The organism is Kitasatospora sp. NE20-6 (assembly GCF_045862635.1).
This window is the reverse complement of the sequence record NZ_BPRL01000001.1, coordinates 57,438-144,718: the sequence shown is the minus strand read 5'-3', so window position 1 is coordinate 144,718 and position 87,281 is coordinate 57,438. Positions and strand designations below refer to the sequence as shown.

Sequence of the window (87,281 nt, the reverse complement as noted above, 5' to 3'; positions counted from 1 at the left end):
GGGGGGGGCCGGCCCGCTGCGGGCGGGGGGGGCCGGCCGGGCCCGGACACACGGCGGGGCCGCCGGGACAGTGTCCCGGCGGCCCCGCCGCGCGCGTGCTCAGTGCTCCGGGCCGAAGGCGTCCGGGTCCTCGTCGTAGACCTCGCTGACGTCGAACCGGCAGATCAGCAGCTGCGGGTCGGCCGAGTCGAACGGCTCCGGGAGCCACTCCCCCGGGTCGGACGGCTCGGTGGCCGACACCCACAGGGTCGAGTCGCCCTCCTCCAGGCCGAACTCCTCGCAGCGGGCCGCGATCTCGTCGGGCTCGTACTCGCCGAAGACCACCCCGATGGCCGCGTTCACACCGCTCGCCGAGCCGCCGCCCGGGGTGAGGGTCGAATCGAGCCGCTCGGCCTGGGCGCGCAGCCGCTTCGGATCCGCCACCAGGTAGTCGCGGCGGATCAGCACGCTGATCGCCTCGGGCTGGTCGGGGCCCTCGTAGCCGCCGTCGCTCCCGTCGCCGGGCACCTCGAACGGGGTCACCTCGTCGTAGACCTCGTAGAGCAACTGGTCGTAGGTGATCGCAGCAGCCGCCAGCTCCTCGTAGGCGGCGACCACGGCAGGATCACCCTCCTCGGCGGTGCCGGCCACGGCCTCCAGGTGGCGGTCGATGGCGGCCTTGACCGCCTCGGCGGCGGCCCGTACCTCGTTGATGGTGAGCTGCGCGGCATCAGACATGGTGCAGACGCTATCCCCACCCGGTGACGACACGCACAGGGGTTGTCACCTACGCCCGCGATTTCACGACAACTTCCGCCGCGATGTCCGTTCCGCGTGCTTCTGTGCCGGCGTCCGGAGGCCCGGAACCGCCGGTTCCCGCATCGACGGAACCGCGCGGGGGTATCCCCTCCGGAGACCGGGCCTGATCGCACGTCAGGCCGCCGGTGCGGCGCTCCCGGGCGCGGCGGCCGGCGACCGCGAGCCGTCCGGGTCCGGCGTCGGCGGCAGGCCGTAGGCTTGCGTCGAGGCGATTGGCACGAGGCAGGAGGAGAACTTGACCCCACCCAAGCTGGTCCGGCAACCCGAGTACGAGTACCAGTCGCTGCGCCTTCCGCGCGGCACGACCCGCAACGCGGCCAGGCAGCTGCTCACCGAGCACGCCGAGTACGGCCACTGGGAGCTGGACCGCCTGAAGCTCTTCCCCGACGGCAGCCGCACCGTGCGGCTGCGCCGCCGCATCATCCGGCAGACGCGCAGCTGGTGACGGTCCGGGCCCAGGGACGGCACGGCAGAGCCCGGGGCCGTCCCCGGCCGGTACGCCGAGGGGCCCCGGGCGAGGCCGGGCGAGCGCGGTGCGGTGTCAGCGGGCCCCGGCGCGCGAGCGGCGGTAGAGCACGCCGCCGCCGATGAGCAGTGCGGCACCGACCGGACCGATCAGGCCGAGGCCGGAGGCGCCGGTCGACGCCAGGTGGTCCGGTGCCGCGACCGGCCTGGTCACGACCGTCTGCTCGACGTCGTCACCGGAGCGCGGGGTGCCGTTGGACGGCGGCAGGTGCTCGCCCCCGGTGGTCGGCGGAGGCGTGTGCGGCGGCTCGTCGCACTCCTCCTCCGGCGGGGCCGGCGGTGCGGGGTGGCTGTGACTGCCGCACTGGTTGCCGAACGCCGGGTTGCCGAGGCCGACCACGTCGACGGTGTTGCCGCAGGCGTTGACGGGGGCGGTGACCGGCACGCTGACGGTGTTGCCCGAGACGACGCCGGGCGAGCCGTGGCTGCCGCCGCCCGCCGTGGCGCCGCCCGTGGTGCTGCTGTCCACGACGGGGCGGGACTGGCTGCCGCCGGCGTGGGTGCCGTCGGAGTGGCCGCCGGCCGCGCCGCGGCCCGGCCCGTGCCCGGTGGACACGTTGCCGCACTGGTTGCCGTACGCGGGGTTGAGCAGCCCGATCACGTTCACGGTGTTCCCGCAGGCGTTGACGGGGATGTCCACCGGGGCCTGCACCGAGTTGCCCGAGCCGACGCCGGGCGAGTTCGCCGCGACACCCTGGGCCTCACTGCCGGCGGCGTACGCGAAGCCCCCGGTGGAGGCCAGGACACTGCCGGTGGCGACGGCGGTGAGGATTCCCCTCTTGGCGACCTGTCGCAATTGACTCCCCTGATTCATCTGATGGTCGGAATTCATGTCGGGAGCTTGGCCCGTACCGCACCCAACGAGCGACGGCCCGCAAGGTTGAGCCGGATGCAGGACCTTCATCCGATCGGGTGAGCAGTCACCCGAAAGCCGGTGACATGACCGGAACGGGCGTGCGACGCACGCGTGCCCCCGGGCGCAGGTCGCCGCCCGGGGGCACGTGTCAGAGGACCGCGGTCAGCCCCCCGGCGCCGCTCAGACGTTCGCGCAGGAGTTGCCGAACGCCGGGTTGAGCAGGCCGATCACGCTGATGGTGTTGCCGCAGACGTTGACCGGCACGTGCACGGGCACCTGGATCAGGTTGCCGGACAGCACGCCCGGGGAGCCCACCGCGGCACCGTGGGCGGTGGCACCGCCGTGGGCCGCGGCGGCACCGGCGCCCGCGAGCACGAGCCCGCCGGTGGCGGCGGCGACAGCGGCAATCTTCTTGACCTTCATGAGTCCTCCTGGTGGATTCGCAGCCCGTTCCCCCGGGCCGCACAGGGTGAACGACACTGCGGCGAACGGGGTACGCGACGGCTGCGGCATTCACCCGCAGAGGTGACAACAAGAACGCGTGATCGACCATGCAATTCGGGGGAGAACCGTTTCTTCAACCCCCGGAATCGGAATCCCACAATCATTCCCTCGGACAATGCGGCCGGCCCTCGGGGGACCGACCGCCGAGGCCGCCGAGGCCGCCGGGAACCACCGGAGCCGCCGGGCCGTCTGGAACCACCGGACCGGACCACCGGGAACCACCGGACCGCCCCGGAACGCCGACGGCCCGCCCCGGGCACTCCCGGGGCGGGCCGTCCGACGCGACGGGGCTGAGGCGCTGCGGGCGCCCCGCCTCAGCAGGCGTCGAGGAAGCGGTCCAGCACGCGCACGCCGAAGGTGAGCCCGTCCACCGGCACCCGCTCGTCCACGCCGTGGAACATCCCCGCGAAGTCCAGCTCCGGCGGCAGCTTCAGCGGCGCGAAGCCGAAGCAGCGGATGCCGAGGTCCTGGAACGACTTGGCGTCGGTGCCGCCCGACAGGCAGTACGGCACGGCGCGCGCGATCGGGTCCTCGGCGCGCAGCGCGGTCTGCATGGCCTCCACGAGGGCGCCGTCGAAGCCGGTCTCGATGGCCTTGTCCGAGTGCAGGCTCTCGCGCTTCACGCGCGGGCCGAGCACCGAGTCGAGCTCGGCGAGGAACTCCTCCTCGTAGCCCGGCAGGAAGCGGCCGTCCACGTGCGCGGTGGCCTGGCCGGGGATGACGTTGACCTTGTAACCGGCGCCGAGCATGGTCGGCTGGGCGGTGTTGCGCAGGGTGGTGCCGATCATCTTGGCGATGCCGCCGAGCACCCGCAGCGTCTCGTCCATGTTCTCCGGGTCGAGCTCGACGCCGAGCGCGTCCGAGAGCTCGTCGAGGAAGGCCCGGACGGTCTTGGTGATCCGCAGCGGGAACCGGTGCCGGCCGAGGCGGGCCACCGCCTCGCACAGTTCGGTGATGGCGTTGTCGTCGTTCGTCATCGAGCCGTGCCCGGCCCGGCCCTCGACGGTGAGCCGCATCCAGTGCATGCCCTTCTCCGCCGTCTCCACGAGGTACAGCCGCACCTGGTCGTTGACGGTGAAGGAGAAGCCGCCGACCTCGCCGATGCCCTCGGTGACGCCCTCGAACAGCTCGGGGTGCTTGTCGACGAGGTACCGGGCGCCGTAGGTGCCGCCGGCCTCCTCGTCGGCGACGAAGGCCAGCACGAGGTCGCGCGGGGGCTTGCGGCCGGTCCGCAGGCGGTCGCGGACGACCGCGAGGGTCATCGCGTCCATGTCCTTCATGTCGACGGCCCCGCGGCCCCACACGCAGCCGTCCGCGATCTCGCCGGAGAACGGGTCGTGGGTCCAGTCCGCGGCGTTGGCCGGCACCACGTCGGTGTGGCCGTGGATGAGCAGGCCGGGCCGCGAGCGGTCCTCGCCCTCGATCCGGACCACGGTGGAGGCCCTCCCCTTGGCCGACTCGTAGATCTTCGGCTCGACGCCGAACTCGGCGAGCTGCTCGGCGACGTACTCCGCGGCCTTCCGCTCACCGGGCCCCGAGCCGTCGCCGTAGTTGCTGGTGTCGATCCGAATCAGGTCGCGGCAGATGTCGGCGACCTCCGACTCGGCCGTCACCCGCGGGGCTGTCGCCCGCTCCGCCCTGGACTCACTCACGGCCACTCCTCGTCTCCGGCCCGCCCGACGCACCCTCGACGCCGCCCCCGGCCGGACGCCGGGGCACCGCGGGCACCGTCCGCCCATCCTCCCCCAGCATCCGGCCGGGCCCCAAGGCCGTACGGGTCCGGGATCCGGGCCGGACGGCGCCCCGGGAGCGGTTTTGGGACCACAAGCCGATCTTTGCTACAGTTGGGCACGTCAACGCGGCGAGCAGCCGCGGGGACGACACCCGGTCCGGGTGGCGGAATGGCAGACGCGCTAGCTTGAGGTGCTAGTGCCCTTTATCGGGCGTGGGGGTTCAAGTCCCCCCTCGGACACCAGCCTGAAATGCGAGTCATGGGATCCATGACTCGCATTTTTGCGTGCCCGCACGCCGCCCCCAGGGCGACCCGGCGGACACTCCGGGTGACAGCGCGACGCCGGGGCGCCACACCTGCCCGCACCGCCTCGGTAGTATCGACCGAGTTGTCCGGTTTGCCCGGATCCGAACGGTGCCGGTGCACGGACCCGGCCGCCCCGGGATCCGCCGCTCCCGGACGTCGCGCCGGTGTACGGCCGGGCGGTCCGCCGATCCGGCGGCACCGCCGACGCGGGCCCCGAGGACGAGGACGGTATGGCTGTCACGATCACCGACGGTGCGCCCCCCGAGGGCGTCCGCCCCGACGACGCCCCTCCCGCACTGTTCGCCGGGCGGGCCGCACCGGCGGCCCGCACCCTGGTCGACGTGCTGGCCGCGACGACCGCGGCGCACCCGCACGAGCCCGCCCTCGACGACGGCCGCACCGTCCTCACCTACGCCGCCCTGGCCGCCGAGGTCGAGCGGCTGCGCTCCCGGCTGGCCGCCGCGGGCGTGGGCCTCGGCGACCGGGTGGGCGTCCGGGTGCCGTCCGGCACCAACGACCTGTACGTCGCCGTGCTCGCCGTCCTCGCGGTCGGCGCCGCGTACGTCCCGGTGGACGCCGAGGACCCCGACGAGCGTGCCGAGCTCGTCTTCGGCGAGGCCGGGGTCGCGGCGGTGCTGACCGCCGGCCACCGGATCGCCGTGCTGCGCCCGGGCGGCGCCCCGGCCGGGCGGCCCGGGCCGGAGCACGACGCGTGGATCATCTTCACCTCCGGCTCCACCGGCCGCCCCAAGGGCGTCGCGGTGACCCACCGCAACGCGGCGGCGTTCGTCGACGCCGAGGCCGCGATGTTCCTCCAGGACGAGCCGGTCGGCCCCGGCGACCGGGTGATGGCCGGCCTGTCCGTGGCGTTCGACGCCTCCTGCGAGGAGATGTGGCTGGCCTGGCGGTACGGCGCCTGCCTCGTGCCGGTGCCCCGCGCCCAGGTGCGCAGCGGCGCCGACCTCGGCCCCTGGCTCGCCGAGCAGGAGATCACGGTGATCTCGACCGTGCCGACGCTCGCCGCGCTGTGGCCGGCCGAGGCCCTGAACGAGGTGCGGCTGCTGATCTTCGGCGGCGAGGCGTGCCCGCCCGAGCTCGTGGAGCGACTCGTCACCGAGGGCCGCGAGGTGTGGAACACGTACGGCCCGACCGAGGCGACCGTGGTGGCCTGCGGCGCGCTGCTGACGGGCGAGGGCCCGGTGCGGATCGGCCTGCCGCTGGACGGCTGGGAGCTCGCCGTCGTCGACGACGCGGACCGGCCGGTGCCGATGGGCGCGAGCGGCCAGCTGGTGATCGGCGGCGTCGGCCTGGCCCGCTACCTGGACGCGGCGAAGGACGCCGAGAAGTACGCGCCGCTGTCCTCGCTCGGCTGGGAGCGGGCCTACCGGAGCGGCGACCTGGTGCGCGCCGAACCGGCGGGGCTGGTCTTCCTCGGCCGCGGCGACGAGCAGGTCAAGCTCGGCGGCCGCCGGATCGAGCTCGGCGAGGTCGACGCGGCCCTGCAGGCGCTGCCGAAGGTGGCCGGTGCGGCCGCCGCGGTCCGCACGGCGCGCAGCGGCAACCAGCTGCTGGTCGGCTACCTCGTCGTGCAGGAGGGCTTCGACCGGGACGCCGCCGTCGAGCGGCTGCGCGCCGAGCTCCCGGCCGCCCTGGTGCCGATGCTGGCACCGGTCGACGAGCTGCCCACCCGCACCTCCGGCAAGGTCGACCGGGACGCCCTGCCCTGGCCGCTGCCGGGAGCGGTGGACGGCGGGCCGGCCGAGGAGCTGTACGGCACCGAGGCGTGGCTGGCCCAGCAGTGGGCCGAGATCCTCGGCGTGCCGGTGCGCAGCGCCGACGACGACTTCTTCGCGGTCGGCGGCGGCAGTCTCGCCGCCGCGCAGCTGACGACCCTGCTGCGGGCGCGCTACCCGTCGGCGTCCGTGATCGACATCTACCAGCAGCCGACGGTGCGCGCGCTGGCCCGGCTGCTGGAGCGCTCCGTGCGGTCCGACGACGCGGCCCGGACGATCGTCCCGACGCCGCGGCGGGCGGGCCTCGTGCAGCTGGCCGCGCTGCTGCCGCTGTTCACGCTGGTGGGCCTGCGCTGGTGGGTGGCGCTGCTGGCGCTCGGCAACGCGCTGGCGTGGGCGGGCGACTACCCGTGGGCGCCGACGGCGTCGTGGTGGGCGGTCGGCGCGGGTGCGGTGCTGCTGTTCAGCCCGCCCGGGCGGCTGGCCGTCGCGGCGGGCGGTGCGCGGCTGCTGCTGCGCGGCGTCGGGCCGGGCAGCCATCCGCGCGGCGGCAGCGTGCACCTGCGGCTGTGGGCGGCGGAGCGGCTGGCGGAGGCGAGCGGTGCGACCGCGCTGTCCGGGGCGTGGCTGGTCCGGTACGCCCGGGCGCTCGGCGCGCGGGTCGGGCCGGACGTCGACCTGCACGCGCTGCCGCCGGTGACGGGCATGCTGCGGCTCGGCAAGGGCTGCGCGGTCGAGAACGAGGTCGACCTGTCCGGCTACTGGCTGGACGGCGACCGGCTGGAGATCGGCCCGGTGCGGGTCGGCTCGGGCGCGGTGATCGGCACCCGGTCGACGCTCTTCCCCGGTGCGCGGGTCGGCAAGCGGGCCGAGGTGGCACCCGGGTCGGGTGTCACCGGTCAGGTGCCGACCGGCCAGCGCTGGGCCGGGGCACCGGCCGTCAAGCTGGGCAAGGCCGAACGCGGCTGGCCGAAGCAGCGGCCGCCGCGCACCGCCCGCTGGGCGGCGGTGTACGGCCTGACCGGCACCGGCCTGGGGCTGCTGCCCCTGGCGTCGCTGCTGCCCGCGCTGCTGGTCGCGGGCCGGTTCGTGCACCCCGGGGACGGCCTGGCGGCGGCGCTGCGCGGCGCGCTCGTGGCGGTCGTCCCGGCGACGCTGGCGTACGGGCTGACGTACGCGGTGCTGGTGCTGGTGTCGGTGCGGGTGCTGAGCATCGGCCTGCACACCGGCTACCACCCGCTGCACGGCCGAGTGGGCTGGCAGGCGTGGACGGTCAGCCAGCTGATGGACCTGGCCCGGGAGACGCTCTTCCCGCTCTACGCGGGCCTGATCACGCCGGTCTGGCTGCGTGCGCTGGGCATGCGGGTCGGCCGGCGGGCGGAGGTGTCGACGGTGCTGGCGCTGCCGAGCCTGACGACGGTCGGCGACGGCGCGTTCCTCGCCGACGACACCCTCATCGCCCCGTACGAGCTGGGCGGCGGCTGGGTGCGGGTCGGGCGGGCGGAGATCGGCCGGCAGGCGTTCCTCGGCAACTCGGGCATGACGGCGCCGGGCCGTTCGGTGCCCGACCGGGGCCTGGTCGGCGTGCTGTCGGCCGCGCCGAAGAAGGCGAAGCGCGGCAGCTCCTACCTGGGCATGCCGCCGGTGCGGCTGCCGCGCGCGGCGGACACCGCCGACCTCAGCCTGACGTACGACCCGCCGGCCCGGCTGCTGTGGGCGCGCGGGCTCGTCGAGCTGGGCCGTCTGCTGCCGGTGTTCGCGTCCGCCGCGCTGGGCGTCCTCACCGCGGCGGCGCTGTGCGCGCTGGGCTCGCCCCTGCTGTCGGGTGCGGTGCTGCTGGCCGCCGGCCTCGCGGCGTGCGTGGTCGCGGTGGCCGCGAAGTGGCTGCTGGTGGGCCGGTACCGGGCGGTGGAGCATCCGCTGTGGAGCGGCTTCGTGTGGCGCAACGAGCTGGCGGACACCTTCGTCGAGGTGCTGGCGGTGCCGTGGCTGGTCGGCGCGGTGCCCGGCACCCCGCTGCTCAACCTGTGGCTGCGCGCGCAGGGGGCGACGGTCGGCCGGGGCGTGTGGTGCGAGAGCTACTGGCTGCCGGAGGCCGACCTGGTCACGCTCGGCGACGGTGCGACGGTCAACCGCGGCTGCGTGCTGCAGACCCACCTCTTCCACGACCGGATCATGCGACTCGATACTGTGGTCCTCCGCGAGGGCGCCACGCTGGGGCCCGGCGGAATCGTGCTGCCCGGCAGCACGATCGGGGCCCGCTCCACGCTGGGCCCGGCCTCGCTGGTGATGCGCGCGGAGACCGTACCCGCCGACACCCGCTGGCTGGGCAACCCGATCGAGGCCTGGCACCGGCACCCGTCCCCGAGCGCGCGCAGAGAGTGACCTCCCCGGTGAGCCCCAAGCAGGCCGTTGCGACGGACCCGTACTTCCCCGACCACGGGGACGTCCGCTACCGGGTGCACCGGTACGAGCTGAACCTCGACTACCGGCCGGCCCCGAACCGGCTGGCGGGCAGCGCGCGGATCCTCGCGATAGCGGGCGGGGCGCAGCTGCGCGAGTTCGTCCTGGACCTCGCCGACTTCAAGATCGGCCGGGTGCTGGTGGACGGCCGGGCCGCGCACTACACGCACCGGGCCGGACGCCTGCGGGTGCGGCCGGCGCGGCCTCCGGCGGCCGGGGCGGCGTTCACCGTCGAGGTGCACTGGTCGGGCAACCCGAAGCCGGTGCGCAGCCCGTGGGGCGGCCTCGGCTGGGAGGAGCTGGAGGACGGGGCGCTGGTGGCCAGCCAGCCGGTCGGCGCGCCGTCGTGGTTCCCGTGCAACGACCGGCCCGCGGACAAGGCGGGTTACCTGGTGTCGGTGACGACGCCGTCGGCGTACGCGGTGGTGCTGGGCGGGCGGCTGCTGACCCGCACGACGCGGTCGTCCAGCACGACCTGGGTGTACGAGCAGTCGGCCCCCACCGCGAGCTACCTCGTCGGGCTGTCGATCGGCGCGTACCGCGAGGTGCTGCTGGTCGACGGCAAGCCGGGGGCGGTGCCGCAGCGCGCCTGGCTGCCGACCCGGCTGATGCCCGCCTTCGAGCACGACTTCGGACGGCAGCCGGAGATGATGCGGCTGTTCGAGGAGCTGTTCGGCCCGTACCCGTTCGGCGAGTACACGGTGGTCGTCACGGACGAGGAGCTGGACGTGCCGGTGGAGGCGCAGGGCCTCGCCACGTTCGGCACCAACCACCTGGACGGCGCCCGCGGCTCGGAGCGCCTGGTCGCGCACGAGCTGGCCCACCAGTGGTTCGGCAACAGCGTCACCGTCGCGGACTGGCGCCACATCTGGCTGAACGAGGGCTTCGCGAAGTACGCGGAGTGGCTGTGGTCGGAGCGGTCCGGCGGCCCGTCCGCCCAGCGGCGCGCCGCCGCGGCGTACGCGGTGGTGGCCGCGCTGCCGGAGGACCTGCGGCTGGGCGACCCGGGCCGGCGGCTGATGTTCGACGACCGGGTGTACGAGCGCGGCGGGCTGACCGTGCACGCGCTGCGCCTCGCGGTGGGCGACGACGCCTTCTTCCGGCTGGTGCGCGGCTGGACGGCCGTCCGCCGGCACGGCTGCGCCACCACGGCGGACTTCGTCGCGCACGCCGCCCGCTACACGGACCGGCCGCTCGCCGGCCTGTTCACGGCGTGGCTCCACGAGCCCGCGCTCCCGCCGCTGCCGGGGATCTGAACGGCGGCCGGGGGTGCCCCCGGCCGGTCAGGGGTCGACGGCGCCCGGGTCGAGGACGACGGGCTGCCAGCGGTAGGCGGCGTCCTCCTGCCAGCACTGGAGTTCGTCCTCCACCACGGCGGCCAGGCACAGCCGCCAGTCCTCCCCCACCGACAGTGCGACCTTCGTGGCCGGCCGCAGCGTCGGCCGCCACCAGCGGGCCCGCCGGGCGCCGCCGGCCGCGGGCAGCCGCAGGCGGACGCCGTCCGGGCCCGCCAGCGCGATCGTCGGACCGCCGCGGTGCCCGGCCATCGCCACCCCGAGCGCCGACTCGGCCTCGCCGATCTCGCCGCCCCCGCCGGGCGCGGCACCGCCGCCGAGCACGTACAGGCGCACCGCGCCGTCCGGGCCCAGCGCGACGGCCTGCGGCCCGGACGAGGAACGGGCGACCGCCGCGCCCCGGGCCGGCCCGGGCGGCCCGAACCGCTCCGGACGGACGTCCGCCCCGACCCGCCAGGACAGCAGCCGGTCCTGCTGCTCGACGAGGACGGTCCAGAGCCCGGCACGCTCCTCGACGGCGGCGAGCACCCGGTCGGCCGGGCAGTTCGGCAGCTCCTGCCCGGTGAGGGTGAGCCCCGGTGCCCAGCGGAACGAGTGCAGCACACCGGCGCGGGCCGTCCACACCACCAGCTCGCCCGAGCCGTTGACCGCACCGGCGACGCCGCCGACCCCGCGCGCGACCTCCCACCAGCCGGAGCGGTTGCCCACCCACAGGGCCCCGCCGCGGTCCTCGGCGAAGGCCGCGAGCTCCGCCGGACGGCCCGCCCGGCCCGCCACCACCTCGCGGACGGCCTGCGGGCCCTGGCCCGCCGGAAGGTCCTGCACGACCCGGCCCGGCCCGGTGAACGCCACCCCGTCCGCGCCGCCCGACACCACCAGCGGACGGCCCGCGGTGTCGGTGAGCACCGCCAGGCAGGAGGTGCGCGGCAGCTTCCGGTGGGCGCGCAGCAGTTCGCTGCCGCGGGCCGCCCACGGGCCGAGCGGCGCCGGACGGCGGTCCGGGTCGTGGTGGAGCGGCTCGCCCGCCCAGAGCCCCAGCTCCTCCGTGAAGCCGGCGTCGACCAGGTCGCGGCGGGCCTGCTCGGCCGCGGTGCGCTGGTCGAGCCGCCCGTGCTCCGGCAGCAGCAGGCTCCGGGCGAGCGTGCCCACCGCGAAGAGGTCCTTCGCCGTCGTCGGGAAGCCGCCCACCTGCTCGGCCTCGGGCGGCACGTGGCCCGGGGTGAACACGGCGACCGTCAGGGTCTGGTCGAGCGGCGCCAGGAAGGTGAGGTCGATCAGCTTGACCCGGCCCTCCGCGTCGACCAGCACGTTGGCGGGCGAGATGTCCCGGTGCACCCAGCGCTTGCGGTGGAGGTCGTCGACGATCCGGCACAGCCGCACGAGCACGTCGGCGACGGCGGGCAGGCCGCCCCGGTTGGCCCGCGCCCACCGGTGCAGCGGCACGCCCTCGACCCACGGCGAGATCTGGTAGCCCAGCAGGGCGTCGCCGGGCGGACGGCCCGGCCGGTGCGGGGAGGGCCCCAGCAGGAAGCTCGGCACGACCAGGTCGGTCACCCCGAGGCGGTGCGCGTTGTGCGAGACGTCGTCCCAGCGGCCGAGCCAGCGCCGGACCTCGGACGGGTCGCGCTCCAGCATGATCTTCGCGGCGACGAGCTCCTTGACGCCGCTGCGGCCCGTCCGCACCGCACGCCACACCTCGGCCTCGCCGCCCCGGTGGTGGAACTCCAGCAACTCGTACTGTTCGGGGTCGAACTCCGGCCCGAACCGGAGCCCCGGAACCCAGCGTGACTCTGCCACTCCACCCCCGCCCGACGCCGGCCGGCCCCGGCCTCCCCGCCCCCACAATAGTGCTCTTTCCTGCACCGAAGGCCAGGAAGCCCCTATCCTGACAGAACCTGGAAACAGGTTGACGGTACGTCAAAACAACCACTACGAAGATCTGTTGCACGTACCGGTCCACACGCACCGCAGGGGGGACACTGCATGGCGCTGCTCACGCTGCTGCTGATCGCACTGGCGGCACTCGCCGTACTCGGCGGCATCGCGCTCGCCCGCCGCGGACGCGTCCTCGACCGGGCCGCCGCCGACGCGGCACTCGCCAAGGCCGCCGGACGCGCCGCCGCCGGACGCCACGAGCAGGCCCGCCGCCGGTACGCCCGGCTCGTCGAACGGCTCTCCCTCGCACCCCCCGCACTCCGGCCCCAGCGCGGCCTCGCCCTCCTCGGCCAGGCCGGGGCCACCGCCGCCGGCGGCGACCCGACGGCCTCCCTCCCCCTCTACCGCGAAGCCTTCCCGCTGCTCGCCGAACCCGACCGGCAGCTGCCCCCGTGGTGCCTGGCGCAGCTCGCCGAGGAGGCCGTCCAGGCCGGGGGCACCGAACTCGCTCCCGTCCTCGCCCTCCTGCGTCACGCCCGCACGCCCGGCGGCGGCACCGACGGCGCCGCCCGCCTCCTCGACTGGCTCCAGCGCCGCTGCCGGGAGAACACCCCCGCCGAACGCGACACCGCCACCGCGGCCGCCCTCGCCGCCCTGCCCGGCCAGGACTGGCCCGTCCTCGCCCGCGCCGCGCTGCTCCACGACACGGGCCGCGCCGCGGAGGCCGAGGCCGTGCTCCTGACCGCCGCCCCGCACGGCAGCGGCGAGCTCTGGTTCCGCCGCGGCGCCCGGCTCAGCACCGCCGGCCGGCACGACGAGGCGGTCGCCGCGTTCGACGAGGCGCTGCGCCGCGGCCCCGGCGAGCCGTCCCCGTGGTCCCGCGGGCCGGCCCTGCGCGCCGAGTCGCTGCTCTTCCGCGGCCTCGCCCGGCAGCGCCTCGGCCGGCCGGAGGCCGCCGACGCCGACCTGCGCGCCGCCGCCGCCGAGGCCCCCGCCGACGCCCGACCGCCGTACGCCCTCGGCCGGCTCGCCCTGCTCGCCGGCGCGGACGACGACGCCCGCACCCACTTCACCGCGGCCCTCGCCGCCGATCCCGCCTCCGCCCCGGCCCGCCTCGGCCTCGCCCTGCTCCACGAGCGCGCCGGACGGCCCGCGGAGGCCGCCGCCGACTACCGCACCGCCCTGGCCGCGCGGCCCGACTGGCGGCCCGCGCAGGTGCGGCTCGGCGCCACCCTGCTGGCCGCCGGGCGGGCCGGGGAGGCCGAGCCGCTGCTCGCCGCCCAGGCCGGGGCGGACGACCCGTGGAGCCGCAGCGCCGCCTTCCACCTCGGGCTCGCCCGGGCGCGCGCCGACGACCCCGCCGGTGCCCTCGCCCGGTGGGAGCCGCTGCGCGGCCCCGACCTGCTCGACCGGACGGCCGCCCAGCACGACCTGCTGGCCCGCCGCCTCCTCGCGGCCGACCCGGCCGCCGCCCGCGCGCACTGGGCGCAGGCCGCCGCCGACGCCCCGGACGGGCCGGCCCACCACCCGGCGCTGCGCGAGGCCGCCCTGCGGGAGGCCGCCCACCTGCTGCTCACCCGGCGCGACGACCCCGACGCCCGGGCGGCCGCCGCCACCGCGCTCGCCCTCGCCGGTTCGCTGCCCGCACCGGACGGCCCCGGCGCCGCCGCCCGGGAGGGCCGCCTGCGGGCCGCCCTCGCCCTCGCCGGGGGCTCGGCCCAGGACGTCGACACCCTCCTCGGGCCGGCCGACGGGCCGCGCGAGCTCCACCACCGCGCCGCGGCCGCCCTGCTGACGGGCCGCCCGGTGCGGGCCGTCGCCCTGCTGGCGCCGGTCGAGCCCGACCCCGGGGGCGACCCCGGCACGGCCCGGCTGCGGGCCCTGCTCGCCGAACGCGCCGGCAACGCCCCCGCCGCCCTGGACTGGTACCGGCGCTTCCTCGACAACCCGGCGCCCGGCACCGCCCCCGCGGAGGCCGCCCCCTGCGCGGCCGGCGGCACCGCCGGCTGTACGGCGGCGGCCGCCGACACCTGCGGCGGCTGCGGCCGCGAGGGCTGCGCCGACCACCTGCACCGGCCCGAGGGCGCCCGCACGTCCCGCTGCGGGCACTGCGCCGGTCCGGTGCTCGCCGCCGTCCTCGGCTGCGCCCTCCGGGCCGGCCTCCCGGAGGAGGGCGAACGCACCCTCTCCGCGTGGGCGGCCGTCCTCGGCGACGGCCCGGCCGGCACCGGCGTCCGCCGCGACCTCGCGCTGCTGCGCGCGGAGCAGGGCGACCTCGACGCCGCCCTGGACGCGATGCCCGCCGCGGCGGGCCGCGCCCGCAGCGCGGTGCTCGTCCGCCGGGCCGCGGCCGCGCTGCTCGCCGACCGGCCGTCCGACGCCGTCGGCGACCTGCGGGAGGCCGTCCGGCTGACGCCCGACCACGGCCCCGCGACGGCCGCCCTCGGCACCCTCGCCGAGCACGAGGCGCAGCGCCACGCCGCGGAAGGGCGCCACCAGGAGGCCTGGGACGCCTACCGCGCCCTGCTGCTCCGCGACCCGGCGCACCCGCGGCTGCTGCACGCCCTCGGCCTCGTCAGCTACCGCCTCGCCGCCACCGTGCCGGCCCAGCGCACCGCGTCCGCGACCGCGGACGCACCGGTGCCGGACGGGGAGCCGGCGGGCCGCCCCGCGCAGGCGCCCGACCCGGAGCGGGTCTGGGCATGGGCCGTCGCCTGCCTGGTCGCCTCCCTGCATCTGCCGGAGGTCTGGGACGCCACCGCCGGCGTCACCGGCCGGGACGCCGAGCCGCAGCGGATCACCGCCGCCCGCGCCGCCCTCACCGACCGGCTCCGCGGCGACCTCCGGGCCCTCGACCAGGAGCAGGGGCGCAGCGGCGACGACGCCGACGCGTGGACCGTCCGGCTGGGCATGGAGGTCCGCAGCGCCGAGGCGTTCGCCCAGGACGAGCTGCGCGTCGCCCGGCCCGACGGCGGCAGCCGCCGGCTCGTCCTGGGCCCCGCTCTGGACCGGCTCCTGCGCGAGCACGACGACGATGCCGGCACCACCGCCTGGGCGGGCGAGTTCGAGTACGCCGTCCGTCCGTGGCGGAAGCCCGGCCCGTTCGGTGTGCACCCGCTGACGCAGGCGCTCGGGCTGTTCGACGACCTCGGGCCGCAGCGCTACCTCCTGCTCCAGGGGCGCCCCGGCGCGGCGGTCGCCGCGCTGGACGCGATGCCCCCGCAGGATCCCGACGACACCCGCCAGGCCCTGCTGCGCGAGGCCCTCCTCGGTCAGGCCGCCGAGCACCACCGCCAGCAGGAGTGGCGCGCGGCGCTGGCCGGCCTGACCCGGGCACGGACGCTGCCGGGCGGGCCGCTCCCCGCCGAGCTGACGGCGACGGCGGCCGACGCCGGCCTGCGCGCGGCCCGTGCCCTGCTCAAGCAGAGCGACGACGACCAGTCGGGGGCGAAGGAGATCCTGGAGGAGGCCCACGCGCTGGCGCCCGACCACGCCGAGGTGCGCGACAACCTCGGGGCCGCGTACGCGCAGCTGGCGCGGAAGATCAACAACGAGAGCCAGGACTACGCCGCGGCGCTCGTGCTGCTGCGCAAGGCCATGGCCCTGGCCCCGGACGACCCGACGGCACGTCACTTCCTGGAGGCGGCCCTGCGCAACCGGGCCAACGAGGTCACCGCGCTCGACGGCGACCTCGCCGAGGCGGCGGACCTGTGGGCGGAGCTCGCCACGCTCGGCGACGACCCCGAGTACCGGGCGGGCCTCACCTACAGCCTGCAGCTCCGGTCGCTGGCCGCCGCGCTGGCGGACCGCCGCGCGGAGGCCGTCGACCTGATGGCGACCGCCCTGCGGACCGACGCCGACTGGGAGGGCGGCGACGCCGTGGCGGAGGCCCCGCGCCGCGTCTCGGTGGTGCTGGCCAACCACATGATGGCCGAGTACCAGGACCGCCCGTTCCGCGAGCGGGCCGCACTGCTCCGCACGGCGCAGACGTACCACGACTCCGACGAGCTGCGGACGCTCATGGTCAACGTGTGGCGCAGCGAGGCGGCGGACGACTACGAGGCCGACCGGTTCGTGGACGCGGCCTCGCTCCTGGAGCAGGCGCTGACGATGGCGGGCTCCGCGGAGGCGGCCGCGACCGTCCGCCGCGAGCTGGGCGTCGTCTACGGCGCGCACGCCGTCCGGCGGGCGAACGCCCGCCAGTTCAGGGAGGCGCGGTCGCTGGTCGCGAAGGCCGTCACGCACAGCCCGTCCGACCCGGACCTGCGGCTGCTCAAACGGCGGATCGACAGCCTCCGCTGAGCGGGGCCCGCCCGGCCACCGCCGCGCCCCCGCCGCCCCTACCCGTACCCCTGCCCGCAGCCGCGGCGGGGGACCGAAGCCGCCCGCAGGAGAGGAGACCGCCGCCGTGCCGCTGCACGAACCGTCGCCGTACGAGGTGCTGGGACTTCCGCCGACCGCGGGTGTCCGGGAGATCAACCTCGCCGTGGGCCAGGCGATGCGGCTCGGCCGTTTCAGCCGCCAGCAGATCCAGGAGTCCGCGGCGCTGCTGCGCAACCCGGAGCGCCGGCTGGAGGTCGACGTCCAGCAGCTGCTGCCGCCCGACCCGGTGGACGGCACGGCCGACCTGCTCGCACCGGCGCTGGCCGAGCCGCTGCTGGGCGGCGAGCGGCCGCCGCCGGACCCGGCGGACCTGCTGGTGCTGCGGCGCGACGATCTGGAGGCGGACTTCACCGAACCCGCCCCGCCCGTCGCCGCCCCCGAACCCCCCGTCCCGGCCCGTTTCGCCGCCGACCTGTCGGTGCTGCCGCCGATCGAGATCCCGGAGTGACCCGTATGACGACGCAGGAGACCGCCGGGCCGCCGCCGGAGCAGGCGGCACCGCTGGAGGTGCCGCAGCGGGCCCTCGACGTCGACCTCGCGCAGGCGTTCAGCCAGCTGCTGTTCCGCGCGTCGCTGCTGCAGCGGCTGCGGGACGAGGAGGCGCGCGCCGCGAGGTCCGGGCAGCGGGACCTGCTGGGGCTGCTCGTCGACGTCGACGACGCGCTCGCGGCGCTGGGCCTCGACCCGGACCTCGTGCGGCTGGGCCGGAGTTCGGGCATCGAGGCGACCCGCCGCCGGCTGCTGGGCAAGCTCGCCAAGGCCGGGGTCCGGCCGATGCGGCTGGAGGGGCTGCCGGCCGACCCGGTGCTGTCCGAGATCGTCGGCACCGAGGTGAGGGCCGGGCTGGAACCGGAGACGGTCGTGCAGAGCGTGGTGACCGGCTTCTTCTGGAACGACGAGGTGCTGCGCCGCGCCCAGGTCGTGGTCGCCACGCCGCCCGCCGACCCGCGCACCGACCCGTCCGCAGACCAGCCCGCCGACCAGCCTGCCGACCCGCGTACCGAGCCGTCGGCCGGTCCCCCGGTGCCGGACGGGCCGCCCGCACCCGCACGGCCCCCGGCCGGCCCGGCACCGGACGCACCGGCCGTGGACCCCGCGGACCCCGCGGACCCGGAGGCCGCCGTCCCGGCCCGGCCCCGGAAGGGCGGGCCCGCCCGGAGCACCCGACGCAGGCGACGCAAGCGCTAGGAAACAGAGGGGAACGACATGTACCGCACTCTCGGTATCGATCTGGGCACCACCAACTCGGTGGTGGCCCACCTGCGCCGGGGCGAGCCGGAGATCGTCTTCAACCGGCAGAACCAGGAGGGCACGCCGTCCGTGGTCGGCCGCGGCCGCCGCGGGGAGCTGCTGGTCGGCTCGTCCGCCCGCGGCCGCCTGGCCCTGGACGGCGAGAACGTGATCCGCTCGGTCAAGCGCTTCATGGGCCGCAAGTTCCGCGACCCGCAGGTGCAGGCCGCGCTCGACGAGCTGGACTACAAGGTCACCGCGGGCACCGACGGCGACGTCAACGTCTGGTTCGACGGGCGCTCCTACACGCCGATCGAGATCTCCGCGATCATCCTGCACCGTCTCAAGGAGGACGCCGAGCAGCGCCTGGGCGAGCCGTTCCACCGGGCCGTGATCACCGTGCCCGCGTACTTCGGCGAGCGGCAGGTCGCCGCGACGCAGGAGGCGGGCCGGATGGCCGGCCTGCACGTGCTGCGGGTGATCAACGAGCCGACGGCGGCCGCCCTGGCGTACGGCATGACCGCCGACGCGGGCGACGACGGGCGCACCGTGCTCGTCTACGACCTGGGCGGCGGCACCTTCGACATCTCCATCCTGCTGCTGGTGCCGGGCTCGGTCTCGGTGCTGGGCATCGAGGGCGACAACCTGCTGGGCGGCGACGACTTCGACCGCGCCATCACGACGGCGCTGCTGGACGACATCCGTGACGAGTACGGCTCCGACTACCGGCCCGACCGCCGGGACCGTCCGCGGATCGCCTCGGCCGCCGAGGTGGTCAAGATCGAGCTGTCCAACCAGGAGGCGTCGGACGTCGTCCTGGCGGGCCTCGGCGCGGGTGCCCTGGTGCTGGAGACGGTCTTCGAGCGGCCCCGCTTCGAGGAGCTGGTCGAGGCCCGGATCGAGCGGACCATCGAGCTGACGCACAAGGCGATCATGCAGGCCAACCTGACGGTCGGCGACATCGACGAGGTGCTGCTGGTCGGCGGGTCCACGTCGATCCCGCTGGTGGCGCGGCGGCTGGGCGAGGTGTTCGGTCCCAAGCGGATCCGGCGCGGCGTCAACCCGATGCAGTGCGTCGCGCTGGGCGCGGCGGTGCAGTCGGCGCTGGTCTCCGAGGTGGAGTGCCCCGAGTGCCGGACACCGGCGGAGCTCGGGGCGTCCTCGTGCGTGTCGTGTTCGGCGTCCCTGCTGGGCGGTGCCCGGGTCTCGTGCACGGGCTGCCACCTGCCGGTGGACCCCGCCGCGGGGTCCTGCCCCAAGTGCGGGCAGCGGATCGAGGCGTCCGAGGCCGCCGCGGGCGCCTCCGCGCCGGCGCCCGCCGTGGCGCAGACCCGCGACTGCGCGCGCTGCGGCACCCCGGCGGCGGCGGGCGCGACCGCCTGCAGTCTCTGCGGGGAGTCCCTCGCCGCGGCCGGTGCGGCGGAGGCCGCGCCGCGTTCCACGGCGGCCGAGGACATCGGTCTGCGCTGCGCCGGCTGCAGCACGGTGAACCCGCCCGGCACGGAGGTCTGCCCGTCCTGCGGCCAGCTGATGCAGGTGACGAACCCCTTCGACATCACGCCGAAGGACCTGGGCATCGAGCTCAACGACGGCCGGCTGGCCGTGATCATCCCCAAGAACACGGGGTACCCGACGAGTGCCCCGGTCAGCCGGGAGTTCGTGGTCTCCGGCAACGGCCGCCAGCGGCTGGAGGTCGCCGTCTACGAGGGCGAGCACGAGATCGCCCAGCAGAACGAGCTGATCGGCCACCTGACCCTGCGGCTGCCGACCGGGCTCGGCGGCCGGATCCCGGTGGACGTCTCGTTCGGCCTGGACCGCGACCGCACCATCACCCTGTCGGTGCGGATCCAGGGCGGCGGCGAGCGCACGGTGAAGCTGGAGCGGGCGACCCTCGACCCGGAGCTCAAGGTGCAGGTCGAGGAGCAGCAGCGCAGGATCGAGAGCTTCACGGACCGCTGGGGCTCCGAGCTGACGGCGGCGGAGATGCGCGAGACGCAGCAGCTGATGGACGCGCTGGACGACATGGCGGCCGGCCAGACCCGGGGCGAGTCGGTCGACGCGGCGCTGGAGCGGGCGGAGATGCTGCTCAACGCGCAGCGGTGGGTGCGCAGCACGGAGGCGTACCTGGGGCTGTTCATCCTGTACTGCGAGAAGCACCTGGACCGCAGCGACCTGGCGCGGCTGCACGGGGTGGCGGCCGAGCTGCGGCAGCGCCGCGAGGCGGCGGACTGGGAGGGCGCGACGGCGGCGGCCGCCCGGGCGGACGAGCTGTGCGACTCACTGGGCCACACGTTCCAGATGCTGACGATGTGCAACATCTACGTGAACCAGAACATGGTGTCCGCGGCACTGTCGCAGCGGATCATGGCGGAGCTGCGCGGCCTGGAGTCCGCCGTGGAGTCGGCCAACATGGAGGCCGCCAACCGGCACAACTCGGCGCTGCTGGCCCTGTACGCGCAGGCGCAGCGGGAGATGGGCAGCGAGACGGTGCCGGAGCAGGCCGGTCCGGTGCGTCCGGAGGAGGTGGACCCCCGGTGACGGCGGTGCCGCCGATCGAGGTGCCGTGCCCGCAGTGCGCGGTGCCGGCGGATCCGGAGAGCCTGCGCTGCCCCTCCTGTCGGGAGGACCTGGCCGCGCTGGTGCGGCTGCGGTACGCCGGGCGGATCGAGTACAACGAGGCGCTGGCCCGGGTGCTGGCGGGCGACGACGCGTCGGCGCTGGTGCTGCTGCGGCGTGCGGTGGCGGCGGAGCCGGACCTCGGGCCGGCGCTGGAGCTGCTCGCCGTGGTGTCCGGGCGGGTCGGCGCGGTGCGCGCCTGAGCGCACCCGCGCCCCCGTACCGCCGGAGCGGTGCGGGGGCGCGGTGGCGCGTCGCGGCTCAGAACCGGTGGGCGTCTACCTCGGCGAGGTAGCGGTCCCGGGTGGCCGCGTCCAGGAACGACGCCTCGAAGGAGTTCCGGGCGAGGGTCCGCTGGTCGTCCTCGGTGAGGCCGAGCGCGGCGGCGGTGTCGGTGAGGTTCTGGCCGACGTAGCCGCCGAAGTAGGCGGGGTCGTCGGAGTTGACGGTGACGACCAGGCCGGCGTCGAGCATCCGGCGCAGCGGGTGGTCGGCCAGGGTGTCGACGCAGCGCAGCCGGACGTTGGAGAACGGGCACACGGTGAGCGGGATGCGCTCGCGCACCAGCCGCTCGACGAGCTCCGGGTCCTCCAGGGAGCGGATGCCGTGGTCGATCCGTTCGACGCGCAGCACGTCGAGGGCCTCCCGGACGTACGCGGCGGGGCCCTCCTCTCCGGCGTGGGCGACGGCCCGCAGGCCGAGTTCGCGGGCGCGCTCGTAGACGGCGGCGAACTTGGCGGGCGGGTGGCCGACCTCGGCGGAGTCCAGGCCGACGGCGGTGATGCTGTCGAGGTGCGGCTCGGCCTCCTTCAGCGTGGCGAGGGCGTCCTCGGCGGGGAGGTCGCGCAGGAAGCTGAGGATGAGCCGGGTGGTGATGCCGTGCCGTTCCCCGCTGCGGCGCAGGGCCGTGTCGAGTCCGGTGATCACGGTGTCGAGCGGGACGCCGCGGCCGGTGTGGGCCTGCGGGTCGAAGAAGATCTCCGCGTGCCGGACGCCCTGCTCGCGGGCCCGGACGAGGTAGGCCTCGGCGAGGTCGGTGAAGTCCTGCTCGGTGCGGAGGACGTCCGTCAGCCGGTAGTACAGGTCGAGGAAGGACTGGAGGTCGTCGAAGCGGTAGGCGGCCCGGAGCTCCTCGACGCTCGCGAAGGGCAGGGCGACGCCGTTGCGCTCGGCCAGCCGGAAGGCCAGCTCCGGCTCCAGGGTGCCTTCGATGTGAAGGTGCAGCTCGGCTTTCGGTAGTGACATCAGGCGATTGTACGCAATTGCCCCACCTTATCCCAGCCAGCCCCTGCTGCGGGCCGCCGCTCGCCCGCACCGGCCGGCCGGCCCGGCGCACCCGGCGGGCGGCCCGCTCCCGCGGGGGTCCGCCCGCACGGCCTGACGCCCCGTCCGCTGACGGCCTGTCGCCCGGCCGCGCCGCCGGCGTCCCCCGGTCGGCCCTCCGCCGCTGCGGCGCCACCGCCCTCGGGTGACGCTGAGGTGATCCACGCGCCCGCGCGCCGACGACGGAGGAACCCATGACCGAGTCCGCCCGCCCGGCCGAGCGCGTGGCACCAGGCCGGCTCACCGCCCCGCGCGGGATATGACGGCCCGCCACGGACGACCCTCCCCGGCACCGCACCCGCCGGTCCGGGAGCCCGTCCCGCCGCTGCCCCGCCGTACCGGGCCGCACCCGGCCCGTCCCGACCCCGGCCCTCCCCGACCCCGCACCCCGAAAGCAGGCTCCTGTTCCATGCCCATGCGACGGACCCACTACCTCGCGGGCGGCCTCGCCGCCCTGGTCGCCCTCGCGGCCGCACCGCCCGCCCACGCCGCCACCGTCCACCTCGTCGCCCCCGGCGGGTCCATCCAGGCCGCCGTGGACGCGGCCGCCCCCGGCGACACCGTCCAGCTGATGGCCGGCACGTACCGCGAGAGCGTGCTGATCTCGCGCTCCGACATCCGGCTGCGCGGTGTCGGCCCGTCGACCGTCCTCACCCCCGACCCGGCGCAGACGGGCAACGCGTGCGCCACCGCCGGCCACGGCATCTGCGTGCACGGCACCGACACCCAGCCCCTCACCGGCGTCCAGGTGTCCTCGCTGAACGTCACCGGCTTCACGAAGAACGGCCTCGACGCGGCGAACACCGACGGCCTCCGCATCACCGGCGTGGGCGCCCACCGCAACGGCCAGCAGGGCATCAGCCAGGAGAAGTCCGTCCGCGCCCGCCTCACCGGCAACAGCGCGACCGACAACGTCCAGGCCGGCATCTTCCTGGCCAACTCGGTCGCCAACGAGGGCGGCGCGATCGACACCCAGGGCACCGTCATCCGCGCCAACCACCTGTCCGGCAACCGGATCGGCGTGATCGTCCGCCGCGCCCGGACGCTCACCGTCGACGCCAACGACATCACCGGCAACTGCGGCGGCGTCTTCGTCGTCGGCGACGAGGGCGTGCCCAAGGCGGGCGCGCTGACGGTGAGCCGCAACCGGGTGGTGGAGAACAACAAGTACTGCCCGCCCAACCCGCGCCTCGCCTTCATCCAGGGCACGGGCATCCTCTTCACCGGCGCCGAGGACTCCCTCGTGACGGACAACCAGGTGCAGGACAACAAGGGCGCCTCGCCGATGTCCGGCGGCATCGTCCTCTTCAGCAGCGTGGTCGGCACCCCCAACAACCGGATCACCGTGACCCGCAACGTCCTGTCGTCGAACGGCCCCGCCGACCTCGCCGACCGCGACACGGGCACCGGCAACACCTTCACCGGCAACTACTGCACGGTCTCCGAGCCGGCCGGTCACTGCTGACCCCGCCCGCCCGCACCACGGCACCACCCCGCACACCCCCCTCCCCACCGGGCACCCTGCCCCCGTCCACGAAAGGCGGCCCGATGTCCGCCACGGCCACCGTTCCTCCCGCCACCGGCGCCCCCGCCACCTCCCCGCCCTCCGCGATGCGGATGCGGGAGCTCGTCTTCGGCGCCGCGTGCGCCGCGGCCATCCGGGCCGCGGCGTCGATCGGCGTCGCCGACGCCCTCGGCGAGTCCCCCGCGTCCGTCCGCGACCTGGCCTCCGCCGTGGGGGTCGAGCCCAAGCCGCTCCGCCGCCTGCTGCGGGCCCTCACCAGCTACGGCATCTTCACCGAGGCGGACGACGACCGCTTCGCCCACACCGACATGTCCCGGATGCTGCGCGAGGACGCCCCCAACAGCCTCCGCCACATCGCCCTCTGGTGCACCGAGCCGTGGACGTGGCAGGTGTGGCCCCGCCTCGACGAGGCGGTGCGCACCGGCCGCAACATCTTCCCGGAGCTGTACGGCAAGGAGTTCTTCGAGTACCTGCACGACGACGCGGGCGAGTCCGCGAAGGTCTTCGACAAGGCGATGAGCAGCTCCAGCCGCCAGTCGGCCGCCGACCTGGTGGCCTTCCTGGACCTCACCGGCGTCTCCAGCGTGGTCGACATCGGCGGCGGGCAGGGCCTGGCCCTGGCCGGGCTCCTGGAGAAGCACCCCGGCCTGCACGGCACCCTGCTGGACCTGCCGCAGGTCGTCGCGGACGCCGACCCGCGACTGCGTCCCGGCGGTTCGCTCGCCGGCCGGGCCCGCCTGGTGCCGGGCGACTGCCGGGTGTCCATCCCGGTGGAGGCCGACCTCTACCTGATCAAGAACATCCTGGAGTGGGACGACGAGTCCACCCGGCGCACCCTGGCCAACATCGTCGCCTCGGCCCGGCCCGGCGCCCGCGTCGTGGTGGTCGAGAACCTCGTCGACGACAGCCCCTCGATGCGTTTCACCACCGCGATGGACCTGCTGCTGCTGCTGAACGTCGGCGGCGCCAAGCACTCCCGGGAGAGCATGCTCGGGCTGATGAGCGAGGCGGGCCTGCACGTCGACGAGGTCCGCCCGGTCAACCCCTACCTGCACGCCTTCGAGAGCACCGTCGAGGGCTGACGCCCCGTCCGTACCGCCCGTGGCCCGCCGGCAGCCCGCCGGCGGGCCACCGGCGTTCCCACCCGGCCCCGCTCCCCCGCGCCCCCGTACGCCCGGGCCCGCCGCACGCACCGCCCCGCACGCACCGCCCTGCGCCTCCACCGCCCCGCGCACCTGCCGCCGGGCACACGCCAGGGCGCCGGCCCGGTGGATCCCGGCCGGCGCCCTGGGCGGTCCTGCGGCATCAGCCGACGGGCCGCTCCCAGCGGTAGAACTCGCGTGCCATGGCGTCGGCCGGCTCCCGCCAGGTCTCCGGGTCGTACGCCTGGACGTGCGCCGTGAGCCGCTGGCTCACCTGGCGGAACTCCGGGTGGCGCACGTGCTCGGCAACGGACGGGCCGGGCGGCCGGTCGGCCTCGATCAGGTGCATGTAGAGGTCGCCGAACTGGAAGAGGCTGCGTCCGGTCACGCCGATCAGGCCCGGCAGCTCACCGCAGTCGGAGTCGGCGAAGATGCCCGCGATGTCCCGGTCCGCGCCGGGCCGCATCCGGGCGACGATGAGCGAGCGGTACACGGCGCTCACCTCTGCCCCGCCCGCTTCTCGACCTTCTCCCGGATCAGTTCCATCTGGATCCGCGAGTTGCGGTTGATGTGGTTGGTCATGCCGTCGTCGTCGACCGGCGCGGTGGGCTTCATGGCGAAGTCCTGGACCCAGCGCATCAGCGTGCCCTGGGGCTGCTCGGCGTACTCCCAGCGGATGTCCATGAACTCGAACGGTCCGGGCTCGACGCGCCGGGCCCTGACCGTCAGCCCGTGCCGGTCGGTCTCCCGCTCGGAGACCCAGCTCCAGACGGTGCCGTTCTCGTCGGGGTGCATGGTGAGCCGGAAGGTGGTCTTCGGACCCTCCCGGTCGATCACCTCGACGGAGGCGTACTCGCTGAAGAGGCCGGGCCAGTTCTCCAGGTCGTTGGTGATGTCCCAGACGAGGTCGACGGGGGCGTTGATGAGGATCTCGTTGTCCGTGTGGCCGGGCATGGTGTCAGGCTCCCGTCGTCGCGGACGCGTTGACGGCGTCGAGGAAGTCCTGCGGGGTCTTGGACATCTCGGCGCCGGGGCTCACCGGCGAGGCGTGCCGGTTCTCCAGCTCGCCGACGATGCCGAGCAGCGCGAGCGAGTCGACGCCGAACTCCTCGAAGGTCGCGCCGGGGCGCTCCAGGTCGAGCGGGTCGACGGTGATGCCGGCGCGGGCCTTGATCAGCGCCGCCAGTTCGCCGTAGGTGAGGGCGTGGGTCATGGGGGTTCTCCTAGGTTCGGGAGGGGTGGCCGGTCAGGACCGCGCACCGGCGCCGGCGCGCAGCACCAGGGCGGCGTTGGATCCCATCAGCCCGCGGCTGAGCACCAGGGCGGTGCGCAGCTCCGCGGTGCGGCCGTAGCCGCAGACCAGGTCGAGGTCGTGCACGACGTCGGTGACGTTCGGCGTGGGAGGGACGAATCCCTGCTCCATCGCCAGCACGGCCGCGGCGGTGTCCAGCAGCGGTGCGCCGCAGTAGGCGCGTCCGATGCCGGTCTTAGGCGCCGTCACCGGCACCCGGCCGGCGTGGGCGCCGAGCGCGTCGGCGATGGCCAGCGCCTCGGCGCGGTCGGCCTCCGGCACGCCGAGGGCGTCGGCGAAGACGACGTCGATCTCGTCGGGCGCGCAGCGCGCCTGTTCGAGGGCGGAGCGGATGGCACGGGCGAGGCCCTCGCGGGACTCCGCCCAACGGGACGCGCCGGTGAAGGTGGCGGCGTGTCCGGCGAGTTCGGCCCGGATCCGGGCGCCTCGCCGGCGGGCCACCGTCTCGTCCTCCAGGACGAACATCGCGCCGCCCTCGGCGGGGACGAAACCGCTCGCCCGTGCGGTGAACGGCAGGTAGGCCTGCGCCGGGTCCTCGACGAGGCTGAGCTCGGGGTAGCCGAGCTGGCAGACCATCGAGTAGGGGGCGAGCGGCGCCTCCGCACCGCCGACGACGATCGCGTCGGCGCCGCGCGCTATGCTCCGGGCCGCGTGCGCCAGGGCGTCGAGGCCGCCGGCCTCGTCGCTGGCCACGACCGCGCAGGGCCCCTTGAATCCGCCGCGGATGGAGATCTGTCCGGTGCTGGCGGCGTAGAACCACGCGATCGACTGGTACGGGCCGACGAACCGGGGGCCCTGGCCCCACAGGTTCTGCAGCTCGCGCTGGCCGAACTCGCCGCCGCCCGAACCGGCCGCGGTCACCACGCCGGTGGCGAACGGCGCGTTCTCGTCCGGGTGCAGGCGCGCGTCCTCCAGGGCGAGGTCGGCGGCGGCCATCGCGTAGTGGGTGAAGCGGTCGGTCTGGACGAGGAAGCGGCCCTCGACGGCGGCGTCGGCGTCGAATCCGGTCACCTCGCCGGCGACCCGCAGCGGCAGCTGCTCGCAGCCCTCGCGGGTGACCGGGCCGAGGACGGCGGCGCCTTCCCGGGTGGCCTTCCAGAAGTCGTCGGCGCCGACGCCGTTGGGTGCGATCACCCCAATGCCGGTCACCACCGTCCGCCGGTTGCCTCGGGCACTGGTCATGTCCGTGCCCCCTCTCTGCTGAGGACGACCGCGGACTGGAAGCCGCCGAAGCCGCTCCCGACGGAGAGCACGTGCCGCAGGGGCAGCTCGCGCGCGGTCCTGGGCACGTAGTCCAGGTCGCACTCCGGGTCCGGGGTCTCGTAGTTGGCGGTCGGCGGCACCACCCCGTTCGCCAGCGCCAGCGCGCAGGCGACGAGCTCGATGGCGCCGATGGCACCGAGCGAGTGGCCGACCATCGACTTGATGGAGCTCATCGGCGTCCGGTAGGCGTGGGCGCCGAGCGAACGCTTGACGGCGGCGGTCTCGTGCCGGTCGTTCTGCTTGGTCCCGGAGCCGTGCGCGTTGACGTAGTCGAGGTCGGAGGCGTTGACCCCGGCGTGCTCCAGGGCGCTGTCGATCGCCGCCGACATCTCCAGGCCCTCCTGGGTGAGGCCGGTCATGTGGTACGCGTTGCCGAAGGTGGCGAACCCGCCGATCTCGCAGTGGATCCGGGCGCCGCGCCGCCGCGCGTGCTCGTACTCCTCCAGCAGCAGGACGGCGCCGCCCTCGCCGAGCACGAAGCCGTCCCGGGTGGCGTCGAACGGCCGGGAGGCGTGCTCCGGGTCGTCGTTGCGCTCGGAGGTCGCCTTGATCGCGTCGAAGCAGGCGACGGTGATCGGGGAGATCGGCGAGTCCGAGGCGCCCGCGATGCAGACGTCCACCCGCCCGTCCTCGACGGCCTGCAGGGCGTAGCCGACCGCGTCGAGGCCGGAGGTGCAGCCGGTGGAGACCGTCTGCACCGGCCCGTACGCGCCGGCCTGCTCGGCGACCGCGGAGGCGAGCGTGGCGGGGGTGAACGCGCGGTGCAGGTGCGGTTCGGCGGCCCGGTGGTCGACGTCCCAGCGTCCGCCGCGGGCGCTGACGCCGACGTAGTCGTGCTCCAGCCGGGTGGTGCCGCCGACCGCGGTACCGAGCGAGACGCCGACCCGCCACGGGTCCTCGGCGGCCATGTCGATCCCGGCGTCGCGGCACGCCTCGGCGGCCGCGGCCAGCGCGAACTGCACGTACCGGTCGGAGCGGGCGATCTCCGAGGCGTCGAGACCCGCCGCGTACGGGTCGAAGTCGCACTCGCCGGCGATGCGGGAGCGAAAGCCCGACGGGTCGAAGAAGGTGATGCCGCGGGTCGCGGTACGCCCTGCGGTGAGGAGGTCCCAGAACGCGGGGACGCCCACTCCGCCGGGCGCGACGACGCCGAGCCCGGTGACCACCACCCGCCGGTTCACGAGACTGCCTCGGCGGGTTCCGGCGGGGCCGGCCAGGGGGTGTCCTCGGTGTCGACGTGGCCGATCTCGGGCCGCGGGGCGAGCGGGCCGAGGTGGAAGACCATCCGCGCCTCGGTGCTGCCGACGTTGCGGAACCGGTGGCGGACGTCGAGCGGGATCATCAGGCCCTGCTCGGGGGCGAGCCGCAGCGGCACCCCGTCGAGGTCGACCTCCAGCTCGCCGCAGACCACGAAGACGAACTCCTCGGAGTACGGGTGGTAGTGCTCCGCGATGCGGTCACCCGGCTGCACGATCGCCAGCCCCATGAAACCGCTGGTGGCACCCACCGTCGCCGGACTGAGGAGGGTGCGCAGATCGCCGCCGCGGCGGGTGTTCGGCGGTGCCTCGTCGACGCGCACGATGCGTGGGAAATCCGTGGTCATGGTTGATGCCTCCAAGGGCGGTTCGGGGAAGGGCCGTCGGGTTCGACGCCCTCGGGCCGGATGCTCAGGCGTCGGCGGCCGCGCGGTCGGTGACCAGCTTCATCGTGTGGTCGGCGAGGAAGCGGGCGACGCCGGTCGCGGTCCGCAGGTCGTGGTGCTCGTCGAGGTCCAGCAGCTTGCCGAGGGCCTCGGCGGCGGGGTGCCCGGCGGCGCCGACGGCGAGCGCCGGGTCGGCCTCGGCGCGGCCGGCCAGGTCGATCAGGCGGACGACCACGTCGCCGCGGTGGAAGATCGTGCTGGAGACCAGCGGGGTGCCCTCCTCGACGGCCTGGCGGTCCTGGCGGGCCAGCAGGCCGACGACCGGGTCGCCCTGTCCGGGCCGGACGGGGTAGTGCACCGCGTACCGGGACACCGGCGCGGCCGGCGCGTCGGCGGAGGCGACACGGTGCACGGCGGGCAGCGCCGCCCGCATGAAGAAGCCGCGGGCCGACTCCGGGTCGTCCAGGTCGCGGGCCTCCTCCAGGTACGGGTTGATCGCCTGCTCGACGGCGCGCACCTCGGGCTGCATGGCGACGTGCCGCAGGGCCGCGCCGAGGTCGCCGGAGACCTCGACGGCCCGCACCACGCGGTTGCCGTGCAGGAAGAGCGAGGTGCGGCAGAGCCGCGTGTGGTCGTCGACCCGGGCCCGCGGCGAGGCGTAGCCGGCGAGGATCCGCTCGACCTCGGGCTCGCTGCCGGGCTTGACGGTGAAGGTCAGCGCGTGCCGGACGATGCCGTCGACGACCGGCTCGGGCCCGTCGTAGACGTAGTCGCCGGCGGTCTCCCGCATGATGCTGAAGCGCAGCGAGCGGGTGTCGCGGACGCAGCCGTGCAGCGGCTTCACCATCTCCCGGTGCTCCTCGCTGTCCACCCAGGACAGGAAGGGCTGGGCGCTCTCCCACTCGCTGGTGATGAGCCAGCGGGACGGGTCCTCGATCGACTGGCAGAGCTGGTCGCTGACGTGACCGGGCACCGCGGCGACCTGGTGGCGCAGCTGCTCGTAGGCGCGCAGGAAGCGCTCCTGCTCGCCGGCCATGACGTCGCACATCAGCACGACGCGCAGCCGGGGCGCGGTGATCGCGGCGTGGTGGGAGTCGGTTACGGCTTCGGTGAGGGTGGTCGTCATCATCACTCGTTCTTCTCGAGACGGAGGCGGGCAGGACCGGCGCACCGCAGGCCTGCAGCAGGGCTGGAAAGGGCGGGGCGTCCGGCGGCGCCGTGGCAGGCGGCCCGGGTGGCGGAGGTTCGCGGACGACCCGCTGCTGGTGGCGGCGGGTCCTGACCGGGGCCGGTCACGCGATCTGAGGTCGATCGTGGCCGTCCGTGACGGATCGTGCGAGAGCAGGAACCCATCCGGGCGAAATGACAGGTCCATGGGCGCAGTCGGCAGGGCGGACACGGAGGACTCCCGCGACGCTGGGGGCGGGCCCTTCTCATGACTGGAGTGACCGATGAAACCAACCGCCGACGGCCGGCTGCCCGTCCTGATCGTGGGCGGCTCCCTGGTGGGGCTGTCCACTTCCCTCTTCCTGGGCCGGCTGGGGGTGCCCCACCTGCTGGTGGAGAAGCACGCCGGTACCTCGCACCACCCGCGTGGACGCGGCAACAACGTCCGGACGATGGAACTCTTCCGGGTGGCGGGCGTGGAGTCCGCGATCCGGCAGGCCGCCTCCGTCCTGGCGGAGAACCACGGCATCCTGCAGGCCGACACGCTGACCGGGGCCGAGCAGGAGTGGCTCTTCCGGGAGATCGACCCGGGCGGCGCCCTCAAGCGGTTCAGCCCGTCCGGCTGGTGCCTGTGCAGCCAGAACGACCTGGAGCCGGTGCTGCTGGAGCACGCCCGCCGGCTGTCCGGGGACATCCGGTTCGGCACCGAGCTGGTGTCGTTCGAGCAGGACGCCGACGGGGTGACGGCGCTGCTCCGCAGCAGGGAGACCGGTGCGGAGGAGACCCTCCGGGCGTCGTACCTGGTGGCGGCGGACGGGCCGCGCAGCCCCGTCCGGGAGCGGCTCGGCATCGGGCAGACCGGGCCGGGCGACCTGTTCCACAACGTGAGCATCACCTTCCGGGCGAAGCGGCTGGCCGACGTGGTCGGCGACCGGCGCTTCATCGCCTGCTACCTGACCGATCCGGCGGGCGCCGGGGCGCTGCTGCCGGTGGACAACCAGGAGCAGTGGGTGTTCCACGCGCCGTGGCACCCGGAGAACGGCGAGGCGCTGGAGGAGTTCACGGACGAGCGGTGCATCGCGCACATCCGGGCCGCGGCCGGGGTGCCCGACCTGGAGGTGGAGATCACCGGCCGGGCACCGTGGCACGCCGCGCAGCGGGTGGCCGAGCGGTACTCCGCCGGGCGGGTGTTCCTGGCGGGCGACTCGGCGCACGAGATGTCCCCGACCGGGGCGTTCGGCTCCAACACGGGCATCCAGGACGCGCACAACCTGGCGTGGAAGCTGGCCGCCGTGCTCGGCGGCTGGGCCGGGACCGGTCTGCTGGAGTCGTACGGGCGCGAGCGGCGGCCGGTCGCCGAGGCGACGAGCGCGCGGGCGACGGCGCGGTCCGCGGAGCACCGGCACCCGGGCTACGAGGTGACGCCGGGCACCGGGCGGCAGAGCAACGTCCTTGCCGTGGCGCTCGGTTACCGCTACCCGCTGGGTGCGGTGGTGGGTGCCGACGCGGACGGCCCGGCGGTGCCGGACACGTTCGCCGCGGACGGCTCCCCCGGCGGACGCGCCCCGCACGTGCGGCTCCGGCGGGCCGGGGTGGCGCTGTCCTCGCTCGACCTCTTCGAGACCGTGCCGGTGCTGCTGGCCGGGTCGGACGGGCGGGCCTGGCGGGAGGCCGGCGAGCGGGTCGGCAAGCGCCTCGGCGTGCCGCTCACCGTCCACCGGGTCGGCCCCGGGCTGGAGTTGGAGCAGGGGCCGGAGCCGGGCCCGGACTTCGCCGAGGCGTACGGCATCGGCGCGGAGGGCGCGGTGCTGGTGCGGCCGGACGGGTTCGTCGCCTGGCGGTCGGCGGAGTCCGTCGGCGAGCCGGAGGCCGTGCTGGAGGCCGTGCTGCGGTCGGTGCTCTGCCTGGACTGACCGGCGGAACCGAGCGGCGGCGTGCCCGGGCGGGGGAAGCCCGGTCACGCCGCCGCCGTGCGGGCGCGGCGGCCACGGCCGCGACTACGGCTACCTACGGCCCGGGGGCCTGCGGCGCGGCCTGCGTCCGGTGCTCGCCGGCGGCCGCACGGGTACCCAGGCGGGAGGGCCACCACATGTGGCGGTCGAGGTCGATGGTGAGCGCGGTGACCAGCACCGACCGCACGACCAGGGTGTCCAGGAGGACGCCGAGGGCGACCGCGAAGCCGATCTCGGCGAAGCCCACGACCGGCAGGGTGCCGAGCACGGCGAAGGTGGAGGCGAGGATCAGGCCCGCGGAGGTGATGACGCCGCCGGTCGCGGCGAGTCCGGCGACCGCGCCCTCCCGGGTGCCGCGGTGCACGGACTCCTCCCGGACGCGCGTCATCAGGAAGATGTTGTAGTCGATGCCGAGCGCGACCAGGAAGACGAACACGAACAGCGGGAAGGCCTGGTCCTGCCCCTCGAAGTGGAAGACGTGCGCGAAGACGAAGGCGCTGACGCCGAGGGCCGCCGTGAACGAGAGCACCACCGTGCCGATCAGCACGAGCGGCGCGACCACCGCCCGCAGCAGGGCGGCGAGGATCAGCATCACCACGACGAGCACCAGCGGGATGATCACCTTGTTGTCGTGGGCCGCGGCCCGCCCGGCGTCGAGCTGGACGGCGGTGTTGCCGCCCACCTGGGCGTCGGCGCCCGGGATCGCGTGCACGGCGTCGCGGACCCGGTCGACGGTGGCCTTCGCGGCGTCGCTGTCCGGCGGATCGGCCAGGGTCGCCTGGAAGATCGCCTCGCCGTTCTTGACGATGACGTCCGTCGCACCCGCGACCCCCTGGGTGGCGGCCGTCGTCACCCGGACGCGCTCGGCGCCGCCGGCGTCCGACACGACCGTCAGCGGCGACCCGGTGCCGCCCGGGAAGTGCGCGGCCAGCACCTGCTGACCGGTGACGGAGTCGGGCTTGCCGGTGAACGTCCCGGCCGCGGTGAGGCCGGTGGCGTCGAGCGAGATCAGGCCGAGGCTGCAGACGGCGAGCGCCAGGGCGGTGCCGGTCCACACCTTGCGCGGCCGCCGGCCGATCCAGCCGCCGACGTGCGCCCAGCGACCGCTGCGGGTCGGCTCCGGCGTGCCGTACGCGGGCCGGACCGGCCAGAAGATCCAGCGGCCCGCGATCACCAGGATCGCCGGCAGCAGCGTGAGCATGGCCGCCAGCGCCACCAGGACGCCGATCGCACAGACCGGGCCCAGGCCGCGGGTGGAGTTCATCTCGGCGACCAGCAGGCACAGCATCGAGGCGACCACCGTGGCCGAGCTGGCCAGGATCGCCGGACCGGCCCGGTGCAGGGCGAACGCCATCGCCTCGTGGCGGTCGCGGTGGTTGCGCAGCTCCTCCCGGTAACGCGCGGTGATCAGCAGGGCGTAGTCCGTGCCCGCCCCCAGGACCAGCACGATCAGGATGCCCGCGCTCTGGGCGTTGACGGTCAGCCCGGCGTACTTGGCGAGCAGGTAGATGACCGCCTCGGCGACCATCAGCGCGGCACCCGCCGAGAACAGCGGCAGCAGCCACAGCACCGGGCTGCGGTAGGTGAGCAGCAGCAGCACGATGACCACCGTGACGGTCGCGAACAGCAGGGTGCCGTCGATGCCCGCGAACGCCTCCGCCTGGTCGGCGCCGATGCCGGCCGGACCGGTGACGTACGTGGCCATGCCGAGGCTGCCGTCCGACGCCGTGGCGCGCAGCGAGTCGACGGCGGGCTGGAGGTCCTCCCAGCCGCCCGTGCCGATGTCGACCGGCACGACGGTCTGCATGGCCTTGCCGTCGGCGGACACCTGCGGGCCGACGACCACGCCGGCGACGTGCGGGGCGTCCGCGAACGCGGCGGCGTCCCGCACCGCCACGGCCTTGTCGGCCGCGGTGATGCCGCCGTCGCGCTCGTACACGACGACGGCCTGGGCGGTGTCGACGGGGAAGAAGCCGCGCTGCGCCTCCAGCACCTGGGTCGACTCGGCGTTGCCGGGCAGCCAGCTGGACGCCTCGTTGTCCTCGACGTCGGCGAGCTTGCCCGCCAGCGGCACGGCGACCACGAGGAGCACCAGCCAGAAGGCCAGCACGAACCACTTGGCACGTCTGCCGCAGGGCAGTGCGGCGATCTTCGCGGACGGGCTCATCGGGCACCCCCTTGCGGGCCCTCGGCTGCTCCGGCGGCGGCCCGCGCCCCGGCTCCCGGCGGAGGCACGGCCTCTCCCAGCATGCCACCGGCGCGCGGACGGTGACGGGTCGAGCGGGCTCCCGGCGGCCCGCCCGCCGAGACCCGGCGAGGTCTATCGTGTGGCTCATGAGCTCACACTTCGACGTCGTGGTCCTGGGTGCGGGCCCGGGCGGGTACACCGCCGCGGTCCGCTCCGCACAGCTCGGGCTTCGCACGGCGGTCATCGAGACCAAGTACTGGGGCGGCGTCTGCCTGAACGTCGGGTGCATCCCGTCGAAGGCCCTGCTGCGGAACGCCGAGCTGGCGCACATCTTCACCAAGGAGGCGAAGACCTTCGGCATCACGGTGGAGGGCACCGTCCGCTTCGACTACCGCGAGGCGTACCTGCGCAGCCGCAAGGTCGCGGACGGGCGGGTGGCCGGCATCCACTACCTGACGAAGAAGAACGGCATCACCGAGTACGACGGCTGGGGCACCTTCGTCGACGACCACACCCTGCAGGTCACGCTGGGTGCGGGCGGCACGGAGACGGTGACGTTCGACCACTGCATCATCGCGGCCGGCGCCACCACCCGGCTGCTGCCCGGCACCGCGCTGAGCGAGCGCGTCGTGACGTACGAGGAGCAGATCCTCACCGACACGCTGCCGGGGAGCATCATCATCGCGGGGGCCGGCGCGATCGGCGTCGAGTTCGCGTACGTGCTGCACAACTACGGCGTGAAGGTGACCGTCGTCGAGTTCCTCGACCGGATGGTGCCGCTGGAGGACGCCGACGTCTCCGCGGAACTGGCCAAGCGTTACAAGCGGCTCGGCATCGAGGTGCTGACGTCGACGCGGGTCGACGCGATCGACGACACCGACCCGGCCGCCAAGGTGCGGGTGACCGTCACGCAGAAGGGCGAGCAGAAGGTGCTGGAGGCCGACAAGGTGCTCCAGGCCATCGGCTTCGCCCCGCGCACCCGGGGCTACGGCCTGGAGAGCATCGGCGTGAAGCTCACCGAGCGCGGTGCGATCGACGTGGACGGCCGCGGCCGCACCAGCGTGCCGCACATCTACGCGATCGGCGACGTCACGGCCAAGCTGATGCTCGCGCACGCCGCCGAGTCGATGGGCGTCATCGCCGCGGAGACCATCGCGGGCGCGGAGACCATGGAGCTCGACTTCGTGATGATCCCGCGTGCCACCTACTGCCAGCCGCAGATCGCGAGCTTCGGCTGGACGGAGGCGCAGGCCCGGGAGCAGGGCTACGACGTGAAGGTCGTGAAGTTCCCCTTCACCGCCAACGGCAAGGCGCACGGCCTCGGCGACCCGGCGGGCTTCGTCAAGCTGATCAGCGACCGGAAGCACGGCGAACTGCTCGGCGCGCACCTGATCGGCCCCGAGGTCACCGAGCTGCTGCCGGAGCTGACGCTGGCCCAGCAGTGGGACCTCACCGTGCACGAGGTCGCCCGCAACGTGCACGCCCACCCGACCCTCGGCGAGGCGGTCAAGGAGGCCGTGCACGGCCTGGCCGGGCACATGATCAACTTCTGATCCGGCACCGCCCGGCACGGGCGGCGGCCACCGGGACACCCGGGGCCGCCGCCCGTGCCGTATCCGCGGGGCGCCGCCTCCGGGCCGCCCGGAGGCCCGTACCCTGGGCCCGGGCGGGTGCCGGTGCAGCACCCACGGACCGCGGGGGTGCACATGGGCGAGGAACGCGGCCCGACGGCCGGGCGGCTGATCGGCCTGGTCGTCGACGACGGCAGCTTCACCTGCTGGGACGACCCGGCCGCCCACCCGGCCGCCGACCCCGCCTACGCGGCCTCGCTGGCCCGCGCCGCGGAGGCCACCGGCCTCGACGAGGCCGTCACCACCGGCCTCGGGCTCGTCGACGGCCGGCCCGTCGCCCTGATCGCCTCCGAGTTCGGCTTCCTCGGCGGCTCGATCGGCGTCGCCACCGCCGAACGCATCACCCGTGCGGTGGAACGCGCCACCGCCGAGGGCCTCCCCGTGCTGGCCCTGCCGGTCTCCGGCGGCACCCGGATGCAGGAGGGCTCCGCCGCGTTCCTCTGCATGGTGCGCGTCACCGCCGCCGTCCAGGCCCACCAGTCCGCCGGACTCCCCTACCTCACCTACCTGCGCAACCCCACCATGGGCGGGGTCTTCGCCTCCTGGGGCACGCTCGGCCACGTCGTGCTCGCCGAGCCCGGCGCCCGGCTCGGCTTCCTCGGCCCCCGGGTCTACGAGGAGCTGCGCGGCGTCCGGCTGCCGCCCGGCGTGCAGCGGGCCGAGACCCTGGCCGCCCGCGGCCTCGTCGACGCCGTGGTGCCGCCCGAGGACCTCCGCGGCACCGTCCGGCGCGTGCTCGCCGTGCTCGGCGCCCGGCAGCCCGTACGGCAGCCCGAGCCGCCGCCCGGGCGTCCCGCCGGCAGCACCCGGGACGCCTGGGACTCCGTGCGCCGCACCCGCCGGACCGACCGGCCCGGCACCCGCGAACTGCTCGACGCCGGCGCCGACGAGGCCGTGCTGCTCGGCGCACCCGGCGGCCACGAGGGCGCCCTCGTCCGGGCCCTGGCCGTCTTCGGCGGGCAGCCCGCCGTGCTCGTCGGCCAGCAGCGGGCCCCCGCGGGCGCCGACCGGCCGTTCACCGCCGCCGACCTGCGCGCCGTACGCCGCACCGCCCGGCTCGCCCAGCAGCTCGGGCTGCCGCTGGTCACCGTCGTCGACACCGCCGGCGCCGAACTCTCCGTGCAGGCCGAACTCGACGGCATCGCCGTGGAGATCGCCCACTGCCTGCACACGCTCACCGCGCTGCGCACCCCGGTGCTCGCCGTGCTGCTCGGCCAGGGCTCCGGCGGCGGCGCGCTCGCCCTGCTGCCCGCGGACCGGGTCGTCGCCGCCGAGCACGCCTGGCTCGCCCCGCTGCCCCCCGAGGGCGCCTCGGCGATCGTCCACCGCGACGGCGGGCACGCCGCCGAGCTGGCCCGCACCCAGGGCATCGGCGCGTACGACCTGGCGGCCGTCGGCCTCGTCGACGAGGTGGTCGCCGAGCTGCCGGACGCCGCCGACGAGCCGGCGCCGTTCGGCGCCCGGGTCGGGCAGGCGGTCGCGCTGGCGCTGGGCGCGCTGACGGCCGTGCCGGTCGAGCAGCGGCTCGCGGCGCGGGCGGCGCGCAACCGGCGGCTCGGCGACCGGGCCGCGCCGCAGGGCTGACGCGGGCCGGTCAGGGGCCGTCGAGCCCGAGGCCGCGCCAGAGCGCGGCCAGGCCGTCGAGGTAGACGCCCTCCCGGTCCGCGGCGGCCGACCAGCCGGGCAGGTCGGTGCGCTCGCGATGGGCGAGCTCGATGCCGACCGTGCCGTGCAGGACCGCCCAGACCAGGTACGCGTCGTGCGCGGCCGCCTGCGGGGCGGCGGCCCGGCCGACCGCGGCGGCCAGCACCCCGAACGTCGACCCGAGCGCCTCCGTCCGCAGCCGCGGGCCCGGGTCGAACCCCGGCACCGCCCGCTCGAACATGAACGCGTACCGGGCCGGGCTCTCCAGCCCGAAGGCGCGGTACGCCAGGGCCAGGGCCCGGACGTCGGCGGCGGCGTCACCGGTGACGGGCACCCGCGCGAAGGCGTCGCGGAGCATCGCGAACGCCCGCTCGTACAGCGCTTCTAGCATGCCGGTGCGGCTGCCGAACCGGCTGTAGACGCCCATCGTGGACGACCCGGCCTCCTCGGCGACCCGGCGGACCGTCAGACCGGCCGGCCCGTGCTCCGCCACCACCCGCAGCGCGGCCCCGACGAACCGGTCCCTCAGCTCCTCGCCCTCCACCACGGCACCGCCCGTCCCTTCCCCACGTCCTGCCGGGTCTTACCGAACGATGACGGACCCCGGCGGGCCCGGCTGCGGGCCCCCTCCGGAACCTACGTTATGACAAGCGTTATCCGCTGCTCCCGCGACCGCCCTGGAGGCACGCACCATGACCACGCGCCCGCTCGCCCTCGACCGGCCCGCCGGCTGGGCCGGCCTGACGTCCGCCGCGATCCTGCTGCTCAACGCCGCCCGCCGGGGCGGGCTGATCCCCGACGACCTGGCCTTCACCCACGTGCTCGCCCCCCTGGCGGAGGCCTTCGGGCTGTTCCTCGTCACCGGCCTCTTCCTGGCCGTCCGCGAGCGCGTCGGCGCCCTCGCGACCGTCGGCTACGCCCTCAACTTCCTCGGCATGGCGGGCCTGCTCGGCGTCGAGTACATCCTGAACCTGGTCTTCCCCGAGCTGACGGGCGACCAGATCACGGACCTGGTGGACGGCCTGACCGGCCGGGTGTTCACGGCCTCGTCCGTCGTCTTCCTCACGGGTGTGCTGCTCTTCGGGGCCGCGCTGTGGCGGGCCCGCACCGTGCCCCGGGCGGCCGTCGCCGCCTACGTGCTCGGGGCCGCGCCCGTCGCGCTGCGCGGTGTGCTGCCCGCGGCGGCCTTCCCCCCGGGGCTGCTCGTGATGGCGCTCGGCGTGGCCGGCCTCGGCGTCGCCCTGGTCAGGAGCACCGCCGTCCGCGCCACGGCGTAGCGGCCGCCGCGCCGGGGCACCGACGGCCGGTCACGGCAGGGGTGCCCCGGCGCGGAGCTCGCCCGGCTCCCCGATGAAGACCACCCGGCCGCGGTGCAGGACGTGCACCACCGCGGCCCCGGTGAGACCGGCGGGCAGCGCCGGGGCCGCCACGACGACCGTCCGGCCGAGGGCCGCCGCGGCCAGCAGCCGGCCGTGCAGCCGGGCGGCCACCGCCGGGGCGAGCCCGCGGTCCGGCTCGTCGAGCAGCAGCAGGCGGGGCCGGGCGGCCAGTGCCCGTCCGAGCGCCGTCATCTGCTGCTCGCCGCCGGAGAGGGTGCCGGCCCGGCGGCGGAGCAGCGGGAGGAGCTCGGGGAACACCCCGGTCGCCTCCCCGGCCCCGGCGCCGAGGTGCTCGGCGACGGTCAGCGCGCCGAAGACCGCGCGCTCGGCGGGGACGAGGGCGAGGCCGGCGCGGGCCCGGAGGTGCGCAGGCAGCGCGGTGACCTCCCGGCCGCCCCACAGGACCGCCCCGGAGACCGGCCGGACCGCGCCCGCCAGCGTCCGCAGCACCGTGCTGCGGCCGGCGCCGTTGCGGCCGAGCAGCACGGTGACCCGCCCGGCCGGGAACGCCAGGTCGACCCCGTGCAGGGCCTCGACCAGCCCGTACCGGACGCGGACGGCGCGCAGCTCGGCCTCGACGGTCACGGCCCGCCCCGGGCTCGGGCCGCCCCGGGGCCGGCCAGCACCTCGGCGGCGGGTCCGGACGTCAGCATCCGGCCGGCCGCCATGACGTACGCGGTGTCGGCGAGCCCGGCGACGAACCGCACGTCGTGCTCGACGAGCAGCAGGGCCAGGCCCTCGGCGGCGAGCGCGCGCAGCACGGCGGCGAGCCGGTCGGCCTGCGCCGGGTCGAGTCCGGCCGCGGGTTCGTCGAGCAGCAGCACGGCGGGCGTCGCGGCGAAGGCGCGGGCGAGTTCCAGCAGGCGGAGGGTGCCGGTGGGGAGCCGGTCGACGGGGTCGTCCCGGAGGGCGTGCAGGCCGAGCAGGTGCAGTGCCCGGTCGGTGGCGGCACGGGCCCCGGGTCCGCCGGGGACGGGCAGGCCCAGCAGGCCGCGGGCGGTCCCGCCGGTGCGCTGCTCGGCGCCGAGCAGGACGTTCTCACCGACCGTCAGGCCGGGGAAGACGGCGATCTGCTGGAACGTCCGGGCGAGGCCGAGGCGGGCCCGGGCGTGGTCGGGCAGGCGGGTGACGTCGCGTCCGGCCAGCAGCACCCGGCCCGCGTCGGGGCGGACGGCGCCGGCGAGGCAGTCGAAGAGGGTGCTCTTGCCGGCGCCGTTCGGGCCGACCAGTGCCGTGATGCGGCCCGGCGGCACGTCGAGGTCGACGCCGTCGACCGCGGTGAGGCCGCCGAACCGCCGGACGAGACCGCGCGCGGCCAGGCCCGCCTCCGGCACGGCGCTCACCGGGGACGCTCCGGCGGACGGCGGCGGACCCGGGCGCGCGCCCGCTCCCCGAGCGGGGTCAGCCGGGGCGGCGCAGCGGGCGGACGCGCCGCCGTCCGCCGCAGGACGCCCGCGAGGCCGCCGGGCATCCGGCCGACGGCCGCGGCGAGCACGCCGACCACCACGGCCGCGGTGCCGGGTGCCGAACCGGCCTCCAGCCCGGTCAGCAGGGCCGCCGCCAGGACGGCACCGACCGCGCTGTCCGCGCCCGCCACGACCACGGTCGCGAACCACAGCAGGCTCTGCACCGGGTCGAACGCCGTCGCGGAGAACGCCCGCCCGCCGAGCGCCGTGAGGCCGCCGCCGAGCGCGGCCAGCCCGGCACCGGCCATGAAGACGAGCAGCTTGAGGCGGGGCACGTCGACGCCCGCGGCGGACGCGCCCGCCTGGTGGTCGCGCATCGCGGTGAGCGCCCGGCCGGTCCGCCCGCGGTGCAGGGCCCGCACCAGCAGCAGGGCGGCCCCGAGCAGGACGAGCTCGGCGGCGTAGAAGGCGGCGTCGCCCGCCAGGAACCGCGGCCGGTCGACGGCGAGCCCCGCGGTGGCGTACGGCTGGTCGAAGACCAGCCGGCTGAGCGCGGTGCCGACCGCGAACGTGACCAGGGCCAGGGCGAGGCCGCGGCGCCGGATCGCGGGCCACCCGGTCAGCAGGCCGAGCGGCACCACGGCGGCCACCGCGAGCAGCAGGGCGGCCGCCGCGGGGAGCGGCCCCACCCCGGGCACCCGGCCCGACATCAGCAGCGCGGTGCCGAGCGCGCCGAGGCCCGCGTAGCCGGCCTGGCCGAGCGAGACCTGCCCGCCGTACCCGGTGACCACGACGACCGACAGCAGCACCAGGGCCAGCGCGGGCACCGCCACCGCGTGCCGCAGGTCGTCGCTGCGGAAGCCCAGCGGCAGCAGCAGGAGCAGGGCGCACGCGGCCCGGGCGGCGCCCGCCGCCGGGCCGGGCCGGGCGGCCGGGCCCGACGGCGCGAGCCCGGTGTCGTCGACGGCGCCGCGCCACGGCAGCAGGGCGGCCACCAGGAGCGCCACGGTGAACAGGTCGGCCTGCACGGCCTCGGCGAGCGGCAGCATCCGGCCGGGCGGGCGCAGCCGGGTGAGTTCGCTCTGGGCGACGCCGAGGGCGAGCCCGGTGACGACGGCCACCGGGAGGCTGCGCAGCCGGGCGGCGACGGCGACGGCCATGGTCTCCATCACGAGCAGCGGCAGCCCGTACGGGTCGAGCAGGAGGAACGGCGCGAGCAGGACGCCCACCAGGCCCGCGGTGAACGAGCCGAACGCCCAGCCGGCCGCGGAGATCCGGTCGGCGTCGATGCCGGCGAGCCCGGCGAGCGGACGGTTGTCGACGACGGCGCGCATCCGCAGGCCGAACGCCGTCCACCGGGTGACGAGCCCGACCCCGCCGGCCAGCGCGAGGACGGCGGCGAGCTGGACGGCGGTGTCGAGGCGCAGCACGTGGCCGCCCAGGTCGGCGAGCCGCTGCGGCCCGACGAGGGCGGGCGCGTCGGCGAACGGCGCGGTGCCCCACAGCAGCACCACCGCGCCGACGAGCAGCACGAACACGCCGATCCCGGCGACCATCGCCTCGCCCGCCCCGGCGCCGCGCCGCTGCAGCGGCCGGAACACCGCGAGGTCGAGCAGCACGCCGAACGCCGGGGCGGCGAGGAGCAGGCAGAACGCGGCGGCCGGGGCGAGCGGCCAGCCGCGGACGACGACGAGCTCGCGCAGCAGGTAGGCGGTGGCGACGGCCTGCGCGCCCTGGGCGAGGTTGAGCACGCCGGTGGTGCGGTGGGTGACCACCAGGCCGACGCCGCTGAGCGCGGCGGCGCTGCCGACGGACAGCCCGGCCAGGGCGAGGTCGGCGGTGAGGCCGGCGCCCCCGCTCACGGTCCGGGCACCGCGGGCGGCCGGTCGCCGCCGGGGGGCCGGTCGCCGCCGGGCGGTCCGGGTTCGCAGACCGGGCAGGGGGTGAGGCCGCGGTCCCGGACGGCCTGCGGGTCGGGCGGGGCGGCGGCGCTCTTCCCGGCGACGAGCAGGCAGTCCGGGCGGTGGTAGAGCGTGCCGCCGGGCAGGGCGACCGCCGGCCCGGGCGCCGGTCCGGGGCCGTCCGCCGGGCCGGGGCCAGTGTCGGGGCCGTCGTCGGGGCCGGGTTCGGCGGGCGGGCGGTCGGTGACGAGCAGCGCGTACAGCTCGTCGAGGCGCGGGTCGGCGGCGCCGCGGCCGGGCGGGCGGCGGACGGCGATCAGGACGGCGCCCGCCACGATCAGCGCCGCCCCGGGGACGGTCGCGGAGGCGAGGTAGGGCACCTGGCGGGCCGTGAACCGCTCGCCGGAGACGCCGTACCAGCCGAGGACGCACAGCCCGGCGCCGGCCGCGAGCGTGAACCAGCCGGGCCACTCCCGGAGGGCTCTCAGCAGCCCGGCGGCGCTCGGCCGGGGAATCCGGTTCATCCAGACCTGTCCGTTCTGTACAGGTATGCCCGCTCCTCTTGCGGTTCGTCCGCAGATCGGCCTTCATAGTGTCACGTGCGGTGTATCGCGCCGCAGCGACGGCTCCGGACACGGAGGCGGCTCCGAGACGAGCGACCGGGGCCGGCAGTGGGAAGGGCGGCCCGCCGGTCGGAAGGACGCGGTGAGGGACTCATGCGTACCACCCGCAGCGAACCGGCCCGGGCGACCGGGCCCTCCCCGGCCCCCCGGCGGCGCCCCGCGACCGCCGCGGCGGCCCTCCTCGCCGCACTGGTGCTGGGCCTGACGACGGCGTGCAGCAGCGACTCCTCGGGCTCCGGCTCGCCGTCCGCCGGCGCCTCGACGACGGCCGCCTCCTCGGCACCGGCCTCCCCGGCCGGCACCGCCCCGGCCGACGTGGAGGCGGCGAAGGCCCAGGTCACGGCCAACTGGGAGAAGTTCTTCGACCCGGCCACGCCGATCGCCGACAAGGCCGCGGTGCTGCAGAACGGCGCCGCCCTGGCCCCGGCCCTGCAGGGCTTCGCGGCCGACCCGCGGGTGGGCCAGGTCAAGGCCGACGTGACCGCCGTGGACTTCACCTCCGCCACCGAGGCGACCGTCACCTACACGCTGTCGCTGCAGGGCAACGTCGTGCAGCCCGCCGCCACCGGCACCGCCGTGCTGGACGGCGGCACGTGGAAGGTGTCCACGGCGAGCCTCTGCGGCCTCGTCGCCCAGGCCGGCGGCGCGACCGTGCCGGGATGCAGCTGACCGCGTACCGACGGGCGGCCCGCCGGGCCGGGCCGGTGGTGGCGGCCGCGCTGCTGCTGGCCCTGGCGGGCTGCGGCAGCAGGCTGCCGGAGAGCGCGTTCGGCTCCCCCGCGGCCGGCGGCACCGGCCGCGCCACGGACACCGGTGCCGGGCCCGGCAGCGTCAGGGTCGGTGTCATCACCTCGCTCACCAGCCCCGTCGGCTCGGAGACCTTCGCGGGGCCGCGCTTCGGCGCGCTCGCCTTCTTCCGCGCGCTGAACGACGCCGGCGGGGTCGGCGGCCGCACCGTGCAGGTCGTCACCTGCGACGACGGCGGCAGCGGCATCGGCAACCAGGACTGCGTGCACCGCCTGATCGACCGCGACCGGGTGTTCGCCCTCGTCGCGGGCAGCGTCCTCACCTACGCGGGCGCGCCGTACGTCAGCGCGAAGGGCGTGCCGGACGTCGGCGGGCAGCCCGTCGGCACCGCCTACGACCGGTGGCCGCACCTGTACGGCATCTACGGCAGCAGCGCCCCGCGCGACGGCCGCGCGGTCGGCTGGGACGGCACCCTGTACCAGACCACCGAGGTGTACCGGTTCTTCAAGGAGCGGCTCGGCGCGACCAGCGCCGCCGTGGTCTCCTACGACCAGGCCGACTCGGCGCGCTACGCCCGGCAGATCGAGCAGGGCCTGCGCGCCGAGGGCTACCGGGTGCTCAGCCGCACCGTCGACCTGGCGCTGCCCGGCTTCCAGGCGGTCGCCGCCGCCATGAAGGCCGACGGCACCGACCTGCTCTTCGACGCCATGGACACCCGCGGCAACGCCGCCCTCTGCCAGGCCCTCGACGCGGCGGGCGTACGGCTGCGCGCGAAGGTGACGAACGTGCAGAACTGGTCGGACACCGCCCGCACCGACTACCGGGACTCCCCCGGCTGCCGGGCCGCCCTGTGGGCGACCTCCTCCAGCCGCAACTACGCCGACACCGGCCACCCGGCGGTGCAGGCGTTCCGCGCCGCGATGGCCCGCTACTACCCGCAGCGCGAGGAGCTCCTCTCCGCCTGGGAGCTGGAGGGCTGGGCCGCCGCCCAGTGGCTGACCGACGCGATGCGCTCCTGCGGGGCCGACCTGACCCGCCGCTGCGTGACGGCCTTCCTGGGCAGCGGCACCCCGTACGACGCCCACGGACTGCTGCTGCCCGCGTCGTTCGCGCCGCAGCCGCGGCCCTCCGGTCCCGCCCGCGCCTGCCTGGACGCGGCCCGCTGGGAGGACGCCGCGAACGGCGGCCGCGGCGGCTGGGTGACGCAGGTGCCGGACATGACCACCACCTGCTTCGACGTGCCGCAACTGCCCTACCGTCCCTGAGCGCGGGCGCCGGTGTGGCGAACGTCGCAGGTCGCCGGCGTCCGCCCCGGGCCACCGGCCGGTCTGCGCGGGCGCCCCGGCCGATAGGCTGCCGCTGCCCCGTCCGCGCCGCAAGGAGTCACCGTTGGCCGCCGCCGTGCCCGCACCCGTGATCACCGTCGTCGGGGTCGGCGCCGACGGCTGGGAGGGCCTGGCGCCCGCCGCCCGCGAGGCGCTGCTCGCCGCCGAGGCCGTGATCGGCGCACCCCGCCAGCTCGCCCTGCTGCCCGCGGAGGCCGCCGCCGCCCGCGTCGCCTGGCCGTCCCCGCTGCTCCCCGCCGTCCCGGGCCTGCTCGCCGAGCACGCCGGACGCCGGATCTGCGTGCTGGCCAGCGGCGACCCGATGTTCTTCGGCATCGGGCGGGCCCTCGCCGACGCCGTGGGCCCCGACCGCCTGCACGTGCTGCCGCACCCCTCGTCCGTGTCGTACGCCTGCGCCCGGCTCGGCTGGCCGGCCGAGGACACCGAGGTCGTCAGCCTCGTCGGCCGGCCCCTGGACACCCTGACCGCGGCGCTCTCCGACGGGCGGCGCCTGCTCGTGCTCAGCGCCGACGCGGCCACCCCCGGCCAGGTCGCCGCGCTGCTCACCGCCCGCGGGTACGGGGCCGGCCGGATGCGCGTCCTGGAGCAGCTCGGCGGCGGCCGCGAGCGGATCACCGACGGCGTCGCGGAGAGCTGGCGGCACCCGCCGGGCGACGCGCTGAACATCGTCGCCGTGGAGTGCGCCGGGCCGCGGGCGCAGCTCGTCCCCGGCCTGCCGGACGACGCGTACGCGCACGACGGGCAGCTGACCAAGCGCCACGTCCGGGCGGCGACGCTGGCCGCGCTCGCCCCCGCGCCGGGCGAGCTGCTGTGGGACGTCGGCGGCGGCTCCGGGTCGATCGCGATCGAGTGGCTGCGGGCGCACCGCAGCTGCCGGGCCGTCGGCGTGGAGCGCGACCCGGTGCGGGCCGGACGGATCGCCGGCAACGCGGCCGCCCTCGGCGTGCCGCGGCTGCGCGTGGTGACCGGGCCCGCGCCCGCCGCACTCGCCGGCCTGCCCGTGCCGGACGCGGTCTTCGTCGGCGGCGGCCTCACCGCCCCCGGCCTGCTGCAGGCCTGCTGGGACGCGCTGCCGCCCGGCGGCCGGCTGGTGGCCAACACCGTCACGCTCGAATCCGAGGCGCTGCTGACCGAGTGGTACCGCCGCCACGGCGGCGACCTGGTGAAGCTCGCGGTCGCGCACGCCGTGCCGGTCGGCGGGTTCACCGGGTGGCGGCAGGCCATGCCCGTCACCCAGTGGTCGGCCGTCAAGGACACCAGGACCGTCGAGAGGGAAACACCGTGACCGTCTACTTCATCGGCGCCGGCCCGGGCGCCGCCGACCTCATCACCCTGCGCGGCCAGCGCACCCTCGCGCGCTGCGGGGTGTGCCTGTACGCGGGCAGCCTGGTGCCGCGCGAGCTGCTCGCCGAATGCCCTCCGGACGCCCTCCTCGTCGACACCGCCGACCTCGACCTCGACCGGATCGTCGCCGAGATCACCCGCGCCCACGCGGCCGGCCACGACGTCGCCCGGCTGCACTCCGGCGACCCGTCGGTCTTCAGCGCCGTCGCCGAGCAGATGCGCCGGCTCGACGCGCTGGGCATCCCGTACGAGGTCGTGCCCGGCGTGCCCGCGTTCGCCGCGGCGGCGGCCGCGCTCAAGCGGGAGCTGACGGTGCCGACGGTCGGCCAGACCGTCATCCTCACCCGGGTCTCCCGGCAGGCCACCCCGATGCCCGAGGGCGAGGACCTCGCCACCCTGGGCCGCAGCGGCGCCCTGCTGGTGCTGCACCTCGCCACCCGGTACGTCGAGAGCGTCGTCGAGGAGCTGCTGCCGCTCTACGGCGCGGACTGCCCGGCCGCGGTCGTCGCGATGGCCAGCCGTCCCGACGAGCTGGTGCTGCGCGGCACGCTGGCCACCATCGCCGGGCAGGTCGCGGAGTCCGGGGTGCTGCGCACCGCGGTGATCATGGTCGGCCGGACGCTGGGCGCCGAGCAGTTCCGCGACAGCCACCTGTACTCGTCCGACCGCGAGCGGCCGCACGAGCCCTGCACCTCCTGACCCGGCCCGTGGGGCGCCGTCAGGCCGCCCGGCAGGCGGCGGTGAAGGCGGCGGCGCGGCGGGTGACGTCCGCCCAGTCGCCGCGGGCCACCGCGGCGGGCGGCACGACGTCGGTGCCGGCGCAGACCGCGAGGGCGCCGCGGGCCAGGTAGTCCGCGGCGTTGCCGGCGTTGACGCCGCCGGACGCCACCAGCGGCACCTCGGGGTACGGGCCGCGCAGGTCGGCGAAGTAGCCGGGGCCGAACGCCCGGGCCGGGAAGATCTTCACGGCGGCCGCCCCCAGGTCGACGGCGTGCGCCACCTCGGTCGGGGTCAGGGCGCCGAGCACCACCGGGCAGCCGGCCCGCGCGGCGGCCTCCGCGACCTCGGCCCGCGTCCCCGGCGTGACCAGGAACGACGCACCCGAGTCGACGGCCAGCGCGGCCTGGTCGGCCGTCAGCACCGTGCCGACGCCGACCCGGTGGCCGGCGTCGGCCGCCCGCCGCAGGTGGCGGGCCACGCCGGGCGTGGTGAAGGTGAACTCGACCCGGGTGACGCCGCCCGCCGCGAGGGCGGCGCACAGGTCGGCGGCGTCGGGTATCGCGGGGGCGCGGACGACCGCGATCACCGGGTCGGCGGCGAGGGCGGCGCGGAGCAGGGCGGCGGGGGTGGTGTTCACAGGGCTCGGGTTCCTCGGTCGGTGCGGCGCAGGGCCCGGCCCGGCAGGGCGCCGGTGGGGCGGCCCTCCCGCAGCACGGCCGTGCCGTTGACGTAGACGTGGGCGAGGCCGGCCGCGGGGCTGCGCGGCCGGTCGAAGGTGGCGGTGTCCCGCACGGCGGCGGGGTCGAACAGCACCAGGTCGGCGTGGTGGCCGGGCCGGACCAGCCCGCGCCGGTCGAGGCCGAGGCGGCGGGCCGGGCGGCCGGTCATCCGGGTGACGGCCTCCTCCAGGGTGAGGACGCCGAGCTCCCGCCCGTAGTGGCCGAGGTACCGGGCGAAGGTGCCCCACGCCCGGGGGTGCGGCCGGGCGCCGGTCAGCAGGCCGTCACTGCCCGCGGTGTGCACGCGGTGCCGCATGACGGCGCGGACGTTCTCCTCGTCGCCGACGTGCTGCAGCACGGTGGTGGCGAGGGTGTCCTCGCGGAGCAGGTCGAGGAAGGCCTCGGTGCCGGTGCAGCCGCGTGCCTCGGCGATCCCGGCGACGGTCAGGCCGACCAGGGCCGACAGGGCGGGGTCGCCGGTGCCGGAGACCTGCACGGTCGCCCAGTCGGCGACGACGCCGTGGCAGCCGTCGCTGCCGTGCTCCTCCATGTCGGCGCGGATGCGTTCGCGGGCGGCCGGGTCGGCGAGGCGGGCCAGGGTGGCGTCCGGGCCGCCGGCGCCGGCCCAGCCGGGCAGCAGTGCGGCCAGGGTGGTGGAGCCGGGCAGGTAGGGGTAGCTGTCGAGGGTGACGTCGACGCCGTCGGCGAGCGCCCGGTCGACGAGGTCGAGCAGGGCCCCGGCCCTGCCGCGGTTGACGTCGAAGTTCATCGTGGCGTGGGTGAGGTGCACCGGGCAGCCGGACCGGCGGGCGACGTCGAGCATCTCCGCGTAGCCCTCCAGTGCGCCCCGGCCGTACGAGCGCTGGTGCGGCGCGTGGTAGCCGCCGTACGCCGCGACCGTCGCGCACAGGGCGACGAGCTCGTCGGTGCCCGCGTACATGCCGGGCGTGTAGCTGAGCCCGCTGGACATGCCGACGGCGCCCTCCTGCAGGCCGGCGGCGACCAGCTCGCGCATCCGGTCAAGCTCGGACGGGGTGGGCGGCCGGTCGTCCCAGCCCATCGCGAGCATCCGGACGGAGCCGTGCGGCACCAGGTAGCAGGCGTTGACGCCGATGCCCTCGTCGAGGCGGTCGAGGTAGCCGCCGACGGTGCGCCAGTTCCAGTCGAAGCCCGGCGGGTCGCCGTTCCAGCCGGCGATCTGGCGGCGCAGCGCGCCGAGGGTGGTGTCGTCGACCGGGGCGTACGAGAGGCCGTCCTGTCCGAGCACCTCGCAGGTGACGCCCTGGGTGACCCGGGAGGGCTGGTCGGGGGTGAGGAGCAGGGCGAGGTCGGAGTGGGTGTGCATGTCGACGAAGCCCGGCGTGAGGACGAGGCCGTCGGCGTCGACGGTGCGGCGGGCGGTGAGGCCGCGGCCGATCTCCTCGATCAGGCCGTCGGTGACGGTGACGTCGGCGCGGCGGCGTCCGGCGCCGGTGCCGTCGACGACGGTGGCGCCACGGAACAGCAGGTCGGCCACCTGGACCACCCTTCACCTGTGATGTTGCGATATTCGCAACGGGCGTTGCGCATAGTGCTGTCACGGTTCTAACATTCACGCCGGACAGCGGTCAACGACACGGCGGAAGGTGCGGCGCATGGCGGAGCAACGGCCCGGCCCGCAGGCGGTCTGCCTCGGCGAGTCGATGGCGGTGCTGCTGCCCGACCGGCCCGGCCCGCTGGAGGCCGCCGGCGGCTTCCACGCCTCGGTCGGCGGGGCGGAGTCCAACACCGCGTGCGGCCTCGCCGCCCTCGGCGTGCCCGCCGCCTGGATCGGCCGCGTCGGCGACGACGGCTTCGGCCGCCGGATCACCGACGACCTCGCCGCCCGCGGCGTGGACGTCTCCGCCGTCGCCGTCGACCCGCACCGGCCCACCGGCCTCTACGTGAAGGAGACCGGCGGCTCCGCCCTGCCGTACGACCTCGGCCCCGGCCGCAGCCGCCTGCACTACTACCGGACGGGCTCCGCGGCCTCCGCCCTCTCCCCCGCCCTGCTCGCCGACCCCGCCGCCGCCCGGCTGCTCGACGGCACCCGGCTGCTGCACCTCACCGGCATCACCCCCGCCCTCTCCGACGGCTGCCTGGCACTCGTCCGCGCCCTGCTCGCCGACCGCCGCCCCGGACGGACCGTCAGCTTCGACCTCAACTGGCGGCCCGGCCTGTGGCGCCACCGCGACCCCGGCGTCCTGCCCGCCCTGCTCGACGCCGCCGACGTGCTGCTGCTCGGCGCGGACGAGGCCGAGGACGCCCTCGGCACCGGCGACCCGCACGCACTGCGCGCGATGTTCCCCCACCCCGCCACCGTCGTCGTCAAGGACTCCGGGCACCGGGCGACCGCCCTCACCCGCGACGGCGCCACCACCGAACCCGCCCTGGCCGTCGACGTCGTCGAACCGACCGGCGCCGGCGACGCCTTCGCCGCCGGCTACCTCGCCGGCCTGCTGCGCGGCCTCGACCAGCGCCGCCGGCTGCGCCTCGGCCACCTCACCGCCGCGGGCGCGCTCACCGCCCGCGGCGACCGCGCCCGGCCGCACCCCCCGCAGGCCGTGGCGGCGCTGCTCGACGCGTCGGAGGAGGAGTGGGCCGCGACCCGGGTCACCGCGGATGGCATCGTGTCACCCGTACCGACCCGGCCCGCCGCACCCCTCGGAGCACCAGGAACGCCATGAGCCAGACCGTCTCCCGCGCACTGCGCCTGCTCGCCGAACTCGGCGAGGGCGAACGCTCCCTCGACCAGCTGGCCGAGGTGCTCGGCGTGCACAAGACCACGGTGCTGCGGCTGCTGCAGAGCCTGGAGGAGGAGCGGTTCGTGCACCGCGACGCGGCCTACCGCTACCACCTCGGCGCCGGGCTCTTCGCCCTCGCCGGCCTCGCCCTGGAGCAGCGCGGCATCCGCCGCACCGCCGCACCGCACCTCGCCGCGCTCAACGCCGCGACCGGGCAGACGGTGCACCTCGCCGCGTACGAGGGCGGCGAGGTCGTCTACATCGACAAGTACGACTCCCGGCAGCCGGTGCGGATGTACTCCCGGGTCGGGCTGCGGGCCTCCCTGCACTGCACCGCCGTGGCCAAGGTGCTGCTCGCCGACCTGCCGCCCGCCGAACGCCGACGGGTCGCCGCCGGCATCACCTACACCCCGCACACCGCGCACACCCTCACCGGCCCGAAGGCCCTGCTCGCCGAGCTGGAGCAGGTCGCCGCCCAGGGCTGGGCGCAGGACCACGCCGAGCACGAGACGTTCATCAACTGCGTCGCCGCACCCGTACGGGACGCCACCGGCCGGGTGGTGGCGGCGGCCTCCGTCTCGGTGCCCGACGTCGTGCTGCCCTACGAGCAGGTGCTGGAGCTGCTGCCGCAGCTGCTCGCCACCGCCCGGGCGGTCTCCGCCGACGCGGGCGCCACGGATGCCTGACGACCCGTCGGGCGCACAGAAGGAGCGAACCCCATGAACGGCAAGACCGAGATCCGCACGGACGGCGCCCCCGCCCCCGCCTGGACGTTCTCCCAGGGCGTGCGCAAGGGCCCGATCCTGCAGGTCTCCGGCCAGGGCCCGCAGGACCCGGCGACGGGCGAGTACCTCCACCACGGCGACGTCCGGGCGCAGACCCGGCGCACCCTGGAGAACGTCAAGGCGATCGTCGAGGCGGGCGGGGCCACGATCGAGGACGTGGTGATGTTCCGCGTCTACCTGACGGAGCGCGCGCACTTCCCGCTGATGAACGAGGTCTACGCCGCGTTCATCGAGGAGAACGTCCCGGCCGGCGGCGTGAAGCCCTGCCGCACCACCGTCTTCGTCGAGCTCCCCCAGGAGCCGATGCTGGTGGAGATCGACGCGCAGGCCGTCATCGGCTGACGCCCGGCCCGGCCGGCGCCGCCCGGCCCACGATCGCGCCCGCGCGGTCGATGCAGATCACGTCCACCGCCACCGGCGAGCCGGTCAGCACGCCGAGGGCGGTGGCCCGGGCGCCCTCCGCCACCAGGTCGCCGAGCGGCACGCCCGCGGCGGCGCACAGCTGCACGGCCTCCAGGCCGGTGTTCGCCGCCACGACCCGGTCGGCGAGCTCCGGCGACGCCCCGCCCTGCCGGGCCAGCCCCGCCAGATGGCCCTTGTCGACCTGCGACCGGGCCGAGTGCAGGTCGAGGTGGCCCGCCGCCAGCTTGGAGAGCTTCGCGAAACCCCCGGCGACGGTCAGACGCGGCACCGGGTGCCGCTTCAGGTACTTCAGCACCGCCCCCGCGAAGTCGCCCATGTCGAGCAGGGCGTCCTCCGGCAGCCCGTGCACCGCCACCGCGACCTTCTCGGACGTCGAGCCGGTGCACCCCGCCACGTGGGTGCGCCCCGCCGCGCGGGCGACGTCGATCCCGCGCCGGATGGAGTCGATCCAGGCCGAACAGGAGTACGGCACCACGATGCCCGTCGTGCCGAGGATCGACAGGCCGCCGAGGATGCCGAGGCGCGGGTTCCACGTCGAGCGGGCGATCTCCTCGCCGTGGTCGACGGACACCTCCACGACGACGTCGCCGGTGCCGCCGTGCGCGGCGGCGACCCCCGCCACCGCGTCCCGGATCATCTGCCGCGGCACCGGGTTGATCGCCGGCTCGCCGACCGGCAGCGGCAGGCCCGCCTTGGTGACCGTGCCCACGCCCGGGCCCGCCCGGAACACCACGCCCGTACCCGGCTCGGCCGCCGAGACCGTCGCACGGACCAGCGCGCCGTGGGTGACGTCCGGGTCGTCGCCCGCGTCCTTCACCACGCCCGCCGTCGCCCGGCCCCCGCCGAGCTCCTCGACGGCCAGGGCGAACGCCGGCTGCTGGCCCTTCGGCAGAGTGATCACCACCGGATCGGGGAACTCCCCGGTCAGCAGCGCCGTGTACGCCGCGGTGGCGGCGGCGGTCGCGCACGCACCCGTCGTCCAGCCGTGCCGCAGGCCGCTACTCTTCAGCTGCGCCGCCCGGCCGCCCGCCTCAGTCACGTCCGCCTCCTGGAGTCCCGATGCACGTCCTGATCCTCGGCGGCACCACCGAGGCCCGCCGCCTGGCCGCCGATCTGACCGCCGACCCGGCACTGGAGGTCACCAGTTCGCTCGCGGGCCGGGTCGCCGAGCCGCGGCTGCCCGAGGGCGCGGTGCGGATCGGCGGCTTCGGCGGCCCGGCCGGGCTCGCCGAATGGCTGCGCGAGCACCGTGTGGACGCGGTCATCGACGCCACCCATCCCTTCGCCGAGCGGATCAGCCGGAACGCGGCCCTCGCGGCCGCCGACACCCATGTTCCCCTGCTCGTCCTGCGGCGGCCCGGCTGGGGGCGGGTCGACGGCGACGACTGGCACCCGGTGGCCTGCCTCGCCGAGGCCGCGGACGCCCTGCCCGGCCTCGGCCGCCGGGTCTTCCTCACCACCGGCCGCCAGGGGCTGTCCGCCTTCGCGCACCTCAGGACGACGTACTTCCTGGCCCGCTCGGTGGACGCCCCCGAGCCGCCGCGCCCGCCCCGCACCGAGGTGCTGCTCGACCGCGGGCCGTTCACCCTCGACGGCGAGCTGGCGATCATGCGCGACCACCTGATCGAGGTGCTGGTGACCAAGGACAGCGGCGGGACCGCCACCGCCCCGAAGCTGGCCGCCGCCCGCGAGCTCGGCCTGCCGGTGGTCGTGGTGCGCCGCCCCGCGACGCCGGTGGGCGTCCCCGTCGCCGAGGACGTCCCGGGCGCGCTGGCCTGGCTGTCGGCCCGCCGCTGACCGGTCCGGCCCCTCCGGTGCGGACCCTCCGGTGCGGACCTGCGGGGCTTGACAGCCCCCCACTGCGGAATGAATATTCATTCCGTGACCACGCGCAGGCCGGACCTCCCCCGGCAGCTCCTCGACGCCGCCGTCGCGCTCTTCGCCGAGCGCACCTACGAAGGCACCCAGATGCCCGCCGTCGCCCAGCGCGCCGGCGTCGGCGTCGGCAGCATCTACCGGTACTTCCCGAGCAAGGAGGCGCTCGGCAACGCGGCCTTCCAGGACGCCAAGCGCGCCCTGCTCGACGAGCTCGCCGCGGCGATGGCCGAGGGCGGGCCCGCCCGGTCCACGCGCGAGGAGTTCGCCCGGTACTGGCACGGCTTCACCCGCTACGCGACCGCCCGCCCGGAGGCGTTCGTGTTCCTGGAGAACCAGCAGCACGACACCTTCCTCGCCCCCGGCAGCCGGGCCCTGACCGCCGAGGTCGACCAGCTCTCCGCCGACTTCGTGCAGCGCGGCCAGCAGGCCGGCGAGATCCGCGACGGCGACGCCGCCGAGCTCGTCTCGCTCGCCCTCGGCGCCTTCACCGGGCTGGTGAAACTGCACCGGCCCGCCGGCCTCGGCGCGCTCCCGGCCGAGTCCCTCGCCCGCGCGGAGGAGGCCGTCTGGAGCCTCCTCCACCGGCCGGGAGAGCCCGCCGCCGCCCCGACCCCTCCGCCCGCCCACGAAGGCAGGAACCCATGAGCACCCCCCGGACCGTCCTGATCACCGGCTGCTCCACCGGCCTCGGCCGGCAGGCCGCCCTCGCCCTGCACAGACTCGGCCACCGCGTCCACGCCACCGCGCGCCGCCCCGGGACGCTCGCCGGCCTCTCCGACCTCGGCATCGCGACGCTCCCCCTCGACGTCACCGACGAGGCGTCGATGGCCGCGGCCGTGGCCGCCGTCGAGGAGGCCCACGGCCAGGTCGACGTGCTGGTCAACAACGCCGCGTACGGGCTGCACCGGCCGGTCGAGCTGGCCTCGCCCGAGGAGGTCCGCGCGCAGTTCGACACCAACGTCTTCGGGCTCGTGCGGATGGCGCAGCTCGTGCTGCCCGGCATGCGCCGCGCCGGCCACGGACGGATCGTCAACATCTCCTCCATGGGCGGGCGCTTCTCCCCGCCCGGCGGCGCCTTCTACCACGCGACGAAGCACGCGGTGGAGGCGATCAGCGACTCGCTGCGGCTGGAGGTCGCCCCCTTCGGCGTGGAGGTCGTGGTCGTCCAGCCCGGGCCCACGATGACGGAGTTCGGCGGCACCGCGGTCGGCACCATGCCCGGCGGCGCCCACCACGGCGGCCCGTACGGCAGCTTCACCACGGAACTCGCGGAGCTCTACGCCACCCGCGCCTTCACCCGCCGCAACGGAGCCGTGACCGCGGAGACCGCCACCAGGGTCGTCGTCCGCGCCGCGACCGTGCGCCGCCCGCGGGCCCGCTACGCGATCGGGGCGATGGCCCGCGGCACGATGATCGCCAAGCGGCTGCTGCCGGACGCCGCCTTCGACGCGATCATGCGCTCCGCCTTCCCGCTGCCGAAGGCCGCCTGACCGGGCCGCGCGGCGGGCGGCGCACCGCACGGCGGAAATCCGGGTGCGGCCGGCCCGCACGGCGGACTAGCCTGCCCGCATGAAGCCTGTCGGTGCAGCAGCCACGACGACGCCGGACCACGTCCCGGCGCGCTGACACCTGCTGTCCGACGAAGCCCCGGGGCGAGTGCCCCGGGGCTTCGCCGTCCCTCCGGTCGCCCGCCCCGCCACCGTGAGGGAGACCGACGTGCACGACCACCGCCGCCTGGGCCGCGCCCTGGACCTCTTCGACACCGACCCGCTCATCGGCGCCGGCCTGCCCTTCTGGCTGCCCGACGGCGCGGCCGTCCGGCACGCCCTGGAGGAGTACGTCCGCGAGCTGGAACGGCAGGCCGGCTACCGGCACGTGTACTCGCCCGTGCTCGGCAAGCGCGAGCTGTACGAGATGTCGGGGCACTGGGCGCACTACCGCGACGACATGTTCCCGCCGATGGAGGTCGGCGGCGAGGAGATGGTGCTGCGCCCCAGCCTCTGCCCGCACCACGCGGTGCTCTTCCGCTCCCGCCCGCGCAGCCACCGCGAACTGCCGCTGCGCATGGCGGAGCTCGGCGGCATGTTCCGCTCCGAGCTGTCCGGGGTGCTCGGCGGGCTGACCCGTGTCCGGGCGATGCAGCTCAACGACGCCCACGTGTTCTGCCGTCCCGACCAGGTGGCCGACGAGGTGCTGGCGGCCCTGGCACTGATCCGGCAGGCGTACGGGGCACTCGGCATCACCGCCGCCCGCCACCGGCTGTCGCTGCCCGCCGGGGGCGGCAAGTACGTCGCGGACCCGGCCCTGTGGCGGCGGGCGAACGCCGTGCTCGTCGAGGCACTGGACGCGGCGGGCATCGCCTACGAGGAGGCGGGCGGCGAGGCCGCCTTCTACGGGCCGAAGATCGACGTGCAGGTCTCCGACCGGGCGGGGCGCGAGTCGACCCTCTCGACCGTGCAGGTCGACTTCCACCAGCCGGCCCGGTTCGACCTCGGCTACACCGGCCCGGACGGCGCCCGGCACCGCCCGGTGATGGTGCACCGCGCGGTGATCGGCAGCGTGGAGCGGGCCGTCGCCCATCTCGTCGAGGTGCACCAGGGGGCGTTCCCCGCCTGGCTGGCGCCGGTGCAGCTGCTCGTCCTGCCGGTCGCCGAGGAGCAACGGGCGCAGGCCGGGGCCCTGGTGCGGGAGGCGGTCGCCCGCGGCCTGCGGGCGGAGCTCGCCGGCCCGGACGCCGGCACCCTCGGCGCGCGGGTCCGGGCCGGGCGGCTGGTGCCGTACCAGGCGGTGATCGGCGCGGCGGAGGCCGCCGACGGCCGGGTGGCGCTGCGGCTGCGCGACGGCCGCCGGCCCGGCCCGCTGCCCGCCGCGGAGGCGCTGCGCCTGATCGGCGACCGCGTCGCGGGGCACTCCCCGGAGCTGTGGCCCCGGGAGGACGCCTGACGACCGCCCGGCACCCGTCCGGCACCCGGCCGCCGGGGGCTCAGTCCTCCGGGTAGCGGCGCGGTGTCCAGACCACCTCGGTGCCGTTGTCGCGCTGCACGAGGCGGGTCTGCGAGGAGCCGATCAGGAGCAGGGTGCGCATGTCGACCTGGGCCGGGTCGAGGTCGGCCAGGCGCACGGTGCGCACCCGCTCGGTGGGGCCGCCGACGTCGCGGGCCATCACCACGGGGGTGTCGGCGGCGCGGTACTCCAGCATCAGGTCGCGGGCCAGGCCGACCTGGGTGGTGCGGGACTTCGAGCCGGGGTTGTAGAGCGCCAGCACCAGGTCGGCCGCGGCGGCGGCGCGCAGCCGTTCGGCGATGACCGTCCACGGCTTGAGCCGGTCGGAGAGCGAGACCACGGCGTAGTCGTGGCCGAGCGGGGCGCCCGCCCGGGAGGCGGCGGCGTGCGCGGCGGTCATGCCGGGCAGCACCCGCACCGGCACCGAGCGGTACGGGTCGGCGCCGGCGGCCTCCAGCACGGCGGTGGCCATCGCGAAGACGCCCGGGTCGCCGGAGGAGACGACGGCCACCCGGCGTCCGCGGCGGGCCAGGTCGAGGGCGAACTCGGCGCGCTCGGCCTCGACCTTGTTGTCGGAGCCGTGGCGCAGCTGGCCGGGCCGCACGGGCACCCGGTCAAGGTAGGTGGTGTAGCCGACCAGGTCGGTGGCGGCGGCGAGGGCGCCGCGGGCCTCCGGGGTCAGCCAGAGCGGCCCGGCGGGGCCGGTGCCGACGACGACGACCTCGCCGGGGCCGTCCGGTGCGGGCTCGGCGGCGTCCAGCGGTGCCACCTTGCTGGGCAGGACGGCGACGGAGAAGTACGGCACCGAGTCGGCGTCGACCTCGGCGAGGGGCAGGGTGCGCTCGCCGTCCATGAAGGCCCGCTCGACGTACTGCGCGTCGGCGAGGCGGCCGGCCCGTTCCAGGGCGCGGCGGACGGCGGGGAAGGTCCGGCCGAGCTTCATGATCACGGCGGAGTCCGCGGAGGCGAGCCGGGCGGTCAGCTCCTCCTCGGGCAGCGTGCCGGGGATGATCGTCAGGGTCTCCTCGGCCTCCACCAGTGCCGTGCCGAGCCGGGCGGCGGCGGCGCTGACCGAGGTCACGCCGGGCACCACCTCGGTCGGGTACCGGTGCGCGAGGCGCTTGTGCATGTGCTGGTAGGAGCCGTAGAACAGCGGGTCGCCCTCGGCGAGGACGACGACGTCGCGGCCGGCGTCCAGGTGGGCGGCGAGCCGGGCGGAGGCCTCCTCGTAGAAGTCGTCGAGCGCGCCGCGGTAGCCGCCGGGGTGGTCGGTGGTCTCGACCGTGATCGGGTAGACCAGCTTCTCCTCGATCTGCCCGCCCGTCAGGTAGCGGTCGGCGATCGAGCGGGCGATGGATCGCCCGTGCCGGGCACTGTGGTACGCCACCACGTCGGCCTTGCCGATGAGTTCGGCGGCACGGACGGTCAGCAGGGAGGGGTCGCCGGGGCCGAGCCCGACGCCGTACAGACGGCCCGTCACTCTTCTTCACTCGCAATCGCGTTGACGGCGGCGGCGGCCATCGCGCTGCCGCCGCGGCGGCCGCGCACCACCAGGTGCTCCAGGGCGGCGGGGTGCTCGGCCAGGGCCTGCTTGGACTCGGCGGCGCCGATGAAGCCGACGGGCACGCCGATCACCGCGGCCGGGCGGGGTGCGCCCGCCTCGACCATCTCCAGCAGCCGGAAGAGCGAGGTCGGGGCGTTGCCGACGGCCACCACCGCGCCCTCCAGCCGGGGCAGCCACAGCTCCATGGCGGCGGCGCTGCGGGTGGTGCCCATCCGGCGGGCCAGCTCGGGCACCGCCGGGTCGGTGAGGGTGCAGACGACCTCGTTGCCGGCGGGCAGGCGCTTGCGCGTCACCCCGCTGGCGACCATGTTGACGTCGCAGAGGATCGGCGCCCCGGCGAGCAGGGCCGCCCGGGCGGCGGCGACCGCGCCGGGCGAGTACACGAGGTCCTCGACCAGGTCGGTCATGCCGCAGGCGTGGATCATCCGCACCGCGACCCGGGCGACGTCCTCGGGCAGGGCGGCCAGATCGGCCTCGGCCCGGATGGTGGCAAAGGACTGCCGGTAGATGGCCGCGCCGTCCTTCTCGTACTCGATCACGTGATCCTCCGGGCCTCGGCGACCGCCTCGGCCATCTCTTCCGTCGTCACATCCACTGAAGGCGCCGGCGTCCCGACCGGCGTCACCCGGTAGCCCTGCCCGAGCGCGAGCACGTCCACCCATCGCCCGGCGGGGTGTCCGCAGCGCCGCTCGCAGCCCGACCAGTGCACGGGCAGCGCCGCACCGCCGGCGCGCTCCGGAGCGCGGGCCGCGCCGGAGGGTGCGTCGGGGTGCGCCGCCGCCGGGGCCGCGCCGGGCCCGTGCTCCAGTGCGCGGGCGGCGTCGGTGCGGACGTCGGCGAGCGACTTCGCGCAGCCGGGCAGGCCGGTGCAGGCGGTGGCGCGGTCCCAGGCGGTACCGGGCCGGGTCAGGAACCCGGCGGCGGCCAGGTCGGGGAGCCGGGCGGCGGGCACGCCCGGCAGGACGGCCCCGCGCCACGGCGTCAGCCGGATCTCACCGGCGGACACCTCCGCCAGCAGCCGCCACCGGTCGGCGGCGGCCCGGCCGAAGCGGGTGCCGACGGCGATCCCGCCGGGCAGGGCGCCGAGCGCGGGCGGGCCGCCGGCGGGGGCGGGCAGCGGTTCGGTGCCGGGCGGCAGCAGGTCGGGGAGTTCCCGCAGGTGCCAGGCCCGGCCCTCCGCGGCCGCCAGGAAGTCGCGGGCGGCGGCGAGCGCGGCGGCCACCGGCGCGCCGACCGGGCGGACGGTGCCGGCCCGGCCGAGCCGGAGCAGCGCGGTGCCGCCGGGCGCTGCGATCAACGTCACATCGGCGTCGAGCGCGGCGACGTCGCCGCGGCCGTCGTCCAGGGCGAAGAGGAACTTGCCGGACAGTCCGGCCGCCCAGCCGCTCGCGCACAGCTCCGCGTCGAGCGCGCGCACCCAGCCCTGCACGTCGGCGTGGCCGCGGCCGTCGACCCCGGCGTACGGCGAGGCGACGATGTTGCGCACCCGCTCGTGCGTCTCGGAGGGCAGCAGTCCGGCCTCGCGCAGCCGCCGGGCGAGCTCGGCCCCGCAGTCCGAAGGCAGGCCGCGCAGCTGGACGTTGCCGCGCGAGGTGGTCTCCGGCGCGCCGTCGCCGAGCTGCTCGGCGGCGTCGGCGAGCGCCACGAGCTGACGGGCCGTCAGGAGTCCGCCGGGCAGGCGCACCCGGGCCAGGGCGCCGTCGTCGGCGGTGTGCAGACGGAGAGCCCCGGGGCAGGCGTCCGCGCGGCCCCGGCCGGGCACGGCGGAGCCTCGCGCAGCGGCGTCGGGTGAGGCGGGCATGGCGGCGAGCATACAGAGGGTGCGACGGGCCGCCCCCGTCTCGTAGATCACAGTCGGCGCCCTGTCCCGCAGCCGCGCGGCACCCCGTACGATGCTGCCGGGCGGTCCGCGAGGACGGCCCGACGCCAGCGACGGCAAGCGGAGGAAACCGGTGCAAATCCGGTGCGGTCCCGCCACTGTAACCACGGCTCAGCCTGCCGTGGAGCCAGGAACTCCCGCCGTCCTCCGCCTTCTCCCGGTCTCCGGCCGGGGGCACACCGAGGGGCGCGGACCCCGAGGAAGGTCCGACCTGTGCGCTGCCGCCTGCCCGGCCCCGCCGTCCGTCCCAGACGTGCCGAGCCCGCACCGCCCGCTCCCCCGGCACGGCCGACCCCGCGACTCGCGACCCGGAACACCGACCTGGCCGGGAGGCCCTCCGCATGATCCTGCTGCTGTCGACCTCCGACACCGACCTGCTGAGCGCCCGTGCCGCGCAGGGCCCGGTGCCCTTCCGGCTCGGTAACCCCGCCAGGCTCACCGCCGACGACCTGCCCGCGCTGGTGGACGGCACCGACCTGGTCGTGGTGCGGCTGCTCGGCGGCCGGCGCGCCTGGGAGGATGGGCTGGACGCCCTGCTGGCCGGCCCCCGCCCGGTGATCGTGCTGACCGGCGAACAGGCCCCCGACGCCCAGCTGATGGAGCTCTCCACCGTGCCGGCGGGCATCGCCGCCGAGGCGCACGCCTACCTCGCGCACGGCGGGCCGGCCAACCTCGCCGAGCTCGGCGCGTTCCTCTCGGACACCGTGCTGCTCACCGGCCACGGCTTCGCCCCGCCCGCCTCCGCCCCCGACTGGGGCCCGCTGGAGCGCGAACCGCGGCCCACGGACGGCCCGCTGATCGCGGTGCTCTACTACCGCGCCCACCACATGAGCGGCAACACCGCCTTCGTCGAGACGCTGTGCTCGGCGATCGAGGACCGGGGCGCCCGCGCGCTGCCGCTGTACTGCTCCTCGCTGCGCGGCGCCGAGCCGGAGCTGCTCGCCGAGCTGGCGCGGGCCGACGCGATCGTCACCACGGTGCTCGCCGCGGGCGGCACCCGCCCCGCCGACGCGCAGGCCGGCGGCGACGAGGCGGCCTGGGACGCGGGCGCGCTCGCCGCCCTCGACCGCCCGATCCTGCAGGCGCTGTGCCTGACCTGGTCGCGCAGCCGGTGGGAGGAGAGCGACGACGGCCTCTCCCCGCTCGACACCGCCACCCAGATCGCCGTGCCGGAGTTCGACGGCCGGCTGATCACCGTGCCGTTCTCCTTCAAGGAGCTCGACGAGGACGGCCTCACCGTCTACCGCGCCGACCCCGAGCGGGCCGCCCGGGTCGCCGGCATCGCCGTGGCCCACGCCCGGCTCCGGCACACCCCGGCGGCCGAGCGGCGGCTCGCGCTGGTGCTGTCCGCGTACCCGACGAAGCACGCCCGGGTCGGCAACGCCGTCGGCCTGGACACCCCGGCGAGCGCGATGCGGCTGCTGGCCCGGCTGCGCGCGGAGGGCATGGACCTCGGCACCGACCTGCCCGGTCTCGACTCCGCCGATCCCGCCCTCCACGAGGGCGACGCGCTGATCCACGCGCTGATCGCGGCCGGCGGCTACGACCAGGACTGGCTGACGGAGGAGCAGCTCGCCCGCAACCCCGTCCGCATCCCCGCCGCCGACTACCGCCGCTGGTACGCCGGTCTCCCGGAGGGCCTGCGGGCCGGCGTCGAGGCGCACTGGGGCCCGCCGCCCGGCGAGCTGTACGTCGACCGCTCGCAGAACCCGGACGGCGACATCGTGCTCGCCGCGATCCGCTCCGGCAACCTGCTGGTGCTGATCCAGCCGCCGCGCGGCTTCGGCGAGAACCCGGTGGCGATCTACCACGACCCGGACCTCCCGCCGAGCCACCACTACCTGGCGGCGTACCGCTGGATCGCGGCGGCGCAGGAGGACGGCGGCTTCGGCGCGCACGCCGTCGTCCACCTCGGCAAGCACGGCAACCTGGAGTGGCTGCCGGGCAAGACGGCGGCGCTGTCGGCCGACTGCGGGCCGGACGCCGTCATCGGCGACCTGCCGCTGGTCTACCCGTTCCTGGTGAACGACCCGGGCGAGGGCACCCAGGCCAAGCGCCGCGCCCACGCCACGCTGGTCGACCACCTGGTGCCGCCGATGGCCCGCGCCGACAGCTACGGCGACATCGCGCGGCTGGAGCAGCTGCTCGACGAGTACTCGTCGATCGCCGCGATGGACCCGGCGAAGCTGCCCGCGATCCGCGCCCAGATCTGGACGCTCATCCAGGCGGCCCGCCTCGACCACGACCTCGGTCTCGACGAGCGGCCCGGGGACGACGGCTTCGACGACTTCCTGCTGCACGTCGACGGCTGGCTGTGCGAGGTGAAGGACGCCCAGATCCGGGACGGCCTGCACGTGCTGGGCCAGGCGCCGGCCGGCACCGACCGGGTCAACCTGGTGCTCGCCATCCTGCGTGCCCGGCAGATCTGGGGCGGGGTCGGCGCCCTGCCGGGTCTGCGTGAGGCGCTCGGCCTGGACGAGGCGGCGCCGACGCTGGGCGCCACCGACGCCGCCGAGGCGCAGGCCCGCGCCCTGGTCGAGGCGATGGAGGCGGAGGACTGGTCGCCGGAGGCGGTGGAGAAGGTCGCGGCCGGGCATCCCGGCGCCGTCCGCGACGTCCTCGACTTCGCGGCCCGCCAGGTGGTGCCGCGCCTGTCGGCGACCACGGACGAACTGGACGCGGTGCTGCACGCGCTGAACGGCGGCTTCGTGCCGGCCGGCCCGTCCGGCTCGCCGCTGCGCGGGCTGGTCAACGTGCTGCCGACCGGCCGCAACTTCTACTCGGTCGACCCGAAGGCGGTGCCGAGCCGGCTCGCGTGGGAGACCGGGCAGGCGCTCGCGGCGTCGCTGGTCGAGCGCTACCGCGCCGACAACGACGGCGCGTACCCGCCGTCGGTGGGCCTCTCGCTGTGGGGCACGAGCGCGATGCGCACGGCGGGCGACGACATCGCCGAGGCGTTCGCGCTGCTGGGCGTGCGCCCGGTGTGGGACGACGCCTCGCGCCGGGTCACCGGCCTGGAGGCGGTGCCCGTGGCGGAGCTGGGCCGTCCCCGGATCGACGTGACGCTGCGGATCTCCGGCTTCTTCCGGGACGCCTTCCCGCACGTGGTCGCCCTGCTGGACGACGCCGTGCGGCTGGCCGCCGGCCAGGAGGAGCCCGACGAGGACAACTTCGTCCGGGCGCACGTGCAGGCCGACCTGGCCGAGCACGGCGACGAACGCCGGGCGACCGTCCGGGTGTTCGGCTCCCGCCCGGGCACGTACGGGGCGGGCCTGCTGCAGCTGATCGACAGCCGGGACTGGCGCACCGACGCCGACCTCGCCGAGGTGTACACGGTGTGGGGCGGCTACGCGTACGGCCGCGGGCTGGACGGCCGGCCGGCGCGGGAGGAGATGGAGACCGCGTACCGGCGGATCACCGTCGCCGCGAAGAACACCGACACCCGCGAGCACGACATCGCCGACTCCGACGACTACTTCCAGTACCACGGCGGCATGGTGGCCACCGTGCGGGCGCTGACCGGGAAGAACCCGGCGGCGTACATCGGCGACTCGACCCGCCCGGAGACGGTGCGCACCCGGACGCTGACCGAGGAGGCCGCCCGGGTCTTCCGCGCCCGCGTGGTGAACCCGCGCTGGATGGAGGCGATGCGGCGGCACGGCTACAAGGGCGCCTTCGAGATGGCCGCGACCGTCGACTACCTCTTCGGCTACGACGCCACCACCGGGGTGGTGGCCGACTGGATGTACGAGAAGCTCACCGAGGAGTACGTGCTCGACCCGGTCAACCGGGAGTTCCTGAGCGCGGCCAACCCGTGGGCGCTGCACGGGATCAGCGAGCGGCTGCTGGAGGCGGCCGACCGCGGGCTGTGGGCCGAGCCGGACCCGCGTCTGGTCGAGGAGCTGCGGGCGGCGTTCCTGGAGACCGAGGGCGACCTGGAGGGCGACGTCTGACCGCCGCGGGCGGCGCCCGGCCGGGGCCGGGTGCCGTCCGTCCCTCTGTGCGCCGCGGATCGCGCCGCACGTCGGCGCATGATCGCGCGGATCCGGGAGGACAATCTCCGCATGAGCCTGCGCACCGCCCTCGCCCGCCCCGCCCGTTACGCCTCGCTCGCCGCCGGCGCCCTGCCGGTGGCGGCCTTCCCCGGTGCGGGCCTGGACCGGCTGGCGTGGGTGGCGCTGGTGCCCGGCATGCTGCTGATGCAGCGGTCCCCGGACGGGCGCGAGGCGGCCGTGCGGGGCTGGTGGTTCGGCGCCGGGTTCATCCTGGCGGCGATGTACTGGCTGACGCCGTCGATCGGGCCGGCCCTGCTCGTCCTGGCGGTGCTGGTCGGTGCGGTGCAGGGGGTGTTCGGGTTCGCGGTGTGGCGGCTGCTGCACCGTCCGGCGGATGTCCGGGCGGCGGCGACGGCGCTGGTGGTGCTGCCCGCGGTCTGGGTGAGCTGCGAGTTCGTCCGGTCCTGGCATGCGCTCGGCGGCCCGTGGGCGCTGCTCGGCGCCAGCCAGTGGGAGCACCCGGCGGTGCTGGCGCTGGCCTCGGTGGGCGGGGTGTGGCTGGTGAGTGCGGCGGTGGCGGCGTGCAACACGGCGGTCGTGCTGCTGTGCACGGGCCGGGTGCGGGCGCTGCCGGCGGTGGCGGCCGTGGCGGTGCTGGCCGCGGGGCCGGTGCTGTTCGCGGTGCTGCCCGCGCCGGCCGGCGGCGGCAGTGCGACGGTGGCGCTGGTGCAGCCCGGCCAGACCCCTGACGAGGTCTCACGGCTGGCCGCGAGCTCCCGGATCACCCGGGGCCTGGTGGGGCAGCAGCTGGACCTCGTGGTGTGGGCGGAGAGCAGCACCACGGCCGACCTCGACACGGACGCCGCGGTGCTGGCGGGCCTGCGGAAGCTCTCCGCGACGACCGGGGCGCAGCTGATCGTCGGCGAGGACGCCCGCAAGGCCGACGGCCGGATCTCCAAGGACGCGGTGCTCGTCACCCCGGACGGCGTCGCGGCCCGCTACCGCAAGATCCGGCTGGTGCCGTTCGGCGAGTACATCCCGTTCCGGTCGGCGCTCGGCTGGATCTCCGGGGTGAGCAAGGCCGCCGGGGAGAACCGCGCGCCGGGCAGCGCGTTCCACCTGCTGCCCGCCACCGCCGCGGACGGCCGCCCGCTGCCGGTGGGTGCGCTGATCTGCTTCGAGTCGGCGTTCCCCGACATGGCGCGGGCGGCGGCGCGGGCGGGGGCGCCGGTGCTCGTCTACCAGTCGTCGACGTCGACCTTCCAGTCGACCTTCGCGCCTGCGCAGCACGCCTCGCTGGGGGCGATCCGGGCGGCCGAGACGGGCCGCCCGGTGGTGCAGGCGGCGCTGACCGGCGAGTCCGTGGCGTACGACCGGCAGGGCCGCCGGCTGGCCCGGCTCGGCACGGACGCGTCCGGGGCGCTGACCGTCCGGGTGCCGCTGGCCGATCCGGCCGCTCTGACCTGGTACGACCGGCTCGGCGACTGGGTGCCGTACGGCTCGGTGGCGGTCACCCTGGCCGGCGCGGCCGTGGTGTTCCGCCGGCACCGCCGCGGGGCGGACCCGGCACCGGTGGCCGCGCCCGCCGCCGAGCCGTCGGCGTCCCGGTCGTAGCGCTCCGCTAGGGCCGGCCGGCGGGCTCGGCCACGGTCCCTGCGACGTGGACGCCGAGGACGGCGCCCTGCGGGTCGCGCAGGACGGCGAGCCGCGGCCCGTCCGGCACGTCGGTGGGCGGGAGCACGACGGTGGCGCCGAGCACGGCTGCGCGTTCGACGGTGGTGTCGACGTCGGCGACCGCGAAGTACGGCATCCAGTAGGGCGCGGCGTCGGCCGGGAACTGGTCGGCCATGTCGGTCATGCCGCCGAAGTCGCGTCCCGGCAGGCCCCACTGGGTGTACATCTCGCCGACGGTGACGCTCCAGCCGAGGACCCGGGGGTAGAACTCCTTCGCCGCGGCGGTCTCGCGGGTGGCGAGTTCGACCCAGCCGAGGGAGCCCGGTTCGTCGATGAGGGTGGTGCCGTTGAAGGCGCGGGCCTGCCAGAGGGCGAAGGCGGCGCCGCCCGGGTCGGCGGCCACGGCGAAGCGGCCGAGGTCGAGCACCTCGGCCGGTTCCGCGAGGATGCGGCCGCCTGCGGCGCGGACGGCCTGCGCGGCGGCGTCGGCGTCGGGTACGGCGAAGGAGACCGTCCAGGTGGTGGGCTGCCCGGAGGTGCGGAGCGGGCTGAGTCCGGCGACGGGTTCGGCACCCAGCATCAGCGCGGTGTAGCCGCCGGCCTCGGGCCGGAGGTCGGTCTCGGTGCGCCAGGCGAAGAGTTCGCGGTAGAACGCCTTGGAGGCGTCCGGTTCGACGGTGGCGAGCTCCACCCAGCAGGGGGCTCCGATGGCGGGCCTGTCGATCTTCATGTCACTCCATCACCAGGACGAGTTTGCCGCGGGCGTGTCCGGTCTCGACCTCGGCGAGCGCCTCGGGGGCGCGGTCGAGCGGGTAGCTGGCGGTGATCCGGGGGTCGAGCGCGCCGTCGGTGACCAGTCCGGCGAGCGCGGTGAGCGCGGCGCCGGCCGGGGCGCGGTGCACGGCGCCGCCGCCGAGGGCGGCGGCCGTCCCGGCGTCGACGGTGGAGACGAGCCGGGTGCGGTCGGCGAGCACGGGGGCGGCCTCGCGGAGGTCCTCGCCGCCGATGAGGTCGATGATCCCGTCGACGCCGTCCGGGGCGGCGGCGCGGACGCGGTCGGCGACGCCCTCGCCGTAGCGGATCTGGACGGCGCCGAGGCTCTCCACGTACTCCCGGTTGCGGTCGGAGGCGGTGCCGACGACGGTCAGCCCGCGGGCGCGGGCGATCTGGGCGGCGGCGCTGCCGACGCCGCCCGCGATGCCGAGCACCAGCAGGGTGCGGCCGGCTTCGAGGCCGAGCTGTTCGACGGCGTCGTACGCGGTGGCGGCGGCCACCGGCAGGGCGGCGGCCTCGGCGAAGGTGACGCCGAGCGGCTTGTGGGCGGTGCCGGCGGCGTCGAGCAGGGTGTGTTCGGCGTAGCCGCCGGCGACGGCGGTGCCGAAGACCTCCTCGCCGGGGGCGAAGCCGTCGACGCCGGGGCCGGTCTGCTGGACGACGCCGGAGGCCTCGACGCCGAGGACGCCGGGCAGCGGGCCCGCGGTGCCGAGCCAGCCGTTGCGGATCTTCCAGTCCACCGGGTTGACCCCGGCGGCGCGGACGAGGACCAGCAGCTGCCCCGGTCCGGGGGAGGGTACGGGCCGTTCCAGGAACTCCTGGTTCTCCGGTCCTCCGTACGCCCGGTACGCGAACGCCTTGGACATGGTGCTCCCTGAGATCGGCGACATCCTTCACCCAGCTTGCGCAGCGGTCGGGCGGGTCGGCCGGGGATGGTGGGCCGAACGGGACGGGCGGGGCAGGAGCGGACGACAGTTGTTCACATTGGAACTACACGGTACGGTCGACGCAAGCGGTTCGAATTTGAACCACTCTCCCCGACCACGGAGGCCGGCATGCCGCACACCGACACCGCCCGGACGCCGCAGCCCGCGCCCGCCCGCGTGCGGTCCCACGTCCGCATCCCGCTGACCTTCCCGGACGGCTACCGCGCGGACGCCGAGGTGTACACCTTCCACGGCCTCGCCGACGGCGCCGAACACCTCGCCCTCGCCCTCGGCGGGCCCACCGCGGCCACCGGCACGCCCCTGGTGCGGCTGCACTCCGAGTGCCTGACCGGCGACGTCTTCGGCTCGGCCCGCTGCGACTGCGGCCCCCAGCTGCGCGAGTCCGTCGAGCGGATCGCCGAGTCCGGCGGCTACCTGCTCTACCTGCGCCAGGAGGGCCGCGGCATCGGCCTGTACAACAAGCTCGACGCCTACGCCCTGCAGGACTCCGGCCTCGACACCTACCAGGCCAACACCGCGCTCGGCCTGCCCGAGGACGGCCGCGACTACACCGCCGCCGCGCAGATGCTCACCGCCCTCGGCGCCACCGGCGTGCGGCTGCTCAGCAACAACCCCGACAAGGCGGCCCAGCTCGCCGCCCTCGGCATCGAGGTCGCCGAACGCGTGCCGACCGGCGTGCACCTCTCCGACAGCAACGTCCGCTACCTGCGCACCAAGGCCGACGGCACCGCCCGCACCCTCGGCCACGGCATCGCGGGGCTCTCGCTCGGCGCCTGACCGCCCTCACCCGGTCGGCGCAGCGGGCGGGCGGGGGTGCGGGGCGCGTGGAAGCGTCGGGTGGTGGGCCGCCCCCGTCCTCCCGCCCCGCCGCGCGGCCCCGCCGGGCCCTGCGCCCGGCGCGGACCCGAACCGGAAGAGCGCCCATGGAAACCGATTCCCTGACCGCCGAGACCCTGCGCGAGCTCCGCACCGCACGGCCGTACCCCGCGGTCTCGCTGACGATGCCGACGCACCGCCGCGAGCCGGACAACGCCCAGGACGCGGTGCGGCTGCGCAACCTGCTGGCCGAGGCCGAGCGCCGGATCGACTCCGACCCGGAGGCTTCCCGGCAGGACCGGATCGACCTGCACCGGCAGCTGGAGCGGGCCGTCGCCGAGATCGACCCGCGCCACACCGGGGACGGGCTGGTCCTGTACGCCACCACCGCCGACCACCAGGTGTGGAACCTCGCCCGCGAGGTGCCCGAGCGGGTCGTGCTGAGCGACACCTTCCTGACCCGCAACCTCGTCGCCGCCAAGGCGCAGGCCCGCCCGTACTGGGTGCTCGCGGTGGCCGCCGACCGCGCCTCGCTGTGGGGCGGCTCCGGGCAGACGCTGCACGAGCACGAGGCGGACGGCTTCCCCGCCGAGGCCGAGGGGCCCGACTGGGACGTCCAGCGCGAGGAGCGGGTCGGCGACCAGCCGAGCACCTTCAGCGACGAGGACACCCGCCGCTTCCTGCGCACCGTCGACGCCGCCCTCGGCACGGTGCTGGCCGCCGACCCCCGGCCGCTGTTCCTCGTCGGCCTGGCGCAGGCCGTCTCGCTGCTGCAGGAGGTCGGCACCGGGAAGGCCGCCGGGAAGGCCGTCGCCACCGTGCTCAAGGGCGGCCTCACGGACGGTCCCGACCGCCTGCTGCTGCAGGAGCTCACCCCGGCCATGGCGGAGTTCGCCCGGCACGAGTCGGACCGGGTCGGGTCGGCGCTGGACGCCGCCCGCAGCCGCCGGGCGTTCGCCGCGGGCCTGGACGAGGTCTGGGAGGCCGTCTGCGAGGGCCGTGCCGAGATGGTCGCCGTCGAGGAGCACTTCCAGCGGACCGTCAGGCTGACCGACGGCCACCTCACCCCGCTCGACGACGGGAGCACCGGCGGCTGGGAGGACGGCGTCCGCGAGGACATCGTCGACGAACTGGTGGAGACCGCCCTCGACAAGGGTGCCGAGGTGGTCTTCCTGCCGGACGAGCAGCTCAGCGCGCACGAGCGGATCGCCGCCGTGCTGCGGTACTGACGGCCGGTCCCGGCCCCGCCCGGCCCCCGGTCCGCACCCCGCGGGCCGGGGGCCGCCGCACACCCGGGCGGCGCAGCCCTGCGCGCGGCCCGCGACCCGCCCTCGCAGGCTTGAGACGTTGTGCATCCTCCGGCCGAACGCCCCTCGGGAGCCCGCCATGACCCAGCACCCCCGCCTGCGCGCCCTCACCGGGCCCACCGCCCGGGCCGGCGCGATCCTGGCCGCGGCCGCCGCGCTGACCGCCGGCGCCGCCGCCTGCAGCAGTTCGGAGAAGACCGTGGGCGGCATCAGCCCGGCCGTCGTGTCGGCGGCCGCCGAGGCCTCCCGGCACGCCGCCTCGGCGGCGGCGGAGGCGTCCGAGCTGAGCGGTGCCGAAGCCTCCGACGCGGCGTCGAACGCCGCCGCCCTGATCTCCGAGGTCGCCTCGGCCCGCGCCGCGTCCGCCTCGGCGGCGGCCTCGGCGCTGGAGTCCCGGGCGGCGGCGTTCGAGGCGTCCGTCTCGGCCCAGGTGTCGAAGGCCCGGGCGAGCGCGAGCGCCGCCCTGACCGGGGTCGCCGGCACCGGCAACGCCCTCGGCGACGTCACCCTCACGGGCATCCCCACCACCGCCACCGACGGCTTCCCCGCGGCCACGCTCACCATCACCAACTCCAGCTCCGAAACGGCCTCCTACGCCGTGCAGGTCGACTTCCTGGACAGCTCCGGCGCGACCGTCGAGACGGTCGTCGTCGGCACCACCGGCCTCGGTGCCGGGCAGACCCGGACGGTGCTGGCGCACGGCGACACCAGGGCCGACGCGGCGAACGCCAAGGTCGTCCGGGCCCAGCGCTACTGACCGCGGGCGGCCCGGGCCGGCCCCCGGCGTCCCGGAGCGCCTCCGGCCGGGCGGGCGGCGACAGGCGGGCGTGCCGCCCCCGGCCGCCCGTCGCATGCTGGAGAGGAGGCGTCGAACACCGGAGGTCTTCCCATGACAGAGCCGTCCGGCCGGGTGGTACCCGGTGCCGTGGTGGTGGGGGCCGGGCCGTACGGCCTGGCGGCCGCCGCCCACCTGAAGGGCCGGGGGGTCGACGTGCGGGTGTTCGGCGAGCCGATGGACGGCTGGCGGTCCGCGATGCCGCGCGGGATGTACCTGAAGTCCACCCCCCGCGCCTCGAACATCTCCGACCCGTCGGGCGCCTGGACGCTGGCCGACTTCCGGATCAGCCAGGGGCAGCCGCCGGTCGGCGACCGGTACGCGATCCCGGTGGAGGAGTTCGTCGCGTACGGCGAGTGGTTCCAGCGCAACCGGGTGCCCGAGGTCGAGCGCACGACGGTCGTCTCCGTCACGTCCGGCCCGCGCGGGTTCCGGCTGGAGCTCGGCACCGGCGAGGAGCTGACCACCGGCGCGGTCGTGGTGGCGACCGGCCTGAAGGCGTACGCCCGGGTGCCGTCCGTGCTGGCCGGGGCCGTGGAGGCGGGGCTGGCCTCGCACACCTCGGACCACGCCGACCTGGGGACGTTCGCCGGCCGCCGGGTCGCCGTCGTCGGCGCCGGGCAGTCCGCGCTGGAGAGCGCCGCGCTGCTGCACGAGGCCGGGGCCTCCCCCACCCTCGTGGCCCGCCGGGAGGAACTGGTCTTCGGCACCCCGCCGGACCGCGACATCGTCGACGACCGGCCGCTCACCTCGCGGGTCGCCGAACCCAGCTCCGTGCTCGGGCCCGGCTGGCCGCTGCGGGCCTACGCCGGCATCCCGTGGGCGTTCCGGCACCTCTCCGACGGCGCCCGCGACCTCCGGGTGCGCACGGTGCTCGGGCCCGCCGGCGCGTGGTGGCTCCGGGACCGGATCGACGGCCGGTTCCGGGTGCTGACCGGGCACACCGTGGAGGGCGCCGAGGAGGTGCCGGGCGGGGTGCGGCTCCGGCTGCACGGGCCGGACCGGGAGGAGCTGGAGGCCGACCACGTGCTCGTGGCCACCGGCTACCGGGTGGACGTCGACCGGCTGGCCCTGCTCGACGCGGGGCTGCGCCGGGCCGTCCGGCGGGCACCCGGCGGCGCGCCGCGGCTGACGCCCGGCTTCGAGTCGTCCGTGCCGGGCCTGTACTTCACCGGCCTCGCCGCCGCCGACACGTTCGGCCCGGTGATGCGGTTCGTGTGCGGCACCGCCTTCGCCGGCCGCCGGGTCGGCGCGGCCGTCGCCGCCGCCGGGTAGCGGCCGCTACCCGCCGCGCCGCACCGCCCGGACGAGGCGCAGGGCCTCGGTGACGGCGAAGCGGGCGGTCTCGGCCACCGCCGGGGCGGGATCGTCGAGGCTGAGCCAGGCCCGTTCGGTGCCCCGCCGGGGCCGGACGTCGCGGGGCAACCGGCGCTCGTGCCGGAGGCCGCTGACCACCGACATCGCGTCCAGCTGGCCGACGGCGAAGGAGCGGGCCCGCTGCGGGCCGGACGGCACCGGGCGGCCGGTGAGCGACAGGTGCAGGGCGCGCACGACGTCCACGCCGCCCGCGGTCTCGAAGAGCCGGAACTGCGCCCCCGTCCGGGGGTTGAAGTCGACCAGGTGGTAGCGGCCGGTGCGCCGGTCGAGCCGCCAGTCGAGGTCGGCGATGCCGCAGTAGCCGACGGAGCGGCAGAACCGCTCGGCGAGGGCCGCCAGCTCCGGGTTGGGCAGCGCCCGGGCCCGGGTGGTCACCCCGCCGCCGGGCGGCCAGGCCCGGAGCTTCAGCCCGGTGAAGAGCACGAGCGGCTCCCCGCCGGGGCCGCAGCACAGGTGGGTGAACCAGTCCTCCGCGTGCTCGTCGGGCAGGTACTCCTGGGCGAGCACGGAACCCGCGGTGCCGTCCGGGCAGGCGGCGAGCAGCGCCCGCTCGTCGCGGACCACGGTGCTGTGGCCCACCGCCGGACGACTGAGCCGGGAGAACGGTGCGAGGTTCTTGAGCACCAGCGGGTAGCCGAGGCTCCGGGCCGTCTCCAGCAGCTGCTCGCGCCCGTCCGGCGCGGTGGCCCGCAGGGTCGGGACGCCCGCCGCGGCGCACAGCGCGGGCAGCTCCCCCTTGTCGGCCAGCCGGCGCGGCAGGGCCGCGGGCACCGGCGGCAGCAGCAGTTGGCCGCGGAACTCGTCGGCGTGCTCGGCCAGCAGGACGGCCGCCTCGTCGTCGGTGGTGACGGGCAGGCAGCGGCGGCCGACCCTGCGGGCGGCGCCGCGGACGGCCTCCAGCAGCCGCTCCTCCGGCTCGCAGCCGGTGGTCCGGGCCACGACGGCGCCGGTCAGGTGGCGGGAGACCGCCGTGGGGGTCAGCCGGTCCTCCACCATGGCGTGCACCGGGACACCTGCCCGGCCGAACGAGCGGACCACGCCGACCGCGCTGTGCGACTGCGGGTACCGGCCGATCTTCACCAGCAGGACGGGAACACTGCGGTCGAGGTCAGGCCGGTTCCTGGCCATCACTGTACGTACCTCTCGGATCACACTGCGGGTCGGCTCAATGCTGCCAGACGGCGACCCAGTCGACCTTCAGCGTGGACGTGTCGAGTGACGCCGGCGGCGACACCAGGTAGCCGACCGCGAGGTTGACGACGATCTCCATCGCCACCGACGGGATGCGGGCGCTCTCGGTGATGCGGAACCGCTCGACGCCGTCGACGTACCAGGTGACGGCGTCCGGCTCCCAGTCCAGGGCGAAGACGTGGTACTCGGCGGCGAAGTCCGCCGGGCCGTCGCGGTGGCCGACGTGCGCGTCACGGCCGTCGGCGGCCCGCCAGTGGAGGTTCATGTCGACCTGGAGGTTGGTGTTGGGGAACTCCGCGACGTCGAGTTCGGGCGGGGTGCCGCGGGCCTCCGCCGGGATCAGCCAGAACGCCGGGAACATGCCGAGGGCGTCCGCGGGGGCGCGGATCGCGGCGGCGAAGTAGCCGTAGGTGAAGGTGTGCCGCGGGGCGCCGTCCCAGTGGTCGCGGCCGGTGGTGACCATGCCGGAGGTCCACGGGTAGGTGCGGCCGTCGCTGCCGCGGGTGTCCTGCCGCCGGGCGGTCAGTGCCAGGGCGCCGTCGGCCACCGACACCCCGCCCGGCAGGTACCACTGCTCCTCGCCGTTGCCGGCGTTGGTGCATCCGTGGTCGTTCCAGTCGTAGCAGGTCGCCCAGTCGGCGGTGTTCAGGGCCGGTCCGGTGAAGTCGTCGTGGAAGACCAGGTGCCAGGGGCCCGGGGCGGCCGGCCGGTCGCGGGCCGGCTCCGTCCGCCCGCCGCTCACCGCCTGCGCGCCCGGGCTCGCCCCCGGGCCGTCCGGGATGCCGCTGCAGGCCGTGGTGAGCAGCAGGCACAGGGCGGCCGTCGTGGCGACGCGCAGGGCGGTGCGGCCCGGCCGCGGCGGGCGCCGGGGCGCTGCGGCGGGCCCGCCGCCCGGGGGGTCCGGGCGGGCGGGTTCCTGCCGCGGGGGCCGCGGGCGCGGCAGCAGGGCGAGCAGGGTGGTGAGCAGGGCCAGCCCGGTCGTCAGGCGGACCGCGGTGAACGCGTGGGCCGAGAACAGCGCCACGGCGGCGAGGGCGACGACCGCGGCGCCCGCCACGGGGGCGAGGGCCGCCGTCAGCAGCCGGTCGGCCGGGCCGGGGCGGTCGCCGAGCGGCCGGGCGGCCTGCAGGACGGCCGTGCCGAGCCCGGCGAGCAGGAAGGCGCCGGCGACCGCGGCCCGCAGCGGGTCGCCCGGCCAGCGGGTGACGACCGCCAGGGCGGCCGTCCAGCCGGCGACGACGGGGAGGAGGCGGGCGGCGGCACCCGGCGGGACTCTCATGGCTGCACACTCCCGGGCGGGGACGGCCGGGCGCCCGGCCCGATGTAGCGGTAGACCGCCGCGTCGGGGCCGTCGTACAGCCTCTGGAAGAGCGTGGAGGTGTCCAGGGCGGCCCGCACGCTCCCGACGGTGCCGACCGGGAAGACGCCGGTCAGCTGGGACTCGGCCTCCTGCGCGCGGGTCAGGATGACGTACGTCGGGCCGGTGATCCGGGGGTCGTCCATGGTCGACTGCAGCACGGCGAGCGGGTCGGTGAGCAGGAGGCGGCGCTGGTCCAGCGGGTCCTGGGCCAGGACGAGCCGCTCGTGCGTGTCGTAGCCGAGCTCGCCGCCGGGGAGGGAGGAGGTCACCGAGACGATGCGTGATCCCGGTGGCGCCAGGGCCGTCACGAAGCGGGTGGCGGCGGCCTCCTCGGCCGTGAAGCGGTTCATGTTCTCCTTGGCGTAGTAGCCGAAGAGCAGGCCGCCGAGCAGCACGGCCGCGACCAGGCCGGAGGCGTACGCCCGCCACCGGCGGTGCGGCCAGGGGGGAACCAGCAGGGTGGCCACGAGGAAGGCGGCGGCCGGGAGGACGAAGAGGTAGACCCGGAAGATCATCTCGCCGCCGTAGTTGTTGCTCGGCAGCATCACGAGCGGGGCGAGGAGCATCAGCGGCAGCCCGGTGCGCCGCACCCACCGGTGGCGGACGACGGCGACCAGCGCCAGCAGGAACACCGACGCGGTCAGCGACCGGTCCACCCAGGAGGCGAACACCTGGCCCGGCGCCGCGCTGCCGAGGCCGGCCAGCCCGGAGGTGGCGTTGCGGTCCGGCGTGGCCAGGGCGCCGATCAGGTCGCTCAGGTGCGTCGAGACGTACGGCCGGGCGACGGTGGAGTCCCAGAGGAAGGTCAGGCCCACCGCGGCCCCGAGGACGGGCAGCACGACCCGCCGGTTGCGCCGCGGGATCGCGAGCAGCAGGAGCGTGGTGATCAGCATCAGCGGGGTGAGCTGGTGCGAGCAGACGATCGCCGCGATCAGCACCACCACCAGGACGAACGCCCCCGGGCGGCGTGCGGCGGGGGTGCCCGCGGCCTCCGCGCGGCGCCGGTCGGCGAGGCGCCGCAGCACCAGCGCGATCACCGTCACGTACAGCAGGTAGGCGAAGGCCTGCGGCGAGAAGTAGTCCTGGCCGACCCAGGAGACCGAGAAGTACAGCCACACCCCGCCCCACACGAGCCGGCGGTCGGTGGTGACCGAGCGGTACAGCAGCAGCAGCGGGCCCACCAGCAGGAGGTTCGCCAGCAGCGGGTACCAGGAGGCGAAGCCGAGCACCGAGTGCAGGCCCGTGACCCGCAGCACGGCGGCATTGAGCTGGAAGAACCCCGGCCACTGGTTGTAGATGTCGAGGGTGCCGGCGTGCGGCACGGCGCCGTCGTGGCGCAGCATCGCGTCGACCACGGCGACGTGCTTCCACGCCCACGCGTAGCGCAGTGCCGGGTAGAGCAGGCTGGGCGTCGCGTGGATCACCGCGATCAGGGCGAGGACGTACCCGGCCGCCCACGGCTGGCGCACCCGCGGCTCGCGCAGCACGGCGAGGAAGCCCACGGCGAGCAGGCCCAGGGCCGCGAAGTACGTCACCGGCAGCACCTGGAGGAGGCCGAGGTCGCCCATCGCGTCGACCTTCACCCGCGGCAGCGAGGCGATCCACAGGCCCACGGCGACCGGCAGCGCGAGCGGCACCAGGAGTCCGTGGCGGAGCGGGGAGGGCCGACGCGGGCGGGCGGGCCGGGTGGCTCCGGGCACGGGGGGCGGGTCGCCGGCCTCCGCCGCCGGGCTGCTGGTCTGGTGGGCGGACATCGGGGCCCTCAATCCTGTGGCGGTCCGCCGACCGGGCTGCCGACCGCCGCGCGCAGGCGCCGGTAGGCCCGGTAGGCCTTGTCGTACGGCCGCTCGGGCAGCGGCGCGATCCGGGCGCCGCGGCCGGCCGTCCAGGCGCCGAAGCGCTCCGTCGGCGTGTCGCTGCGGATCATCAGCCTGCTGATCCGCAGCGGGTGGTCGGAGGCCGAGCTGAACCTGTCCTGCACGGCGGCCCCCGACGTCCAGCCCGCCTCGGCGATCCTGTGGCGCACCGCCGGGCTGGAGTAGCCGTGCGGGTAGGAGAAGGAGACGACCTCGTGGCCGAGCGTGTCCTCCAGCCGCTGCTTGCAGCCGACGATCTCGTCGGTGCAGTGCTGGCCGCAGAGGGTGTCCAGCTGGGCGTGGGTCTGCGAGTGGCCGCCGATCTCGATGCCGAGGAGGTCGAGGGTGGTGAGCTGGCGCCAGTTCAGCATCCGTCCGGACCGCGGCAGCAGGCTGCCGGTCGGTTCGCCGCCGGGCGGGTGCAGGGCGCCGACGGTGACGTACAGCGTGGCGGGCAGGCCGCGGTCGGCGAGCACGGGGGCGACCGTCCAGTAGAAGTCCTCGAAACCGTCGTCGAAGGTCAGCACTGCGGCGCGGGGCGGCAGCGCGGCGCCGCCCCGTACGGCGGCGACGAGCCGCCTGAGGGGCACCACCTGCAGGCCGCTGTCGAGGATGCGGTCGATCTGCTCGCGGAAGACCGCCGGGGTGACCGTGAAGGGGGCGATCCACGGCGGCGGGTCGTCCGCCACCGAGTGCCAGAGGAAGACGGGCACGGCTCTCATGGTCTGCTCCCGGTCGTCGTGCCCTCCGGGGCGGGGGCGGGGGCAGGGGCAGGGCGGCCGGGGCGGCGTGCACCGGACGGCACCGGGCCGCGGCGGAGCCGTCCGGCGGTGTACCCGGCGAGCGTGGTGACGACGCCGGCGCAGAGTGCGCCCGCGGTGCGCGGACGGCCGTGCAGCACGGCGCGCACGACGGCGGCGGGCACCGTGCGGCGCAGGTAGCGGCGCTCGCTGGCGAGGGCGGGCCCGGTGCCGCTGCGGCGGGCGACGCCGGCCTTGGAGCGGCCCTCGGCGTAGCACCGGGCGACGAAGTACGACCAGGTGGTGCGCTTGCCGGGCACGTGGTGGCGGACGGCGGCGGACGGCTCGTGCCGCAGCACCGCGCCCGGGGTGCCGGCGGTGAGGCGGATGCACAGCTCCGTCTCCTCGCAGCCGAGCGGGCGCTCGCCGACCCGTCCGAGGCCGTCGTCGAAGCCGCCGGCGGCGAGCACGGGGGTGCGGCGGAAGGACATGTTGGCGCCGATGAAGTTCCGCACCTCGGCGGGCCGGTCCGGCAGGCCGGTGTAGGAGCAGCCGACGACCCAGTCGAACTCGGGCGGGAACCAGGCGGGGCGGCCGGTCTCCCACCAGGGCCGGACGTGGCCGCCGACGCCGAGCACGGACGGGTCGGCGTAGCCGGCGAGCAGTCGGGCGGTCCAGTCGGGTGCGGCGACCGCGTCGTCGTCGAGGAAGGCGACGACGTCTCCGTGCGCGGCGGCCAGCGCGGTGTTGCGGGCGCCGGACAGGCCGCGGCGGTGGCGGTTCTCCAGCACCCGCAGGCCCGGCAGGGAGGCGGCGCGGCGCAGCAGTTCGGGGCAGTGGTCGACGACGAGGAGCACCTCGTCGGGCGGGGTGCGCTGGGCCCGGACGGAGGCGACGGCGGCGCCGAGGTCGTCCCACCGGTCGGTGGTGTAGGCGCAGATCACCGCGGTGAGGGTGGGGGCGGCGGGTTCGGTGGTCATGCCGGCCTCCGGGGGTGGACGGGCAGCCAGCGGGGCATCGCCAGCAGCAGCGGCAGGGCGAGGGCGCACACGGCGAGCAGCCAGGCCACGCCGATGCCGGTGAGGCCGAGCCTGGGCAGCAGCAGGGCGGCGAGGGTGATCGAGAGCGCCGCGAACGTGATCTCCAGGCCGATCATCCAGCGCAGGGCCCGGCGGGCCTTGGCGGCGCCGACCGCGATGGTGAGGACGACGTTGGGCAGGGCCGTGATCAGCATGAGCCGCAGCACGGTGGTGCCGTGCTCGGCGTAGCCGGGGCCGAAGATCTTCAGGATCCAGGGGGCGGCGACGGTGACGAGCAGCACGGGCCCGGCCATCAGCAGGAGGATGTGCCGCATCAGCCTGCGGCCGTGCTCGGCCAGCCGTTCGGGGGCATGGACGGCCTCGACGATGAGCGAGTTGGCCATGCTGCTCGCGGCCAGGTAGCAGGGGTAGGAGACCATCCAGGTCAGCGCGTAGTAGGCGTTGAGCTCGGGGCCGAGCTGGTCGAGGATCATGAGCGAGACGACGGTGAACGGCGCCAGGCTGGCGAGGGTGGCCACGTAGTCGGCGGCGGCGAAGCGGACCATCCGGGTGGGCATCTCGGCGTCGCCCCGGTCGCGGCGCTCGTGGGCGGGCACGGCCCGGCGGAAGAGCACGACGGTGGTGACGGAGATCGCGACGACCAGCGCGGCGGCCCAGGAGACGAGGATCCCGGTGCCGACGGCGAACACGGCGCACAGGGCGAGCGCCCCGGCCTTGACGAGCGCGAAGATCACGTTCTCGCCGAGCACCCAGCCGGCCCGCCGGAGCCCGGTCAGCGCGGCGTCCTGCAGGACGAACAGCGCGTAGCCCGCCGTGGCCACGCCGAAGGCGCAGGCCAGCAGGGGTTCGCGCAGGAAGCGCAGCTCGGGCGCGAGCCACGGGACGAGCAGCAGGAACCCGCCCGCGGCGACGACGCTGCAGGCGGTGCTGGCGGCGTAGCAGCGCAGCACGAGCCGCCGGGTGTGCCGGCCCGCCGCCGGGACGAAGCGCACGAGCACGGCACCCAGGTCGAGCTGGCCGACGGCGGCGAGCAGCGCCACCGCGGACAGTGCGGCGTAGCTGCGGCCGACCGCCTCGGCGTCGTACCAGCGGGTGGCGAACATCCAGTAGACGGCGCCGAGACCGGCCGCCAGGATCGAGCTCGCGGCGAGCAGGTGCGCGTTGCGCAGCAGCGGCTCGGCGTGCGCGGCACGGCGCACCGCGGACCGTGTCCGGGCCCGCAGCAGTGCGGTGTACGAGCACTCGCAGGGCAGCGGGACCGGGCAGGAGCACGGCCGCACCGACTCGGCCTGGCGGAGCGTGGGCCCGGTCATCGGTGACCGCCCTCCGCGGGCCGGTCCTGCCGCCGGACGCTGACCACGTAGGTGAGCGGCCCGTAGAGCAGGCCCGCCAGTTCACGGCGGTTGAGGTGGCGCGGGGTGCCGGGGACGGTGAGCGCCGCCTGGTCGCGGACCCGGCCGGCCCACCACTGGCGGGAGGCCCGCGGCAGGCCGCGCAGCAGCACGCCGAGCAGTCGCGGTTCGGTGCGGACGGCTGCCGCGAGGAAGGCGCCGAAGCCGACGCCGTAGTTGAAGACCTGCGTGGTGAGGGCCTCCATGGTGCGGTGGTGGCGGTGCCACACGATCGCGTCCGGCTGGTACGCCACGGTGCGGCCGTCGACCAGGACGCGGAAGAAGGCCATCATGTCCTCACCCCCGCGGGTGGGCGTGCCGGCACCGGTCGCCTGGTCGAAGCCGCCGAGGCGGCGGAAGCTCCGGGTGTGGAAGGCCATGTTGGCACCGGTGCCGAAGGTGCACACCTTGAACGGCAGCAGCGGGTCGTCGGGCCCGTCCTCCAGCGACCAGTGGCGGGCGGTGAAGCCCTTGGCGTAGCCGCCGCCGTACTGCTCGACGGCGGCCTGGGCGTCGGTGGCGAGTTCGACGGGCAGCACGGGTCCGGTGACGCAGCCGACGCGCCGGTCGGTGGCGAAGGCGTCGGCGAGGGCGCCGAGCCAGCCGGGGTCGAGGACGAGGTCGTCGTCGGCGAAGGCGCAGATCTCGCCGCGGGCGGCGGCCAGCCCGGTGTTGCGGGCGCGGGCGAGTCCGGCGACCGGTTCGTGGAGGTAGCGGACCCGGCCGGGGTAGGTGTCGCGGACCAGCCGTTCGGTGGCGTCGTCGGACGGCGCGTTGTCGACGACGATGACCTCGGCGGGGCGGTGCTCCTGGCGGAACAGCGACTCCAGGCAGTGCCTCAGCGGTCCGGGCCGGTTGCGGGTGGCGATCACCACGCTGGCGGCGGGCCGGTGCCCGTGCGGCCGGGGCCGGGCGTCGGCCAGGCCGGGCACGCAGAGCTTCTGGTAGGCGGCCTCGACGAGGGCCCGGCGCAGGCCGACGGGGTCGCCGGCGGTGCCGGTGGCCTCGACCAGGCCGAGCGGGTGCCCGTGCTGGCGGACGAGGGCGAGGACGTGTCCGTCGGGGGCGGCGCGCCGTTCGTGGCCGGGGGTGTGGAGGACGTCGGGGTGGTCCAGGTCGAGTTCGACGACCTGGGCGGTCCCGGCGGGCCGGCAGTCCACGGTGAACATCACGCCATCCCCTCGACCCGGTGCGTGTGCCGGCGGCGGACGCTGACCAGGTAGCTGATCGGGCCGTAGAGCAGGCCCTGGAACTCCTTGCGGCCGAGGTGCAGGCCCTCGCCCGCGCGGCCGGCGGTGCCGGACCGGGTGCGCCGCGCGCTGTGCCACTGGTGCAGGCCGCGCGGTACCCGCCGGGCGAGCGGCACGATCAGGCGCGGCCGGTGCACGACGGCGGCGGTCAGGTAGGCGCCGAAGCCGACGCCGAAGCCGTAGATCTGGTTGCGCAGGTCGGCGTCGGTGCGGCGGTGGCGGTGCCACGCGACGGCGTCGGGCCGGTAGGCGACGGTGTACCCGGCCTCCATGACGCGGAAGAACGCGAGGAGGTCCTCGCCGCCGCGGGTGGGCGTGCCGGCGCCGGTCGCCTCGTCGAAGCCGCCGAGGCCGCGGATGACCTCGGTACGCAGCGCCATGTTGGCGCCGGTGCCGAAGCGGCCGACGGCGAACGGCAGCAGCGGGTCGTCGGCACCGTCGCCGTCGTGCCAGGTCCAGTCGTGCGGGGCGAAGCCCTTGGCGTAGCCGCCGTACGACTCGAAGGCCTCCTGGGCGGGGGTGTCGAGCTCGGCGGGGAGCACGAGGCCGGTGACGCAGCCGATCCGGTCGTCCGACGCGAAGGCCGCCACCATGGCGGTGACCCAGCCGGGGTCGACCAGGGCGTCGTCGTCGGTGAAGGCGCAGATCTCGCCGCGGGCGGCGGCCAGGCCGGTGTTGCGGGCCCGGGCGAGTCCGGCGACGGGCTCGTGGACGTAGCGGACGCGGTCGGCGTAGCAGGTGCGGACGAGTTCGCGGGTGACGTCGTCCGAGGGGGCGTTGTCGACCACGATCACCTCCGTGTGCGGGTAGGCCGTGCCGAGGACGGAGTCGAGGCACTCGCGGAGCATCGGGCCGCGGTCCCGGGTGCAGACGATGATCGTCGCGGTGGGTCCGTCCGCGGGCACCCGGGCGCTGCCGGCCCGACCGGGCAGCGGCCCGGGTGCCGCGGTGGACGGGGCGGGAACACGCAGTTCCCGGTGAGCGGCTGCGACCAGCGCCCGGCGCAGCGTGGCGGGATCGCCTGCGGTGCCGGTGGCCGATACCAACCCGAGCGGGTGTCCGTGCAGTCGCACCAACGCCAACACGCGTCCGTCCGGGTCGACCGGGCCGAGTCCGCCGGGCGCGCACAGCTGCTCCGGGGCGTCCAGGTCCAGCTCGACCACCCGGGCGGGGGTGTAGGGCGTCGTACGGGCGACAGGGCGCGGGCAGGCTGCCGGGGTGCGCCGGTCGTGGCCATTCATCATCGCTCCCCCACGGCAAGGGGCGCCGCGGACCGGGCACCGGGGCGCTCGGCGATGAGGGTCCGCAAGACCCGCCTGCCGTCGGAGACGGCGTGGAGGTGCGAGCGACCGCTGCGGCGGGGAAGTTCGAGGCTCGGGACCTCGGCGATGCGCAGGCCCGAGCGGAGTGCGTGCGCGACCATCTCGGCCTCGATCTCGAAGCCGGACGACCGCAGCTGGAGTTCGTCCAGGAAGCTGCGGCGGAACGCGCAGTAGCCGTAGCACAGGTCCGTGAGGGCCGCGTGGTACAGCCGGTTGACGACGGCCAGCAGGGCGCGGTTGCCGAGCGAGCGGATCCTCGTGAAGTCGAGCGATCCGCCACCGGCGATGCAGCGCGAGCCCTTGACGAAGTCGTAGCCGTTGTCGAGGAAGTGGAGGTAGTGGGGGATCTCGCCGGGCCACATCGAGCCGTCGGCGTCCAGCATGACGATGTACTCGCCGGTGGCGGCGGCGAAGCCGGTGCGCAGGGCGTTGCCCTTGCCGGGGCCGGTCTGCTGGACGCTGCGCACGGTGGGCAGGCAGTGCCGGGCCATGGCGAGCGTGGCGTCGCTCGACGAGCCGTCGACGAGGAGGACCTCGTCCACGCAGTTCGGGATCTGCTCGAACACCCACGGGATGTTGCGGGCCTCGTTGTAGGCGGGCACGACCAGGCTGACGGTGCGGTGGACGGGCAGGTCGCCGGCGCGGCGCGTGGGCAGCGGGCGGGTGTCCCTGTCGGTGGCCCGGCGTCCCGCCTGCGCGGGGGCGGCCTTGTCGGTGGCCCGGCGCATGGGCTGCGGGGACGTGACCCGGTCGGCGGCCCGGCGCGTCGGCCGGCCGTTGCCGCTGGGGTGCGGGAGTTCCGGTTCGGAGGGCAGCATGGTGCTCATCGCGAGCAGGCCTCTCTGCGAGGCGGCCGGGCACAGGGGTGCCCGATGGCTTGGGGGAGAACGGACAGCGACGCGGGCCTGAAATCCCCCGGCGGCCTCTGAGAGCCCCCCTGGCCCCGGCCCTGCAATGCGTCGGTCGTCTCGGGCGCGCAAAGCGCCGACGGTGACGGCCGGTACCTGGCGTTCCCGCCGTAGAAGCGGTACCGGTTGGATTCATCATCCGTACGGGATCACGCCAAGTCAAGGGGATATGTCCGGTTTTCTACGCTTTTCCACCGGCGACACGGGGTGCCGTCACTCGGTGACGTCGAGCGCTTCCGGCAGGTTGGCCTCGGCGATCCGCCGGGCGATCTCCCCCGGGCGCACCGGGCGGCCGAAGTGCCAGCCCTGGGCCCAGTCGCAGCCCATGAGGCGCAGCCGCTCGGCGTCGGCGCGGTTCTCCACGCCCTCCGCGGTGACGGTGAGGCCCAGGGTGTGGGCGAGCGAGACCAGCCCGCTGACGATGCGCCAGCCGAGGTGGGTGTCCTTCGCCGGGTCGTGCAGGTCGCCGACGAAGGAACCGGCGATCTTGAGGCCGGAGACCGGCAGGTCCCGCAGGTACGCGAGGTTGGACCAGCCGGTGCCGAAGTCGTCCACGGCCAGCGAGACCCCCAGGTCGACCAGCCCGTGCAGGGCCTTGAGGGCCTCGTCCTCGGGGCCGACCACGGTCGACTCGGTGATCTCCAGCTGGAGCTTGCCCGGCTCCAGGCCGGTGCTGCGCAGGATGCGGTCGAGGTCGGCGACCAGCCCGGCGTTGCGGGCCTGACGGACCGCCAGGTTGACGTTCAGCTGCGGCGCCCGGTCGCCGAACCGCCGCACCCAGTCCGCGGCCTGACTGCACGCCTGCTCCAGCACCCAGCGGCCGAGCGGCATGATCAGGCCGGTCTCCTCCGCGGTGCCGACGAACTCCTCGGGGCCGAGCACGCCGAGCTGCGGATGCCGCCAGCGCACCAGCGCCTCGACGGCGGCGAGCGAGCCGTCGGCGAGGTTGACCAGCGGCTGGTAGTCGATGAAGAACTCCCCGCGGTCCAGCGCGGACGGCATGCGCACCGAGACCGCGTACCGGCTGACGGCGCGGGCGTTCTCCTTCGGGTCGAAGAGCGTCCACCGGCCGCGGCCGGCCTCCTTCGCCCGGTAGAGCGTCAGGTCGGCGGCGCGCACCGCCGCACCCGGGGTGGTCGTGGCGACCCGGCGCTCCAGCACCCCGACGCTGGCCCCGACGGCGAGCCGGTGGTCGCCGACGACCACCGGCTTGGCGAGCGCGGCGAGCACCGCCTTGGCGGCCGCCACGGCCTCCTGCTCGCCCCGGCAGTTCTCCAGCAGCACGACGAACTCGTCGCCGCCGAGGCGGGCCACCAGGTGGCCCAGCGGGGTCAGCGCGGCCTCCAGCCGGGCGGCGACGGCGGTCAGCAGCTGGTCGCCCATGTCGTGCCCGAGGCTGTCGTTGACGACCTTGAACCCGTCGAGGTCGACGTAGCACAGGCCGAAGCGGGCACCCGGTTCCGGCTCCTCGAAGAGCCGCTCCAGCCGGTCGAAGAAGGCGGCCCGGTTGGGCAGGCCGGTCAGCGGGTCGTGGGTGGCCTGGTGGCGCAGCCGCTCCTGCAGGCGGTAGCGGTCGGTGATGTCCTCCAGCATGGCGACCTGGTACTTCGGCACGTTGTCCGCGTCGCGGATCAGCGAGACGGTCAGGTGCGTCCAGACCACCTCGCCGTCGTGCCGGTAGTACGGCTTGTCGACCTGGAAGTACTCCCGCTTGCCGCTGATGAGGTCGCCGTACGCCTCCCAGACGCCGGGCGTGTCCTCGGGGTGGACGAGGTCGCCGACCCGGCGGCCCGCCATGTCCTCGGCGCCGATCCCGAAGATGTCGCCGATCGCCTTGTTGACGGCCAGGATGTTGCCCTCGACGTCACCGATGCCGATGCCGATGGCCGCGCTCTCGAACAGCGCCCGGAACCGCGCCTCGGACTCGCGCAGCGCCCGTTCGATCTCGTGGCGCGCGGTGTCGGCGGCCAGCCGGATCGCCTCCTGCTCCCGCAGGGTGCGCTCGCGGAGCGCGGCCGCCCAGCCGGCCGCGAAGGCCCCGGCGAGCATCGCGCCGGACCCGCCGGGGGGCGGCTCCCGGTGCAGCACCTCGACCGCCCTGGCCAGCACCTCGGGGTCGGTGAAGTGCGCGTCGACCAGCAGCGCCCCGGCCTGCTGGGCGGCGGCCGGGTCGAAGGGCAGGCTCGTCCGGGCCCGCTCCAGCAGTTCGGTGGTGCGCTCGACGAGGTTGTCCAGCACCCGCGGGTGCACGGCACCGCCGTGCCCGTCGGCGAGCAGCCGGGACCAGTCCTCACGCAGGCGGCCGGTGCTGCCGGGGGCGTCCGGCAGCCCGTCGCTCACGGGACGCGTCCGACGCCGGCCATGCCCGTCATCCGCTCGGGGTGCGGGCCGACGCTCCCCGGCGTCTCCGGCCGCCACTCCGGGAGGTACACCACGCCGGGGTCGACCAGGTCGAGGCCGTCGAAGAAGGCCTCGATGTCGGTGCGGCTGCGCATGGTGAGCGGGGTGGGGGTGCGCCGGTAGATGTCCTGGTGGGCGTCGGCCTGGTCGGGGCGGCCCTCCAGGGAGGCGTGCGAGAGCACCAGGGCGCTGCCGGACGGCAGGGCGTCACGGACCGTGGCGACGGCCTTGTACGGGTCGTCGCCGTCCGGCACGAAGTGGAGGACCGCCACGAGCAGCACGGCCACGGGCTCGCCGTCGCCGAGCAGGGCGGCCACCTCGGGCCGGGCGAGAAGGTCGTCCGGGGAGCGCAGGTCGGCCTCGACGACGCTGCTGAGCGGGTCGTCCTGGAGGAGCAGCCGGCTGTGCGCCACCGCGACGGGGTCGTTGTCCACGTAGACGACCCGCGCGTCGGGCCGGACGGCCCGGGCGGCCTCGTGGACGGAGGCGAAGGTGGGGATGCCCGAGCCGATGTCGAGGAACCTCCGGACGCCGGTCTCGGCGAGGTACTGCACGGCGCGGCGCAGGAACGCACGGTTGGCCCGCATGATCTGCGGGAGTTCGGGCCACAGCTCGACCGCCTGCCGGGCCATCCGCCGGTCGGCCTCGAAGTTGTGCGAGCCGCCGAGGTAGAAGTCGTACATCCGAGCCGCGTTGGGCTTCTCGAGGTCCGTTCCGGCGGGCACCCAGTCCGGTTGCCGCATGGCCGCACCCCTTCCGGCTCAGGAGAAAATGACAATAGCGCCTCATGATTTTCCTACGTTCCGATCTTCAGTGCAACCGGAACGGGCAGAACCGGTAGCCATCCGTGCGAACCCGGATTCCTTACGCCGCGCGGTCCCTGACACCCTCGGCGGACAATGGGACGATGGCTGGACGCATCGAGGACTACGCCCTGGTCGGTGACCTGCAGACCGCCGCCCTGGTGGGCCGGGACGGCTCGGTCGACTGGCTCTGCCTGCCCCGCTTCGACTCCCCCAGCTGTTTCGCCGGACTCCTCGGCGACCGCGGCCACGGCGCCTGGCGCCTCGCACCGGTCGGCGCCGGCGACTGCACCCGGCGCCGCTACCTCACCGGCAGCCTCGTCCTCGAATCCGTCTGGGCCACCCCCGCCGGCACCGTCCGCATCCTCGACTTCATGCCCCAGCGCGACCGGGTGCCCCAGCTCGTCCGTATCGTCGAGTGCCTCAGCGGCAGCGTGCCGATGCGCGGCGAACTGCGGCTGCGCTTCAACTACGGGCGCGTCGAGCCCTGGGTGCGCCGCACCGAGCACCACCGCGTCGCCGTCGCCGGGCCGGACTCCGCCTGGCTCCGGGTGCCCGCCGGCGTGCACACCTACGGCCAGGACGGCTCCACCGCCTCCGACTTCACCGTGCAGGCGGGCGAGCAGGTGCCGTTCGTCCTCACCTGGCAGCCCTCCCACCTGCACTCCACCCCGCGCAACGACCCCGCCCGCGCCCTCGCGGACACCCTGGAGGGCTGGCAGCGCTGGGCCGACGGCTGCCGCTACGAGGGCGACTGGCACCAGGCCGTGCTGCGCTCGCTGCTCACCCTCAAGGCCCTGGCGTACGAGCCGACCGGCGGCATCGTCGCCGCCCCCACCGCCTCGCTGCCCGAGGCGATGGGCGGCGAGCGCAACTGGGACTACCGGTTCTGCTGGCTCCGCGATTCCAGCCTCACCCTCTCCGCGCTCCTCCGCGGAGGCTTCCGCGAGGAGGCCGCCGCCTGGCGCAAGTGGCTGCTGCGCGCCATCGCCGGCGACCCCGGCGACCTGCAGGCCGTCTACGGCGTGGCGGGCGAGCGCGGGCTGCCCGAGACCGAGGCCGACTGGCTCCCCGGGTACGGGGGTTCGACACCGGTGCGGTTCGGCAACGCCGCCGTCCGGCAGCTCCAGCTCGACGTCTACGGCGAGGTGGTGGACACCATGCACCTCGCGCTCCGCGCCGGCATCCCGATGGAGCGTCAGGTCTGGAGCCTGCTGCGGATGCTGATGACGTTCCTGGAGAAGCACTGGACCGAACCCGACGAGGGCCTGTGGGAGGTGCGCGGCGGACGCCGGCACTTCGTGCACTCGAAGGTGATGGCCTGGGTCGCGGCCGACCGCGCCCTGAAGATGGCCGAACTCACCGGCCTCCCGGCCCCGGTGGAACGCTGGCGGGAGATGCGCGACGCCGTCCGCGCCGACGTCTGCGCGCACGGCTACGACCGGCGCCGCGGCGTGTTCGTGCAGCACTACGGCGGGCGCGAGCTGGACGCGGCCACGCTGTTCGTCGTCAAGAGCGGCTTCCTGCCGCCCGACGACCCGCGGGTGGTGCGCACCGTCGAAGCCGTCCGCACCGGGCTCGACCACGGCGGCCTGATCCGGCGCTACGCCGACTCCGACGGCCTGCGGGGCTCCGAAGGCGCCTTCCTGGCCTGCTCGTTCTGGCTGGTCGACGCCCTGGTGGCGATCGGCCGCCGGGAGGAGGCGCGGGA

68 protein-coding genes, 1 tRNA gene, 1 pseudogene and 1 riboswitch (1 of these 71 only partly in view) are annotated in these 87,281 nt (G+C 75.9%); of the genes and pseudogenes, 33 read left to right on the top strand and 37 right to left on the bottom strand.

Annotation, left to right across the window (positions count from 1 at the left end; translation table 11 throughout):
- Positions 1-99: 99 nt before the first annotated feature.
- On the bottom strand, positions 100-717 hold the full coding sequence (locus SNE206_RS00600; RefSeq protein ID WP_407911308.1) for a hypothetical protein: 618 nt from the start codon (positions 715-717) through the stop codon (positions 100-102).
- Between the two features lie 316 nt (positions 718-1,033).
- On the opposite strand from SNE206_RS00600, the gene SNE206_RS00595 reads away from it, so the two are divergent.
- Positions 1,034-1,243, top strand: coding sequence for a DUF5703 family protein (locus tag SNE206_RS00595; protein WP_405010541.1), 210 nt, complete (start codon positions 1,034-1,036; stop codon positions 1,241-1,243).
- 96 nt (positions 1,244-1,339) lie between these two features.
- Here SNE206_RS00595 and SNE206_RS00590 read toward each other — a convergent pair whose 3' ends face one another.
- The 3 genes from SNE206_RS00590 to SNE206_RS00580 form a co-directional block, all read right to left on the bottom strand.
- A complete protein-coding gene (locus SNE206_RS00590; RefSeq protein WP_407911307.1) occupies positions 1,340-2,155 on the bottom strand; it encodes a chaplin in 816 nt (271 codons plus the stop codon).
- 204 nt (positions 2,156-2,359) lie between these two features.
- Positions 2,360-2,602 (bottom strand): chaplin, encoded by a 243-nt coding sequence (locus SNE206_RS00585; RefSeq protein ID WP_407911306.1) that lies wholly within the window; start codon positions 2,600-2,602, stop codon positions 2,360-2,362.
- Positions 2,603-2,997: 395 nt separating this feature from the next.
- A complete protein-coding gene (locus SNE206_RS00580) occupies positions 2,998-4,335 on the bottom strand; it encodes a M20/M25/M40 family metallo-hydrolase (RefSeq protein WP_407911305.1) in 1,338 nt (445 codons plus the stop codon).
- A gap of 235 nt (positions 4,336-4,570) precedes the next feature.
- Between SNE206_RS00580 and SNE206_RS00575 the strand changes: the two genes are divergently transcribed.
- From SNE206_RS00575 to SNE206_RS00565, 3 genes are all read left to right on the top strand, one after another.
- Positions 4,571-4,658: transfer RNA gene (locus SNE206_RS00575), tRNA-Leu, on the top strand.
- Positions 4,659-4,951: 293 nt separating this feature from the next.
- Positions 4,952-8,839 (top strand): Pls/PosA family non-ribosomal peptide synthetase, encoded by a 3,888-nt coding sequence (locus tag SNE206_RS00570; RefSeq protein WP_407911304.1) that lies wholly within the window; start codon positions 4,952-4,954, stop codon positions 8,837-8,839.
- 8 nt (positions 8,840-8,847) lie between these two features.
- A complete protein-coding gene (locus tag SNE206_RS00565) occupies positions 8,848-10,173 on the top strand; it encodes a M1 family metallopeptidase (RefSeq protein WP_407911303.1) in 1,326 nt (441 codons plus the stop codon).
- A gap of 27 nt (positions 10,174-10,200) precedes the next feature.
- Here SNE206_RS00565 and SNE206_RS00560 read toward each other — a convergent pair whose 3' ends face one another.
- Entirely contained in the window at positions 10,201-12,009 is a 1,809-nt protein-coding gene (locus tag SNE206_RS00560; RefSeq protein ID WP_407911302.1) for a protein kinase domain-containing protein, read from the bottom strand.
- Positions 12,010-12,195: 186 nt separating this feature from the next.
- Between SNE206_RS00560 and SNE206_RS00555 the strand changes: the two genes are divergently transcribed.
- The 5 genes from SNE206_RS00555 to SNE206_RS00535 all read left to right on the top strand — a co-directional run bounded on the left by SNE206_RS00555 (position 12,196) and on the right by SNE206_RS00535 (position 20,519).
- Positions 12,196-16,389 carry a hypothetical protein gene (locus tag SNE206_RS00555; protein ID WP_407911301.1) on the top strand — a complete coding sequence of 1,398 codons (4,194 nt, stop codon included), beginning with the start codon at positions 12,196-12,198 and terminating at the stop codon, positions 16,387-16,389.
- A 106-nt stretch (positions 16,390-16,495) separates the two neighbouring features.
- On the top strand, positions 16,496-16,918 hold the full coding sequence (locus SNE206_RS00550) for a hypothetical protein (protein ID WP_407911300.1): 423 nt from the start codon (positions 16,496-16,498) through the stop codon (positions 16,916-16,918).
- A gap of 5 nt (positions 16,919-16,923) precedes the next feature.
- A complete protein-coding gene (gene grpE / locus SNE206_RS00545) occupies positions 16,924-17,658 on the top strand; it encodes a nucleotide exchange factor GrpE (RefSeq protein WP_407911299.1) in 735 nt (244 codons plus the stop codon).
- An 18-nt stretch (positions 17,659-17,676) separates the two neighbouring features.
- Complete coding sequence (locus SNE206_RS00540) at positions 17,677-20,238, top strand: Hsp70 family protein (RefSeq protein ID WP_407911298.1); 2,562 nt, start codon at positions 17,677-17,679, stop codon at positions 20,236-20,238.
- Entirely contained in the window at positions 20,235-20,519 is a 285-nt protein-coding gene (locus SNE206_RS00535; RefSeq protein WP_407911297.1) for a hypothetical protein, read from the top strand. The genes SNE206_RS00540 and SNE206_RS00535 overlap by 4 nt, the downstream gene beginning before the upstream one ends.
- Before the next feature lie 58 nt (positions 20,520-20,577).
- On the opposite strand, the gene SNE206_RS00530 is transcribed toward SNE206_RS00535, so the two are convergent.
- Positions 20,578-21,561 carry an adenosine deaminase gene (locus tag SNE206_RS00530; protein WP_407911296.1) on the bottom strand — a complete coding sequence of 328 codons (984 nt, stop codon included), beginning with the start codon at positions 21,559-21,561 and terminating at the stop codon, positions 20,578-20,580.
- A gap of 487 nt (positions 21,562-22,048) precedes the next feature.
- Here SNE206_RS00530 and SNE206_RS00525 point away from each other — a divergent pair, with 487 nt between their 5' ends.
- Both SNE206_RS00525 and SNE206_RS00520 read left to right on the top strand, forming a co-directional pair.
- Positions 22,049-23,104, top strand: coding sequence for a nitrous oxide reductase family maturation protein NosD (locus SNE206_RS00525; RefSeq protein WP_407911295.1), 1,056 nt, complete (start codon positions 22,049-22,051; stop codon positions 23,102-23,104).
- Between the two features lie 83 nt (positions 23,105-23,187).
- Complete coding sequence (locus tag SNE206_RS00520) at positions 23,188-24,246, top strand: methyltransferase (protein ID WP_407911294.1); 1,059 nt, start codon at positions 23,188-23,190, stop codon at positions 24,244-24,246.
- Positions 24,247-24,469: 223 nt separating this feature from the next.
- On the opposite strand, the gene SNE206_RS00515 is transcribed toward SNE206_RS00520, so the two are convergent.
- From SNE206_RS00515 to SNE206_RS00485, 7 genes are all read right to left on the bottom strand, one after another.
- Positions 24,470-24,799: a TcmI family type II polyketide cyclase gene (locus SNE206_RS00515; protein WP_407911293.1), complete on the bottom strand. Its 330-nt coding sequence runs from the start codon at positions 24,797-24,799 to the stop codon at positions 24,470-24,472.
- Positions 24,800-24,804: 5 nt separating this feature from the next.
- Positions 24,805-25,260: an SRPBCC family protein gene (locus SNE206_RS00510; RefSeq protein WP_407911292.1), complete on the bottom strand. Its 456-nt coding sequence runs from the start codon at positions 25,258-25,260 to the stop codon at positions 24,805-24,807.
- A 4-nt stretch (positions 25,261-25,264) separates the two neighbouring features.
- On the bottom strand, positions 25,265-25,519 hold the full coding sequence (locus tag SNE206_RS00505) for an acyl carrier protein (protein ID WP_407911291.1): 255 nt from the start codon (positions 25,517-25,519) through the stop codon (positions 25,265-25,267).
- A gap of 33 nt (positions 25,520-25,552) precedes the next feature.
- The gene (locus SNE206_RS00500) at positions 25,553-26,800 is read right to left on the bottom strand and encodes a beta-ketoacyl synthase N-terminal-like domain-containing protein (RefSeq protein WP_407911290.1); all 1,248 of its coding nucleotides are present in this window, start codon (positions 26,798-26,800) and stop codon (positions 25,553-25,555) included.
- A complete protein-coding gene (locus SNE206_RS00495) occupies positions 26,797-28,062 on the bottom strand; it encodes a beta-ketoacyl-[acyl-carrier-protein] synthase family protein (protein ID WP_407911289.1) in 1,266 nt (421 codons plus the stop codon). The genes SNE206_RS00500 and SNE206_RS00495 overlap by 4 nt, the downstream gene beginning before the upstream one ends.
- Positions 28,059-28,484, bottom strand: coding sequence for a cupin domain-containing protein (locus SNE206_RS00490; RefSeq protein WP_407911288.1), 426 nt, complete (start codon positions 28,482-28,484; stop codon positions 28,059-28,061). Before SNE206_RS00490 ends, SNE206_RS00495 begins: the two co-directional genes overlap by 4 nt.
- Positions 28,485-28,548: 64 nt before the next feature.
- Positions 28,549-29,652: a SchA/CurD-like domain-containing protein gene (locus tag SNE206_RS00485; RefSeq protein ID WP_407911287.1), complete on the bottom strand. Its 1,104-nt coding sequence runs from the start codon at positions 29,650-29,652 to the stop codon at positions 28,549-28,551.
- Between the two features lie 322 nt (positions 29,653-29,974).
- On the opposite strand from SNE206_RS00485, the gene SNE206_RS00480 reads away from it, so the two are divergent.
- Positions 29,975-31,603: an FAD-dependent oxidoreductase gene (locus tag SNE206_RS00480; RefSeq protein ID WP_407911286.1), complete on the top strand. Its 1,629-nt coding sequence runs from the start codon at positions 29,975-29,977 to the stop codon at positions 31,601-31,603.
- Between the two features lie 94 nt (positions 31,604-31,697).
- On the opposite strand, the gene SNE206_RS00475 is transcribed toward SNE206_RS00480, so the two are convergent.
- Positions 31,698-33,809, bottom strand: a complete 2,112-nt coding sequence (locus tag SNE206_RS00475) for an MMPL family transporter (RefSeq protein WP_407911285.1) — start codon at positions 33,807-33,809, stop codon at positions 31,698-31,700.
- 167 nt (positions 33,810-33,976) lie between these two features.
- Between SNE206_RS00475 and lpdA the strand changes: the two genes are divergently transcribed.
- Together lpdA and SNE206_RS00465 are read left to right on the top strand one after the other, a co-directional pair.
- Entirely contained in the window at positions 33,977-35,383 is a 1,407-nt protein-coding gene (gene lpdA, locus SNE206_RS00470) for a dihydrolipoyl dehydrogenase (RefSeq protein WP_407911284.1), read from the top strand.
- 153 nt (positions 35,384-35,536) lie between these two features.
- Positions 35,537-37,045 carry a carboxyl transferase domain-containing protein gene (locus tag SNE206_RS00465; RefSeq protein WP_407911283.1) on the top strand — a complete coding sequence of 503 codons (1,509 nt, stop codon included), beginning with the start codon at positions 35,537-35,539 and terminating at the stop codon, positions 37,043-37,045.
- 10 nt (positions 37,046-37,055) lie between these two features.
- Here SNE206_RS00465 and SNE206_RS00460 read toward each other — a convergent pair whose 3' ends face one another.
- Positions 37,056-37,652 carry a TetR/AcrR family transcriptional regulator gene (locus SNE206_RS00460; protein ID WP_407911282.1) on the bottom strand — a complete coding sequence of 199 codons (597 nt, stop codon included), beginning with the start codon at positions 37,650-37,652 and terminating at the stop codon, positions 37,056-37,058.
- Between the two features lie 145 nt (positions 37,653-37,797).
- Between SNE206_RS00460 and SNE206_RS00455 the strand changes: the two genes are divergently transcribed.
- Positions 37,798-38,382 (top strand): hypothetical protein, encoded by a 585-nt coding sequence (locus SNE206_RS00455; protein WP_407911281.1) that lies wholly within the window; start codon positions 37,798-37,800, stop codon positions 38,380-38,382.
- A gap of 30 nt (positions 38,383-38,412) precedes the next feature.
- Here the strand turns inward: SNE206_RS00455 and SNE206_RS00450 are convergent, their stop codons facing one another.
- The 3 genes and pseudogenes from SNE206_RS00450 to SNE206_RS00440 form a co-directional block, all read right to left on the bottom strand.
- Positions 38,413-39,069 carry an ATP-binding cassette domain-containing protein gene (locus SNE206_RS00450; RefSeq protein WP_407911280.1) on the bottom strand — a complete coding sequence of 219 codons (657 nt, stop codon included), beginning with the start codon at positions 39,067-39,069 and terminating at the stop codon, positions 38,413-38,415.
- Positions 39,066-41,752: pseudogene (locus tag SNE206_RS00445) on the bottom strand (ABC transporter permease subunit). Before SNE206_RS00445 ends, SNE206_RS00450 begins: the two are co-directional and overlap by 4 nt.
- Positions 41,749-42,315, bottom strand: a complete 567-nt coding sequence (locus tag SNE206_RS00440; RefSeq protein ID WP_407911279.1) for a hypothetical protein — start codon at positions 42,313-42,315, stop codon at positions 41,749-41,751. Before SNE206_RS00440 ends, SNE206_RS00445 begins: the two are co-directional and overlap by 4 nt.
- Positions 42,316-42,507: 192 nt before the next feature.
- Here SNE206_RS00440 and SNE206_RS00435 point away from each other — a divergent pair, with 192 nt between their 5' ends.
- The 4 genes from SNE206_RS00435 to cobM all read left to right on the top strand — a co-directional run bounded on the left by SNE206_RS00435 (position 42,508) and on the right by cobM (position 46,550).
- Complete coding sequence (locus SNE206_RS00435; protein WP_407911278.1) at positions 42,508-43,083, top strand: hypothetical protein; 576 nt, start codon at positions 42,508-42,510, stop codon at positions 43,081-43,083.
- Complete coding sequence (locus tag SNE206_RS00430; RefSeq protein ID WP_407911277.1) at positions 43,074-44,426, top strand: ABC transporter substrate-binding protein; 1,353 nt, start codon at positions 43,074-43,076, stop codon at positions 44,424-44,426. The genes SNE206_RS00435 and SNE206_RS00430 overlap by 10 nt, the downstream gene beginning before the upstream one ends.
- A 124-nt stretch (positions 44,427-44,550) precedes the next feature.
- Complete coding sequence (gene cbiE, locus SNE206_RS00425; RefSeq protein WP_407911276.1) at positions 44,551-45,792, top strand: precorrin-6y C5,15-methyltransferase (decarboxylating) subunit CbiE; 1,242 nt, start codon at positions 44,551-44,553, stop codon at positions 45,790-45,792.
- Complete coding sequence (cobM, locus tag SNE206_RS00420; RefSeq protein ID WP_407911275.1) at positions 45,789-46,550, top strand: precorrin-4 C(11)-methyltransferase; 762 nt, start codon at positions 45,789-45,791, stop codon at positions 46,548-46,550. The genes cbiE and cobM overlap by 4 nt, the downstream gene beginning before the upstream one ends.
- 19 nt (positions 46,551-46,569) lie before the next feature.
- On the opposite strand, the gene eda is transcribed toward cobM, so the two are convergent.
- The gene (eda, locus tag SNE206_RS00415) at positions 46,570-47,208 is read right to left on the bottom strand and encodes a bifunctional 4-hydroxy-2-oxoglutarate aldolase/2-dehydro-3-deoxy-phosphogluconate aldolase (protein WP_407911274.1); all 639 of its coding nucleotides are present in this window, start codon (positions 47,206-47,208) and stop codon (positions 46,570-46,572) included.
- Complete coding sequence (locus SNE206_RS00410; RefSeq protein WP_407911273.1) at positions 47,205-48,806, bottom strand: N-acyl-D-amino-acid deacylase family protein; 1,602 nt, start codon at positions 48,804-48,806, stop codon at positions 47,205-47,207. The genes eda and SNE206_RS00410 overlap by 4 nt, the downstream gene beginning before the upstream one ends.
- A gap of 118 nt (positions 48,807-48,924) precedes the next feature.
- Between SNE206_RS00410 and SNE206_RS00405 the strand changes: the two genes are divergently transcribed.
- From SNE206_RS00405 to SNE206_RS00395, 3 genes are read left to right on the top strand one after another with little or no spacing between them, the layout of a single operon-like run.
- On the top strand, positions 48,925-49,995 hold the full coding sequence (locus SNE206_RS00405) for a sugar kinase (RefSeq protein WP_407911272.1): 1,071 nt from the start codon (positions 48,925-48,927) through the stop codon (positions 49,993-49,995).
- A complete protein-coding gene (locus tag SNE206_RS00400) occupies positions 49,992-50,738 on the top strand; it encodes an IclR family transcriptional regulator (RefSeq protein ID WP_407911271.1) in 747 nt (248 codons plus the stop codon). Before SNE206_RS00405 ends, SNE206_RS00400 begins: the two co-directional genes overlap by 4 nt.
- Before the next feature lie 33 nt (positions 50,739-50,771).
- Complete coding sequence (locus SNE206_RS00395; protein ID WP_405010579.1) at positions 50,772-51,179, top strand: RidA family protein; 408 nt, start codon at positions 50,772-50,774, stop codon at positions 51,177-51,179.
- Here SNE206_RS00395 and SNE206_RS00390 read toward each other — a convergent pair.
- Positions 51,169-52,299: a cobalt-precorrin-5B (C(1))-methyltransferase gene (locus SNE206_RS00390; RefSeq protein WP_407911270.1), complete on the bottom strand. Its 1,131-nt coding sequence runs from the start codon at positions 52,297-52,299 to the stop codon at positions 51,169-51,171. The two genes, SNE206_RS00395 and SNE206_RS00390, sit on opposite strands and share 11 nt — an antisense overlap.
- Positions 52,300-52,319: 20 nt before the next feature.
- Between SNE206_RS00390 and SNE206_RS00385 the strand changes: the two genes are divergently transcribed.
- From SNE206_RS00385 to thrS, 4 genes are all read left to right on the top strand, one after another.
- The gene (locus SNE206_RS00385) at positions 52,320-53,057 is read left to right on the top strand and encodes a cobalt-precorrin-6A reductase (protein ID WP_407911269.1); all 738 of its coding nucleotides are present in this window, start codon (positions 52,320-52,322) and stop codon (positions 53,055-53,057) included.
- A gap of 84 nt (positions 53,058-53,141) precedes the next feature.
- Positions 53,142-53,783 carry a TetR/AcrR family transcriptional regulator gene (locus SNE206_RS00380; protein ID WP_407911268.1) on the top strand — a complete coding sequence of 214 codons (642 nt, stop codon included), beginning with the start codon at positions 53,142-53,144 and terminating at the stop codon, positions 53,781-53,783.
- Positions 53,780-54,628, top strand: a complete 849-nt coding sequence (locus SNE206_RS00375; protein ID WP_407911267.1) for an SDR family NAD(P)-dependent oxidoreductase — start codon at positions 53,780-53,782, stop codon at positions 54,626-54,628. The genes SNE206_RS00380 and SNE206_RS00375 overlap by 4 nt, the downstream gene beginning before the upstream one ends.
- 226 nt (positions 54,629-54,854) lie before the next feature.
- On the top strand, positions 54,855-56,081 hold the full coding sequence (gene thrS / locus SNE206_RS00370) for a threonine--tRNA ligase (RefSeq protein WP_407911266.1): 1,227 nt from the start codon (positions 54,855-54,857) through the stop codon (positions 56,079-56,081).
- Positions 56,082-56,121: 40 nt separating this feature from the next.
- Here the strand turns inward: thrS and SNE206_RS00365 are convergent, their stop codons facing one another.
- From SNE206_RS00365 to SNE206_RS00355, 3 genes are read right to left on the bottom strand one after another with little or no spacing between them, the layout of a single operon-like run.
- The gene (locus tag SNE206_RS00365; protein ID WP_407911265.1) at positions 56,122-57,621 is read right to left on the bottom strand and encodes a precorrin-2 C(20)-methyltransferase; all 1,500 of its coding nucleotides are present in this window, start codon (positions 57,619-57,621) and stop codon (positions 56,122-56,124) included.
- Positions 57,618-58,244 carry a precorrin-8X methylmutase gene (locus SNE206_RS00360; RefSeq protein WP_405010587.1) on the bottom strand — a complete coding sequence of 209 codons (627 nt, stop codon included), beginning with the start codon at positions 58,242-58,244 and terminating at the stop codon, positions 57,618-57,620. Before SNE206_RS00360 ends, SNE206_RS00365 begins: the two co-directional genes overlap by 4 nt.
- The gene (locus SNE206_RS00355; RefSeq protein ID WP_407911312.1) at positions 58,241-59,518 is read right to left on the bottom strand and encodes a hypothetical protein; all 1,278 of its coding nucleotides are present in this window, start codon (positions 59,516-59,518) and stop codon (positions 58,241-58,243) included. The genes SNE206_RS00360 and SNE206_RS00355 overlap by 4 nt, the downstream gene beginning before the upstream one ends.
- Before the next feature lie 86 nt (positions 59,519-59,604).
- A riboswitch (cobalamin riboswitch) is annotated at positions 59,605-59,744 on the top strand.
- 181 nt (positions 59,745-59,925) lie between these two features.
- On the opposite strand from SNE206_RS00355, the gene cobN reads away from it, so the two are divergent.
- Together cobN and lnt are read left to right on the top strand one after the other, a co-directional pair.
- Positions 59,926-63,537: a cobaltochelatase subunit CobN gene (gene cobN, locus SNE206_RS00350; RefSeq protein ID WP_407911264.1), complete on the top strand. Its 3,612-nt coding sequence runs from the start codon at positions 59,926-59,928 to the stop codon at positions 63,535-63,537.
- A gap of 111 nt (positions 63,538-63,648) precedes the next feature.
- Positions 63,649-65,193: an apolipoprotein N-acyltransferase gene (lnt, locus tag SNE206_RS00345; protein ID WP_407911263.1), complete on the top strand. Its 1,545-nt coding sequence runs from the start codon at positions 63,649-63,651 to the stop codon at positions 65,191-65,193.
- A 7-nt stretch (positions 65,194-65,200) separates the two neighbouring features.
- On the opposite strand, the gene SNE206_RS00340 is transcribed toward lnt, so the two are convergent.
- Both SNE206_RS00340 and SNE206_RS00335 read right to left on the bottom strand, forming a co-directional pair.
- A complete protein-coding gene (locus SNE206_RS00340; protein ID WP_407911262.1) occupies positions 65,201-65,983 on the bottom strand; it encodes a VOC family protein in 783 nt (260 codons plus the stop codon).
- A 1-nt stretch (position 65,984) separates the two neighbouring features.
- Entirely contained in the window at positions 65,985-66,893 is a 909-nt protein-coding gene (locus SNE206_RS00335) for an NADP-dependent oxidoreductase (RefSeq protein WP_407911261.1), read from the bottom strand.
- 189 nt (positions 66,894-67,082) lie between these two features.
- On the opposite strand from SNE206_RS00335, the gene ribA reads away from it, so the two are divergent.
- From ribA to SNE206_RS00315, 4 genes are all read left to right on the top strand, one after another.
- A complete protein-coding gene (gene ribA, locus SNE206_RS00330; protein WP_407911260.1) occupies positions 67,083-67,751 on the top strand; it encodes a GTP cyclohydrolase II in 669 nt (222 codons plus the stop codon).
- Between the two features lie 146 nt (positions 67,752-67,897).
- Positions 67,898-69,019 carry a chemotaxis protein gene (locus SNE206_RS00325; protein ID WP_407911259.1) on the top strand — a complete coding sequence of 374 codons (1,122 nt, stop codon included), beginning with the start codon at positions 67,898-67,900 and terminating at the stop codon, positions 69,017-69,019.
- 157 nt (positions 69,020-69,176) lie between these two features.
- A complete protein-coding gene (locus tag SNE206_RS00320; protein ID WP_407911258.1) occupies positions 69,177-69,854 on the top strand; it encodes an FxLYD domain-containing protein in 678 nt (225 codons plus the stop codon).
- A gap of 132 nt (positions 69,855-69,986) precedes the next feature.
- A complete protein-coding gene (locus tag SNE206_RS00315; protein ID WP_407911257.1) occupies positions 69,987-71,207 on the top strand; it encodes an FAD-dependent oxidoreductase in 1,221 nt (406 codons plus the stop codon).
- Positions 71,208-71,213: 6 nt separating this feature from the next.
- Here SNE206_RS00315 and SNE206_RS00310 read toward each other — a convergent pair whose 3' ends face one another.
- From SNE206_RS00310 to SNE206_RS00260, 11 genes are all read right to left on the bottom strand, one after another.
- Complete coding sequence (locus tag SNE206_RS00310) at positions 71,214-72,437, bottom strand: ATP-grasp domain-containing protein (RefSeq protein ID WP_407911256.1); 1,224 nt, start codon at positions 72,435-72,437, stop codon at positions 71,214-71,216.
- Positions 72,438-72,474: 37 nt separating this feature from the next.
- Positions 72,475-73,779, bottom strand: a complete 1,305-nt coding sequence (locus SNE206_RS00305; RefSeq protein ID WP_407911255.1) for a family 16 glycosylhydrolase — start codon at positions 73,777-73,779, stop codon at positions 72,475-72,477.
- On the bottom strand, positions 73,776-75,614 hold the full coding sequence (locus SNE206_RS00300) for a glycosyltransferase (protein WP_407911254.1): 1,839 nt from the start codon (positions 75,612-75,614) through the stop codon (positions 73,776-73,778). Before SNE206_RS00300 ends, SNE206_RS00305 begins: the two co-directional genes overlap by 4 nt.
- 8 nt (positions 75,615-75,622) lie before the next feature.
- A complete protein-coding gene (locus SNE206_RS00295) occupies positions 75,623-76,438 on the bottom strand; it encodes a polysaccharide deacetylase family protein (RefSeq protein ID WP_407911253.1) in 816 nt (271 codons plus the stop codon).
- Positions 76,435-77,436 carry a glycosyltransferase family 2 protein gene (locus tag SNE206_RS00290; protein WP_407911252.1) on the bottom strand — a complete coding sequence of 334 codons (1,002 nt, stop codon included), beginning with the start codon at positions 77,434-77,436 and terminating at the stop codon, positions 76,435-76,437. Before SNE206_RS00290 ends, SNE206_RS00295 begins: the two co-directional genes overlap by 4 nt.
- The gene (locus SNE206_RS00285; RefSeq protein ID WP_407911251.1) at positions 77,433-78,809 is read right to left on the bottom strand and encodes a lipopolysaccharide biosynthesis protein; all 1,377 of its coding nucleotides are present in this window, start codon (positions 78,807-78,809) and stop codon (positions 77,433-77,435) included. The genes SNE206_RS00290 and SNE206_RS00285 overlap by 4 nt, the downstream gene beginning before the upstream one ends.
- Positions 78,806-80,056 carry a glycosyltransferase family 2 protein gene (locus SNE206_RS00280; RefSeq protein ID WP_407911250.1) on the bottom strand — a complete coding sequence of 417 codons (1,251 nt, stop codon included), beginning with the start codon at positions 80,054-80,056 and terminating at the stop codon, positions 78,806-78,808. Before SNE206_RS00280 ends, SNE206_RS00285 begins: the two co-directional genes overlap by 4 nt.
- Complete coding sequence (locus SNE206_RS00275; protein WP_407911249.1) at positions 80,056-81,381, bottom strand: glycosyltransferase; 1,326 nt, start codon at positions 81,379-81,381, stop codon at positions 80,056-80,058. Before SNE206_RS00275 ends, SNE206_RS00280 begins: the two co-directional genes overlap by 1 nt.
- Positions 81,378-82,286 carry a glycosyltransferase family 2 protein gene (locus tag SNE206_RS00270; RefSeq protein WP_407911248.1) on the bottom strand — a complete coding sequence of 303 codons (909 nt, stop codon included), beginning with the start codon at positions 82,284-82,286 and terminating at the stop codon, positions 81,378-81,380. The genes SNE206_RS00275 and SNE206_RS00270 overlap by 4 nt, the downstream gene beginning before the upstream one ends.
- A 294-nt stretch (positions 82,287-82,580) precedes the next feature.
- The gene (locus SNE206_RS00265) at positions 82,581-84,707 is read right to left on the bottom strand and encodes a putative bifunctional diguanylate cyclase/phosphodiesterase (protein WP_407911247.1); all 2,127 of its coding nucleotides are present in this window, start codon (positions 84,705-84,707) and stop codon (positions 82,581-82,583) included.
- A complete protein-coding gene (locus SNE206_RS00260) occupies positions 84,704-85,510 on the bottom strand; it encodes an SAM-dependent methyltransferase (protein ID WP_407911246.1) in 807 nt (268 codons plus the stop codon). Before SNE206_RS00260 ends, SNE206_RS00265 begins: the two co-directional genes overlap by 4 nt.
- Before the next feature lie 164 nt (positions 85,511-85,674).
- Here SNE206_RS00260 and SNE206_RS00255 point away from each other — a divergent pair, with 164 nt between their 5' ends.
- Positions 85,675-87,281 carry the 5' portion of a glycoside hydrolase family 15 protein gene (locus SNE206_RS00255; RefSeq protein WP_407911245.1) on the top strand. The gene runs 151 nt beyond the window's last position, so only the first 1,607 of its 1,758 coding nucleotides appear in the window; it begins with the start codon at positions 85,675-85,677; its stop codon lies off the right edge, out of view.

Bases quoted from the DNA above. Each gene is read 5' to 3' on its own strand.
- SNE206_RS00430 (WP_407911277.1), top strand. From the start codon at position 43,074: ATGCAGCTGACCGCGTACCGACGGGCGGCCCGCCGGGCCGGGCCGGTG.
- SNE206_RS00310 (WP_407911256.1), bottom strand. From the start codon at position 72,437: ATGGCCAGGAACCGGCCTGACCTCGACCGCAGTGTTCCCGTCCTGCTG.
- SNE206_RS00435 (WP_407911278.1), top strand. From the start codon at position 42,508: ATGCGTACCACCCGCAGCGAACCGGCCCGGGCGACCGGGCCCTCCCCG.
- SNE206_RS00355 (WP_407911312.1), bottom strand. From the start codon at position 59,518: ATGCTCGCCGCCATGCCCGCCTCACCCGACGCCGCTGCGCGAGGCTCC.
- SNE206_RS00375 (WP_407911267.1), top strand. From the start codon at position 53,780: ATGAGCACCCCCCGGACCGTCCTGATCACCGGCTGCTCCACCGGCCTC.
- SNE206_RS00400 (WP_407911271.1), top strand. From the start codon at position 49,992: ATGAGCCAGACCGTCTCCCGCGCACTGCGCCTGCTCGCCGAACTCGGC.
- cobN (WP_407911264.1), top strand. From the start codon at position 59,926: ATGATCCTGCTGCTGTCGACCTCCGACACCGACCTGCTGAGCGCCCGT.
- SNE206_RS00465 (WP_407911283.1), top strand. From the start codon at position 35,537: ATGGGCGAGGAACGCGGCCCGACGGCCGGGCGGCTGATCGGCCTGGTC.
- SNE206_RS00475 (WP_407911285.1), bottom strand. From the start codon at position 33,809: ATGAGCCCGTCCGCGAAGATCGCCGCACTGCCCTGCGGCAGACGTGCC.
- SNE206_RS00300 (WP_407911254.1), bottom strand. From the start codon at position 75,614: ATGTCCGCCCACCAGACCAGCAGCCCGGCGGCGGAGGCCGGCGACCCG.
- SNE206_RS00525 (WP_407911295.1), top strand. From the start codon at position 22,049: ATGCCCATGCGACGGACCCACTACCTCGCGGGCGGCCTCGCCGCCCTG.
- SNE206_RS00320 (WP_407911258.1), top strand. From the start codon at position 69,177: ATGACCCAGCACCCCCGCCTGCGCGCCCTCACCGGGCCCACCGCCCGG.
- SNE206_RS00480 (WP_407911286.1), top strand. From the start codon at position 29,975: ATGAAACCAACCGCCGACGGCCGGCTGCCCGTCCTGATCGTGGGCGGC.
- SNE206_RS00455 (WP_407911281.1), top strand. From the start codon at position 37,798: ATGACCACGCGCCCGCTCGCCCTCGACCGGCCCGCCGGCTGGGCCGGC.
- SNE206_RS00275 (WP_407911249.1), bottom strand. From the start codon at position 81,381: ATGATGAATGGCCACGACCGGCGCACCCCGGCAGCCTGCCCGCGCCCT.
- SNE206_RS00325 (WP_407911259.1), top strand. From the start codon at position 67,898: ATGGAAACCGATTCCCTGACCGCCGAGACCCTGCGCGAGCTCCGCACC.
- SNE206_RS00335 (WP_407911261.1), bottom strand. From the start codon at position 66,893: ATGTCCAAGGCGTTCGCGTACCGGGCGTACGGAGGACCGGAGAACCAG.
- SNE206_RS00405 (WP_407911272.1), top strand. From the start codon at position 48,925: ATGGCGGAGCAACGGCCCGGCCCGCAGGCGGTCTGCCTCGGCGAGTCG.
- SNE206_RS00530 (WP_407911296.1), bottom strand. From the start codon at position 21,561: ATGTCACTACCGAAAGCCGAGCTGCACCTTCACATCGAAGGCACCCTG.
- grpE (WP_407911299.1), top strand. From the start codon at position 16,924: ATGACGACGCAGGAGACCGCCGGGCCGCCGCCGGAGCAGGCGGCACCG.
- SNE206_RS00585 (WP_407911306.1), bottom strand. From the start codon at position 2,602: ATGAAGGTCAAGAAGATTGCCGCTGTCGCCGCCGCCACCGGCGGGCTC.
- SNE206_RS00500 (WP_407911290.1), bottom strand. From the start codon at position 26,800: ATGACCAGTGCCCGAGGCAACCGGCGGACGGTGGTGACCGGCATTGGG.
- SNE206_RS00600 (WP_407911308.1), bottom strand. From the start codon at position 717: ATGTCTGATGCCGCGCAGCTCACCATCAACGAGGTACGGGCCGCCGCC.
- SNE206_RS00290 (WP_407911252.1), bottom strand. From the start codon at position 77,436: ATGACCACCGAACCCGCCGCCCCCACCCTCACCGCGGTGATCTGCGCC.
- lpdA (WP_407911284.1), top strand. From the start codon at position 33,977: ATGAGCTCACACTTCGACGTCGTGGTCCTGGGTGCGGGCCCGGGCGGG.
- SNE206_RS00305 (WP_407911255.1), bottom strand. From the start codon at position 73,779: ATGAGAGTCCCGCCGGGTGCCGCCGCCCGCCTCCTCCCCGTCGTCGCC.
- lnt (WP_407911263.1), top strand. From the start codon at position 63,649: ATGAGCCTGCGCACCGCCCTCGCCCGCCCCGCCCGTTACGCCTCGCTC.
- SNE206_RS00505 (WP_407911291.1), bottom strand. From the start codon at position 25,519: ATGACCCACGCCCTCACCTACGGCGAACTGGCGGCGCTGATCAAGGCC.
- SNE206_RS00440 (WP_407911279.1), bottom strand. From the start codon at position 42,315: ATGAACCGGATTCCCCGGCCGAGCGCCGCCGGGCTGCTGAGAGCCCTC.
- SNE206_RS00280 (WP_407911250.1), bottom strand. From the start codon at position 80,056: ATGTTCACCGTGGACTGCCGGCCCGCCGGGACCGCCCAGGTCGTCGAA.
- SNE206_RS00340 (WP_407911262.1), bottom strand. From the start codon at position 65,983: ATGAAGATCGACAGGCCCGCCATCGGAGCCCCCTGCTGGGTGGAGCTC.
- SNE206_RS00490 (WP_407911288.1), bottom strand. From the start codon at position 28,484: ATGACCACGGATTTCCCACGCATCGTGCGCGTCGACGAGGCACCGCCG.
- SNE206_RS00315 (WP_407911257.1), top strand. From the start codon at position 69,987: ATGACAGAGCCGTCCGGCCGGGTGGTACCCGGTGCCGTGGTGGTGGGG.
- SNE206_RS00295 (WP_407911253.1), bottom strand. From the start codon at position 76,438: ATGAGAGCCGTGCCCGTCTTCCTCTGGCACTCGGTGGCGGACGACCCG.
- SNE206_RS00590 (WP_407911307.1), bottom strand. From the start codon at position 2,155: ATGAATTCCGACCATCAGATGAATCAGGGGAGTCAATTGCGACAGGTC.
- SNE206_RS00260 (WP_407911246.1), bottom strand. From the start codon at position 85,510: ATGCGGCAACCGGACTGGGTGCCCGCCGGAACGGACCTCGAGAAGCCC.
- SNE206_RS00510 (WP_407911292.1), bottom strand. From the start codon at position 25,260: ATGCCCGGCCACACGGACAACGAGATCCTCATCAACGCCCCCGTCGAC.
- SNE206_RS00270 (WP_407911248.1), bottom strand. From the start codon at position 82,286: ATGAGCACCATGCTGCCCTCCGAACCGGAACTCCCGCACCCCAGCGGC.
- SNE206_RS00395 (WP_405010579.1), top strand. From the start codon at position 50,772: ATGAACGGCAAGACCGAGATCCGCACGGACGGCGCCCCCGCCCCCGCC.
- SNE206_RS00555 (WP_407911301.1), top strand. From the start codon at position 12,196: ATGGCGCTGCTCACGCTGCTGCTGATCGCACTGGCGGCACTCGCCGTA.
- SNE206_RS00385 (WP_407911269.1), top strand. From the start codon at position 52,320: ATGCACGTCCTGATCCTCGGCGGCACCACCGAGGCCCGCCGCCTGGCC.
- SNE206_RS00540 (WP_407911298.1), top strand. From the start codon at position 17,677: ATGTACCGCACTCTCGGTATCGATCTGGGCACCACCAACTCGGTGGTG.
- SNE206_RS00285 (WP_407911251.1), bottom strand. From the start codon at position 78,809: ATGACCGGGCCCACGCTCCGCCAGGCCGAGTCGGTGCGGCCGTGCTCC.
- SNE206_RS00570 (WP_407911304.1), top strand. From the start codon at position 4,952: ATGGCTGTCACGATCACCGACGGTGCGCCCCCCGAGGGCGTCCGCCCC.
- ribA (WP_407911260.1), top strand. From the start codon at position 67,083: ATGCCGCACACCGACACCGCCCGGACGCCGCAGCCCGCGCCCGCCCGC.
- SNE206_RS00485 (WP_407911287.1), bottom strand. From the start codon at position 29,652: ATGATGACGACCACCCTCACCGAAGCCGTAACCGACTCCCACCACGCC.
- SNE206_RS00520 (WP_407911294.1), top strand. From the start codon at position 23,188: ATGTCCGCCACGGCCACCGTTCCTCCCGCCACCGGCGCCCCCGCCACC.